99 protein-coding genes and 5 pseudogenes (2 of these 104 only partly in view) are annotated in these 114213 nt (G+C 69.0%); 42 read left to right on the top strand and 62 right to left on the bottom strand.

The features are described 5' to 3' along the window. The 5 genes from OG883_RS09680 to gntD form a co-directional block, all read right to left on the bottom strand. Positions 1–4991, bottom strand: the 5' portion of a protein-coding gene (locus OG883_RS09680; RefSeq protein WP_266537732.1) for a non-ribosomal peptide synthetase. Its footprint begins 817 nt before the window's first position; only the first 4991 of its 5808 coding nucleotides appear in the window; it begins with the start codon at positions 4989–4991; the stop codon falls past the left edge of the window. Then, positions 4979–6388, bottom strand: a complete 1410-nt coding sequence (locus OG883_RS09685) for a methylaspartate mutase (protein ID WP_266537735.1) — start codon at positions 6386–6388, stop codon at positions 4979–4981. The genes OG883_RS09680 and OG883_RS09685 overlap by 13 nt, the downstream gene beginning before the upstream one ends. Then, on the bottom strand, positions 6381–6839 hold the full coding sequence (locus OG883_RS09690) for a cobalamin-dependent protein (protein WP_266537737.1): 459 nt from the start codon (positions 6837–6839) through the stop codon (positions 6381–6383). Before OG883_RS09690 ends, OG883_RS09685 begins: the two co-directional genes overlap by 8 nt. Then, on the bottom strand, positions 6836–12607 hold the full coding sequence (locus OG883_RS09695; protein ID WP_266537740.1) for a non-ribosomal peptide synthetase: 5772 nt from the start codon (positions 12605–12607) through the stop codon (positions 6836–6838). Before OG883_RS09695 ends, OG883_RS09690 begins: the two co-directional genes overlap by 4 nt. Before the next feature lie 84 nt (positions 12608–12691). After that, positions 12692–13789: a guanitoxin biosynthesis L-enduracididine beta-hydroxylase GntD gene (gntD, locus tag OG883_RS09700; RefSeq protein ID WP_266537743.1), complete on the bottom strand. Its 1098-nt coding sequence runs from the start codon at positions 13787–13789 to the stop codon at positions 12692–12694. A 390-nt stretch (positions 13790–14179) separates the two neighbouring features. On the opposite strand from gntD, the gene OG883_RS09705 reads away from it, so the two are divergent. After that, a complete protein-coding gene (locus OG883_RS09705; protein ID WP_266537747.1) occupies positions 14180–15304 on the top strand; it encodes a hypothetical protein in 1125 nt (374 codons plus the stop codon). A gap of 84 nt (positions 15305–15388) precedes the next feature. Here OG883_RS09705 and OG883_RS09710 read toward each other — a convergent pair whose 3' ends face one another. From OG883_RS09710 to OG883_RS09725, 4 genes are all read right to left on the bottom strand, one after another. Beyond that, positions 15389–16483, bottom strand: a complete 1095-nt coding sequence (locus OG883_RS09710; RefSeq protein ID WP_266537750.1) for a prephenate dehydrogenase — start codon at positions 16481–16483, stop codon at positions 15389–15391. 3 nt (positions 16484–16486) lie between these two features. Beyond that, positions 16487–17557: a methyltransferase domain-containing protein gene (locus OG883_RS09715; protein ID WP_266537753.1), complete on the bottom strand. Its 1071-nt coding sequence runs from the start codon at positions 17555–17557 to the stop codon at positions 16487–16489. A gap of 74 nt (positions 17558–17631) precedes the next feature. Next, positions 17632–18267, bottom strand: a complete 636-nt coding sequence (locus tag OG883_RS09720) for an LmbU family transcriptional regulator (RefSeq protein ID WP_323180895.1) — start codon at positions 18265–18267, stop codon at positions 17632–17634. Between the two features lie 86 nt (positions 18268–18353). Continuing rightward, a complete protein-coding gene (locus OG883_RS09725; RefSeq protein ID WP_266537756.1) occupies positions 18354–18512 on the bottom strand; it encodes a hypothetical protein in 159 nt (52 codons plus the stop codon). A 270-nt stretch (positions 18513–18782) separates the two neighbouring features. Here OG883_RS09725 and OG883_RS09730 point away from each other — a divergent pair, with 270 nt between their 5' ends. Further along, entirely contained in the window at positions 18783–19625 is an 843-nt protein-coding gene (locus tag OG883_RS09730; RefSeq protein WP_266537759.1) for a LuxR C-terminal-related transcriptional regulator, read from the top strand. Between the two features lie 58 nt (positions 19626–19683). Here OG883_RS09730 and OG883_RS09735 read toward each other — a convergent pair whose 3' ends face one another. From OG883_RS09735 to OG883_RS09750, 4 genes are all read right to left on the bottom strand, one after another. Beyond that, positions 19684–20940 carry an MFS transporter gene (locus tag OG883_RS09735; RefSeq protein WP_266537768.1) on the bottom strand — a complete coding sequence of 419 codons (1257 nt, stop codon included), beginning with the start codon at positions 20938–20940 and terminating at the stop codon, positions 19684–19686. A 183-nt stretch (positions 20941–21123) separates the two neighbouring features. Further along, positions 21124–21636, bottom strand: coding sequence for a VOC family protein (locus OG883_RS09740; protein ID WP_266537770.1), 513 nt, complete (start codon positions 21634–21636; stop codon positions 21124–21126). 27 nt (positions 21637–21663) lie between these two features. Further along, positions 21664–23385: a gamma-glutamyltransferase family protein gene (locus OG883_RS09745; RefSeq protein WP_266537772.1), complete on the bottom strand. Its 1722-nt coding sequence runs from the start codon at positions 23383–23385 to the stop codon at positions 21664–21666. Positions 23386–23464: 79 nt separating this feature from the next. Then, on the bottom strand, positions 23465–23695 hold the full coding sequence (locus OG883_RS09750; RefSeq protein ID WP_323180896.1) for an MbtH family protein: 231 nt from the start codon (positions 23693–23695) through the stop codon (positions 23465–23467). Positions 23696–23789: 94 nt separating this feature from the next. Here OG883_RS09750 and OG883_RS09755 point away from each other — a divergent pair, with 94 nt between their 5' ends. After that, entirely contained in the window at positions 23790–24887 is a 1098-nt protein-coding gene (locus OG883_RS09755; RefSeq protein WP_266537777.1) for a branched-chain amino acid aminotransferase, read from the top strand. Between the two features lie 92 nt (positions 24888–24979). On the opposite strand, the gene OG883_RS09760 is transcribed toward OG883_RS09755, so the two are convergent. Genes OG883_RS09760 through OG883_RS09770 form a run of 3 tightly spaced genes read right to left on the bottom strand, consistent with a single transcriptional unit; the run spans position 24980 to position 27450 of the window. Then, entirely contained in the window at positions 24980–25399 is a 420-nt protein-coding gene (locus OG883_RS09760; protein WP_266537779.1) for a cupin domain-containing protein, read from the bottom strand. Positions 25400–25419: 20 nt separating this feature from the next. Beyond that, positions 25420–26433, bottom strand: coding sequence for a class I SAM-dependent methyltransferase (locus OG883_RS09765; RefSeq protein WP_266537781.1), 1014 nt, complete (start codon positions 26431–26433; stop codon positions 25420–25422). 45 nt (positions 26434–26478) lie between these two features. Further along, positions 26479–27450 carry an L-tyrosine 3-hydroxylase gene (locus tag OG883_RS09770; protein ID WP_266537784.1) on the bottom strand — a complete coding sequence of 324 codons (972 nt, stop codon included), beginning with the start codon at positions 27448–27450 and terminating at the stop codon, positions 26479–26481. A 264-nt stretch (positions 27451–27714) separates the two neighbouring features. On the opposite strand from OG883_RS09770, the gene OG883_RS09775 reads away from it, so the two are divergent. Beyond that, positions 27715–28104, top strand: coding sequence for a RidA family protein (locus OG883_RS09775; protein WP_266537787.1), 390 nt, complete (start codon positions 27715–27717; stop codon positions 28102–28104). 11 nt (positions 28105–28115) lie between these two features. Beyond that, entirely contained in the window at positions 28116–29012 is an 897-nt protein-coding gene (locus OG883_RS09780; RefSeq protein WP_266537790.1) for an LLM class flavin-dependent oxidoreductase, read from the top strand. A gap of 193 nt (positions 29013–29205) precedes the next feature. Here the strand turns inward: OG883_RS09780 and OG883_RS09785 are convergent, their stop codons facing one another. Beyond that, the gene (locus OG883_RS09785; RefSeq protein ID WP_266537792.1) at positions 29206–30108 is read right to left on the bottom strand and encodes a LysR family transcriptional regulator; all 903 of its coding nucleotides are present in this window, start codon (positions 30106–30108) and stop codon (positions 29206–29208) included. A gap of 103 nt (positions 30109–30211) precedes the next feature. On the opposite strand from OG883_RS09785, the gene OG883_RS09790 reads away from it, so the two are divergent. Beyond that, entirely contained in the window at positions 30212–30655 is a 444-nt protein-coding gene (locus OG883_RS09790) for a nuclear transport factor 2 family protein (RefSeq protein ID WP_266537795.1), read from the top strand. Between the two features lie 14 nt (positions 30656–30669). After that, positions 30670–31233, top strand: a complete 564-nt coding sequence (locus OG883_RS09795; RefSeq protein WP_266537798.1) for a short chain dehydrogenase — start codon at positions 30670–30672, stop codon at positions 31231–31233. Between the two features lie 441 nt (positions 31234–31674). Here the strand turns inward: OG883_RS09795 and OG883_RS09800 are convergent, their stop codons facing one another. Then, complete coding sequence (locus OG883_RS09800; RefSeq protein ID WP_266537800.1) at positions 31675–33102, bottom strand: PLP-dependent aminotransferase family protein; 1428 nt, start codon at positions 33100–33102, stop codon at positions 31675–31677. Here OG883_RS09800 and OG883_RS09805 point away from each other — a divergent pair. Both OG883_RS09805 and OG883_RS09810 read left to right on the top strand, forming a co-directional pair. Further along, positions 33101–34339 carry an aminotransferase class V-fold PLP-dependent enzyme gene (locus tag OG883_RS09805; RefSeq protein WP_266537802.1) on the top strand — a complete coding sequence of 413 codons (1239 nt, stop codon included), beginning with the start codon at positions 33101–33103 and terminating at the stop codon, positions 34337–34339. The two genes, OG883_RS09800 and OG883_RS09805, sit on opposite strands and share 2 nt — an antisense overlap. After that, the gene (locus OG883_RS09810; RefSeq protein WP_266537805.1) at positions 34336–35670 is read left to right on the top strand and encodes an MFS transporter; all 1335 of its coding nucleotides are present in this window, start codon (positions 34336–34338) and stop codon (positions 35668–35670) included. Before OG883_RS09805 ends, OG883_RS09810 begins: the two co-directional genes overlap by 4 nt. 139 nt (positions 35671–35809) lie before the next feature. Here the strand turns inward: OG883_RS09810 and OG883_RS09815 are convergent, their stop codons facing one another. Next, on the bottom strand, positions 35810–36619 hold the full coding sequence (locus OG883_RS09815) for a class I SAM-dependent methyltransferase (RefSeq protein ID WP_266537808.1): 810 nt from the start codon (positions 36617–36619) through the stop codon (positions 35810–35812). Between the two features lie 84 nt (positions 36620–36703). Further along, entirely contained in the window at positions 36704–37036 is a 333-nt protein-coding gene (locus OG883_RS09820) for a helix-turn-helix transcriptional regulator (protein ID WP_323180924.1), read from the bottom strand. Between OG883_RS09820 and OG883_RS09825 the strand changes: the two genes are divergently transcribed. Beyond that, positions 36944–37261, top strand: coding sequence for a hypothetical protein (locus tag OG883_RS09825; RefSeq protein ID WP_266537813.1), 318 nt, complete (start codon positions 36944–36946; stop codon positions 37259–37261). The two genes, OG883_RS09820 and OG883_RS09825, sit on opposite strands and share 93 nt — an antisense overlap. Positions 37262–37321: 60 nt before the next feature. On the opposite strand, the gene OG883_RS09830 is transcribed toward OG883_RS09825, so the two are convergent. From OG883_RS09830 to OG883_RS09840, 3 genes and pseudogenes are all read right to left on the bottom strand, one after another. Then, complete coding sequence (locus OG883_RS09830; protein WP_266537815.1) at positions 37322–37852, bottom strand: NUDIX domain-containing protein; 531 nt, start codon at positions 37850–37852, stop codon at positions 37322–37324. A 1-nt stretch (position 37853) separates the two neighbouring features. Beyond that, positions 37854–38021 (bottom strand): annotated as a pseudogene (locus OG883_RS09835) (tetratricopeptide repeat protein); the annotation flags it as partial. A 59-nt stretch (positions 38022–38080) separates the two neighbouring features. Further along, entirely contained in the window at positions 38081–39223 is a 1143-nt protein-coding gene (locus OG883_RS09840; RefSeq protein WP_266537818.1) for a magnesium and cobalt transport protein CorA, read from the bottom strand. Between the two features lie 159 nt (positions 39224–39382). On the opposite strand from OG883_RS09840, the gene OG883_RS09845 reads away from it, so the two are divergent. Beyond that, positions 39383–40504, top strand: a complete 1122-nt coding sequence (locus OG883_RS09845; RefSeq protein WP_266537821.1) for a winged helix DNA-binding domain-containing protein — start codon at positions 39383–39385, stop codon at positions 40502–40504. 21 nt (positions 40505–40525) lie between these two features. Here OG883_RS09845 and lysA read toward each other — a convergent pair whose 3' ends face one another. From lysA to OG883_RS09875, 6 genes are all read right to left on the bottom strand, one after another. Then, positions 40526–41872 (bottom strand): diaminopimelate decarboxylase, encoded by a 1347-nt coding sequence (gene lysA, locus OG883_RS09850; RefSeq protein ID WP_266537824.1) that lies wholly within the window; start codon positions 41870–41872, stop codon positions 40526–40528. Continuing rightward, positions 41872–42267, bottom strand: coding sequence for an SAV_915 family protein (locus OG883_RS09855; RefSeq protein ID WP_266541382.1), 396 nt, complete (start codon positions 42265–42267; stop codon positions 41872–41874). The genes lysA and OG883_RS09855 overlap by 1 nt, the downstream gene beginning before the upstream one ends. A gap of 291 nt (positions 42268–42558) precedes the next feature. Next, complete coding sequence (locus OG883_RS09860; protein WP_266537827.1) at positions 42559–44481, bottom strand: multicopper oxidase family protein; 1923 nt, start codon at positions 44479–44481, stop codon at positions 42559–42561. Continuing rightward, complete coding sequence (locus OG883_RS09865; RefSeq protein ID WP_266537830.1) at positions 44481–44921, bottom strand: SRPBCC family protein; 441 nt, start codon at positions 44919–44921, stop codon at positions 44481–44483. Before OG883_RS09865 ends, OG883_RS09860 begins: the two co-directional genes overlap by 1 nt. A 69-nt stretch (positions 44922–44990) precedes the next feature. Next, complete coding sequence (locus OG883_RS09870) at positions 44991–46328, bottom strand: carotenoid oxygenase family protein (protein WP_266537833.1); 1338 nt, start codon at positions 46326–46328, stop codon at positions 44991–44993. Positions 46329–46331: 3 nt separating this feature from the next. Then, positions 46332–47612, bottom strand: coding sequence for an MFS transporter (locus tag OG883_RS09875; RefSeq protein WP_266537836.1), 1281 nt, complete (start codon positions 47610–47612; stop codon positions 46332–46334). Between the two features lie 118 nt (positions 47613–47730). On the opposite strand from OG883_RS09875, the gene OG883_RS09880 reads away from it, so the two are divergent. Further along, positions 47731–50394 (top strand): AAA family ATPase, encoded by a 2664-nt coding sequence (locus OG883_RS09880; protein ID WP_266537839.1) that lies wholly within the window; start codon positions 47731–47733, stop codon positions 50392–50394. Here OG883_RS09880 and OG883_RS09885 read toward each other — a convergent pair. Then, positions 50356–50730 (bottom strand): DUF2255 family protein, encoded by a 375-nt coding sequence (locus tag OG883_RS09885; RefSeq protein WP_266537842.1) that lies wholly within the window; start codon positions 50728–50730, stop codon positions 50356–50358. The two genes, OG883_RS09880 and OG883_RS09885, sit on opposite strands and share 39 nt — an antisense overlap. A 250-nt stretch (positions 50731–50980) precedes the next feature. After that, complete coding sequence (locus tag OG883_RS09890) at positions 50981–52219, bottom strand: IS4 family transposase (RefSeq protein WP_266533290.1); 1239 nt, start codon at positions 52217–52219, stop codon at positions 50981–50983. Positions 52220–52322: 103 nt separating this feature from the next. On the opposite strand from OG883_RS09890, the gene OG883_RS09895 reads away from it, so the two are divergent. Continuing rightward, on the top strand, positions 52323–52553 hold the full coding sequence (locus tag OG883_RS09895; RefSeq protein WP_266537845.1) for a hypothetical protein: 231 nt from the start codon (positions 52323–52325) through the stop codon (positions 52551–52553). 154 nt (positions 52554–52707) lie between these two features. Here the strand turns inward: OG883_RS09895 and OG883_RS09900 are convergent, their stop codons facing one another. Then, a complete protein-coding gene (locus tag OG883_RS09900) occupies positions 52708–53352 on the bottom strand; it encodes a LysE family translocator (RefSeq protein ID WP_266541384.1) in 645 nt (214 codons plus the stop codon). A 310-nt stretch (positions 53353–53662) separates the two neighbouring features. Between OG883_RS09900 and OG883_RS09905 the strand changes: the two are divergent. Together OG883_RS09905 and OG883_RS09910 are read left to right on the top strand one after the other, a co-directional pair. After that, a pseudogene (locus OG883_RS09905) lies at positions 53663–55388 on the top strand (AMP-binding protein). Next, positions 55385–57010: an AMP-binding protein gene (locus OG883_RS09910; protein ID WP_266537848.1), complete on the top strand. Its 1626-nt coding sequence runs from the start codon at positions 55385–55387 to the stop codon at positions 57008–57010. The pseudogene OG883_RS09905 and the gene OG883_RS09910 overlap by 4 nt, the downstream one beginning before the upstream one ends. Before the next feature lie 65 nt (positions 57011–57075). On the opposite strand, the gene OG883_RS09915 is transcribed toward OG883_RS09910, so the two are convergent. Further along, positions 57076–57903 (bottom strand): hypothetical protein, encoded by an 828-nt coding sequence (locus OG883_RS09915; RefSeq protein ID WP_266537851.1) that lies wholly within the window; start codon positions 57901–57903, stop codon positions 57076–57078. 202 nt (positions 57904–58105) lie between these two features. Between OG883_RS09915 and gcl the strand changes: the two genes are divergently transcribed. Beyond that, positions 58106–59884: a glyoxylate carboligase gene (gene gcl / locus OG883_RS09920; protein WP_266537853.1), complete on the top strand. Its 1779-nt coding sequence runs from the start codon at positions 58106–58108 to the stop codon at positions 59882–59884. Between the two features lie 720 nt (positions 59885–60604). Here gcl and OG883_RS09925 read toward each other — a convergent pair. The 15 genes from OG883_RS09925 to OG883_RS09995 all read right to left on the bottom strand — a co-directional run bounded on the left by OG883_RS09925 (position 60605) and on the right by OG883_RS09995 (position 76384). Beyond that, a complete protein-coding gene (locus tag OG883_RS09925; protein ID WP_266537856.1) occupies positions 60605–62062 on the bottom strand; it encodes a catalase in 1458 nt (485 codons plus the stop codon). A 195-nt stretch (positions 62063–62257) separates the two neighbouring features. After that, positions 62258–63151 carry a 2-hydroxy-3-oxopropionate reductase gene (locus OG883_RS09930; protein ID WP_266537857.1) on the bottom strand — a complete coding sequence of 298 codons (894 nt, stop codon included), beginning with the start codon at positions 63149–63151 and terminating at the stop codon, positions 62258–62260. A 39-nt stretch (positions 63152–63190) separates the two neighbouring features. Then, entirely contained in the window at positions 63191–64051 is an 861-nt protein-coding gene (locus OG883_RS09935; protein WP_266537860.1) for a TIM barrel protein, read from the bottom strand. A gap of 218 nt (positions 64052–64269) precedes the next feature. Beyond that, positions 64270–65076 (bottom strand): hypothetical protein, encoded by an 807-nt coding sequence (locus tag OG883_RS09940; protein ID WP_266537863.1) that lies wholly within the window; start codon positions 65074–65076, stop codon positions 64270–64272. A gap of 50 nt (positions 65077–65126) precedes the next feature. Further along, entirely contained in the window at positions 65127–65678 is a 552-nt protein-coding gene (locus OG883_RS09945; protein WP_266537865.1) for a hypothetical protein, read from the bottom strand. Beyond that, positions 65675–66955, bottom strand: coding sequence for an MCE family protein (locus OG883_RS09950; protein ID WP_266537866.1), 1281 nt, complete (start codon positions 66953–66955; stop codon positions 65675–65677). The genes OG883_RS09945 and OG883_RS09950 overlap by 4 nt, the downstream gene beginning before the upstream one ends. After that, a complete protein-coding gene (locus OG883_RS09955; protein WP_266537869.1) occupies positions 66952–68238 on the bottom strand; it encodes an MCE family protein in 1287 nt (428 codons plus the stop codon). The genes OG883_RS09950 and OG883_RS09955 overlap by 4 nt, the downstream gene beginning before the upstream one ends. Then, positions 68235–69404, bottom strand: coding sequence for an MCE family protein (locus tag OG883_RS09960; protein ID WP_266537872.1), 1170 nt, complete (start codon positions 69402–69404; stop codon positions 68235–68237). Before OG883_RS09960 ends, OG883_RS09955 begins: the two co-directional genes overlap by 4 nt. After that, entirely contained in the window at positions 69401–70384 is a 984-nt protein-coding gene (locus OG883_RS09965) for an MCE family protein (RefSeq protein ID WP_266537875.1), read from the bottom strand. The genes OG883_RS09960 and OG883_RS09965 overlap by 4 nt, the downstream gene beginning before the upstream one ends. Next, a complete protein-coding gene (locus tag OG883_RS09970) occupies positions 70381–71430 on the bottom strand; it encodes an MCE family protein (protein WP_266537878.1) in 1050 nt (349 codons plus the stop codon). Before OG883_RS09970 ends, OG883_RS09965 begins: the two co-directional genes overlap by 4 nt. Further along, entirely contained in the window at positions 71427–72698 is a 1272-nt protein-coding gene (locus tag OG883_RS09975) for an MCE family protein (protein ID WP_266537881.1), read from the bottom strand. Before OG883_RS09975 ends, OG883_RS09970 begins: the two co-directional genes overlap by 4 nt. A gap of 4 nt (positions 72699–72702) precedes the next feature. After that, positions 72703–73548 (bottom strand): ABC transporter permease, encoded by an 846-nt coding sequence (locus OG883_RS09980; RefSeq protein WP_266537884.1) that lies wholly within the window; start codon positions 73546–73548, stop codon positions 72703–72705. A 2-nt stretch (positions 73549–73550) separates the two neighbouring features. After that, entirely contained in the window at positions 73551–74321 is a 771-nt protein-coding gene (locus OG883_RS09985; RefSeq protein WP_266537886.1) for an ABC transporter permease, read from the bottom strand. Then, complete coding sequence (locus OG883_RS09990; protein ID WP_266537889.1) at positions 74318–75259, bottom strand: ABC transporter ATP-binding protein; 942 nt, start codon at positions 75257–75259, stop codon at positions 74318–74320. Before OG883_RS09990 ends, OG883_RS09985 begins: the two co-directional genes overlap by 4 nt. A gap of 102 nt (positions 75260–75361) precedes the next feature. Further along, a complete protein-coding gene (locus OG883_RS09995; RefSeq protein ID WP_266537890.1) occupies positions 75362–76384 on the bottom strand; it encodes a sigma-70 family RNA polymerase sigma factor in 1023 nt (340 codons plus the stop codon). 218 nt (positions 76385–76602) lie between these two features. Between OG883_RS09995 and OG883_RS10000 the strand changes: the two genes are divergently transcribed. Both OG883_RS10000 and OG883_RS10005 read left to right on the top strand, forming a co-directional pair. After that, positions 76603–76857, top strand: coding sequence for a hypothetical protein (locus OG883_RS10000; RefSeq protein WP_266537892.1), 255 nt, complete (start codon positions 76603–76605; stop codon positions 76855–76857). Between the two features lie 53 nt (positions 76858–76910). Beyond that, the gene (locus OG883_RS10005; protein WP_266541385.1) at positions 76911–77252 is read left to right on the top strand and encodes a helix-turn-helix domain-containing protein; all 342 of its coding nucleotides are present in this window, start codon (positions 76911–76913) and stop codon (positions 77250–77252) included. A gap of 147 nt (positions 77253–77399) precedes the next feature. On the opposite strand, the gene OG883_RS10010 is transcribed toward OG883_RS10005, so the two are convergent. The 3 genes from OG883_RS10010 to OG883_RS10020 all read right to left on the bottom strand — a co-directional run bounded on the left by OG883_RS10010 (position 77400) and on the right by OG883_RS10020 (position 81623). Then, entirely contained in the window at positions 77400–78164 is a 765-nt protein-coding gene (locus OG883_RS10010) for a DUF5677 domain-containing protein (protein ID WP_266537894.1), read from the bottom strand. Positions 78165–78313: 149 nt separating this feature from the next. Next, positions 78314–79942, bottom strand: a complete 1629-nt coding sequence (locus OG883_RS10015; RefSeq protein WP_266537896.1) for an ISAzo13 family transposase — start codon at positions 79940–79942, stop codon at positions 78314–78316. Positions 79943–80780: 838 nt separating this feature from the next. Next, the gene (locus OG883_RS10020) at positions 80781–81623 is read right to left on the bottom strand and encodes an NAD(P)-dependent oxidoreductase (RefSeq protein ID WP_266537898.1); all 843 of its coding nucleotides are present in this window, start codon (positions 81621–81623) and stop codon (positions 80781–80783) included. 57 nt (positions 81624–81680) lie between these two features. Between OG883_RS10020 and OG883_RS10025 the strand changes: the two genes are divergently transcribed. The 5 genes and pseudogenes from OG883_RS10025 to OG883_RS10045 all read left to right on the top strand — a co-directional run. Continuing rightward, positions 81681–82487, top strand: a complete 807-nt coding sequence (locus tag OG883_RS10025; RefSeq protein WP_266537901.1) for a hypothetical protein — start codon at positions 81681–81683, stop codon at positions 82485–82487. A 48-nt stretch (positions 82488–82535) separates the two neighbouring features. Further along, positions 82536–82832 carry a hypothetical protein gene (locus OG883_RS10030; protein WP_266537904.1) on the top strand — a complete coding sequence of 99 codons (297 nt, stop codon included), beginning with the start codon at positions 82536–82538 and terminating at the stop codon, positions 82830–82832. 7 nt (positions 82833–82839) lie between these two features. Then, entirely contained in the window at positions 82840–83694 is an 855-nt protein-coding gene (locus OG883_RS10035) for an IS5 family transposase (RefSeq protein WP_266537907.1), read from the top strand. A gap of 90 nt (positions 83695–83784) precedes the next feature. Next, the gene (locus OG883_RS10040; RefSeq protein WP_266537909.1) at positions 83785–84525 is read left to right on the top strand and encodes a single-stranded DNA-binding protein; all 741 of its coding nucleotides are present in this window, start codon (positions 83785–83787) and stop codon (positions 84523–84525) included. After that, a pseudogene (locus tag OG883_RS10045) lies at positions 84410–84757 on the top strand (transposase); the annotation flags it as partial. The gene OG883_RS10040 and the pseudogene OG883_RS10045, both read left to right, overlap by 116 nt. 18 nt (positions 84758–84775) lie before the next feature. Here OG883_RS10045 and OG883_RS10050 read toward each other — a convergent pair. Next, the gene (locus OG883_RS10050) at positions 84776–85978 is read right to left on the bottom strand and encodes an IS110 family transposase (protein WP_266537911.1); all 1203 of its coding nucleotides are present in this window, start codon (positions 85976–85978) and stop codon (positions 84776–84778) included. Positions 85979–86208: 230 nt separating this feature from the next. Here OG883_RS10050 and OG883_RS10055 point away from each other — a divergent pair. From OG883_RS10055 to OG883_RS10070, 4 genes and pseudogenes are all read left to right on the top strand, one after another. Continuing rightward, a pseudogene (locus OG883_RS10055) lies at positions 86209–86676 on the top strand (IS5 family transposase); the annotation flags it as partial. Positions 86677–86742: 66 nt separating this feature from the next. After that, positions 86743–87597: an IS5 family transposase gene (locus OG883_RS10060; protein ID WP_266537907.1), complete on the top strand. Its 855-nt coding sequence runs from the start codon at positions 86743–86745 to the stop codon at positions 87595–87597. A 577-nt stretch (positions 87598–88174) separates the two neighbouring features. After that, a protein-coding gene (locus tag OG883_RS10065; protein WP_266541387.1) for an IS5 family transposase occupies positions 88175–88980 on the top strand; the annotation gives its coding sequence in 2 pieces (ribosomal slippage) (positions 88175–88520 and positions 88520–88980; 807 coding nt in all). A 22-nt stretch (positions 88981–89002) separates the two neighbouring features. Next, positions 89003–89479 (top strand): annotated as a pseudogene (locus OG883_RS10070) (tyrosine-type recombinase/integrase); the annotation flags it as partial. Positions 89480–89789: 310 nt separating this feature from the next. Here OG883_RS10070 and OG883_RS10075 read toward each other — a convergent pair. After that, the gene (locus tag OG883_RS10075) at positions 89790–90125 is read right to left on the bottom strand and encodes a hypothetical protein (protein WP_266537914.1); all 336 of its coding nucleotides are present in this window, start codon (positions 90123–90125) and stop codon (positions 89790–89792) included. 402 nt (positions 90126–90527) lie between these two features. Here OG883_RS10075 and uraD point away from each other — a divergent pair, with 402 nt between their 5' ends. The 5 genes from uraD (at position 90528) to OG883_RS10100 (ending at position 95735) form a co-directional block, all read left to right on the top strand. Continuing rightward, positions 90528–91037: a 2-oxo-4-hydroxy-4-carboxy-5-ureidoimidazoline decarboxylase gene (uraD, locus tag OG883_RS10080; RefSeq protein ID WP_266537916.1), complete on the top strand. Its 510-nt coding sequence runs from the start codon at positions 90528–90530 to the stop codon at positions 91035–91037. 7 nt (positions 91038–91044) lie between these two features. Beyond that, positions 91045–91449: a hydroxyisourate hydrolase gene (gene uraH / locus OG883_RS10085; RefSeq protein WP_266537918.1), complete on the top strand. Its 405-nt coding sequence runs from the start codon at positions 91045–91047 to the stop codon at positions 91447–91449. Positions 91450–91454: 5 nt separating this feature from the next. Further along, on the top strand, positions 91455–92378 hold the full coding sequence (gene pucL / locus OG883_RS10090; RefSeq protein ID WP_266537919.1) for a factor-independent urate hydroxylase: 924 nt from the start codon (positions 91455–91457) through the stop codon (positions 92376–92378). 241 nt (positions 92379–92619) lie between these two features. Beyond that, positions 92620–93996, top strand: a complete 1377-nt coding sequence (locus OG883_RS10095; RefSeq protein ID WP_266537921.1) for an 8-oxoguanine deaminase — start codon at positions 92620–92622, stop codon at positions 93994–93996. Between the two features lie 287 nt (positions 93997–94283). Continuing rightward, positions 94284–95735 (top strand): nucleobase:cation symporter-2 family protein, encoded by a 1452-nt coding sequence (locus tag OG883_RS10100; protein ID WP_266537923.1) that lies wholly within the window; start codon positions 94284–94286, stop codon positions 95733–95735. Positions 95736–95983: 248 nt separating this feature from the next. Here OG883_RS10100 and OG883_RS10105 read toward each other — a convergent pair whose 3' ends face one another. From OG883_RS10105 to OG883_RS10120, 4 genes are all read right to left on the bottom strand, one after another. Beyond that, positions 95984–96850, bottom strand: a complete 867-nt coding sequence (locus OG883_RS10105) for a chitosanase (RefSeq protein WP_266537925.1) — start codon at positions 96848–96850, stop codon at positions 95984–95986. 216 nt (positions 96851–97066) lie between these two features. Further along, positions 97067–98179: a catalase family protein gene (locus OG883_RS10110; protein WP_266537928.1), complete on the bottom strand. Its 1113-nt coding sequence runs from the start codon at positions 98177–98179 to the stop codon at positions 97067–97069. A 155-nt stretch (positions 98180–98334) separates the two neighbouring features. Further along, positions 98335–99135, bottom strand: a complete 801-nt coding sequence (locus tag OG883_RS10115; RefSeq protein ID WP_266541389.1) for a chitosanase — start codon at positions 99133–99135, stop codon at positions 98335–98337. Between the two features lie 30 nt (positions 99136–99165). Then, positions 99166–99762 (bottom strand): 3'-5' exoribonuclease, encoded by a 597-nt coding sequence (locus tag OG883_RS10120; protein ID WP_266537930.1) that lies wholly within the window; start codon positions 99760–99762, stop codon positions 99166–99168. Positions 99763–99904: 142 nt separating this feature from the next. On the opposite strand from OG883_RS10120, the gene OG883_RS10125 reads away from it, so the two are divergent. Beyond that, entirely contained in the window at positions 99905–100132 is a 228-nt protein-coding gene (locus OG883_RS10125; protein WP_266537932.1) for a hypothetical protein, read from the top strand. Positions 100133–100188: 56 nt separating this feature from the next. On the opposite strand, the gene OG883_RS10130 is transcribed toward OG883_RS10125, so the two are convergent. Beyond that, on the bottom strand, positions 100189–100791 hold the full coding sequence (locus OG883_RS10130) for a TIGR03086 family metal-binding protein (RefSeq protein WP_266537935.1): 603 nt from the start codon (positions 100789–100791) through the stop codon (positions 100189–100191). 315 nt (positions 100792–101106) lie between these two features. Here OG883_RS10130 and OG883_RS10135 point away from each other — a divergent pair, with 315 nt between their 5' ends. The 7 genes from OG883_RS10135 to OG883_RS10165 all read left to right on the top strand — a co-directional run bounded on the left by OG883_RS10135 (position 101107) and on the right by OG883_RS10165 (position 109355). Further along, on the top strand, positions 101107–101700 hold the full coding sequence (locus OG883_RS10135; protein WP_266537938.1) for an NAD(P)H-dependent oxidoreductase: 594 nt from the start codon (positions 101107–101109) through the stop codon (positions 101698–101700). Positions 101701–101842: 142 nt separating this feature from the next. Beyond that, positions 101843–102328 carry a hypothetical protein gene (locus OG883_RS10140; RefSeq protein WP_266537940.1) on the top strand — a complete coding sequence of 162 codons (486 nt, stop codon included), beginning with the start codon at positions 101843–101845 and terminating at the stop codon, positions 102326–102328. Positions 102329–102634: 306 nt separating this feature from the next. Beyond that, on the top strand, positions 102635–103261 hold the full coding sequence (locus OG883_RS10145; protein WP_266537943.1) for a hypothetical protein: 627 nt from the start codon (positions 102635–102637) through the stop codon (positions 103259–103261). A 626-nt stretch (positions 103262–103887) separates the two neighbouring features. After that, a complete protein-coding gene (locus OG883_RS10150; RefSeq protein WP_266537945.1) occupies positions 103888–106596 on the top strand; it encodes an MXAN_6230/SCO0854 family RING domain-containing protein in 2709 nt (902 codons plus the stop codon). 83 nt (positions 106597–106679) lie between these two features. Then, positions 106680–107882 (top strand): epoxide hydrolase family protein, encoded by a 1203-nt coding sequence (locus tag OG883_RS10155; protein WP_266537948.1) that lies wholly within the window; start codon positions 106680–106682, stop codon positions 107880–107882. 199 nt (positions 107883–108081) lie between these two features. Then, the gene (locus tag OG883_RS10160; protein WP_266537951.1) at positions 108082–108741 is read left to right on the top strand and encodes an HAD family phosphatase; all 660 of its coding nucleotides are present in this window, start codon (positions 108082–108084) and stop codon (positions 108739–108741) included. Between the two features lie 32 nt (positions 108742–108773). Continuing rightward, a complete protein-coding gene (locus tag OG883_RS10165; protein ID WP_266537954.1) occupies positions 108774–109355 on the top strand; it encodes a suppressor of fused domain protein in 582 nt (193 codons plus the stop codon). A 62-nt stretch (positions 109356–109417) separates the two neighbouring features. On the opposite strand, the gene OG883_RS10170 is transcribed toward OG883_RS10165, so the two are convergent. After that, on the bottom strand, positions 109418–110527 hold the full coding sequence (locus OG883_RS10170) for an NADAR family protein (protein ID WP_266537957.1): 1110 nt from the start codon (positions 110525–110527) through the stop codon (positions 109418–109420). A 79-nt stretch (positions 110528–110606) separates the two neighbouring features. Next, complete coding sequence (locus OG883_RS10175) at positions 110607–111461, bottom strand: IS5 family transposase (protein ID WP_266537907.1); 855 nt, start codon at positions 111459–111461, stop codon at positions 110607–110609. Between the two features lie 247 nt (positions 111462–111708). Between OG883_RS10175 and OG883_RS10180 the strand changes: the two genes are divergently transcribed. Further along, complete coding sequence (locus OG883_RS10180) at positions 111709–112146, top strand: PaaI family thioesterase (protein WP_266537960.1); 438 nt, start codon at positions 111709–111711, stop codon at positions 112144–112146. A 372-nt stretch (positions 112147–112518) separates the two neighbouring features. On the opposite strand, the gene OG883_RS10185 is transcribed toward OG883_RS10180, so the two are convergent. Continuing rightward, positions 112519–112965 carry a hypothetical protein gene (locus OG883_RS10185; protein WP_266537962.1) on the bottom strand — a complete coding sequence of 149 codons (447 nt, stop codon included), beginning with the start codon at positions 112963–112965 and terminating at the stop codon, positions 112519–112521. Continuing rightward, positions 112910–113239: a restriction endonuclease fold toxin-2 domain-containing protein gene (locus OG883_RS10190; RefSeq protein ID WP_266537964.1), complete on the bottom strand. Its 330-nt coding sequence runs from the start codon at positions 113237–113239 to the stop codon at positions 112910–112912. Before OG883_RS10190 ends, OG883_RS10185 begins: the two co-directional genes overlap by 56 nt. A 310-nt stretch (positions 113240–113549) precedes the next feature. Here OG883_RS10190 and OG883_RS10195 point away from each other — a divergent pair, with 310 nt between their 5' ends. Then, a protein-coding gene (locus tag OG883_RS10195; RefSeq protein ID WP_266537966.1) for a fibronectin type III domain-containing protein crosses the window boundary here: on the top strand, positions 113550–114213 show its 5' portion. 254 nt of this gene lie beyond the right edge of the window; 664 of the gene's 918 nt are visible here — the first part of the coding sequence; its start codon is at positions 113550–113552; its stop codon lies off the right edge, out of view.

A 114213-nucleotide genomic window follows, 5' to 3' on the forward strand; every position in this document is an offset into this window, starting at 1 on the left:
GCACGGTCGAGCACATAGACCCGTGTGTTGGGCAGTGGGCGGCCGATGACGGGGCGAGGGGTGTCGGACATCCGCGCCCAGAGCGTGTCCACGGTGTACTCGGTGGGACCGTAGGTGTTGTAGCCGCTGACGCCCGGGGTGTCCCTGAGCAACTGCCACTGGGCCTGGCTGACGGCCTCACCGCCGAGTGCCAGCACACGGGGACGGGTCGAGTCGTCGCGCAGGAACCCGTGCTCCAGGAGCTGGTCGAAGAACGACGGCGGTACGTCCATGAAGTCGATGCCGACACGGCTCACATGGGCGACGAACGCCGAGGGGTCACGGCGGGTGTCGTCGTCGATCACGTGCAGTTCATGGCCCGCCGCCATCCACAGCACCGGGGACCAGGACGCGTCGAAGGAGATCGCTCCGGCCAGCGCCGCCCGGAAGGGGCGGCCGCCGGCTCGGGCGATGTCGGCGGCGTACAGGTCACGGAAGTAGTGGTGGAAGAGGTTCACCAAGCTGCGGTGCTCGATCACCACGCCCTTGGGGCGGCCGGTCGAACCCGAGGTGTGGATCGCGTACACCGGATGGCCGGGACGCAGCGGTGCGAGACGGTGGCGGTCCGTGGGATCGGCCGTGGGCCCGGCCGCCAGATCGGACAGGGCCCCGGCGGAGTCGAGTACGAGCGTCCGCGCGCCGTGGCCCTCTCCCAGCACATGCTCGGTCGCCGTGTCCGTGAGGACGACGACCGGACGGACCTCGTCCAGGACGGTCGTGATCCGCTCCACCGGGTGGGCGGGGTCCACGGGGATGTACGCCGCGCCGGATTTCGTCACTGCCAGCAGTGCCGTGACCAGATCGGCCGACCGGGGCAGGGCCACGGCCACGTACCGCTCCGGTCCCGCGCCCCGGGCGATCAGGAGGTGAGCCAGTCTGTTGGCCCGCGCGTTGAGTTCGGCGAAGGTCAGCTCGGTCTCGCCGGCCACCACTGCCGTGGCATCGGGCGTTTCGACCGCCCGGGACTCGAACAGCTGCGGCAGCAGCTCGGCCGGCTCCTCGACGGCGGTGCGGTTCCACTCGACCAGCATGCGCTGCCGTTCGGCCGCGTCCAGCAGGTCCGCCGAACTGATCGGCCGGTCGGGGGCGGCCGACATCACGTCGAGGAGCTGTACGAACCGCCGGGCGAAGCTCTCGGCGGTCCTCCGGTCGAACAGGTCGGTGCTGTACTCGACGGCCCCGGTCAAGCCGTCGTCGGAGGTGTCCCGCAGGTTCACGGCCAGGTCGAACTTCGACGTGCCCGTGGTGAGGTGGACGGGCCGGATCTCCAGGCCCGGCACACGCACGTCGTCGGGCAGTGCCTCGTCGTGGCTCAGCATCACCTGGAAGAGCGGGGTGTGGGAGAGCGAGCGCGTCGGGTTCAGCGCTTCGACCAGCAGCTCGAACGGCATGTCCTGGTGGGCGTACACGCTCAGGTCGGCCTCGCGCACCCGGGTGACCAGTTCGCGCAGCGTGGGGTCGCCGGAGGTGTCGGCCCGCAGTACGACCGTGTTGACGAAGTAGCCGATCAGGCCGTCGAGCCGCGAATCGCCGCGACCGCCGACGGGTGTGCCGACCGGAATGTCGCAGCCGGCCCCCAGCCGCGACAACAGGGCCGCGAGCACGGAGTGGAGCACCATGAACGGGGTGGCGCCGACGCTCCGGCCCAGCTCCCGGACCCTGTCGTACAGTTCGGCGCCGATCTCGAAGCGGACCGAGCCGCCACCGTGGGAGCGGGCGACGGGCCTCGGCCGGTCGGTGGGCAGTTCGAGCAGTTCGGGTGCCCCGGCGAGCGCCTCGCGCCAGTGGCCGAGCAGGCGCGACACGAGGCTGCCCGGGTCGCTCGTACTGCCGAGGCGGTCCCGCTGCCACAGGACATGGTCGATGTACTGAACCGGCAACGGCTCCCAGTCAGGGGCGTTTCCCTCGACGCGGGCCGTGTAGGCCCGGGTGAGGTCACGCATCAGCGGGCTCATCGAGAGGCCGTCGGTGACGATGTGGTGCATCGCCACCAGCACCAGGTGCTCCGAGGCGCCGGCCGAGAAGACGGTGAAGCGCGAGGGCGGCACATCGCCCAGCAGGAAGGGCACTTGGACGGCCTCGGTCGCCGCCTTTGCCAGGCGGTCGTCGACGGGGCCGGGGCCGGCGGGAACCTGTACGGAGACCAGGCCCGGGTGGGCGCCGGCGGGCAGCACGCCCTGGTACGGCTCGCCGTCGTCTTCGTAGAAGCCGGTCCTGAGCGTCTCGTGACGGTCCAGCACATCGCGTACCGCCCGGCCCATCGCGGACAGGTCCAGGTCGCCGGAGAGCCGGAGAGCCAGGGAGGAGTTGTAGGTCGGGCTGCCGTCGAGCCGGTGCAGGAACCACAGCGCACGCTGGCCGGCGGAGAGCGGGATCCGATCGGGTCGGCGGTCGGCCCTGGTCAGGAGCGGCGGAGCACCAGCCGGGCCGGCCCGGTCGAGCAGGCCCGCCAGGGCTCTGACGGTACGGGCCCGGAAGACGTCACGGACGGTCATCTCGAGGCCGAGCGTCGTACGGATGCGGTCGGCGAGCCGCAGGGCCGACAGGGAATGTCCGCCGACCTCGAAGAAGTCCCGGTCGGCCCCGACCTGGGGAATCCCGACGACCTCGGCGACCAGGGCGCAGAGGGCCGCCTCGCGTGGCGTGCTCGGCGGTGCGCCGATGTGCTGGTCCGACCGGTGGTGTTCGGGGACGGGCAGGCGTGCGGTGTCGACCTTGCCGTTGGGGGTCAGCGGAATCCTGTCGAGGATGACGATCACCGAGGGCACCATGTAGTCCGGCAGCCGCCCGGCCGCGTGGGCGCGGAGCCCGCCCGCCGTCGTCCTCCGCCCGGCCGCGGGCACCACGTAGGCCACGATGCGATGGCCGCCGGAAGGGTCCTCGGCCACGACGGCCTTGACCTGGCCGACCGCCTCGTGCGCGGTCAACGTGTGCTCGATCTCGCCGAGTTCGACGCGGTGGCCGCGTACCTTCACCTGATGGTCGCGGCGCCCGGCGAACTCCAGCTGTCCGTCCTGGGCCCAGCGGCCGAGGTCGCCGGTGCGGTACATCCGGTCGCCCGGCGCCCCGAAGAGCGCTCCGAAGGGATCGGCCACGAAGCGGGCGGAGGTCAGCTCGGGACGGCCGGCGTATCCGCGCGCCAGGCCGGGGCCCGCCACATAGATCTCGCCGATGACGCCGGGCGCCGCCAGGCGCAGCCGCGCGTCGAGGACGTACATCCGCACGTTGTCCATGGGCCGGCCCAGGGGCAGGGTGCCCGCCGGTACCGGGTCGCCCGGACGTATGTGGTGCTCCGAGCAGTTGATGGTGGTCTCGGTGGCGCCGTAGACATGAAGAACCTTCGCTTGCGGGTGGCGGGTGCGCCACTCGTCGAGCACCTCGCCCTGGAGGGCCTCTCCGCCGAGCATCAGCTCCCCGGTGGGTGACAGGCTCTCCGGCAGTGCCGCCAGCAGGGGCAGCGCGCTGGGGGTCGCCTTGAGGAAGTCGCAGCCGCTGGGCGCGGCCGGGTACGCGGCGGACTCCGCATCCAGAGTCGTGACCCACACGCGTCCACCGGCGGCCAGGGGCACGTGCAGCGAGGTCACGCTCAGGTCGAAGGAGACGGAGGAGTGCCACAGCGAGGTGCCCCGGACACTGTCGTAGGACCGGATCGTGCAGTGGAGATAGTGCGCCAGGGAACGGTGTTCGATCACGGTGCCCTTGGGGCGTCCCGTCGACCCGGAGGTGTAGATCACATACGCGGCGTTCGCCGGACGCAGCGGGGCCCGGCGCTCGGCGTCGGTGAGGTCCCCTCCGGGCAGCGCCGATACGGCGGACGCCGTGAGGGGGTCGTCGAGCAGGACCGTCGTGGCCCTGCCGGCCGCACGGTCGGCGGGGCGCAGCAGCTCCAAGGCGTCCCGAGTGGTGAGCACACAGAAGGGCCGGGCGTCGTCGAGCATCGTCGCGATGCGCTCCGCCGGGTATCCCAGATCGATGGGCAGATAGGACGCTCCGGCCTTGAGCACGGCGAGGAGGGCGACGACCAGTCCGGCCGAGCGGGGCAGCGCCACCGCGACGATGTCGTCGGGGCCCGCGCCGCGCTCGGCCAGGAAGCGGGCCAGGCGGTTGGCGGCGGCGTGGAGTTCGGCGTACGACAGGTCGCCGTCCCGGGACGTGACCGCCGGCGCGTGCGGGGTGCGGTGGGCCTGGGCCTCCAGGACCGCGACCGCGGTGCTCTCGGGCACCGGGCGGGCGGTGTCGTTGAAGTCCTTGAACAGCCGGTCGTACTCCGCGGGGGCGAGCACCTCGACGGAGCCGAGCGGGCGGTCGGGATCCTCGGCGCCCTCGGTCAGCAGCCGGACGAGCCGACTGCCGAGGAGCTCCGCGCTCTCGGGGCCGAAGAGGTCGGCGTCCGCGTCCAGCAGGACCTCCATGCCGCCGCGTCCGCGCTCCCCGGTGGTGCGGACGCGTACGTCCAGTTCGGGAGCGTGCGGGGGCAGCTGCCCCGACTCCTCCGGCCCGCCGCAGCGCACCTGGAACAGGGCGTGCCGACGGTGCGGAGCGGTCACTCCCAGGGCCTCGGTGACCAGCCGGAACGGAGCGGTGTGCTCGCGCGCCGAGCGGTCCGCGTCCCGTACCCGGCGGGTCAGCTCGCGCAGGGTGGGATCTCCCGAACAGTCGATCCGCAGCAGGGTGAAGCCGTCCGGACCGTGGCCCGTCGCCCCCAGCGCGATGTCCTCACCCGCCCCCATCCGCGTCAGCAGGCCTGCCAGGGCGCCCTGTGCCACGGTGACCACGCCGGTGCCCTCCCGCTCGGCGAGCGCGGCGACGGCGCGGTGGGCGCGTGGCCCGACGGTGAGGGCCACCTTGGTGCGCAGACCGCTGGGTTCGGTCGGCCGCTGGCAGTCCGTGGGCAGCTCGAGCAGTGCCGGCAGGCCCGCAAGTGTGCGTTGCCAGTAGGTCAGGTGGTCCATTTCCGCTCCTGTCCGAGGTGCTGCCGTACACGCCCGTGGTCACGGGCGGCGAAGTGGTTGATGTCGCGGGTGATCTCCTTGATCAGCCGCGTCCCGCTCCCGCCGTCGTCCCGGCCCAGCAACCTGTCGTTGCGGTCTGCGCTGGCGCGGGAGAAGGGGAGCCCGCCGGGGGAGAAGTAGCGCAGGGCTCCGCTCGCGTCCCGCTTGGGGACGATCTCCGAGCGGGCGTGGATGCTGGCGCTGAACGGGATGTCGAGCCGTCCCGTACGGAAGGCCGCGTCGATCTCGCTGTGCAGTTCGCCACCGCCCAGCAGCGGGTCGAGGATCTCGCTCACCTCGCGCTGGATCCAGTACGCCTCCTCCTCGACGCGGCTCTCGTCCAGCGTGATGAAGTCGAGCAGTCCGGAGAGGGCGAGTGCCGAGGTCCTCATGCCGTGGACGTTCGCCTCGGCGTCCGGGACGCCGTACGCCTCCTGGCGGGTCTTGCTGATGATCTTCGTGGCGCCGCCGAGCCGCCCGGTCAGGGCACCGTAGAAGATCAGCGCCTCCGCCCGGTCGGCCTCTTCGGGGAAGACGCCCATGAACTCGTGGAGGACGGGAAAGACATCGACCTCCGGGGGCAGGTAGCGGGCGGCCAGCACCCGTACCGACCGCAGGGCGGCGACGTCCTGGTGTATCTCCCCGCCCTGTGGATACGCGACCGACAGACAGCGCACCCCCTCGGCGGCCGCGGCGATCGCTTCGAGGAGGGTGATCGCGAGGCTGATCGACGGGGGCACGAGCACTGCTGTCAGGGTGCCGAACAGCTCGCGGTCCACCACCACCCCGGACCGCGCCAGTTCGCCGCACGCCCGGTCCACCTGGCGCCACGCCCGCAGCGACCGCTCCAGCGGTACGTCCTTGGAGTACGGCAGGTTGTAGGAGATCCCGCCGCCCTCGAACGAGGTGATCCCCGACGCGACCGACACGGCGAACAGCAAACGGGCGTCCGGTGAGCCGTGCCGCACCTCGAGCGGGGCGGCGACGCTCTCGTTCAGCTCCCGTCCCCGCTGCCAGCCGTGAGCGACCAGCGGATAGCCGTTGAGGTGATGAGGATGCTCGCGCAGGGTCGCCGCGGCGGCGTCGAAGTGCCCCAGCCGGGTGTGGGAGTCGATGGTGACGCTCAGGATCCCCGGGGCCGCTCCCGTCTCGAGCGAGCGCAGCAGTGTGAGCATCTCGTCGTGCCCGCCCACTCCGCAGCGCGGCTGGATCACCGGTGTCCCCCTGCGTTCTGCCGCGCGCAGCACATCGGGCACCGTCTTCTTGGGGAGTCCGGTCAGATGGCGAAGGATCTCCTGCCGGTCGGGCAGTTCGGCGACGGCCCCGGGGGCAAGGCCGAGGGTGTCCTCATCAAGCATGGAAGGGTCCGATGACAGGGACGGGCGGCCGGGACGGGTGCAGCGAGTCGAGCAGCGGGGTGAGGCCGTCGGGGTCGCGGATGATGTGGTCGACCCCCAGGTCCGCCAGAGCCTGACGATCGGCGGCCGTCCCATGGCCGCCGACGGCGAGATTGCCGCCGAGCACCACGGGCGCGTGCATCCGGCCCGCTGCCCGCAGAGCGGGGAGGTCCCGCAGGTCCTCGTAGGCATGGCCGTTCAGACTGCCGATGATCACGGCTTCGGCGCCGGGGTTGGCGTCCAGGGCGTCGGCGAACTCCTCCAGCGGGGTACACACCCCGAGGTTGATGACGATGAAGCCGTCGTGGCGCAGACTCATGGCGATCAGCTGGTTGGCGACCGCGTGGGCGTCGCTGGCGGCCACCCCGAGGATGACCAGGCGGCCCGTGCGGTGTTCGGCGTGCGGGCTCATCCGGTGCTCCCACGGTAGGACGGGACGGTGGCGGCCGGTGTGTGTGCGGCGAGTACCCGGGCGACCGTGGTGCCGATCCGGGCCAGCGGCTCCGGGCGCATCATGTCCAGGTGGGCGCAGTCCACTTGGTGGTCGGTGACCGTGCCGGTCACGAACGGCAGCCAGTCCTGCCACACGGGCGCGTCGGCCTCCCGTTCCCGGGTGGCGGTCACGAAGGTCAGGTCGCCACGGAACAGCTTCGGTGCGAAGTCCCGCATGATCGTGGCGTTCCGGATCATCGAGCGGTGGACCGCCGCCACCTCCTTGTCGTCGAGGGGCACCGACACCCCCGCGTACCGGCGCAGTTCAGCGGCACGGTCCTCCGGGTCACCGGAGGCGACCGGCGTGTACCGCCCGCTGTCCCGGCCCCCTTCCACCGGGTAGCCGTCCAGCAGGCACAGCAGCCCGACCTCTTCGCCCATCGACTGCAGACGTACGGCCATCTCCTGCGCGACGAGACCGCCGAACGACCAGCCGAGCAGGTGATAGGGGCCGTGCGGGCGTACCTCGCGGATCCGCTCGACGTAGTGGGCCGCCAGGTCCGCGATCCGGTCGTCGGCGTGGGCCGGGTCGGTGAGAGCCGGGTCCTGCAGCCCGTAGACCGGGCGGCCGGGTCCGATGAGGCGGGGCAGGCCGGCGTAGCACCAGCTGGTTCCGGCCACGGGATGGACGCAGAACAGCGGATCCTCGGTGCCGCCCGTACGCAGCGGAAGCAAAGTCTCCAGACCGCTCGTGGAGCGTGCCCCGTCGGCGGACCCGTCCAGCGAGGCGGCCAGGCCTGCGACGGTAGGACTGTCGAACAGCCTGCGGACCGGCAGTTCGACGCCGAGCGTGGTCCGGACCCGGCTGATCAACCGGGTGGCGAGAAGCGAATGCCCGCCCAGGTCGAAGAAACTGGTGTGGACGCCCACCTCGGGCACCCCGAGTACCTCCGCGAACAGCTCGCTGAGCAGCTGCTCCCGTACGGAGCGCGGTTCCTGTCCCTGCGGGCCGGCCGGCCGCGGGTCCGGCAGGGCCCGGACATCGACCTTGCCGTTGGCGTTCAGCGGCAGCGCGTCTATCTCCAGGCATTCCGCGGGGACCATGTAGTCGGGCAGCAGCCGTCCCGTGTGGTCGCGCAGTACGGCCCCGTCGATGCCGTCGGAGGTGGCCGGCACGGCGTAGGCGACCAGCCGGCGGTGGCCCGGCCGGTCCTCGCGGGCGACGACAACGGCCTGGGACACCGATGGATGGCTGGTGAGTGCGGTCTCGATCTCGCCGGGTTCGATGCGGAAGCCGCGGATTTTGATCTGGTCGTCGGTGCGGCCCAGGTAGGTGAGGTGTCCTTCGGTGGTCCAGCGGGCGAGGTCGCCGGTGCGGTACATGCGGTGGCCGGGTCGGAAGGGGTCGGCGGTGAATCGCTGTGCGGTCAGGGCGGGTTGGCCGATGTATCCGCGGGCGAGTCCGTCTCCTGCGATGTAGAGCTCTCCGGGTACTCCTGGGGGGACCAGGTTCAGGTGGCGGTCCAGCAGGTAGATCTGTGTGCCGGGGATGGGGCGTCCGATGGAGGGTGCCGCGGGCCAGTCGTGCGGATCTCCGGAGAGGATCAGCGACGAGCCGTGGTGCGTTTCCGAGGGGCCGTACTGGTTCTCCAGCACCACCCCCTCCAACGACGCGAGGAACGCACGGGTCTCCGCCGACATCCGCAGCGGCTCGCCGCCGACACTGATGTGCCGCAGCGCGAGGTCCGCAGGGCGCTCGGTGAAGGAGATCGCCAGCTGGTCGAGCTGCGCCGGGGAGAGATACATCCGCTCGACCCGCTCGGACGCCAGCAGTTCCAGCAGCCGCTCGGTGTCACGCCGGGTCTCCTCGTCGACGAGGACCAGCCGATCGCCCCGCAGCAGGGTGACAAAGGCTTCCTGGAGCCATACGTCGAAACCGTGCGAGGCGAGCTGTGCACAGGAGCGTGGCGCCACCTGGTGGACACGCTCGCGGTACCGGTCGAAGCGCACGACGTTGGCGATCGTGCGCCAGTCGACCGCGATCCCCTTGGGCGCGCCCGTCGACCCCGACGTGTAGATCACGTACATCAGCGACCGCTCGTCGCGGACCGCCACCGGGCGCTTCACCGGCACCCGGCCGTCCCGCCCCGACTCGCCGTCGTACACAACAACGTGGCACCCGTCCACCGGAAGTGAACCCACGAACGCCGGGCCCGTCAGCAACACCCGCGCACCCGCGTCCCGCACCATGTACGCCAACCGGTCCGCCGGCAGCTCCGGCACCAACGGCAAGTACGCCGCGCCCGCCTTCAGCACACCCAGCAGACCCACGACCGCGTCCACCCCACGCCCCAGGCAGACCCCGACCACATCCTCCGGCCCCACCCCCGACGCACGCAGATCAGCGGCCAGCCGGTCGGCCCGCGCATCCAACTCGCCGTACCCCAGCCGCTCCCCACCACACACCAACGCCACCGCGTCCGGACCCGCCACCACCCGCGCCTCGAACAACTCCAGTGGATGGCCCACGGCGCCTTCGTCGGCACTCGGGTCGTCCGGTCCCCCCAGGAAGGCATCGCGCTCCGCGGCGACCGGCAGCGCCAGGCGGGACACCCGCTCATGCGGTGCGTCGGCAACGGCCTGGCACAGGGCGACGAAGTGATCCGTCAGGCGGCGCACGGTCGCCGGCTCGAAGAGGTCGGTGCTGTAGCAGACGGTGCCCGCGAATCCTTCCTCGCTCTCCTGCAGCTGCATCTCCAGGTCGAAGCGCGTCTGCCCGGCATCCCTGCTCACCCGCTCCACCGACCAGCCGGCCGGACTGGCGTGGTGGTCAGCGGCGCTGAGGGCGAACACGATCTGGAACACGGGGGAGCGGCTGACGTCCCGCTCGGGCGCCAGCTCCTCCACCACGCGGTCGAAGGGAACGTCCTGGTTCTCCTGCGCCCCCAGCGCGACGCCCCGCAGCCGCTCCAGCAGCTCGACGAAGGAAGGGTCGTCGGCCCATGTCAGCCGCAGCGCCATCGTGTTGACGAAGAACCCGACCAGATCCTCGAGCTCGGGCCGCACCCGTCCGGCGACCGGCGATCCGGTGACGACATCGCTGGTCCCGGTGTACCGGGCGAGCAGGATGTCGAAGGCGGTGAGCATGACCATGAACGGCGTGGCGCCGTGTGCCTGCCCGATGCGGCGCAGGGCGTCGGCGGTCGGATGCGGGATCGTGAAGTCGATGCGGTGGCCGCGCCCGCTGAGCGCTCTGGGCCTGGGGTGATCGGTCGGCAGCCCGTGCAGCGCGGGGGCCCCTTCGAGGAGTTCCGTCCAGAAGCGCAGCTGTTCCCGGGTGCGTCCGCTGTCTTCCAGGGAGTGCTGCCAGGCCGCGTAGTCCGCGTACTGGACCGCGAGCGGAGGCAGCGGGTCGGGCCGGCCGGCCGCGTACGCGTCGTAAAACGCGGACAGATCACGCCAGATGACGTCCATCGACCAGGCGTCGACGACGATGTGGTGGAGATGGAGTACGAAGCAGTGGTGGTCGTCGCCGAGGCGGAACAGCTGGGCCCGGACGAGGGGCCCGGACGTCAGGTCGAACGGACGCCCCGTCTCCGCGTGTGCCAGCCGTACGGCCTCGTCATGGGCCGCGCCGGTGCCCAGGTGCGTCAGGTCGGCCGTCTCCCAGTCGAAGCCGGCCGTGGGCGCGATCACCTGGTACGGGTCCCCGCCCGCGCTGTCGAAGGTCGTACGCAGGACCTCGTGCCGGTCGCCCACCGCGCGCAGCGCGCGCCGCAGCAGCGCCGGGTCGAGCGGCCCCCGGACATGCCACATCTCGCTCACGTTGTACGCCGACGAGCCGGGCACCAGCTGGTCGAAGAACCACATCCGGCGCTGGGCGAAGGAGAGGCGTGTGTCCCCCGCCTCGCGAGGGACGACCGTCGCTGCCGCGTCCTCCCCCGGCACCGTCCTGGTGCCGATGACCTCGGCCAGTCTCCTGATCGTGGTGATCTCGAAGAGGTCCCGTACGGAGACCGCGGCGTTCAGGGCGGTACGCATGCGCGACACCGCTTGGGTGGCCAGCAGGGAGTGCCCGCCGAGCTCGAAGAAGTCGTCGTCGACGCTGATGCCCTCGACCTTGAGCAGGCCCTCCCATATGTCGACGAGCGCCTTCTGCACGGCATCGGTGGGCGGGGCGTATGTGCCCGTGAGCCGCCGCGAGCCGACCGGTACGGGCAGGGCGGACCGATCGACCTTGCCGTTGCGGGTCAGCGGCAGGGTCGCCGCCCGCACCACGGCGGACGGCAGCATGTAGGCGGGGAGCCGGGGGCGCAGGAAGTCGCGCAGGGCGGTTTCGTCGAGGCTCCGCTCCGGGTCGGTGGGCACGACGTGGGCCGCGAGCCGGCGGGTACCCGGCGGGTCCTCGTACACCGCGACAGCGGCGTCGTGCACGTCCGGGTGGCTGGTGAGTGCGGTCTCGATTTCGCCGGGTTCGATGCGGAAGCCGCGGATTTTGATCTGGTCGTCGGTGCGGCCCAGGTAGGTGAGGTGTCCTTCGGTGGTCCAGCGGGCGAGGTCGCCGGTGCGGTACATGCGGTGGCCGGGTCGGAAGGGGTCGGCGGTGAATCGCTGTGCGGTCAGGGCGGGTTGGCCGATGTATCCGCGGGCGAGTCCGTCTCCTGCGATGTAGAGCTCTCCGGGTACTCCTGGGGGGACCAGGTTCAGGTGGCGGTCCAGCAGGTAGATCTGTGTGCCCGGGATGGGGCGTCCGATGGAGGGTGCGGCGGGCCAGTCGTGCGGGTCTCCGGAGAGGATCAGCGACGAGCCGTGGTGCGTTTCCGAGGGGCCGTACTGGTTCTCCAGCACCACCCCCTCCAACGACGCCAGGAACGCACGGGTCTGCGGGGTCAGGGAGAGGGTGTCCCCGGAGACGAACACATGCGTCAGGGCGAGGTCCAGCGGCCGTTCCGACCAGGAGATCGCCAGCTGGGCCAGCAGGGCGGGGGAGAGGTACATCCGCTCGATCCGCTCGGCCGCCAGCAGTTCCAGGAGCCGCTCGGTGTCCTGACGTACGGCCTCCTCGACGAGCACCAGCCGGCCACCGCGGACCAGGGTCGCGAAGATCTCCAGGAACGAGACGTCGAATCCGACCGACGCGAGCTGGAGGCAGACCACCGGGGTGTCGCCCAGGTACTGGTCCCGGTACCGGTCGAAGCGTACGACGTTGGCGATCGTGCGCCAGTCGACCGCGATCCCCTTGGGCGCGCCCGTCGAGCCCGACGTGTAGATCACGTACATCAGCGAACGTTCGTCGCGGACCGCCACCGGGCGCTTCACCGGCACCCGGCCGTCCCGCCCCGACTCGCCGTCGTACAGCACGACTTGGCATCCGTCCACCGGAAGTGAACCCACGAACGCCGGGCCCGTCAGCAACACCCGCGCACCCGCGTCCCGCACCATGTACGCCAACCGGTCCGCCGGCAGCTCCGGCACCAACGGCAAGTACGCCGCGCCCGCCTTCAGCACACCCAGCAGACCCACGACCGCGTCCACCCCACGCCCCAGGCAGACCCCGACCACATCCTCCGGTCCCACCCCCGATGCACGCAGATCAGCGGCCAGCCGGTCGGCCCGCGCATCCAACTCGCCGTACCCCAGCCGCTCCCCACCACACACCAACGCCACCGCGTCCGGCCCCGCCACCACCCGCGCCTCGAACAACTCCAGCAGATCACTGCCGAATTCGTGAATACTGCTTCGCTTCATCGCCCACGCTCCGTCAACCGTGCTCCCTGCACCGACCGTTGCCACGCCCATCGGTCCCGTATGTCCGGGCCCGATGCGTCCGCGTCACGCGAGGGCACGTCCGTGGTCGGCGTGCCGCCGGCCGTCCGCCCTGCGAAGGTCGGCGAGGACGTTGACGCGGCGCAGCCAGCGGTCCGTACCGTCGTATCGGGCCGTGAAGGGGCGCCGGCCGTGCACGGCCCGCTTGTTGTCGAGGATCAGCAGGTCCCCCGGCCCGATCACCACATCGCGCAGACCGGCGTCGATCCCCGAGATGAGGGTCTGGAGAGCCTCGGCCGGTTCCCCGTCGTGCAGATGGCGCGGCATGAAGGCGGGGTCGATGCAGATCGAGGGCGCTTCGGCGGAGCCGGACAGCACAGCGGTACGCCTCGGCTTCTCACGCTGTTCCTCGATCTGCCGGAAGGCATCGGCCGTCCGGTGGCCCTCGGCGATTCCGACGGTGGAGCTGTTGAAGTCGACGGTGTGCGACTCGTCGGGGAGAATCACATAGTGCTCCTCGAAGAGCAGTTCACGGGTACGCGGGTCGAGTTCGATGTCCTGGACCGGGGCAAACGTGGTCGGCACCTTGTCGTGGTTGCGCAGCGCCAGAAGCATGATCCAGTCGGCCCGCAGAGGGTGGAACGCGTCCTCGTTGTGCCATTCGAGGTTGCCTGTCGAGCTGGAACCGAGCTGTTGCTTCTCATGACCCGCGATGGGAAACAGGTCCAGGACCATCCGGCCGCGCTGCTGCGTCATGTACGAGACGGGGTCGCCGAGCAGCGACCCGAGCAGCATCAGGAGTGCCGAGGCCCGCTGCGCCTCCCTGCTCGCCGGCTCGTCGGAGTAGGTGGTGGGCGTCGGGCCGGCCAGCGCCTCGTCGACGGGCAGGTTCGACAGGACCAGTCCGCCGTACGGCCGTCCGGTGAGCCGGAATCCGGTCAGCTGCGCCTTGACGCGCAGGGGTATCTCGTGGGCGAGCAGAGCGACCTGATCGAGTCGGCGTTCCAGCGGCACACCGGGTGACGCGTCCAGTGCGGCATCGGCGACCTCCCCGAGGAGCGCTCTCTCGGCCTCGCTCAACTCCAGACAAGGAACCCCGTCGGCGGCACGCGGAAGCAGTTCCTCCGCGAGGGCCTTCGAAATGGATCCTATTGCAGTACCCATAGAAACTATCCCCTCGAATTGTGCAGTCATCCACCTTTCCTGACTTACCCGCAGTCATGGCCAGGTGTCGTTTATCTCGCCAGCAATGCACCCGGCATGAACCTACCGGACCGTCGCAGCCCGGCGGCTTTACCGGCGAGAATTCTGGCAGGCTGAAACCGCCGAAATCGTCTCGCCGGCGAGACGCGGGCGTGCGATCGGCAGAGGCTTTCCAGGAGGGGCGGGAATGAGCGGATGACATGCATTCATCGACCGGCGGAGCCATGGGACTCCCCATGCCCGGTGTCAGCCCTGCTGTCCTGGTCCGGGTGGGGGCGCAGAATCATTCCGGGGCAGTACCGCCCGCCTTTCATCTACGACACGTTCGGCGATGCCGGGCCGTCGCCCGACGTGGATGATCCGCCGGAATGCCTGAGTTTCGTGGACGACGGTGTGCAGCCTCCGGAAGTCACCCGCACGATGGTCTGGCTCCTGCTGAGCCGTACGCCGCCCGGGACGGGCCCGGACGCCGCACTGCGGAAAACGCTCGCCGAACAGTGGAACAAGGAGTTCACGCCCGTGGTGCCGCGGGGCGTCGGCACGGGCACCGGCGCCGTCCAGGAGCCGCTCACCCGCGCCGTCCGCGCCGCGGCAGGCCACGGCCGGGCGTGGCGGCGGGACGGGCCCGACACCTGGCGACAGGCGTCGGCCGCCGACGTGTTGCGCCGTTCGGACCTCGTTCCGGTGCGCCCGGACAGCCGGGAGGCGACGGCTGTCGCCGGTGACCTCCCGGCGCTCGCCGAGGCACTGCACCACCACGTAAGCCTGCGGACCCTCGTCCGGGCGAGCACCGCCGGAACGCAGCGGCTGTCCGCCCTGCTCGGCCGCGGGGCCGAGCAGGGCGAGCAGTCGCTCGAGGACCCGTACATACTGCGCCGGCCCTGGCAGCTGATCGTCGCATCGGTCGACCACATCACCGCGGAGGGCGCCCGGTTGACCCACTCGGCCGTCCACCACGGACAGCCGCCGACGGCCCACGCCGCACGGCAGCTGCTGTGTCTGCACCGTTCGGCCTTTCTCGCCGAGCGGCAGCAGGCACTCGTCCTCGATCCACGGCACAACGGCGGCCGGCTGCCCTTCCCGGCATCCTGGCCGGGCGCCGCCGGCAGATTCGTGGAGATCCCCGGCGCGGCCGCGGCCCACCTCCGAGCGATCAGGGCCCACCGTCACGCCGCAGAACGCGCACCGGGTGACACACCGGCAGGCACCACCGAGGTCGCCGATGCCCTGGAACGGGCCTGGTGGAACGTCGCCTGGCTCTTCCTGGCTCTGACCGAACTGTCCAGGCAGACCCGCTCGGAGCCGGAGGCCGGCCTGTGGCGGAGCCTGGCCGACTTCTCGGCGCCGTTCGACGGAGGCGGACCGCTCGGCGACGAGGTGGCGGCCACCGCGAGGTGGCTCGAACGTAAACTTCGCACCGATCAGCGGGCCGGGCACACCCACGGGCCCCGGCCCGGCCGTCAGCCGCCCGGCTGACCTCCAGCGCGACCGACCGACTGGCCGGTGGTCGTCCGACGCCTGCCGCCGCCGGGACGTGGACCGCCCCGGCGGCGGCAGGCGTCAGGAGCCCTGAACGACCCAGTTCCTCAACCGCAGTTGCGCGGCGAGGTCATGCACCCGGTTGCGCACCACGAAGACACGGACCCGGCCCGCCCGCTGATCCGTGGAGTGCTCGATGTCCACGTCCTCGATGTTGCACCCGACGGCAGCCACGTCTGCGAAGAGACGGGCCAGTTCGCCGGGACTGTCGCCGACGGCCACCTCCACGGCCGAGAAAGCCGTCTCCCGCATGCCGTACTTTCCCGGGATCGTCGAGCGGCCGTCGGCACCCCTTTGCAGCGATTCGATCAACCGGGCGCCGCCGCGGACGCGATCGGGTCCTTCGTCGCAGCCGTGGGCCAACTGCCGCAGACCGTCCGCCGCCTCGAGCACATCGGCCGCGAAGGAGTCCAGGACGGCTGCCACCAGGCCGGCGTTGGCGGCGAGGATGTCGGCCCACAGCGACGGGCTGCCGCCCGCGATCCGGGTGACGTCCCGCAGCCCCTGCCCGGCCAGCCGCAGCACGGACTCGTCCACGTCCAGCAGCCGGGCGGCCGCGAGACTGCAGATCAGATGAGGGGCGTGCGAGACCACGGCCACGGCCCGGTCGTGTGTCTCTGCGTCCAGCAGTACGGGGGTCGCACCGCACAGAGCCACCAGCTCCAGTGCGCAGTTGAGCGCGAGCGTGCTGGTCGGCTCGCTCGGCACGAGGACCCAGGGCCGGCCCTCGAACAGGTCCGCACGGGCGATGAGCGGCCCCGACCGCTCACCGCCGGCCAGCGGGTGCCCTCCCACCACGGACGTGAGGTCACAGCCGAGCGCCTCGGCCTCCCGACGGGGAAGGGACTTCACACTGGCGACATCGGTGTAGACGCGGGCGACGCCCTGTTTCTGCAACGACGCGAGTACCGGAGCCACCTGTGTCGGCGGTACTGCGAGAACGGCGATGTCCACGACGTCCGGGGGCTTCTCCGTCGTGCCGGCCCCGAGCGCCTCTGCGGTGCGCGCCGCCACCGGATCGATGTCGATCAGATGGGTCGCGGTGCCACCGGCTCGCAGTGCGAGGGCGACGGACGTGCCGATCAGGCCCGTTCCCACGATGGCTGCGGTGCGCACGGACTATCCCTGGGGTACGAGGTCGTAGAAGCACATCCGCGGTCCCGCCGTGGCCTGCGTGAGGACGCGACGGCAGGTCAGACCGGTCTGCTCGAAGATCTGCGCCCACGCCTTCCTGTCGACCGGGAACCCCTGGTCGGTCAGGACGTGCATCAGGAAGAAGTCCGAGTCGTTCTCCCGGTCGTCGCAGAACGGTTCGGGCTCTCCGATGAGCAGCATCTTCTCGCCGGTGAGGTATCCGGCGTACGCGTCGAGGATGTCCACCACCGCCTTGTCACCGTCCCGGAAGTGCTCGTGCAGCACGCCGATCCCGCTGATGACCTCCGCTCCGTGACACACCTCGGGCCAGGTGGACGGGTCGAAGGCGTCGGCGACCACGAACTCCAGACGGTCCTCGAGGCCGTGCCGACGGGCGAGGTCACGGGCCACCTCGACGGCCGCGGGAGCGATGTCGAGGCCCACTCCGGTGATGTCCGGGTCGCTCAGGCAGGCGTCCACGAGGAGTTGCCCCGCACCGCAGCCGAGATCCAGGATCCGCTTGGCGCCACGGTCGCGCATGGCCTCCAGGATGATCGGCGTGTAGTACTTGGCGAACACGGTGCCGCAGTGCCGGCTGAGCGGACCGTTGCTGCGGTGCACGTCATCGCCGTACACGGCGGCTCCCGTCAGCAGATCGGCCGTGCGCCGGGTGACCGGGCCGTACGCCTCCACGTAGAAGCCGAGGCGTGCCAGCGATATCTCGGACGTCAGCAGCTTCCCCTTGTGGGTGAGGAAGTACGAACCCTGCCACTCCTCCAGCAGGCCGCGCAGGACCAGGTAGCGCAGGATGTTCTCCCCGACCCGCTGGTTCATGCCCTTCAGGAGCCCGGTCTCCACGCTCCGCCTGTCGTCGCGCAGACGGTCGAGGATGCCCGTTTCGGCGACCGCCTGGATGACATGGCAGAGGTGCATGGCGCTGATGAGGTCAGGCATCGACGACGTCTGAAACTGCTGCCAGGTGTCGATCAACGACTCGTCGCGCAGCTCCAGGGTCTCGGTCCCGGCAGCCCCCGCCACACCGCGTACGCTTTCCACAGGTATTGCACTCCTCCGTCTTACCGAATGGACACATTCCCTTTGCGGGATGTGCTGATGCCTGTCCGGAAGGCTCATGCCGCACTGTCGAGTACGGCGGAGATCCACTCCGTCAGGCTTTTACTGCTCCGCTGTGCGGCCTGTTCCCAGCGGTTGATGCGCGCCTCTTCCAGCCGCAGGCTCAGGCTGATCTCCGCCTTCCCGACCGGTGGCTCGTCCGGTGCGGAGCTGGCCTTGATCTGCCTCCGCAGCTCGCTCTTCGACCACTTCAGCCGTGCGGCGAAGTCCAGCCAGTGGTCCTGCTGGTCGTCGGGAAGGGATGCCACCTCCATATGGTGCTGGAAGGTCAGATTCTCCCGTCGGCGCTGCGGAATGAACTTGCGTGCGACCCATGCGTAGTTCCGCAGAGTCTGATAGTCGAGCAGTGTCTCTTTCATGGCTCGTTGATATCGGTCGCGGTACTTCCGTTGGCCGAAGACGAGCCAGTCGCCGATCCACCAGGCCGACGAGTCCGACACCGCGAGAATCTGATCCCCGATGCGGCACCAGTTCTCCAGCGGCAGGTCTTCCGGGAGCCGCAGTCGCGTGCGTTCCGTGGAAGCCGACAGATCCACGGCGAAGATTCCCGTGTGCTTCTGGGCCGACGTCCCGGCGCGGTCCGCGCGACGAGCCGTGGAGGTCGGCATTCCGGTCAATACCTTGGTGTCCATCACGGAACCCCCAACGCTAGTGGGCCTCATTGAGCATGCCGAGGGGAGGCTTGATTTCAGTTGACGAGTAAACAAATGAGTGTGCGTCAGGAACCGCTGGACGTACCGGTCTTGGGCTGACTCCCACCCCATCCGGAGTCGGCCACGACGGTGGTCCGGTCGGGCCGCTCGAGCGAGGTGACGGGAGCAGAAATCCCGAAGGCGACGACGGCCAGGACGGCGAACTTTCCGATGAATGTGCTCACAGCAATAGCCCCCTGTTTTCGGGGAGTGGCTGAATCACTCCCGGACCTCATGCTGTCGCCGCCGGAGCCCGGCAGTAAGAAGGGAACTACTGCACGAATGTAAGCTGCATCATTGTGAACGATGCGCAACTATGTTCAAAACCGGATGAATGTGGCACGGTCCTGGACCTGGACCCGTGCGGGGCAGCGCTGCGGCTCTACCGGAAAGTGCTGGCCGAGGGGAGCCTGCCGACCCGGGCAAGTCGGCCCTGCCTCGCAGCGCTCCGGTTGGTGAGCGAGCGGCCCAGTGAGCCGGGCGTCGTCTATCCGGTCCCGCCGACAGCGGCCGCCGTGTCCGTCTTCCGTCCCCTCAAGGCGCAGATGGACCAGTACTGCAGAACCGAACGGTCGCTTCGAGCGGCGTTCGCGCAGTTCGACGCCGTCTACGACGAGACCAGACGTCAGGAGGAGCCGGCGTTCACTCTGCTGGTGGGGAGCACCGCCATCGGCGACACCCTGGAGGCGGCCGTGGATGCCTGCCGTGAGGAGCTGCTGACGGCCCAGCCGGGAGGCGGCCGTCCCGTGGAGCACCTGGTCGAGGCCCTGGACCGCGACATGCGGCTGCTCTCGCGGGGAACGCACCAGCGCACCATCTATCAGCACACGGTCCGCGCCCATCAGCCGACGCTGGCCTATATAGAGCAGGTCGTCGCCGCGGGCGCCGAAGTGCGCACCCTGGCCGAGGTGTTCGAGCGGGTCATCATCTGCGACCGCAAGGTGGCCTTCATCCCGGTGTCCGACGACCGCGGCGCCGCGGCACTCGAAGTACGGCATCCGGCGGTCGTCCGCTTTCTGGCGCAGACCTTCGACCGCGACTGGGCCCGCTGCATCCCGGTGGACGAGCAGAGCGTCGCGCACAGGTCGCCGGCCGTGATATCCGATACCCAGCGTACGATCCTGCAGGCCATCGTCGCGGGGGAGACCGATGAGTCGATAGCCCGCAGGCTCGGCATGAGCCGCCGCAGCGTCGCCGTACATGTGCGCCGGGTGTCCGAGCAGTTGGGCAGCCGCAGCCGTGGCCAGCTCGGCTATCTCATCGCCACGTCCGGGGTCCTCGACGACAACCCGGGCTGACCCGGCAACCCGGACTGACCCGTCGTCCGCCGGCGCCGGCCGCTACCCGATCGCTCGGCTACCGGCGCGCCCCGGCCGCCCGCAGTGCCAGCGCTCCCGCGGCGGCCAGCCCGAGCACCGCGATGGCCCCGCCCGACAGCCGCAGCGCCCCGACCGCACCGAGGGCGGCCACCAACGGCCCCCCGAGCGCGGTGCCCAGGGGTACCGACAGCACCCGGACCGCGGAACTCGCCGCCAGTGCCTGCGGCAGCATCGCGCTGGGCGCGGAGCGCTGGAAGAGCGTGGTCGACAGGGACGAGTAGGGCGGCCAGAGCAGGCCGGCGGCCCCGAAACAGACGACCGACACGGCCGTCGGCGCACCCAGGCCCATCGGCAGCATGAGGACGCCGAAGCCGATGACGATGCCGACGGTCGTGGGCCACAACCGCCACCGGCTCAGGAAGCCGGTGAGCACCGACCCGAGCACGGCACCGATACCGAAGGCCGTGTAGAACGCCGCCAGCACACCGGCCGAGGCGTCCAGGTCGTCCGACACATGGAGCGGCAGTGCCACATACACGGGGCCGAAGAGGAAGAAGAAGGCGAAACTCAGAGCGAGCAGCCCGGACAGCGCGGGGGTACGCCGGATCACGGCGAAGCCCGCCGTCCGCGAGGCCTTGTCCTCCTCCGGCTCGGGAACGCTGTCCTTGGGGACGGCGAAGAGGAAGGTGACCGCGAGCACCAGGAAGGTCATCGCGTCCACGGCCAGCACCGTCGCCGGGCCCCCGAAGACGATGAGGAGTGTGGCCAGCGGCGGACCCACCACCGTGGCGATCGATCCCACGCCGGAGAGCACGGCGTTCCCCGCCAGGTGATCGCGCTCCGGCAGCACTCTGGCGATCAACGTGTATATGCCCGCCTGGCCCCAGGAGTGCAGTACGGAGGAGAGCGCGAGGAGCGCGACGTAGCCCTGGATGCTGAGCACGCCGAAGGCGTGGAACACCGGGATGGCGCCCAGCGCACCCGCCCGCAACGCCGCGTCCCAGCCGGCCAGTTGGGCGGGCCTGCGGTGGCGCAGGTAGCGGCCGAGCAACAGTGCGCCCGCCGCCCCGGAAAGGGTGTAGGCAGCCGCGGCCAGCGCCACCCAGATGCCGCGGTCCGCCGCAGGCGCCAGCTCGATCGCCAGCCAGCTCACCGCCACCACGGCCATACCGTCACCCAGCGAGGAGACCGCGAATCCGGGAAGGACCCGGCGCAGCGTCGTGTGACTCATCACCGGCCAGTACGGCGAAGAACGCATCACACGGCTCAGGGCCAGGACCACAGGTACCTCCATCACGTCACGGAACCGACACTCACGACCCTTCCCCAGGGAACGGGACGCAAGGTGTTGCTTCTCTTTCGGCATAACTCCGCGCCGCGGGCGGACAAGGCGCATGAACGGGCACAGCAAGGAGCCGCCATGCCGGGTCCGCTGCCGGGCCCGGCATTCGCCGGCTTCACCGGGTGGCGCTGAGGATCAGGCCTGTTCGCCCGGGAGATACGTGAACTCGAATTCGAGGCCGTTGACGTCGAAGGCGTAGAAACTCTCGACGCCGTCGCTGTCGACGACGATTTCCGTGGCGACTTCCCGTCGGGTGAAGGAATGAGCTCCGGACTCGTACACCGACATCCACTTGGCCTGCCAGGAACGCAGCTCCTCGGGCGTACGCACCTCGATGCAGATGTGCTGGTACTGGTTGCTGTCGGCCGGCGGGGCCACGCCGTGCTCAGGACCGCGGGTGAAGACGTGGAAGCGCAGTCCGCCGGCCACGAGCTCGGCCAGACCGGACAGGCCCGGCAGCCGTTCCATGCTGAGCTCGGAGAAGGTGTCGAGCGTCCACATCACATCGGCTCCGAAGAAGTCCCGGTACCAGGCGATGCTCGCGTTCAGGTCGCCGGTCTGCACGGCGATGTGGTGGAGGCTCAGCCTCGCCGGCTCCGCCGGTGTCCCGGGGGGTTCCATGACGGCGGTCATCGGTGCGTCGGACATGTCGGTCTCCCAGTTCCTGTGGTCGGATCAGCGGCACGCGGCGTACGTCTGACGGCCGCGCGGACTGGCGGCCGCGCGCAGCAGGCCGGCCTCCTCGTCCACCGCGACGGCGCAGACCTTGCCGAGCGAGTACTCGGCCGCCAGTTCCACGTCGTGTCCTCGCGCGCGCAGATCCTCGATGACCTCCGGATCGCAGTTGCGCTCGACGGCAAGCACCTTCGGCCGCGATTCGTGCGGGGTGAACGAGGCGGAGAAATGGTCGGTGTGGAAGGCGAGCGTCTCCGTCGCGGCCTGCAGTCCGAGGCCGAAGTCCACGGCGGCGAGGAAGAACTCCAGGGTCCACTGGTCCTGGCGGTCGCCGCCGGGCGTACCGAACGCCATGGCCGGCTTTCCGTCCTTGAGCACCAGGCTCGGGCTCAGGGTGGTGCGCGGACGACGGCCGGGGCCGACGGAGTTGGGGTGGCCTTCCTGGAGGGTCATCGTCTGGCCGCGCGTGCCGAGGGAGAGACCGAGGCCCGGAACGACCGGGGAGCTCTTGAGCCAGCCTCCGCTGGGCACGGCGGCGACGAGGTTGCCGAAGCGGTCGGCCACCACGATCGTGCAGGTGTCGTTGCGGGCGGCGGTGGCCTTGACGACGGTGGGAAGACCGTTGGCGAGCTGGGACATCCAGCTTCCGTCTGCGACCGGCCAGTCCACGTCCGAATGCTCGGGCACGAAGGGCGTCCGGCCCCCCGGCGAGCCCGGCCGCAGCACCTCGGCAGCCTTGTCCTCCACCAGGGCGCGGCGGGCTGCGGTGTACTCGCGGCTCAGCAGGATGTCGAGGGGGACGTCGCTGTGGTCCGGGTCGCCGTACCAGGCCTCGCGGTCGGCGAAGGCGAGCTTGGCACACTCGGTGACGGTGTGGATGTACTCCGCGCTTCCCAGCCCCATGCTCCTCAGGTCGAAACCGTCCAGGAGCGCCAACTGCTGGAGGAAGACCGGGCTCTGTGACCAGGGGCCGGGCTTGTGGACCGTGAGATCGCGGTACTGGAGACTGCTCGGGCTCTCGACCGTGGCCCGCCAGTCCGCCAGGTCCTGCCCGGTCAACAGGCCCTTGTGATGCCGGCCCGTGGCGTCCAGGACAGGGGTCGAGGAGACGAAGCTGTCGATGGCCTCCGCCACGAACCCCTGGTAGAAGGCCCTCTCGGCGGCAGCGATCTGGGCTTCCCGGCCACCGGAGGCGGCAGTGGCCTCGTGGAGGAGCCGCTTGTAGGTGGCGGCGAGCGCGGGCATACGGAAGAGGGAACCGGCCTTGGGAGGACGCCCGTTCGGCAGGTAGACCCGCCCGGACTCGGCCCACTCCGTCTCGAAGAGCGGCGCCAGCACCTCAATGGCGTCGGCGGCACCGGCCAGCAGGGGGAAGCCGTTCTCGGCGTAACCGATGGCGTGGTCGAGAATGTCGGCGAGCGGCAGAGTGCCGTGCTCGGACAGCATCCGCATCCAGGCGCCGAAGGCTCCCGGCACCACGGCGGGCAGCAGACCCGAGCCCGGTATGTGGCGCAGCCCCAGCGACCGGAAGTGATCGATGGTGGCGGCCTGCGGCATCGGCCCCTGCCCGCACACGACCTGCACGGATTGGGTGACCGCCGAGTACGAGATGATCGGCACGTCGCCGCCGAGGCCGTTGAAGTGCGGCTCCACCACCTGCAGGACGAAACCCGCGGCCGCGGCGGCGTCGAAGGCGTTTCCGCCCTTTTCGAGAACTGACATGGCGGCCGCCGACGACAGCCAATGCGTGGAGGAAACGGCTCCGAATGTGCCGCTCAATTCCGGCCTGCCCGCGTTCACTTCACATACCGCCCTTTGCGTCGTCGACCGCGCCCATGGCGACCACAAGGCTCTTCGGCCTCATATCGGTCCAGTTGGATTCAATGTAGTCGAGGCAATCCTGGCGAATGCCCTTGTGGACGACGCTCCACCCCTCCGGGACGTCGGCGAAGTCAGGCCAAAGGGAATGCTGGTTCTCGTCGTTGGTGAGCACGAGATAACTGCCTTCCTCGTCCTCGAACGGGTTGCTCATCATCACCCTCCATTGATTCTTGGTTCGTCTCGCCGGCGGGACACGACGCTACCCTGACCCATGCCCATTTCCGGCCGACAGCTGAGGTGAGATCATGGAGAATACGAATCCGACCATTTTCGAGACACGTCCTGTGAGATACCGGGTGCCCGCGGACGTGCGGACGGAGCGCATGGCGGATCCGCTGTTCGGGACGGTGTTCACCGAGCACATGGCAGGCGTCCGTTACGTCGAGGGGAAGGGCTGGCACGACGCCCGCATCCAGCCCTTCGGCCCGATCCCGATGTCACCGGCGACCGCTGCACTGCATTACGGCCAGGAGATATTCGAGGGGCTCAAGGCCTATCGCACGCCGGACGGTTCTGCACAGCTGTTCCGGCCCGAGGCGAACGCACGGCGTTTCCAAAATTCCGCCGCGCGGCTCTCCATGCCGGAACTTCCCGAGGACATCTTCCTCACCGCGCTGCGTGAACTGGTCGCGGTGGACAGGGAATGGCTGCCGAGCGCACCGGGCACGAGTCTGTATCTGCGGCCGTTCCAGATAGCCACGGAGGAGTACCTCGGTGTGCGTCCGGCCGTGGAGTATCTCTTCGGTGTGATCGCCTGCCCCGTCGGCGCTTCCTTCCCCGGTGGTGAGGCTCCCCTCACGATCTGGGTCTCGGACACGTACACCCGGGCGGCAACCGGAGGCACCGGCGCGGCCAAATGCGCGGGCAACTACGCTGCTTCGATGGCGGCCCACAGGCAGGCGCGCGACGCGGGCTGCGAGCAGGTGGTCTTCCTGGACGCCGTGGAACGGCGCTACGTGGAAGAGCTGGGCGGCATGAACCTGTTCTTCGTCTTCGACGACGGGACCCTGCTCACCCCGCCGCTCGGCGGGACGATTCTGCCCGGCATCACGCGCGATTCGGTCATGACGCTTGCCGGGGACGCCGGGCACCGCGTCGTCGAGCGGCCCTATTCGCTCGCCGAGTGGCGCGCCGACGCCGCGGACGGGCGACTGCGCGAGGTCTTCGCCTGCGGCACCGCCGCGGTCATCACCCCGGTTGGCACGGTCCGCTCGGCCGAAGGGGAGTTCACCATCAGCGGGGGTACGGCCGGGCCCGTCACCGAGAAGCTGCGGTCCACGCTCACGGATATCCAGTACGGACGCACGGCGGACCCGTACGGCTGGACCCGGCGGCTCGACTGAGGGGTGCTCTGCCCCTTGTACGGATACCGGCCGCCGCACGCCACGCGGGGCTGCCGCACGCAGTGTCGCGTGCGGCAGCCCCGGTACGTGCGTCAGCTGTTCGCCACGGCCACGGACGTGTCACCGGTGAGCAGCACACCCAGGCAGTAGCTGCCGGGTTCCGCCTTCTTCGTGACGAAGTGGTGGACCGTTCCCGCCGGAATGAGCATCGTCGCGGGGGAGGCGAGTTCGTAGTGCTCCCCGTCGGCGATGACGTCGATCACCGCGCCGCCCGGCGCCGGCGACATCAGCACATAGATCTCGGGCACCTCGTGCGTGTGGGGCGCCGCCACCGGCTTGCCGACCTTGTCGCTGATCTCACCGCCGGCGATCTCGATGGGCTGGCCGCCGAGCATCTCCTTGGTCAGGAAGAACGGCGTCTGCCCGTAATGGCCCGGGATCTGCTGGAAGACGGGCAGATCCCGCTCCACAAGGGGGGTCGGAGCGGATGCTTCGACGGTTCGGGATGTCATGGCTGTCTCCTGGGATCGCTCTACGCGGGGGTGAGCCGGTAGATGAAGCTGAAGGCCGGAAGGTCGATCATTCGGCGGTCGGCGATGCGCCAGCCGCTCTCCTCCAGTACGGACGACCACTCGTCGAGGGTGGGGATGTACTGGTCCATCACCGTGTGCACGGTCTCGAATCCCAGGGTGAACATGGGGTGTCCGGGACCGTCGACACCCGTGGAGCGGCAGGTGTCGCCGATGATGAGGTTCTTGGCGTTCGGGAAACTCTCGCGCAGCCGGCGCAGCATCGTGACGGCGTTCTCGCGCGGCCAGAAGTCGTGTCCCATGAGGAAGCACGTCACCAGGTCCACGGCCGCGTACTCGTCGCGCGGTGCCAGGTTCAGGACGTCGTCCTGCACCAGGGAGATCCGGTCCTCCATGCCCGCCTCGGCGATCGCCTCCTTGGACACGGTGATCGCGCCGGCGGCGACGTCGATACCGATGCCCCGGATCTGAGGCATCTGGTCGGCCAGCATGATGAGACGGTCCGAGCTGCCGCAGCCCAGGTCCGCCACGGTGGCGCAGTCCACGCCCTGGAGCAGCTCGCGAAACGGCGGGTCGAAGAAGGTCCGCGCGATGTTGCGGCACGCGACGCTGATGGCGCGGGAGTCGCGCCGTACGAAGTCGCCCTGCCTGTCCGCCTCGAGCACCTTGGCCGGCAGGGTCGTCAGCAGCTCACCGCAGCCGCGTGTCAGCCAGTAGAAGAAGCCCTTGGTGCGGTAGGCACTCTCGAAGCCGACATCCGTGGTCGCCGCAGTCCTCGCGGGGCCGAGCGTCACGATCCGCCGGGAGGAGAGCGCGACCAGAATGGCGCGCACCACGTCCGGATGAGCTCTCGAGGCCGCCGAGAACTCGTCTATGCCGACCCGGCCGGCCCGCTCCAGCTCGTCGAGGAGGCCGATCTCCCAGGCCGCGCTGACCGCGGCCGATGCGATGGCTCCGTTGAACGTGTCGGCGCAGTACTGCGCCTCGTCGGAAAGCTGTTGTTCGGCAGTACCCATGGGAACACCTACCTTTGAATTTCACGGCTCGGAAAGCACGGCCGGTTACCGGGATTCGCATCCAGATGTGAATGCGGGGGCGCTGACGAGGGCAGCCAGCTCACGCAGCGTGGAGGTGAACGACGCCTTGAGCTCAAGCACGTCGTCGGTCGACAACTCGGCGGGCTCGGGTGCGGTGTTCCGCGCGCATGCGGGATACAGACCGTTTGCCGAGACGTCGAGATGGATCGCGTGGATCCGGCGGATGAGCTGACGCACCACCGTCGCGTACGACACCGGCATCCTGGTCGTCAGGAAGATCCCGTCGTACAGCCAGAGAAGAGTCTCCCTCCGGAGTTCCCTGGTTTTCTGGCGTACGCCGGGCGTCAGCAGCAGGGATACGCCCGACGGCACGACGCGCGCGGCGATTCCCTTGTGTATACGCTCGTTGAGATCGCACTCGAAGGCCAGGTCGGCGGCCGCGGCCTCACTTCCGAGAGAACTCTTTCCACGAATGAGTGGACGGACACCGGTGTAGTCCCGGGCCCAGGCACCGCTGAGATTCGGATGCTGGCGGGCCATCGGATCCCTGATGACACGCTCGTACATCTCCTGCGGAGGTGAGCTCGCGTACAACAGCATCAAGGAGTACGTACGGACCATGCAGCGTGCCAGGCGGGCGAGTTCGTCGCTGTCGGCACCGGGTCGCTTCCCCTCCTCCAGGATCGCGCTCAGCAGCTGCCAGACCGCGAAGGTCGTCTGATGGCCGGTGATCCAACGGAACCAGAAGAGCCGCTCCACCTCGCTCTCGTCGTGCGGCACCAGGTCGGCGCCCATCGCCTGCTCGTAGTGCAGCAACGAGTCGCCCGATTCCGGTGGATCGTCCTCCGTTTCATGTCGGGGGTCGTCATCGGCATTCCGGTTGAGGAATTCGGTGGGGAGCGCCAATGGTTCGAGGCCGTACAGGTGCCCGCCGAACACCCAACGCCCTGCCGTCGGCACATCGGTCGAGAGAGCTCTGTTGTCAGACAGATTCATGAATGCTTCCGGTGTGATAGGAGAAGTCGGGCTCCGGGACTGTGAGATGGGCCGGGATACGCCGACCAACGACCGTAAACGTACTTCCGAGCCGACTGCGCCAGGGTGCTCGAGAACCGGCCAATTCATTCTCTGCCGTGATTCGTCTCGCCGGCGGGACATCCCGGCGCCGACGGATGGGACCGGGGCGCAGTCTTTGGCATAGTCGGGAGCCGCCTCTGCCGAACTCCTTGGCAGATCCGGCACAAGAAATAAGGAGCCAGTATGTCGGAACGCAAGCTCATTGCCGCGGGAACGCACTTCGAGAAGATATTCGGTTACTCTCGAGCGGTTCGGGTCGGCCCGATCGTGACGGTTGCCGGCTGCACGGCCTCGGCACCCGAAGGCCCGGTCGGCGGCTCCGACATCGTCGCTCAGACTGCCGAGTGCCTGCAGCGGATCAAGGGGGCGCTCGAAGAGGCCGGCGCCTCACTCCAGGACGTGGTCAGGACCCGCTTCTATGTGACGGACATCAGTGAGCTGGAAGCCATCGGACGTGTGCATCTGGAGTTCTTCGCCGGAATTCTTCCCGCCAGCACGATCGTCCAGGTTTCCGCCCTGGCGCACCCCTCGCTTCTGGTGGAAGTGGAAGCCGACGCCTTCCTCGAGAACTGAAGGGATCGACCATGCGTACAGGTGTCCTGATTCTGCCGGAGAAGCGATGGGCGCAATCCGCTCATACGTGGCGCACCGCCGACGAGTTGGGATACGACTCCCTCTGGACCTATGACCATCTGTCCTGGCGCAGCCTCCAGGACGGCCCCTGGTTCTCCACGTTCCCGGTGCTCGCCGCGGCGGCCGGCGTGACGAGCAGGGCCACGCTCGGAACCCTGGTCACCTCACCCAACTTCCGCCATCCGGTCGGTGCGGCGAAGGACGCCATCGCTCTCGACGACATCTCGGGGGGCCGGTTCGTCCTCGGCATCGGAACCGGTTCGGTCGGCGCGGGTGACTCGAACGTCCTCACTCAGGAGACCTTCTCCAGGCGTGAACGCACCGAGCGCTTCGAGGAGTTCGTACAGCTCACGGACAAACTGCTGCGGAACCCGGTCACCACCTTCACGGGGACGCACTTCTCCGCGTACGAGGCCCGCATGATCCCCGGGTGCTTCCAGAGTCCCCGCCTCCCCATGGCCATCGCGGCCACTGGCCCCCGGGGTCTCGCACTGGTCGCACGGTACGGCCAGGCATGGGTGACCACCGGGCCCACCGACTGGGCCCGGGGATTCACACCGGAGGAGTGTCTGGAGGCGGTCGCCGCGCAGGTCATCGCCCTGCGCGAGGCATGTGACCGTTCGGGCCGCGACTTCGACGAGCTGGATCGCATGTTCGTCGTCACCGACCCGGCGGGCGACTTCCTCTCCACGCCGGACGATTTCCTGAAGATGGCCGAGCGCTACGCAAAGGCCGGCATCTCCCACCTCGTGCTCCACGCGCCCCGCGAGGAAGGCATCTACACCGCCGACCCCGAGGCTCTGCACCGCATCGCGGCGGATGCCCTCCCCGCCGTCCGCGACATGTGACGTCGCTGGGGGCCGCCGGCCTCCGCCGGCGGCCGGCCCGAGCACCTCGCGGGGTCCGCCCTCGGCCTCTGCGGCTTCAGTACTGTGCAGGAGAGTGCCGGGGCGTGTGTTCGCACGCACCAGCTCGTGCGCTGCGGCTTCCAGCCACGACCTGTCGTCCCTGCGCAGCTCGGGCACGAGCACCGGGTCGGTGTCATACGTCGACGTCGCTGCATACGGCACGGCAGCTGAGGACGAAGGCGTCGACGGCGTCGTCAACCACTTGGGTGCGGGGCCAGGCGACACCGATCCGGCTGGGACTGACGCCGGTAACGGGCCGGTAGACGACGTCCGGTCGCTGGTAGAAGCGGGCAGTTGCCTCGGGGGTGAGGCTGATGCCCTGGCCGTGAGCGATCGCGTTGAGCCATTCATCGGGGTGGTGCGCGACCGCGCCGATACGTACTGGGTGCCCCTCGCGCTCATCGACCGCGAGCCAGTAGTCGCGCCACGCCCCCGACTCGGCGGGAGTCGCCACGAACTGTTCGTCATACAGATCCTGGAACCGGATCCGGTCCTCCCCAGCGAGGCGATGCCCCGCGGGCAGGGCAATCCAGCGTGGCTCGGTCAGCAGAACCTCGACGTCGAAGTCGCTCTGAGCGGGCACCGGCAGACGCAGCAGCGCCACGTCGACCTCGCCGGTGGCCAGCCCGGCGGTGGGGTCGGTCCATTCGGTCTGCCGCATCTGGACCCGCCAGCCGGGCCGCCGCCGGGCGAAGTCGGCGGTGATCAGCTGGGTGCGCTCATTGGCGGCGCTGGCCACGAAGCCGACCCGTAGCGTGCGTGCGGCCCGGGTCGTTGCGCCCCGGGTGACACGCAGCGCACACTCCCAAGCGGTCAGCACGGTGCCTGCGTGGGCGGCCAGAGCCTCACCGGCCTCGGTGGGGGCCATCCCGGCGCGGGAACGGACGAACAGGCCCACCCCCAGCTGGGCTTCCAGCTGCCGGATCTGCTTCGTCAGCGCAGGCTGCGAGATGTAGAGCCGCTCCGCGGCCCGCGTGAGGTTGCCTTCCTCGACCACCGCGGCGAAGTACCGCAGCAGACGGGTGTCGATATCCATGCCGCCAGGTTATGGAAGCAGGTATTGGACGACTACGGCGGCCGGCGACATCGTTGATCACGAGACCGGGACAGCCCGGTACCGAACCCATCAGGGAGTGCACGTGACCACGAGTGAAGCCGTGCCCGACCCCAAGGTCGAGGTCATCAACCACTTCTTCTCTGCCTACGCCGCCAACGACGTCAAAGGGATGAGCGCGGTCCTGGCTCCGGACATCGAATGGAACATCCCGGGCCACCACCCGCTGTCGGGCACCAAGCACGGACTCGCCGAGGTGGTCAGCTTCTTCGACCAGCTCGGCAAGGCGGGCTTCCGGGCCGAACCTGTGTTTCTCGGCAGCAACGACACCTATGTCGTCGACATCCACCGCGGCTGGACGACCCAGGGCGTGGGCCACGTCGACACGATGTGGGCGCTGGTGTGGCACTTTGATGCCGCCGGCCAGGTCGATCACGTCGTCAACCTGAGCGGCGATCAGCACCGGATGGACAACTACATCTGGGCCAACTTCCCGCTGGCATCCCTTCCGGCCCGCCTCGCCCGATGACGGAGGAACACAGCATGAAGATTATTGTCGTCGGAGCGACCGGCATCATCGGCCGTGCGGTCGCAGACGCGCTGGAGACCGAGCATGAGGTGATACGGGCCTCACGCAACGGCAGTACACGGGTCGATCTGGAGACACCGACCTCCATCGACGCCCTCTTCGACACCGTCGGCAAGGTGGACGCGGTCATCTGCTGCGCGGCCAGCGGTCAGCTGACTCCACTCAACTCCCCTTCCGGCGACGAGTTCACTCTCGGCCTGAAAGGCAAGCTGCTGGGGCAGGTAGAGCTGCTACGCCGGGCGCTGGACCACGTGCGGGACGGCGGGTCCATCACACTCACCAGCGGCATCTTTCAGCAGCCCACGCCAGGCGGCTCGTTCGGCGCTCTTGTGAATGCCGGACTGGAGGCATTCGTCCGGGCGGCGGCCATCGAGATGCCTCGTGGGCTGAGAGTGAACGTCGTCAGCCCAGGGTGGGTGAAGGAGACGCTCGAAAAGCTTGGTAGGAGCGACGGGGGAGGCACGCCGGCAAGCGACGTCGCCCACGCCTACATCGAGGTCGTCACAGGAACGATGTAGGGACAGACCGTGACCCCTGGAGGTGCGGGGCGGCGCAGACCAGCAAAGACGGAGCCGCCCCGCACGTTTTGATCCCGGAGGGTGCCGGTCATTTGTGGCGCGACGCTCACCACGGTCATGACCCCGCCGGTCTTCTCGCTCTCGAAGGTGTGCGGCAGTTGTTCCCTCGAGCGTCCCCTGTTGCGCTCCGCCTCGTGCAGGGCTCCCCCCACCGGCGGTGCGCACAGTAACTCTGACCTCTCAAGGACATTTCTGCAACCCTTTCGTTTCTGCACATCATGTGCAACAAGTGTCGAAGTGGCAGTGTGACGACATCGATCGGGCCGGCGGAGTGCGCGGTCGGCCCGACCCGCGACAAGACCGTTCCCGCGGAATGACTGGCCGCGTGTCATCGCGACGGAATGCATCGGCTGCTCCGCGGGGGACTGACCGTTGTGCGCCTCACCCGTCCTTCGGGCCAAGGTCGGTAAGCGTGGCTCCCAGCCGACGTACACCCTCGGTCAGCTCGGCGTGGTCGGCGGTCGCGGCGAAACCGATGCGCAGGTGAGCCGCCGGTGGCTCGGTGGCGAAGTACCGACTGCCTGCGCTGACGGCGACGCCGCGTTGCCGGGCGGCGCCGGCGAGGACGGTGTCGTCCACGCCTGATGGCAGGCGAACCCACAGGTACAGTCCGCCCGTAGGCAATCCGGCCAAGGTCGCACCGGGGATCTCCTGGGTGACCGCGGCGGCCAGCACGGCGCACCGCTCCCGCAGCGCCGTACCGAGAGAGCGGACGTGCCGGTCCCAGGACGGGGAGCTGAGCACTTCCAGCGCGGCCTCCTGGAGCGGGCGCGTGACGAAGAAGTCGTCGACCAGGCGCACCGCCCGCATGCGCTCCATGACCGGTCCGCGGGCCACCAGCGCCCCGATCCGCAGGCTCGGTGCGGCGGGCTTGGTGAGTGAGGTGACGTGGACGACCGTGCCGTCGCGGTCGTCGGCGACCAGCGGCCGCGGCACGGCCCCGCCGTGTCCCAGGTGCCGCGCGAAGTCGTCCTCGAGCACGAACGCGCCCGAGGCGCGTGCCACATCGAGGATCTGGCGGCGCCGTTCGGGCGTGAGTACGGTGCCGGTCGGGTTCTGGAAGGTCGGCTGGCAGTACAGCAGTCGCGCGCCGGTCATCGCGAACGCGTCGGCCAGCATGTCGGGCCGCAGGCCGTCGGCGTCGAGCGGTACCGGAACGGGCCGCAGCCCCGCGGCGCGGGCTGCGGCCAGGGCCCGGGGGTAGGTGGGGGACTCCACCAGAACCGGGCTGCCGGGCCCGGCGATGGCCCGGAACGCGATCGACAGGGCGCTCTGCCCGCCGGCGGTGACCAGCACGTCCTCCGGTGCCACGCTGCCGCCGACGATGCGGGCGAACACGGTGCGCAGCGCCATCAGGCCGCCGGCCGGGGCGCGGTCCCAGGCGTCCGGACGGCGTCCCGCCCGCGCGAGCGCCGCGCTCAGGGCCCGGGTGGGCTGGAGCGAGCGGTGCACGTAGCCGCCGTCCATCGTGATCGTCCCGGCCGGTGGCGGGCCGAGCGGGTCGGCGATCAGGTGGGTGTCGACGGCGCGGTCGGTGAGGGCGACCGTCTGCCAGTCAGTATCCGTGCCGCTGTCGCCGACTGCGTCGCGGAGCCGGCCCAGCTGCACCGCGAACGTCCCACTGCCCGGACGGGTCACCACCGCGCCCTCGGCAGCCAATGCGGCGATGGCCCGCGCCACTGTCGCCGGGCCGACCCGGTATTCCTTGATCAGCTCCCGGCTGCTCGGCAGCCGGTCGCCGGGCGACAGCCGGGAGACCAGCGCACGGAGACTGTCGGCCAACTCGACAGAAGTGCTACCGTCATTCATGAGAGACAACAGTAGCGCTATTGGTTCTGGTCGGGAAGCACTTCAGCTGGACGTCGCCGCTCTGCGGGCCGACACCCCGGGGTGCCGCCAGGTCATCCACTTCAACAACGCGGGCTGCGGACTGCTGGCGGCGCCCGTGACGGACGCGATGATCGGCCATCTGAACCTCGAAGCCCGGATGGGCGGTTACGAGGCGTCGGCCGCCCGAGCCGCCGAAGTCCGCGAGTTCTACACGGAGATCGCCGCCCTCATCCACACCACGCCCGACAACATCGCCTTCGCAGGCAGCGCCACCCACGCCTACGCCAACGCCCTGTCCTCGATCCCGTTCGAGACCGACGACGTCATCCTCACCACCCGCGACGACTTCGTCTCCAACCAGATCGCCTTCCTCTCCCTGCGCAAGCGATTCGGCGTACGCATCGTCCACGCGCCCAACACCCCGGAGGGCGGGGTCGATGTCGAGGCGATGGCCGCGCTGATGCGGACCCACCGCCCCCGCCTGGTGTCCGCCACCCATGTCCCCACCAACTCGGGCCTCGTCTCGCCCGTCGCCGAAATCGGCCGGCACTGCCGGGAGCTGGACCTGCTCTACCTGGTCGACGCCTGCCAGTCGGTGGGCCAGTTCGTCATCGACGTGGAGGAGATCGGCTGCGACCTCCTCACCGCCACCTGCCGCAAGTTCCTCCGCGGCCCGCGCGGCTCCGGATTCCTGTACGTATCCGATCGCGTCCTACGCGCCGGCTACGAACCGCTGTTCATCGACATGCACGGCGCCCGCTGGACCGAGCCGGGCGGCTACGAGCCCGTAGGGACGGCGGCCCGGTTCGAGGAGTGGGAGTTCCCGTACGCCACGGTGCTCGGCAGCGCCGCCGCGACGCGCTATGCCCGCAAGGTCGGTGTCGAGGCAATCGAGCAGCGGACCCCGGCGCTCGCGGCCCGGCTCCGCGACCGGCTCGCACCGATCCCGGGGGTGAGCGTGCTCGACCGCGGCCCGCGTCTTGCCGCGCTCGTCACGTTCGGCGTAGCGGGCTGGCAGCCGCAGCCGTTCAAGGCGGCCATGGACGCCCGCGGCATCAACTCGGCGCTCAGCTTCCGTGAGTTCGCACAGTTCGACTTCGGGGACAAGGACGTCGACTGGTGCCTGCGCCTGTCGCCGCACTACTACAACACCGAGGAGGAAGTGGACCACGTGGCGGACGCGGTCGCGGACCTCGCCGGCCAGGGACGGCGATGACCGCCACGCAGACACGCACCGAGGAGCCGTACAGGGAGTCCAAGGAGAGCAAGGAGAGCCTCTGGCGCAACGGCGACTTCCTCAAGTTCTGGCTCGGCGAGACGCTCTCGCTCCTCGGCACCCAGGTCACGAACCTCGCCCTGCCGCTGACCGCCATCGTCGCCTTCAACGCCACCGACGAGCAGGTCGGTTTCCTACGGTTCCTGCAGCTCGTTCCGTATCTCGGCCTTGCCCTGGTCTTCGGGGTGTGGGTGGACCGGGCCCGACGGCAGCGGATCATGCTCGGCGCCAACCTCGTGCGGATGATCCTGCTGGCCCTCGTCCCCGTCCTGTACTGGACGGACGTGCTCAGCATGGGCTCGCTGCTGGTCATCGCCTGCGCCGTCGGCGTCGCCTCGGTGCTGTTCGACGTGAGCTGGATGTCGTACGTACCCACGCTCGTACGTGACCCCAAGCACTATGTCGAAGCCGGCGCCAAGATGGGGATGAGCTCGTCGGCGGCCGATGTGGCAGGGCCCGGCCTCGCGGGCGTGCTGGTCGGTGCCCTGACCGCGCCCGTGGCGCTGATCGTCGACGCCTTCTCCTATCTGGTGTCCCTGGTCTCGCTGCTGCTCATCCGCACGCCCGAGCCCCGTCCCGAACCGCCGGCCGCACGGCGGCACCTGCCGACCGAACTCCGGGACGGCTTGCGATGGGTGCTGAAGAACCCGGTTCTGCGGTCGCTGGCCCTGATCGGGTTCTGCTGCAACTTCTCCATGATCACCGTATGGACGATGTTCCTGCTCTACGGAACACGCGAGCTGCACCTGGACTCGACGACCCTCGGCGGCATCTTCGCCACTGCCTCCGTGGGCGGTCTGATCGGCGCGGCGGTCTCCCGCAAGGTCATCCGGCGCTTCAGGCTCGGCCTTGTCTACCTGGTTGCCCAGTCGGCCCTCCTCATCGGCCCGACGCTGATCGTCCTGGCCGCCGGCCCCCGGCCGGTGATGGTGGGGATGTTCGTCCTCTCCTTCTTCACCACCTACCTCGGACTCGGCGTCGCCGGCGTCATCATCGTCAGCCTGCGCCAGGCCAGTACCCCGCAGTCGATGATGGGCCGGATGACGGCGGTCTTCCGCACCCTGCTGTTCGGCGGCGGCGCACTCGGCGGCCTGTTCGCGGGCCTGCTGTCCGGCCGGATCGGCGCCCGGGGAGCATTGACCGTGGCGGCGATCGGATCCGCCGCCGTGCTGATCGCGCTCGTCCTGTCCCCGGTGAGCCGACTACGTGGGCTGCCGTCGGCACCGGAAGAACCCGTCACGGCGGCAGCGGACGGGCAGGCCGCCGGCTGACACGGAGAACGTCGAAGGGCTCCACCGCAGACGGTGGGGCCCTTCGACAAGGTGCCCGGTGAGGCATTGGGCCGGCGCAGGACTGGCCGGAGGACCCCCTGTGGCACGCCTGTGTCCGGGGCACGGGGCTATGTGCTGCTCACCGGCAGACGAGGATGCCTCCGAGGCAGGTGACGCGGAAAGCGCCTTCCGCCTGGAGGGTCTCTTCCACTCGTTCTCGGGCGCGCTCGATCGTCTCCTTGAAGGGGACGCCCATCTGGTCGGCCCATGCCTCGTACGAGGCCAGATGGGCGACCACGGGCCGGGGGTCGGTCACTTCGATCACTCCCGGGAGGGGGATCGTCCGTACGTCCTCGAAGACGGCGCCAAGGACTACGGGGGCGTCCTCCAGGGTGAAACGGGCGGAGAGTTGGACGCGTGCGGGGCCCTCGGGGATGCCGAGGACGTCGCCGGCGGCTCGTCGCCAGAGGTCTTCCAGTTCGCGTTTGTCGGTGCGGCTGTTGGTGGACGCGATGGCGATGCCGCCCTTGGCCAGTACTCGGCCCAGCTCTCGGACGGCGCGTGCCTGGTCCTCCACGTGGTACAGCATGTGCATGGCAAGGACCGCGCCCAGGGCCTCGTCCGCCATGGGGAGTTGCTGGACGTCCGCAGCCACAGCGCCGGCGATGCCTGCCAGGATGCCGGGGGAGACGTCCATGGGGAGGACGGCCAAGTCCGGCCGTTGGGTGCGTATCCGCTGCACGAACTTCCCGTTGCCGCAGCCCACGTCCGCGACCGCGCCGCGTACGCCGTCCAGCTCTTCCACGACGAGGCCGGGCAGGTCGTGCCGCGGGGTCTGCCACTGGTAGAGGGACTGGCGGGCGGCCAGGTGCCGGCCGGTGCCGTACGCCTGAGTGGAGAGCAGGTGCCGGTCGGTGACCGAGGGCTCGTTCGTGGGCTGGGTGCTCATCGCGGCTCCGTCTGGGTACTGGTGATCGCGGGCCGGGAGGTGATCTCGTGGATGTGTTCACGGAGATCGACTACCGGCCGCGAGTCACGGCTGTGTCGCTTCGGGGTGCTTGTGGGTGCCGAGGTGGGCCGTGCGCCACGCTGTGGGGCTGGAGCCGAACTCGTCCCGGAACCAGCGTGAGAAGGTGCTGAGGGCGGAGAAGCCGAGCAGTTCCGCGATCTGGGTGAGCGGGCGGTTCTGGTTGCCGAGGTACTGCCGGGCGAGCTGGACGCGGGTGTGGTTGAGCACCGAGGAGAACGTCTCGCCGGATCGGGCGAGGTGGCGGTGCACGGTCTTGCGGTCGACTCCCAGGCTGTGGGCGATCTGCTGGAGCGAGCAGCGACCGGTGGGGAGCAGTGCCTCGATGAGGTCCCGGATGCGGTCGACGTCCGCTTCGGGCCGAGGGTCGGCGAGCGCTTCGAGGTACTGCCGGGCGGCCTACGTCTGGCGCGCATGGACGGCAGCCCCAACTCCATTGGCTCCGGAGCACATCAACTCCACCAACTCGGAAGGGCCCAAGGCAAGCAATGGCAACCGGTGCGGGCGGCAACCGGAGGCAAGGTCTGCTGCATCGGACCTCATATGCAAGAAGCACGCCCGTGACGATTCCACCCGGGATTGGCTGAGGCAGCTGATCCTTGAGGCTTGACCGGAACTGCCGTGTCAGAACCAGCCGTCGAGAGAGACCTGGGGGCCTTCGGTGAGGTAGCGGTGGAGGGCGCTGGCGGTGGTGTCCACGAACTCCTTGGGGATGGCGTTGGCGTCGATCCAGCGGACTTGGGAGTGCTTGCGGGGTTCGCGGTTTTCGGCTTCGCCGGTCCATTCGTGGGCGGCGAAGACGACCGTGAGGAAGCCGTTGGGGGCTTCGACGCCCCATGCGCCGTGGATGATGTGGGCGACTTTGAGGGACTCCGGCTTCACCGTGAGGCCCGTTTCCTCGTAGAGCTCACGGACTGCGGTTTCGGTGATGGGTTCACCCGGCTCGCTCTTGCCGACGGGGAGGTCCCACAGGCCCTGGGCGAACTTGGCGTTCTCGCTGCGCTGGAGGAGGACGACGCGGTTGGTGGCCTTGTCGTGGACGATGACGGCCGCGACCAGCAGGGTCATCGATTCGAGCGCCGGCTTGAGGGCTGGGGAGCGGTCGTCGGTGTGCTGAGCCACGGGGTTCCCTTCGTCGGGCGGGTTGTTGGGCATGTTAGGCACGGGCCTCGCGGGCGCGGCGGGCGAGATCGGCGGCGCCGGGGACGCGGCGGCGCTGGTAGACCGCGAGGGTGGAGCGGATCGAGGAGACCGCCTTGCGGGTGCGGTCGGATGTCATGCCCCCCATGAGGACCAGCGCCTGGGTCCAGGCGGCGACTGCTTCGTGGCAAGATGCGTGCGATCGCAAATTCAAAGGCGTTGGCGAGGGCTGGGGGTGGCGGCCTAAAGCCAGTCTCGGCGCTTGAAGATGAAGTACAAACTGACGCAAACTACCGCCATCAGCAGGATTGCGAACGGATACCCCGCCGCCCACTTCAGCTCCGGCATCGTCTCGAAGTTCATGCCGTAAATCGTTCCCACGAGTGTGGGTGCAAACAGAATGGCCGCCCACGAGGAGATCTTCTTGATCTCCTCGTTCTGCTCGAAGCCCGCCTCCGCCAGCGCCCGCATCTCCGCGTTCTGCTGCTGTGTCACCAGCGTCGCGTTCACCGTCAGGATGTCCGCCAGTGCCTGGCGGAAGCCGTCCACGCGCTCGCTGGTGTGCGTGACATGGTCCGCCACGTCGCGCAGATAGCGCTGGAGCTCCTCGTCCGTGCCGTACTTGGCGAAGCCCGAGATCAGGCCGTGCAGCATGCCGACCAGGGGGCGGGTCGCGCGCTGGAACTCGACCATTTCGCGGGAGAGTTCGTAGATGCGGCGCGACACCGCCGGATCCCCGCCGAACACCTCGGTCTCGATCTCGTCGATGTCGTTCTGCACGCCCGCCACGACCGGGGCGTAACCGTCGACGACGGCGTCCAGGATCGCGTACAGCGCCGCCTCGGGTCCGAGCGCCAGAAGTTCGGGGGTCTCCTCCATCCGGCGGCGTACGGCGGACAGGTCGGGGGCCGCGCCGTGGCGGACCGTGATCAGGAAGTCCTTGCCGACGAAGACGTGCAGCTCGCCGAAGTCGACCTCCTCCTGGGCGTCGAGGTAGCGGGCGGCCCGCAGCACCACGAACAGCGTGTCGCCGTACCGCTCCAGCTTCGGGCGCTGGTGTGCCTCCAGAGCGTCCTCGACCGCAAGCTCATGAAGGTCGAACTCCGCGGCGAGTGAGAGGACTTCGGCCTCGGAGGGGCGGTGCAGCCCGATCCATGCCATCCCGTCCGGGTACTCGCGCAGCTGGCGGAAGGTCTCCGCGAGCGAGTCCGGCGTCGAGACGCGGCGGCCTTCGCGGTAGAGCGCGGCCTGGACGACGCTGGCCGGGTCGTTGCTCACGGGGGAGGGGGCGGCCGGCTCGGCAGCCCTGGCGGGAGTGTTCGGCGGCGAGGTCGCCGGGGGCAGGGCGCGGCGGCGCCAGTGGTGCCTCCTCGGAGACAGCGGCATCGCGGATCTCACCTCCTCCCGCCTCGGGCATGTCCGTACGGCTTCGGAGCAGGATATCCGGGCCGAATTGCTCCGGCACGGCGGGCGAGGGCCGGGCGGGACCCAGCCGCTCAGGCTTGCGGACAGAAACTGTCCGCAAGCCTGGGTAGCGTGTGCAACATGGCCTTCAAGAAGACGAACCCCGTGCTCGGCAACCGCGCCCTGAACCGCGCCACCCTGGACCGGCAGCTCCTGCTGCGCCGTGCCCCCCGGTCCGCGATGTCCGTCAAGGGTGCAGTCGAGCACCTCGTCGGCCTCCAGGCGCAGAACGTGAAACCGCCCTACTTCGCGCTCGCCGCCCGGCTGGACGGCTTCGACCCCGAAGAACTCTCCACGCTGATGGCCTCCCGCGAGGTCGCCCGCCTGGTCACCATGCGCTCCACCATTCATACGCACACCGCCGACGACTGCCTCAGTCTGCGGCCGCTGGTCCAGGGCGCGCGCGACAGGGAGCTCCACCAGTTCCGCAAGGGTCTCGCCGGGGTCGACCTCACCCGGCTCGCGGCGCTGACCCGCGAACTGGTCGAGGAGCAGCCGCGGACCATGAAGGAGCTGCGCGAGGCATTGCTGAAGGAGTGGCCGGACGGCGATCCGTTCGCCCTCTCCGTCGCCGCCCGCTGTCTGCTGCCGCTCGTACAGGTCACCCCACGCGGAATGTGGGGCCGCAGCGGCCAGGTCACGCTCACCACCGCCGAGCACTGGTTCGGCAGGCAGTCCGAGCCGGTGCCCGCGCCCGACGCGACCGTGCTCCGCTACCTCGCCGCCTTCGGGCCCGCCTCGGTCAAGGACATGCAGACATGGTGCGGACTGACCCGGATGCGGGAGGTCTTCGAGCGGCTGCGGCCGCAGCTCGTTGCCTTCCAGGACGAGAACGGTGTGGAGCTCTTCGACCTGCCCGACGCCTCCCGCCCCGACGCCGACACCCCGGCCCCGCCCCGCTTCCTGCCCGAGTTCGACAATCTGCTGCTCTCGCACGCCGACCGCAGCCGGCTCGTGGCCGACGAGCACAAGCCGAGTACCTGGAGGGGCAATCAGCCCTACTGCGTCTTCCTTGTCGACGGATACGTGGGAGGCATCTGGCGGCTCACCGAGACCGAGGAGCGCGCGGACCTGACCGTGCAGGCCTTCGGGAAGCTGACCCGCGCGCAGCGCGACGCGGTGGCCGAGGAGGGGGAGCGGATGCTCACCGTCATGTCCTCGGCCCCCGCGCACGACATCGTCTTCGGGGCCTTCAACGCGTAGGCCGGGCAAGGCCTCCGCCCGCTACAGGCCGACATCCCGTCTGCGGTGGTCGTCGAAGGTCTCGCGCCGCACCAGCAGCCGCGACCGCCCCCGCGACACCGCCACCACCGGCGGACGGCCGGTCATGTTGTAGCCCGACGCCATCGACACCTGGTACGCGCCGGACGCGGGCACGGCCAGGATGTCCCCGGGCCGTACGTCCTCCGGCAGCTCCACCGCCTCCGCGAGCACATCGCCCGCCTCGCAGTGCCGGCCGGCCACTGTCGTCGCACGCATCGGAGCGGACGAGGCGCGGCCCACCATACGGACGGTGTAGCGGGCCCCGTAGAGCGCGGGCCGCGGGTTGTCGCTCATCCCGCCGTCGACGGCGACGAAGACCTCGCTGCCGCTCCGCTTGACCGAGAGCACCCGGTAGAGGGCGATCCCGGCCGGAGCCATGACCGAGCGGCCCGGCTCCACGGTCAGCCGCGGCATCGGGAAGCCGAACTCCGCGCAGGAGCTCACCAGTTCGTCGGATATCCGGCGCCCGTACGCCGCCGGGGCGGGCGCGGGATCACCGGGCAGATACGCCACGGCGAAGCCGCCGCCCAGGTCGAGCTCGGGCAGGGTGATCCCGTAGCGGTCGCGGATCCGCGCCATGAAGGCGATGACGCGCCGCACGCTCTGTGCGTACGGCTCCGGGGAGGCGATCTGCGAGCCCAAGTGGCTGTGCAGGCCAATCAGTTCGAGGCGGGGCTGGCCAAGGACGCGCGCCACGGCGTCCTCGGCGTCGCCGCCCGCGATGGAGAGGCCGAACTTCTGGCCCTCCGCGCCCGTCCTGATCTTCTTGTGGCCGCCCGCCTCGATGCCGGGCAGGACGCGGACCATCACCGGCTGGGCGTCGGGCCCCGGCACGTGGGCCGCCAGCCGGGCGATCTCGCAGTCCGAGTCGATGACGATCCGGCCGACGCCGAGCCGCAGCGCGGTACGCAGATCCTCCGGCGATTTGGCGTTGCCGTGCATCACGATCCGCTCGGCGGGGAAGCCGCGGGTCGCGGCGAGCTCCAGCTCGCCCGCGGAGCAGACGTCGAGGCCGAGGCCCTCCTCCTCCATCCAGTCGACGACGGCCCGGGACAGGAACGCCTTGCCCGCGTAGACCACTTCGGCATCGGGCAGGGCGCGCCGCCAGGCCCGCGCCCGGGACCGTACCTCGTCCTCGTCGAGGACATAGGCAGGTGTGCCGTACCGCTCGGCGAGCTCGGTGAGCGAGACACCGCCGACGGTGACGTCGCCACCGGGCGCGGAGACGGCGGAGGCGGGCCACACCGAGGGCGTGGCGAGTTCGGGTATCGCCGGGGGCGGGAGGGGCACCACAGGCACTGCGGTCATCAGTACACCTCCGGGCATCGGTCGAGAAAGGCGTGTTTCGCGGTCACCGCGGACCAGGAACGGCGCGCGCACGGCGGCGGCACGGGCACAGCGGCCGGTGCCGCGGCGGGGGCGGGGGCGGTGAGCTGAGGGTCCACCGTCACGGTGGTCACCCCGAGCGGTTCGGCGAGCGAACGCAGCGCGGACTCCGCGAGCCTGATCCAGGGCTGCCGTTCTCCGAGCGCGGCCGTGAGCCGCTCCCGGCTGGTGAAGCCGATGGCAGTGCGTACGCCGAGCGGTGTGCGCATGAAGCGCACCTGTTGTCCTCCGGCAGAGCCGAGCCGAACCGGCACATACAGCGGCCCTGCCGGGCGTCGTTCGTCGGGGTCCGCGTCCTCGCGGGTGAGGGTCTGCATGATGTCCTCCGCAGGGGGAGTCAAACGTTTTCCTGACCGCTCGAAGCTATGCCCGTACGGAGGCGGGGCAGCGGACTCATGACGTGCCGCTGACGGTGGGGGCCCGGGATTTGACGCGCCCCTGGCGCGGTGCCTGTGGTGGGCCGCGGGGACTCAGTCCGGGCGGCCCGTCGCCGCCACCGTCACGCCGAGGCCGATCATCGCGCAGGCGCGCCGCTGCCTTGAACTCGGGTGTGCCGACGAGGACCGGTCCCGTCCGGGCGGAGTGGCCATCTGCCTGGTGTATCCCCCTCAGTGCGCCGGGCCGTGGTACGGCGTGGTGACGTCGTCGTAGGCCAGGTGCGTGATCATCCCGCTCTCGGCGTGTTCGAAGTTGTGGCAGTGGTCCATCCACACGCCGGGGTTGTCGGCGGTGAAGTCGAGCTCGTAGCTCTCGCCCGGAGCGACGTTCAGCGTGTCGGTCCACCATGTGCTGCCCGAGACCGCCTCGCCGTTGCGCGAGATCACCCGCACCCGGTGGCCGTGCAGATGCATCGGGTGGTCGATGATTCCGCGGGCGGTGATACGTATCCGTACCCGGTCGCCCTGGTGGACCATCAGGGTCGGCACGGCCGGTGAGAGGCGGCCGTTGATCGTGTCGGCGTACGTGAACGAGCCGCCGGTGAAGCCGAAGCCGTTGTCCAGTACGAGGTTGAAGTCGCGCTGGTACGCGCCGCCTTCCGGCTTCGGGCCGGTCTGCTTCCCGTACGACAGGCGGTCGAAGAGCTTGCCCGGCCCCAGTTCGGCGGGGGCGGCGCGCCCGTCGGGGCTGAAGGCGAGGCCCGCCTCGTTGGGGATCTCGGAGGTGTCCAGCCGCAGCGTCACCGCGCCGTCCGGCATGGTGAAGGCCACGTCGTAACGGCCGCCTGCGGCGAGGAACAGGTCCGTACCGGGCTGAAGTTCTCCCGGTTCGCCGATCGGGTTGCCGTCGTGGGCGGTGACCCGGAACGAGGTGCCGCCGAGCAGGATCCGGTGCGGCTCCTTGGAGCTGTTGATCAGTCGCAGCACCACCGGGCTGCCGGCCGGTATCGCGCGGCGTTCGGCAGTGTCGGCTGTGCCGAAGGCCCCGATCCGGTCCTTGCCGCCCAGCCACAGATGCGTGAACACGGATCGCTGCACGCCCTGCTGGCCGTCCTCGACGATCAGCGCGCCGAACAGGCCGCGCTCCACGGTGCGGTCGGAGTCCCGGTGCGTGTGGTACCAGTACGTGCCGGTGCGGTCGGGCACGAAGCGGTAGACGTGCCGCTCTCCCGGACGGACCGGGTTCTGGGTGATGCCCGGCACCCCGTCCTCCGCGTTGGGCACGTCCACGCCGTGCCAGTGCAGGGTGACGCCCTCGGCCACATCCTTGTTGACCAGGGTGACCTCCACCAGCCGGCCTTGCTTGACCCGCAGTTCGGGGCCGGGGCTCGCGCCGTTGAAGGTGAGCGCGTCGATCTGCTTGCCCGAGGACAGCCGTACGGTGCTGTGCGCGGCGGTCAGGGTGAAGCGGGCGTCGGGGGTGCCCGCGCGCGGGCCGGTCAGCTCGTCCACGGAGCGCATGGCAGGAGCCTCGGCGCCGTGCCGATGGCCCATGGCGTGCACGGAGTGCCCGGTGCGCTCCGGGCCGCCGCCCCAGTCCATGGACTCGGACTCGCTGACCAGGAACAAGCTGCCCAGCGCTGCCGCGGTGACCACCGAGGCGATGCCGGAGAGCCAGGGCAGCCGGGCGAGCCGGCCGCCGCGGGCCCGCCGGTCGCCGAGCACGATGGAGATCCCGATCGTCGTGGCCAGGACGAGCGCCGACGCCCCGACGGCGATCGGCAGATCCTGCGGACCGGGCGGGACGTACAGGAAGGAGAACGACAGCCAGGCACCCATCGCAGTGGTGTGCGCGGCGATGACACTGGGCCGCAGCAGCGCCCACACCAGTGGCAGCACCACGACGGGCAGGCCGAGCAGGAAGCGGTGGCTGACCAGCTGCCACCCGCTGGTCGCCAGCAGCAGCACCGCGACCGCCAGCCGGGCCGCGACGACCCCGGCGGTGACGTACAGGACGAGCGGTCTTTGCCGCTCCTCGCCCTGCGCAGATCCGGGCTGTGCCTGGCGGCGGCCGACCCGGCGGCCCAGCAGGCCGCCGGTGACCGCCAGCACGAAGGCCAGCACCAGATCGGTGAGGAAGAGTGGCTCGGCCACTACTCCGCCGCTTTCTTCAGGGCGGCGAGCCAGGCGCCGATCGACTCGTCCAGCGCGGCGGTGAGGTTCTCCCGGTCGGCCTCGACCGGGGCGCCCGCCCAGGACTCCCGGGTGCGCACCACGACGCCGTCGCCGTCCGCGGTGAAGGTCCACTCGTGCACGCCGGTGATGCCGTGCGCGGGACCGCCCCACAGGATGCGGTGCGGGGCGTCGACGGCGTAGAGGGTGGAGTCGATGGACAGGCCCGCGGTGGACCAGTGGAAAGTGGTGCCGGGGGCGACGGGGCCGTCGAGCCGGGCCTCGGTGATGGCGAGCTGCCAGCCGGGCCAGGAGCCGATCTCGGTGTGCAGCTGCCAGACCCGCTCGACGGGAGCGGCGATCCGGATGGTGTGGTCGACGACTATGGGGGCGTTCTCGTCGATGGTCGTGGGGTAGGTCATGGGAGTTCCTCGGGTTTCGGGGCCCGGGCCGCCGTGGCGAGGCAGCGGCGGCCCGGGCAGTGGGGAGGGTCAGGCGGACAGCTCGGAGTCGGGGATCCAGTGGCCGTGGATGCCGGCGGGCACCCTGCGGGGGAGTTCGACAGCGGCCACGGTGCTCAGGTCGCTCGCGTCCAGGACGAGCAGCTCCGAGGCGTCGGCCTTGAGGTCGCTGACGATGGTGAGCAGGTAGCCGTCGTCTTCGGAGGTCCCGCCCTCGGCGGGGGCGAAGACGGCCTCTCCGGGCATCCGGTCCTCGCCGTGCGCGTGCAGCTTCTGCTCGCCGGTCTGTGTGTCGAACTTGATGGTGTGGTAGCCGGACAGGCTCGCGCCGGGGAAGGCGATGGCGTAGCTGTAGCGGTTGACCGAGCCGGTGTGGGCGTCGTTGATCGACGGGAACTCGGTGACCAGGTCGTCGAGGGACTCGGTGGTGGCCTTGCCGGTGGCCGGGTCCATGATCCAGCGGTGGAAGGTCGAGCCCGCGTCGGGGCTGGTGCCGAAGCCGGGAGCGCCGACCCACCACTTCCACGAACTCTCCCAGGCGGACCTGTCGAAGCGCGGCGCTTCGAGGACGATCCGGCCCTGCGCGTCGGTGTAGGCGTTCGCGACGTGCAGCAGCGCCGCCTGGTCGTCCACCTCGTACCAGGTGGTCCTGCCGCCGGCGCGCGGCATCACTCCGATGCGGAGCGGGACGTCGTCGTGCCAGCGGTAGGGGATGCCGGAGTGCTCGGCGTGGTCGAAGACCACGGGCGAGTTGATGAAGACGGCGTGGTCACGTGTGATGGCGAAGTCGTGCATGAGTGACGGGCCGGACCCGTCGATGACTTCCGACCGGATGATCTCGCCGGCCGCGTTGGCCACGTAGTAGGTCAGGTAGGGCGGGAAGGGGCTGTAGCCGAAGAAGTGCAGCTCACCGGTGACCGGATCCTCCTTGGGGTGAGCGGTCATCGCGCCGGTGAGCTTGCCGCCGAAGTCGTGGACGCCGATCGTGTCGAGGTCGGCGCTGACCTCCCAGGGCAGGTTGGCCTCCTGCAGCGCCAGGTAACGGCCCCCGTGGAAGACGATGTTGGTGGCCGCGGCGCTGACCTCGAGCTCGGTCCCGGTGAACGGCACACCGTCCAGGAACGGGGTCCTCACCCAACGGTTGCGGTACCACTCGGCCCGGCCGCCCGTGAGGCGGACGCCGTGAATCATGCCCGCGCCGCGGAACCAGTGGCTGGGGGTGATGCCCGGCTTGGGGTTGTGGCCGTTGCGGAAGTAACGGCCGTTCAGCTCGGGCGGCAGGGTCCCGCGTACGGTCAGCTCGCGTGCGGTGATCTCGTCGGTGACGGGGGCGAAGTGGCCGCTGATGTACGGCTTGGCCAGGGTCATGACTCATGCCTTTCGAAGGGAGAGAACCGAGATGAGCAGGGTGATGGCGGCGCAGGCCAGGAAGGCCCCGCCGTAGGAGGGGAACAGGACCAGGAAGGACAGGCCGATGGCTCCGCCGATCTGCCGGGTGGCGTTGACCAGCCCGCCGGCCAGCCCGCTGTCGGCAGCCGGGACGCCCTCGGAGGACAGCGCCGTGAGCCGGACGAAGGCCACCCCCAGCCCGATGCCGATGAGGAGCGTCGGGCCGAGCAGGTCGAGCAGGAAGCTGCCGTCAGCCGGAGTCCGGGACAGCCATGCCAGCCCCGCCGCGAGGATCAGCAGGCCCGCGGGGAGCACGGAACGGCCGGAGACTCTGCCGGTGACCCACGAGGCGAGGGTGATCATGAAGGCGAGGGGAAGCTGGGTCAGCCCGGCCTCCAGGGGCGTGTAGCCGAGGGTGCGCTGCTGGTAGAGGGGCAGGAAGTAGAACAGGCCGAGCCAGACCGCACCCAGCAGTGCCATCAGCACATTGGGCACCGCCACCACTGTCATGCGCCCCGGCAGCAGCGGGTCGGCGGCGCGGCGCTGGAGCACCACGAACAGGCCGAGCAGCGCCAGGCCGATCACCGCGAGCGGCCAGAAGCCGGACAGGCCGTAGGTGAGCGCGACCAGTCCCACCGTGACTGTCACCGCGCCCGGCGCGTCCAGACTTCCGCCGCGTGGCCGGTCGGCCCCGACCAGCAGCCAGGTGGCCACCAGGACGGCCAGGGCCAAAGGCACCATCACGACGAACACCGCCCGCCAGCCGTACAGGCTGGTGAGCGCGCCGCTCAGCAGCACGCCCGCCGCCCCGCCGGCACCGGAGACCGCGCCCCACACTCCGAGCGCGGTGCCACGTCGTTTCCCGGCGGGGTAGAGGGTCAGCACCAGGGCCAGCGCTGTGGGCGCCAGCAGCGCGGCGCCGGTTCCCTGCAGTGCCCTGCAGATGATCAGCACAATTGAGGTGGGAGCCAGGGCCGCGCCCAGGGAGGAGAGGGCGAACAGGCCGATGCCGAGCAGAAAGACGCGGCGAAGGCCGTACATGTCGCCGGCGCGCCCGCCCGGCAGCAACAGCGCGCCGAAGACCAGCACGTAGGCGTTGACCGTCCACGACTGGCCCGTGTCCGACAGATCGAGCCCGGCTCGGATTCGGGGGAGGGCGACGTTCACGATCGAGGTGCTCAGTACGACCAGGAACTGGGCCGTGGCCAGAACCGCCAGCGGTATCCAGCCGGTGGTGGTCCGTTGCGGTGCGGTGCGACTCATGACTCGACGGTCGCAGCGGGCGCCCGGCGCTCGCGTCGGTAGTCATCGCCTATACGACCCTGGGCGACTGAGGTCGTTCCCGGATTCCGTGCGGCGCACGATTGCCTAAGCTCCCAGCATGGTCGAGACAAACACAGATGTGCTGATCGGTCGTCAGGCGGAGGTACGGCAGCTCGACGCCCTGCTGGAGGCCGCTCGGGAGGGCCGGGGCGGCGCCCTGGTCCTGCGCGGTGAGCCGGGCATCGGCAAGAGCGCACTGCTGCGGCATCTGGACGAGGCCGCGTCCGGGTTCCTCGTCATGCAGGCGTCCGGCGCGGAGTTCGAGATGGAGCTCCCGTTCGCCGCGCTGCACCAGTTGCTCGCGCCCGTGACGAGCCGGCTGATGGCGTTGCCTCCGCCGCACCGCAAGGCATTGGAGATCGCTCTCGGCCTCGACACCGGCATACCCGATCCGTTCCTGGTCGGCGTGGCCTCGCTGGGCCTCCTGGCGGAGACCGTGCGGGAACACCCGCTCCTGTGTGTCGTCGACGACGCACAGTGGCTGGACCAGGCTTCGGCCAAGGCGCTGGCCTTCCTGGCCCGGCGGGTCTCGGCCGAGCCGATCGCGGTGGTGTTCGCGGTACGCGAGCCGAGCCGCCTGCCCGAGCTGGACGAGTTGCCCAGCCATACCCTTCATGGTCTTGGCGAAGCGGATGCCCGAGCGCTGCTGGCCGCGGCGATCCGCGCCCCGTTGGACGAGCGGGTGCGCGACCGCATCCTGGCCGAGGCGCGCGGCAACCCCCTTGCGCTGGTGGAGCTTCCCAGGACCGCCGGACTCGCCGGGATGGCGGGCGGCTTCGACCAGCCCGCCTCGGTACCCGGCGTCATCGAGCAGAGCTTCAGTTCCCGGCTGGAGCTCCTGCCGCCACCGGCCCGGCTGCTGGTGACCGTCGCCGCCGCCGACCCGATCGGCGACCCCGGCCTGCTGTGGCGTGCGGCCGAACTGCTGGGCATCGACACGGCTGCCGCTGCGGAGTCCGTCCCGCTGGTCGAGTTCGGCACCCGGATCCGCTTCAGCCATCCACTCGCGCGCTCGGCCGCCTACCACGCCGCGGAGCCGGAGGAGCGGCGGAGGGCGCACGAGGCGCTGGCCGCCGTGACCGACCCGGTCGCCGACCCCGACCGGCGAGCCTGGCATCGCGCCCAGGCCAGCGCCGGACCGGACGAGCAAGTGGCCGCCGAGCTCGAAGCCTCCGCCACCCGTGCCGAGGAACGTGGCGGTGTCGCGGCGGCGGCGGCCTTCCTCGAACGCTCGGCCGCGCTCACGATCAGCCCGGACCAACGCGCCGAACGGGCGCTCGCCGCGGTCCGGGCCAAGCTCTCGGTGGGCGCATTCGACGCGGCGGCCGACCTGCTCAGCACCGTCCCGACCGACGATCCGAGCCAGGCCGCCAGGGCCGACCTGCTCCGCGGCCGGCTGTCGTTCGTCCGCCGTCGAGGCGACGAAGGCCCCACGGCGTACCTCCTGCGTGCTGCCGCCCGGCTGGCGGCCACCGATCCTCCCTGGTCACGGGAGCGCTATCTCGACGCCGTCGAGATGGGCCTCCTCATCGGCGGCCTCGACCACGTGGTGGAGGCCGCCAGGGAAGCCCCGTCGTCGGGCGAGCCGGCCTCCAGCGCGGACGCGGTCCTGACCGGCCTGATCAGCCTGGTCGGCGACGGGCATGCGGCGGCGGGGGAAATCCTCCGGCCGGTGCTCGGTGATGTCGACGACGAGGTGTGGACCAGGCGGCCGTCACTGGGCTTCATGGTCGCCGTCGAGCTGTGGAACTTCGACGCCCTGTACGGCATCGCCACCCGCGCCGTCGCGGCGGGCCGCGAGTCCGGCTCCTTCCATGCGCTGCCCATCGGGCTGGCCATGCAGGCCACCGCGACCATCCACGCGGGCGACTTCGGCGCCGCGATGGAACTGATCTCCGAGGAGGAGGCGATCGCCGAGGCCACCCGCGCGGCACCGCTGGTCTACCCGCGCCTCCACCTGGCCGCGCTGCGTGGGCGGCGCAAGGAGGCCGTCGAGCTGTTCGCGTCGGTGGACCACCGGATGAGCCTCAGCGTGCAGTGGGCGACCGCCGTCCTCAACAACGGCCTGGCCGACTACCCGGCCGCGCTGGAGGCGGCGAAGCAGGCGGTCGAGTACGGCGCCGTCGGCACAGCAGGCCTTGCCCTGCCCGAGCTGGTCGAGGCGGCCGTACGGTGCGGCGAGACCGAACTCGCCGCCACGGCCCTCGCGTCCCTCCGGGAGCGCGCCCAGGCGGGCCGGCAGGCGTGGGGGCTGGGCGTCGAGGCCTGTGCGCGGGCTCTGGTGACCGAGGACGAGGCCGCCTATCAGGAGGCGATCGACCTTCTCGACGACAGCGCACTGGTGGTCTACCGAGCCCGCGCGCATCTGCTGTACGGAGAGTGGCTGCGCCGCCAGGGCCGACGGCGCGACGCCCGCTCGGAGCTGCGGCTGGCGCACGAGTCGCTGTCCGACCTCGGCCTGGAGGCGTTCGCCGAGCGCGCAGCAGGCGAGTTGCGCGCCACGGGCGAGCACGCCCGCAGTCGCTCGTCGCAGGCCTCGGACCAGTTGACGATGCAGGAGGTGCACATCGCGCGCCTGGTCGCCGACGGCGCCACCTCCAAGGAAGTGGCGGCCAAGCTGTTCCTCAGCCCCCGGACGGTCGACGCGCACCTGCGCAACATCTTCCGCAAACTCGGGCTCACCTCACGCAGGCAACTGCGTGACCTCCCCGACATTCGTTAGCCGCATGGTGCTGGCCGCGGCCTCGTGCCCGTTCATCGACTCCACGGGGCCGGGCCAGTTCAACCCGTACTTGGCCCGGTAGGCACCGGAAACGCGCTGGACGAGCTCGGGATCGTCCACCGGCCGGAGGGTGACGGACAGGCGGACCCCGGCCAACTCCACCTGCGTGTCCGCATGCTGCAGGACCCGGCGGTACCAGGCGCTGCGCTGCCCGAAAGCCGAGCGGACATACGCCTCCCCGCCGAGCACCACCACCCACACAGGCCTTGCCGACCAACGGCCGTCCGCACGCCGTACCCACATCACGATCTCCGCGCGATCCTGGAAAGTGTTCATGAACCAACGTTCTCTCCTCCGGCACGGCATACGCGTCGGTGACGTCCACCTAGATACAATACCGGTGATTTAGGCTTTTTCTCGGCGGGTCGGTCTGGTCTTGGTCGGTCCGACCAGCGTCACTGTGGGGGTGTCCTGCCGGGGCGGGTTGCGGTGCTCGGTGCGTTTGAGTTTCCAGTTGGACATCTTGCGTTTGATGACGCGGGGGCTGGAGCGCAATCGGCGTGGGGGCAGGGGGCGTTCTCGGATCTCACGCAGGGCCGCTGTGAGTGCGCGGGCCAGCCGGGAGGGGGGAAAACGCCGCCTGGTCGGTGACGTGGCGGCGGATGATGCGCAGGGTGCGGGTGAAGGACATCCGGTCGGGATCCTGGTCCGATTGCCGTGCGGCCTGGTGCATCAGGTCCCGCAGTGCGTGGTGCACCAGCAGGAAGGCGAAGATCTCCTGCTCGACCCCGCGAGGGTGCTGGGAGCGCAGGACGAGGCGGGGCCCGCCCTGGTGGGTCTTGATCTCGTCCAGCGTGCTCTCGATCTCCCACCGCTGGGCGTACAGCGCGGCCAGCGATGTGGCCGACGCGGCCCGTGGGTCCAGGACGGTGGTGATCAGCCGGTAGACCGTGCCGCTGCCGTCGCGGCCGAGGGTGTACTCGATAACGCGGACCCTGACCGGGTCCGCGCGGCGGTTCTTGTCCCTGGCGGCGACGATCTCCGAGAGGTAGGAGCCGTCCACCAGCAAGGCCCGGATGGGCAGGACAGCATCATTCTTGACCCGCCACAGCAGGTCGGCGCCGGTCGCTGCGGCGGCCCGCCACAGGTCGAAGCCGTGAAAGCCCCGGTCCGCCAGCAGCATCATCCCCGGCGTCAGCGAGCTGAACAGGCGCTGGGCCAGCACCGTTTCATGGACGGCCAGCGGCCCGGTCTCAGCCGCGAAGACCGCGTGGGTGCCGCACTCGACCAGCGCGGCCACCCTCGCCTGTGGGTAGGCGCTCTTCTCCTGCCCGCGGCTGACGCCGGGGCGCCCGAAGAAGGCGGCGTTGGCCTCGGTGTCGGGCAGGTCGAAGGTGGTGCCGTCCACCGCGACCAGCCGCCACCGGCGGTACCAGGACCCGCTCGTGTTCTCGGTCGCTACCGGACGGCACACCCTGGTGAACAGGCCCCTGAGCGGCTCCGGGCCCAGCCGCAGACGGGCCCGGCCGATTGCCGCGGTGGTCGGCACCCGCCACGGCCCTTTCCACCGCCCCATCCGCTCCAGCCCATGGGTGAGGAGCCGCCCGACCTCTTCATATCCCTGACCGGAGAACAGACACATCGCCAGCACGAAATAGACCACCACCCGAGCCGGCAGCAGCCTGTGCCGCTGCTCGGCCCGACCGCACTCCGCGATCACCTCGTCCACCAACTCCGGCGGAAACGCGCGGGTCAGCACCCCGACCGCAATCCGATCCGACAACCGCTCGCCTGCTGACGACTTCACCTGTCCGGGCCTTGGCACACCTCACCCAACGATCCGAAAACACCAAAGTCACCGGTATTGCACCTAGATAGGCATCGTTCGCCGACGCGAGACCGGTGCCGGCACGACGAAGCTGAGCGTCATGACGAACATCGAGATGAACCCCGCAACCGCAACCGCAACCGACACCCTCGAGGCCCCTGTCGCCGACGCGCCTCACCAGAAGGGCAAGAAGAAGAACAAGGCCAAGCGGCGCGCGGCCAAGGCCCTGGCGTGGTTCGCCCTGGTCTTCACCGCGCTCCTGGTCCTGGCAGAGCCGTGGCTGCTGATCCCGGTCGCCACCCTGATCGTGGCGGTCTCCCTCTGGGACTGAGGTGGCCGAGCCTCTCTTCGCCGCCGGGCGATACTCCTCAGTCCCTCTCTCCAAGCCGCGCCGAGAGCTCACGCCGAGCTTCCTGAACACCTGCGGTGGGGGCCCGGGATGTGACGCGCCCCTGGCGCGGTGCCTGCGGTGGGCCCCCGGGGACTCAGTCCGCGCGGCCCGTCGCCGCCACCGTCACGCCGAGGCCGATCATCGCGCAGCCGCCTGCCCCGCCCACCATCGACAGCCGGCGCTCCGAGCGGGCGAACCAGGTGCGGGCGGCCGCCGCGCCCAGCCCCCACAGGGTGTCCGTGACCATGCCGATGCAGATCGGGACCAGGCCCAACACCAGCATCTGGGCGGGCAGACGGCCCGCCGAGTGGTCCACGAACTGCGGCAGCACCGCGGCGAAGAAGACAATCCCCTTCGGGTTGGTGACGCCCACCAGGACGCCGTCCACGACGGTACGGAGATCGCCGCGCGGCCGGCCCGAAGGAGCCGCCATGTCCGAGACCTTCATGTCCTTCCGGTGCCGGAACGCCTGCACCCCCAGATGGACCAGATAGGCCGCACCCGCCAGCTTCACCGCCAGGAACACCGCCGCCGACCGTTCCACCAGCGTGCCCACGCCCAGGGCGACGGCCACCACCAAGACGTACGAGCCGAGGAGATTGCCGAACGCCGTCGCCAGTGCCGTACGGCGACCGTGGGCGAGGGCCCGGCCGATCACGAAGAGCACGCTCGGCCCCGGGATCACGATCACCAGCAGGGATATGGCCGCGAAGGCGAGCAGACGGTCGGTCGACACCATGTCCAGAACTCCCAGCTCGTCCACCCCGGTCGTGACACTCCTCCGGTCGTGCCATTCAACCAGCCGCGCGAATCAGGCGGCAGCGGGTTATGGCAGCAGGCCCGCGCCGCGCCGCCGGCCCACCGAACGTGATCGGCATCCCGGTCGCACGGCGCAGCCGCAGCAGTGCCGCCCGCATCTCCACCCCTTCACCGGGTCCGGGTCACGCGATTGTCCTCCTGCCGCGAGCACACCAGCCCCGTACGGGGGTAGTGAGATCTGGGTCGCTGATTACACGATGTCAGTGACAGGTCCGCAATGAGGAGGACATATGACGTCAGGCAGTGCGACGGAGAGGTTCCGGGCCGCCCGGGACTTCCTGCTGCAGCACCGGGAGGACTACGCGACGGCGTACGAGGGCTTCGCCTGGCCGCGGTTCGAGCGCTTCAACTGGGCGCTGGACTGGTTCGACGTCATCGCCGAGGGCAACGACAGCACCGCGCTGCACATCATCGAGGAGGACGGCCCGCGCTCCCGCTTCTCCTTCGCGGAGATGTCGGCGCGCTCCAGTCGGGCCGCCAACTGGCTGCGCGCTCAGGGCGTGGGCGCGGGCGACCGCATCCTGGTGATGCTCGGCAACCAGGTCGAGCTGTGGGAGACCGCGCTCGCCGCGATGAAGCTGCGGGCCGTGATGATCCCCGCGACCCCGCTGCTCGGGCCGGCCGACCTGCGCGACCGGATCGAGCGGGGCCCACGTGCGGCATGTCGTCGCGCGCGCCGAGGACGTTCCGAAGTTCGACGAGGTGCCCGGCGACTACACCCGGATCGTCGTCGAGGGTGGCCGTGCGGGCGTCGTCGAGGATGTCGGCGAGGGTGGAGGTATGGCCGGCAGTGAGGGCTGGCTGTCGTACGACGGCGTGTACGACAGCCCCGAGAGCTTCGAGCCCGACGGGATCACACGCGCCGACGACCCGCTGATGCTCTACTTCACCTCCGGTACGACCGCCCGGCCCAAACTGGTCGAGCACACCCATCTCTCCTACCCCGTCGGCCACTTGGCCACGATGTACTGGATCGGGCTGAAGCCGGGCGATGTGCATCTGAACATCTCGTCACCCGGCTGGGCCAAGCACGCCTGGTCCAATCTCTTCGCACCCTGGAACGCAGAGGCCACCGTCTTCATCCACAACTACACGCGCTTCGACGCGGGCCGGCTGATGGCGGAGATGGACCGCGAGGGCGTGACCAGCTTCTGCGCCCCGCCCACCGTGTGGCGGATGCTGATCCAGGCGGACCTCAGCCGGCTGCGTACGCCCCCGCGCGAGGTGGTCGCGGCCGGAGAGCCGCTCAACCCGGAGGTCATCGAGACCGTGCGGCGCGAATGGGGAGTGACCATCCGGGACGGGTTCGGGCAGACGGAGACGGCGGTGCAGGTGGCCAACAGCCCGGGACAGCTGCTCAAGGCCGGGTCGATGGGCCGGCCGTGCCCCGGCTACAAGGTGGAGCTGCTCGATCCGGTGACGGGTGAGCCGGGCGCGGCCGAGGGCGAGATCTCGCTCGACCTGTCCAACGAACCGGTCGGCCTGATGACCGGCTACCACGGCGACCCGGAGCGTACGGCCGAGGCGATGGCGAACGGCTACTACCGCACGGGCGACATCGGCGCGCGCGACGCCGACGGGTACATCACCTACGTCGGGCGTTCCGACGATGTCTTCAAGGCCTCCGACTACAAGATCTCGCCGTTCGAGCTGGAGAGCGCGCTGCTGGAACACGAGGCGGTGGCGGAGGCGGCGGTCGTGCCCGCACCGGACCCGCTGCGGCTCGCCGTACCGAAGGCGTACATCGTGCTGGCGGAGGGCTGGGAGCCCGGCCCGGACACGGCGAAGCTGCTCTTCGCTCACTCGCGCGCCGTCCTGGCTCCGTACAAGCGCATCCGCCGCCTGGAGTTCGCGGAGCTGCCGAAGACCGTGTCGGGGAAGATCCGCCGGATCGAGCTGCGCGAGCGTACGGCCGAGGGTTCGACCGCCGAGTACACCGAGGGAGACCTGCGATGACACTGTCGTACGCCCACGGAACGGGCGCGACCGCGCTGCTCGGCGACACGATCGGCCGCAACCTGGACCGGGCGATCGCGGCGTACCCCGATCGCGAGGCGCTGGTCGACGTGCCCGCGGGAACCCGCTGGACCTACGCCCGGTTCGGTGCGGCGGTGGACCGGTTGGCGCGTGCGTTCCTCGCCGGTGGAGTCGCCAAGGGGGACCGCGTCGGAATCTGGGCGGTCAACTGCGCGGAGTGGGTGCTGGTGCAGTACGCCACGGCCCGGATCGGCGCGATCATGGTGAACATCAACCCCGCATACCGTGCCCATGAGCTTCAGTACGTACTGAACCAGGCCGGGATCTCGCTGCTGGTCGCCTCGCAGCGCCACAAGACGAGCGACTACCGGGCGCTGGTGGAACAGGTCCGGGGCGACTGCCCCGGCCTGAGGGCCGTCCACTACATCCAGGACGCCTCCTGGGACACACTCCTGGACGCGGCCGCGACCGTCTCCGACGAGCAACTGGCCGCCCGCGAGGCGGAGTTGTCCTGCGACGACCCCGTCAATATCCAGTACACCTCGGGCACCACCGGCTTCCCCAAGGGCGCCACGCTCTCCCACCACAACATTCTCAACAACGGGTACTTCGTGGGGGAGATGATCGCCTACACGGAGCAGGACCGGATCTGTCTGCCCGTTCCCTTCTACCACTGCTTCGGCATGGTGATGGGCAACCTCGCCGCCACCTCGCACGGCGCGTGCATCGTGATCCCCGCGCCCTCCTTCGACCCGGTGGCCACTCTGCAGGCCGTCCAGCAGGAGCGCTGCACCTCGCTCTACGGTGTCCCGACGATGTTCATCGCGGAGCTGAACCTCGCCGACTTCGCGACGTACGACCTGGCCTCGCTGCGCACCGGGATCATGGCGGGCTCGCCCTGCCCGGTCGAGGTGATGAAGCGGGTGGTCGCCGAGATGCACATGGAGGAGGTCTCCATCTGTTACGGCATGACCGAGACCTCGCCCGTGTCCACCCAGACCCGCCGCGAGGACGACCTGGAACGCCGCACCGGCACGGTCGGCCGCGTGCTGCCGCACATCGAGGTCAAGGTGGTCGACCCGGCGACGGGGGTGACCGTGGAGCGCGGTGCGGTGGGTGAGCTGTGCACCCGTGGCTACAGCGTGATGCTCGGCTACTGGGACGAGCCGGAGAAGACCGCTGAGGCGGTCGACGCCGGCCGCTGGATGCACACCGGCGACCTCGCGGTGGTGCGGGAGGACGGTTACGTCCAGATCGTCGGCCGGATCAAGGACATGATCATCAGGGGCGGCGAGAACGTCTATCCGCGCGAGATCGAGGAGTTCCTGTACGGGCACCCGAAGATCGCGGACGTACAGGTGGTCGGTGTACCGGACGAGCGCTACGGCGAGGAGATCCTGGCGTGCGTCATCCCGCGCGACCCGTCCGACCCGCCGACCCTCGAGGAGATCTCCGCGTACTGCCGCGAACAGCTCGCGCACTACAAGGTCCCGCGCAGGCTGGAGATCCTGGGCGACTTCCCGATGACGGTGAGCGGGAAGGTCCGCAAGATCGAACTGCGCGAACGGTACGCCGGGTCCGCACCCGTTGCCAGTGACTGACGTCGTACTTTGCCCGCCGGAAGCCATGCCCTGTGCGGGACCGCCGACGAGGCGCGGGGCAGGCTTCAGGCCCCCGTCGTGATGAGCTCGTCCGCGGGGGCGTTGACCGGCTGCGGGCTGCCTGTCAGATCCATGATGAAGAGCGGGATGCCGAGGGCGTCCGCACGGGCGCGGGCATCGTTCGCGTACCCGGCGAGGGAGAAGAAGACGCTCGCCGCCGAGGTGCTCAGCCCGTTCAGCCACAGGCACTCGACATCGCGCAGCGTGGCGGGCCGGGTGGACGGGTCGACCTGGGCGACCAGGCCGGGGCCGCGCAGGTCTATGCCGGAGGACGGGCGGACCTCCGGCCGGATTATGTCCCGGAAGCCCAGCCACTGGAGATAGAGCGCCGCGGCGGTCACCGCGTCGCGTGCGGTGCGGATCGTGACCGGTCGGAACGAGGGGCGCGGCGCGGTCGCCGTGCGTGGCGGCGGGATGTGCGCCGGGCGTCCCGCCGAGGCGGACTGCGAACCCGGCGGCGAGTGCGGCGAGTGCGGGGACTGCGAGGACTGCGGCGACGGGGAGGACTGAGGCTGCGGTGCCTGCGAGGGCCGGGTGGAGGCCGAGCCCGGCGTGGCAGGGACGGGGGAGCTCACCGGGCGGACCGGGATACGCAGCACCGTGCCGCAGGGGCAGCCGAGCTCCGGCTGCGGCCACTGGTCCTGGCGCCCGCACGCCTGGCAGCGGACCGTCACCCAGTCGTCCGTCCAGGTGCGGTGCGTAATCGGCTCCGGAGGAGCGGCGCGCAGCAGCGGTGGGGCGAGCGGGGCACCGCACGCGCAGGGATAGACCGACGGCGCGTACAGGTGGTCGCGGCGACAGGACGGGCAGTGCACCAGCACGGTCTCGGTCAACGCGTTCCCCCCTTTCCCCTTGTGCTGAGCCCCATCGTCCACCAAGAGCGAGGCCTTGGGGAGGGACTTCGGTCATCCCTTGACGGCGCACTGCGGGCGTCCTACATTGCTTCCGTATAGCAGAACTATTCTTCCGCATTACGGAATCGAGCTCTGAGGGGCGCGAGGAGCCAGAATCCGCCAGGCCGAAGCAGGAGCACCCATGCCTCGTATGACCGCTGCCCGAGCGGCAGTTGAGATCCTCAAGCGCGAAGGCGTCACCAACGCGTTCGGCGTGCCCGGCGCGGCGATCAACCCCTTCTACAAAGCCCTCCAGGAAGGCGGCGGCATCGACCACACGCTCGCCCGCCATGTCGAGGGCGCCTCCCATATGGCGGAGGGCTACACCCGCGCCAACCCCGGCAACATCGGTGTCTGCATCGGTACGTCGGGTCCGGCCGGCACCGACATGATCACCGGCCTCTACTCCGCCATCGGCGACTCGATCCCGATCCTGTGCATCACCGGCCAGGCGCCGACCGCGGTGATCCACAAGGAGGACTTCCAGGCCGTCGACATCGCCTCGATCGCCAAGCCGGTCACCAAGGCCGCGACCACCGTCCTGGAGGCCGCACAGGTCCCCGGCGTCTTCCAGCAGGCCTTCCACCTGATGCGCTCGGGCCGTCCCGGACCGGTCCTCATCGACCTGCCGATCGACGTCCAGCTGACCGAGATCGAGTTCGACCCGGAGACGTACGCGCCCCTGCCGGTCTACAAGCCCGCGGCCACCCGCGCCCAGGTCGAGAAGGCCGTCAAGCTCCTCAACGCGTCCGAGCGCCCGCTGATCGTCGCCGGTGGCGGCATCATCAACGCCGACGCCGCCGGCCTGCTGGTCGAGTTCGCCGAGCTGACCGGCACGCCCGTCATCCCCACCCTGATGGGCTGGGGCATCATCGCCGACGACCACGAGCTGAACGCCGGTATGGTCGGTCTGCAGACCTCGCACCGCTACGGCAACGCGACGTTCCTCGAGTCGGACTTCGTCCTCGGCATCGGCAACCGCTGGGCCAACCGCCACACCGGTGGCCTGGACGTCTACACCAAGGGCCGCACGTTCGTCCACGTCGACATCGAGCCCACCCAGATCGGCAAGATCTTCGCTCCGGACTACGGCATCGCCTCCGACGCCAAGGCCGCGCTGGAACTCTTCATCGAGGTGGCCAGGGAGCTCAAGGCCGCCGGGCAGCTGCCCGACCGTGGCGAGTGGGCCGCCTCCGCCCAGGAGCGCAAGGCCACGCTGCACCGCCGTACGCACTTCGACAACGTGCCGATGAAGCCGCAGCGCGTGTACGAGGAGATGAACAAGGCCTTCGGTCCGGAGACCCGGTACGTCACCACCATCGGCCTCTCCCAGATCGCCGGCGCGCAGATGCTGCACGTCTACAAGCCGCGCCACTGGATCAACTGCGGCCAGGCGGGCCCGCTCGGCTGGACCATCCCGGCCGCGCTGGGTGTCGCCACCGCCGACCCCGAGACCCCGGTCGTCGCGCTGTCGGGCGACTACGACTTCCAGTTCATGCTCGAAGAGCTGGCGGTCGGCGCGCAGCACCGGATCCCCTACATCCACGTCCTGGTGAACAACGCGTACCTGGGCCTGATCCGCCAGGCGCAGCGCAACCTCGACATCAACTTCCAGGTCAACCTGGAGTTCGAGAACATCAACTCCCCGGAGCTGGGCGTCTACGGCGTCGACCACGTCAAGGTCGTCGAGGGCCTGGGCTGCAAGGCGATCCGCGTCACCGAGCCGGACCAGCTGCTGCCGGCCTTCGAGGAGGCCAAGAAGCTCGCCGCCGAGTTCCGTGTCCCCGTGGTCGTCGAGGCGATCCTGGAGCGCGTCACCAACATCTCGATGGGTGTGCAGATCGACGGCGTGAACGAGTGGGAGGACCTGGCCACCGAGCCCGGCCACGCTCCTACGGCGATCAGGCCGATCACTGCCTGACGCTCCCGCAGAGGGGGAACGGCCCCTGTCCCGGACATGCTCCGGGGCAGGGGCCGTCGGTCGTTTGCGGGGCGTGCCGGGAATGCCGGAGGCGGGAGCCCGGCGGAACGGAGCCTGCCCGCACGCCCGTTGGTGCTCTTCACGGGTGCTCTTCACGGGGGGAGTGTGGGTGCGCCGTTGCCGTACGCGTCCTGCAGGGCGCTCGGGCGACGCAGGAACCGGCATCATCACATCCTGTGCCGTCCCCGCCGCAAGCGCGGTCTGCAGCGCGGTCTGCAGCGCGGTCTGCGGAGCCCGCCGGCTGGGCGGGCCGCGCGCGGGCACACGCAAAAGCGGGCACACGTGGCAGCGGGCATGCGAAAAGGGCGTGGAGTACGGGACCGTCCGTACTCCACGCCCTGGCTGTGACGTTGTTGCCGCCCGACGGCGCGAGGCTGGCGCGACAGGACATTCGCGTCGCCGGGCGGGGCATGGGGGAGGGGCTGGGACCGCAGCGGGGCAATTGCTCCCAGGATTCCCTTCCTTCAGGTCAGAAAGGAAACCCGGGGACCTTCACCACCGCACTGGCATCACCTGCCGCTGCGGTCCCCACGCGGTGCCGGCCGCATCGGCCGGCACCGTCATCCCGCTCCGCGCGACCACCCCTCATCCGGGTCTGCGGTGCGGACTCGGCGCACAGAAATCTGACCTTCCGTCATATTCCGGGCGCTGCCTGGTCGCTCAGTCCTCGCGCAGGGCGCGGACCGCTTCCTCGACGCGCTTGCCGTACTCGGCGTCGGCGGCGTGGAAGTGGGCGAGGTTCTTCTCGATCACGTCGTCGCGGGTGACCTGCGAGAGGCCACCGGCGATGTTGGCGATCAGACGGGACTTCTCCTCGTCGGACATCAGGCGGTAGAGCTCGCCCGCCTGGAAGAAGTCGTCGTCCTTGACGTGGGCCGGCGCGGCGTGGGTGCCGGTCCAGCCCTGGACGGCGAGCGGGGCGGCGAGTGCCGCGTCCGTCTGCGCCGGGCCCTGGTACGAGTTGGGCTCGTAGTTCTTGTCGTGGCGCGAGCCGTTGCGCAGCGCCATGGCGCCGTCGCGGCCGTAGTTCTCCGCCACCGTCGCCTTCGGGGCGTTCACCGGCAGGAGGGTGTGGTTGACGCCCAGGCGGTAGCGGTGCGCGTCGGCGTAGGCGAACAGCCGTCCCTGGAGCATCTTGTCCGGGGACGGGCCGATGCCGGGTACGAAGTTGTTGGGCGAGAAGGCAGCCTGCTCGACCTCGGCGAAGACGTTGTCCGGGTTACGGTCGAGGACCAGGCGGCCCACGCGCTGCAGCGGGTAGTCCGCGTGCGGCCACACCTTGGTGAGGTCGAACGGGTTGAAGCGGTAGTCGGCGGCCTCGGCGGCCGGCATGAGCTGGACGTACAGGGTCCAGGAGGGGTTCACACCGCGCTCGATGGCCTGCAGCAGGTCCGTCTGGTGCGAGTTGGCGTCCTGGCCGACCAGCTCGGCGGCCTGCTCGCCGCTCAGCGAGCGGACGCCCTGGTTCGTCTTGAAGTGGTACTTGACGAAGAAGGCCTCGCCCTGCGCGTTCGTCCACTGGTAGGTGTGCGAGCCGTAGCCGTTCATGTGGCGGTACGAGGCGGGGATGCCACGGTCGCCCATCAGCCAGGTGACCTGGTGCGTCGCCTCGGGGGCGTGCGCCCAGAAGTCCCAGACGTTGTCCGGCTCCTGCCTGCCCGTGAACGGGTCGCGCTTCTGGGAGTGGATGAAGTCGGGGAACTTGATCGGGTCCTTGATGAAGAACACCGGGGTGTTGTTGCCGACGAGGTCGTAGTTGCCCTCTTCGGTGTAGAACTTCAGCGCGAAGCCGCGCGGGTCACGGACCGCGTCCGCGCCGCCGAGCGAGTCGGCGACGGTGGAGAAGCGGATGAACGTCTCCGTACGCCTGCCGACCGCGGAGAGGAAGTCAGCCCTGGTGAAGCCGGTGACATCGTCGGTGACCTCGAAGTAGCCGTACGCGCCGCTGCCGCGGGCGTGTACGACGCGCTCCGGGATGCGCTCCCGGTTGAAGCGGGCGAGCTTCTCCAGCAGGTGCTGGTCCTGGAGGAGGAGCGGGCCACCGACGCCGGCGGTGGCTGAGTTCTGATTGTCGGCGACCGGGGCGCCTGACTCGGTCGTAAGCACACGCTGCGTCATGGTGGCGGGTTTGACCTTCCGTGCTGGAGCTGCTGACGGCTCCAGGAGCGTAAATTCATGGAGAATGAAACGTCAACAGTTTGTTGAAAGCGAAGTCTGTGGTTCCGGACGGCGGCAGCGCCTGGGCGCGACAGGACAAGTGTCAGCGCTGCCGCCGCCCGGAGATCAGGGGTGAGGCGAATGAGCCTCGGGTGCTCAGACCTGCGAGCCGGAGAGGCGCTCCACGGAGCGCAGCAGAGCGGAGTGGTCCAGGCCGCCGTCGCCCTGCGCACGCAGCGAGGCGACCAGCTGGGCGACGACCGAGCCGACGGGCAGCGCGGCGCCGACGTTGCGGGCGGCGTCGGTGACGATGCCCATGTCCTTGTGATGCAGGTCGATCCGGAAGCCCGGGGCGAAGTCCCGCTTGAGGAAGTTGTCCTTCTTGCGGGTCAGCACGGTCGAGCCGGCCAGACCGCCGTTGAGCACGTCGAGCGCCGCGGCCAGGTCCACACCGGACTTCTCCAGGAAGACCACGGCCTCGGCGCAGGCCTGGATGTTGACCGCGACGATCAGCTGGTTGGCGGCCTTCACCGTCTGGCCGGAGCCGTGCGGGCCGCACAGGACGATGGTCTTGCCGAGAGCCTCGAGAATCGCCGAGGCGCTGTCGAAGTCGGCCTGCTCGCCGCCGACCATGATGGACAGTACGGCCTCGATCGCGCCGGCCTCGCCGCCGGAGACCGGGGCGTCCAGCACACGGATGCCCTTCTCCTTGGCGTTCTTCGCCAGGTCCACCGAGGTCTGCGGGGTGATCGAGGACATGTCGATCAGCAGCGCACCCGGCTTGGCGTTCTCCAGGATGCCGTCGGGGCCGTAGGAGATGGCCTCGACCTGCGGGGAGGCGGGCACCATCGTGATGACCACATCGGCGTCCGAGACGGCCGCGGCGATCGAGGCCGCGGCGGTGCCGCCGGCCGCGGTCAGGCGGTCCAGCTTGTCCTGCTCCAGCGTGAAGCCGGTGACGGAGTAGCCCGCCTTCAGCAGGTTCTCGGACATCGGGGAGCCCATGATGCCGAGGCCGATCCAGGCAATCTTGGGAAGGTTGCTGCTCATGAGGGTGCCTCTCTCAAACACTTTGGTACGTCGGGGAGTTCAGCGGGCCGCGCGGGCCTCGGCGGGCAGCCAGTCGAAGGACTCGGCGCTCGGGCGGTCGCCTGCCTTGTACTCCAGGCCGACCCAGCCCTCGTACCCGGCCTTCGTCAGCTCGTCGAGGAGCTGCTCCAGCGGGAGCGAGCCGGTGCCGGGGGCGCCCCGGCCGGGGTTGTCGGCGATCTGCACGTGGCCGGTCCTGTCGGCGTACGCCGCGATGACCTCGCTGACGTCCTCGCCGTTCATCGACAGGTGGTAGATGTCGAGCAGGAACGTGGCGTTGCCAAGACCTGTCGCCGCGTTGACCTTGTCGACGACCTCGATCGCGGCCGGGGCGCTCACCAGCGGGTAGAGCGGGGACTCCGGCTTGTTGAGGGTCTCGACCAGCAGGATCGCTCCGACCCGGTCGGCCGCGCGGGCGGCCAGGACGAGGTTCTCCAGGGCGAGGGCGTCCTGGATCTGCGGGTCGACGCCGTCGACGCGGTTGCCGTACAGCGCGTTGAGCGCCTTGCAGCCCACCGAGGCGGCGAAGTCCGCGGCCACGTCGATGTTGGCGCGGAAGCGGTCGGACTCCTCGCCGGGCACGGAGAGTGCGCCGCGGTCGGGGCCCGGCAGCTGACCGGCGTAGAAGTTCAGTCCCACCAGCTGGGTGCCGGCGTCGTCGAGCGCCTTCTTGAGGGCGTCGAGCTCGGCCTGCGGCGGGGTGGGGGTCTCGATCCAGGGCCACCACAGCTCGACCGCCGTGAAGCCCGCCGCGGCCGCGGCCGCAGGGCGCTCCAGGAGCGGGAGTTCCGTGAAGAGGATCGAAAGGTTGACATCGAAGCGCTGGTCCGTGCCGCGCTTGTCCCGAAGAAGAGGGGCCATGAGAGAGATGCGCTCCTTCCGTATTGCGGAAGTTAGTTTCTGCTTAATGGAAGATTGCCTGGGGTGGGGAAGGGCTGTCAAGTGCCGCCACAAAAAAAGGGCCTCCCGGGCGGGGAGACGGAAGACCTGTTCAGGCTTCTGTCGTCCCAGCTCGGGAGGCCACTCAGGGGAGTCCGGACGGGCTGACGGGCAGGTACGGGCTGACGGGCTCGTAGGGGCTACAGCGCGTCCACGGCGCTCACCTTCCAGCCCCCGGACGTGAGCGTGAGGGTCATCCGCACCCGGTTCAGGTCGACACGTGGCGCCGAGACCTGGGTGCTCCTGGTGACCTGGTTGACGAAGAGCAGGACGACGGCCCTGTCCGGCGAGGCCGACACCACCGAGGCCGCCGGGGCGCCACCGACCGGCGGCTTCACCACCGTCGCCCTGACCACTCCGTGGTACTTCCCGGCGGTCGGTGCCACCACCGTCGTGGTCGTTTTCCGGTACTCGTCACGGAAGGAACCGGTGAGATGGCCGCGCGCCGCGGCGAAGTCCCGGTCCAGATGCCGGTAGTCGTACGACAGGACGGCGGGCGCCGCCTTCTGCGCGGCCGCCAGTGCCTGCACCCGCGCACGGTCCGCCCTGCGGCCGTCCCCGTACTCCCGCCCGAGCACCGCCACCACGACCAGCCCGGCCACGACCACGAGGGCGAGCACGGCACTGACCAGAGCCCGCCGCCGCCCGCGTACTGCGCCGCGCACCGGGTCGTCGGCGTGCAGGACGGGGCCGGCGTGCTGATCGTCCCGCTGCCGCCCCTGGCTCGCGTCGTCCGGTGCCTCCAGCCGCACCGTGTCCGGCTCCCTCAGGTCCGTTGCCGCGCCCGTCCTCGAACTCGCCACGGCACCGCCCCCGGCCACGCGGACCGGTGTGCCCGGTCCGGGCCCGACCCGTTCCGTACGCCTGGCCGCCGCGCGGGCGGCCGCGGCCATCGAGCGGCGGGCGGGAGATGCGACGCCGGAGCCTCGTCCAGTCACGTTCGCCACGGTCTTGCTCCTCACTGCTGGTGTTACGGGTGTGTGTGCGGGGCGCGCGGTCAGCCGACGAACTCGACGTTGGACGTGAGCCAGCGACCGCTTTCGTGTACGAGGTCGAGCTGGAGCCGGTAGGTGCGGGCCTGCCCCTCGGGGGCGGCGGCATTGATCACCTTGCTGTCGGCGACCACCAGGACACGGGCGGTGCGCTCGTCGGCCCGGGTGATGCCCGCTTCGAGCACCTGTCCCTCGGAGACCGACCTGTTCGCGGTCACCAGCTTCGTCAGTTCCGCGGTCTGCGCCGCGAACTGCTCCTTGAAGTCGCCGGTGGCACCCTTCAGTACGGTCTTGCTGTCCCGCTCGTAGTGCCGGTAGTCGAGCGAGGTGAAGTTCAGCGCCGACTGGCGGGCCGCGGCCAGGATGTCCTGGTGCCGCTGCCCCTCCGTGCGCTGCTCGTACACCAGCACGCTCAGCCACACGGACAGGGCGGTTGTCACGACGGTTGCCGCGGCAAGCGACGCGGGCAGCGCCCTGCCGCGACGGGCGGCGTCCATCAGCCTGGTGCCGAGGCGGTGCAGCGGGCGTGTCGCGCGCGCGACAGGGCCCCCGCTCATGCCAGAGGTCCGACGAGCATCCATTGCCACGAGTCCTTTCCGAACACGCTCTGTTCGCCGCCCGTCGAGCCGATCTCGACAGGCGTTCCGTCCGGGCCGGTGGCGGCGCCGGTCTCCGGGTCGTACGGGGTGACGTACGCGACCTGGTCCGCTCCGCCGGAACCGGCGGATCCCGAGGCTCCAGGGGCGTTCTGGGCGCCGCGGACCGAGGTGTCGCCGCCGCGCGGGGCCGTGCAGCGCGCTCCGGTGTTCGCCGGCCGTGTGCTCGTGTCCGCGGGGTCGCGCCGCTGCGTTGCGTACCCCTGCCGGCACGGCGGCGGATCGTCGGCGCCGGCGACCAAGCCGAAGTGGGTGGTGCCGTCACCCGGGATCACCGTGTAGCTGCCGGCGACCACCACCGGGAAGGTGACCAGGGCCTGCTCCACGCCGGGCAGCCGCGCCACCGTGATCTGGCCGCCGCTGATCAGATTTCCCAGCAGCACCGGCAGATGGGGCCGGTTGGCCTTCAGTAGCGAGTTCAGCTCGTGTGCGGCGGGCGCACCGGCGCCGATGAGCCTGCGGACGTCACCGTCACTGGATTTCAGCTCGGCGGTGAGGGCCGCCAGGTCGCGGGAGAAGGACTTGATGGCCGAGCCCTGCTCGGCCTGTGTCGTGAGGACCTTCCGCGAGTCCTCGATCAGCGCGACCGTCTGCGGCAGCGAGCCGGACGCCGACTCCACCAGCCTGTTGCCCGAGTCCACCAGTCGGCTCAGGTGCGGGCCGGTGCCGGCGAAGGCCTTGCCCAGCTCGTCGACCGTGATCCGCAGATCCTCCTTGCCGACGGAGTTGACCAGCCGGTCCAGGCCGAGGACGAGATCCGTGGTGGGCAGCGGCACCCGGGTGTTACCGCGGGCGATCGTGCTGCCGTCCCGCAGATAGGGGCCGCTCGAGGCCCGCGGCTGCAGATCGACGTACTGCTCGCCGACCGCCGAACGATGCGCCACCACCGCCAGGGTGTCCGCCGGGATCCGTGGCCCGTCCTCGATGTCCAGCGTCACCGACACTCCGTCGGATCCGGTGAGCCGCAGCTCGCCGACGCGACCCACCGGCACTCCGCGGTAGGTGACCTCGGCGCCCCGGAAAATGCCCCCGGAGTCGGCGAAGTCGGCCTGCACAGTGTAGTCGTGGCCGAAGAGGCCGTCGGCGAGCCCCGTGTACTGGGCGCCTACGTACGACACACCGACGGTGGTGACGGTGGCGAAGGCGAGCAGCTGGGCCTTGACCGTACGTGTGATCACGGTTGCATCCCCTTCAGCATCAGCTCGGCGAGGGCGGGATCGACCCCGGGCGGGTAACCGTCGCCGTCCTCGCTCCCGTACACGGCGTAACTGCTGGTGCACACCGGCGGGCAGAGCGGATCGCCCTTGTCCGGGGAGTCCGAGGGAACTCCGGGCGCGTCCGGCAGCGGGGTGGGCAGGGGGAGACCGGGAACGTCGGGAACCTCCGGGACCTCGGGTACCTCGGGGAGCTCCGGCTTTACGGAGTCCCCCGGCTTCTCGGGTACGTCGGTGAGATTGCCGTAGATACTCGCCAGATCGAGATCGGCGGTGACCTTGAGATTGACGTAGTCGCCCTTGACAGCGTCCGTCGCATTGCGCGGGAACGGATACGTCGTCAGCAGTTCCAGGGCGCCCGGAAGATCGTCGCCCGCCTTGTTCAACTGCTCCAGGACCGGCCGCAGCAGCCGCAGATTGGCGACCATGTCGTCCCGGGAGGCATTGACCACCTTGGTGCCCGTCACTCCGAGCTTCGACAGGGAGGTGAGCATCCTGGTCAGCTTGCTGCGCTGGTCGGCCAGTACCTTCAGTGCGGGCGGCATGGTGTCGACGGCCAGGGCGATCGTCTTCTTCTCTTTCCCGAGTCTCCTGGCCAGCCGGTCGATGCCGCCCAGCGCACGGACGATCTCCTTGCGCTGGGTGTCGAGGCCCCCGACGAACATGTCCAGCTCGGTGAGCAGCGACTTGACCCGGTTCTCGCGGCCCTCCAGGGCCTTGTTCAGCTCCGTGGTGATCGTCTTGAGCTGGGCCACTCCGCCGCCGTTGAGCAGCGCCGACAGTGCGGACAACACCTCCTCGATCTCCGGGTTGCGGCCGCTGCGGGACAGCGGAATCCGGGCACCGTCGGAGAGCCTGCCGACGGGTTCGGTATCCGCGGGCGCCGACAGCGCCACGTACTTCTCGCCGAGCATGCTGGTCTGCCGCAGACCGGCGACCGCGTTGCCCGGCAGCTTCACCGAGTCGGCGACCCGCAGCCGTACCCGGGCGTGCCAGCCGACCAGCTCCACCTTCTCGACCGCGCCCACCGTGACGTTGTTGACCTTCACGGCCGACTGCGGCACCAGATCCAGCACGTCCCTGAACTCGACAGTGACCGCGTAGGCGTTGCCGTCCGCGGCGGCGCCCCCGGGCAGCTGGACGTCGTACAACCCGTTGAACTCGCAGCCGGACAGCAGCAGCGAACCGATCGCCGCCCACGCGGCCGCCCCGCCCTTGCCCAGCCCGCCCTTGCGCAGCACGCTCATGCGCCGGCCTCCAGGATTCCGCCGAGCGTCCTGTCCACCGGGCCCGTGCCCGGCGCCGGCTCGGTCTGCGACAGTTCCGGCAGGGAGCCGAACAGCTTTTTCAGGTCCTTGCAGTCGGGGTTCTTCCCCCCGGCCTCCCCGGTCGTCCTGAGCAGGGAGCACAGCAGCGCGGCCGGGTCCTGGGGCTGGTCAGGGTTGTTGCGGGTGTCGAGGGTTCCGGAGGACGGGTTGTAGGCGTTCTGCAGATTGGAGAGCCCGGCGGGAGCGACCTCCAGCAGCTCCTCGAGCGCCGCGCGTTGGGTGACCAGCACCTTGGTGACCTTGCTGAGGCCCTTCACATTCGACGTCAGCGACTTCTTGTTCTTCTTCACGAACTCGGCCACATCGCCGAGTGCCACGCCCAGATGCCGCAGTGCCGCCGCGAGGTCCTTGCGCTCCCCGGCGAGCTGGTCGGCCACTTCGGCGAGGCTGCCGTTGAACGACCGGACGTTGCCGTCGTCTGCCGCCAGCACGGCCGTGAACACCTGCAGATTCCGTATGGTGCCGAACAGGTCCTTCCGGCCGTCGGACAGTGTGGTGACCGCCTGCGACAGGTCCTCGACCGTCTGGTGCAGCTGCTTTCCCTGGCCCTTGAGGTTGTCCGCGCTCACGCCGAGCAGCCGGGACAGCGAACCGTCCGCGTTCGCGCCACGCGGGCCGAGCGCCTCGGCCGTCGTATGGAGACTGTCGAAGACACGGTCCAGCTCGACCGGTACGGCCGTGCGGTGCTCCGGAATGACATCGCCGCTGCGCATCGCCGGGCCGCTCCGGTACACCGGCAGCAGCTGTACGTATCGGTCGCTGACCACCGAAGAGTTGATGATCGCCGCCTTGGCCTCCGCGGGAACCCTGCGCTCGGAGTCGAACTCCAGCTCCACCCGCACCCGCTTGCCGTCCGGCGTGATCTTCTTGACCTCGCCGATACGGATACCCAGGACGCGTACGTCCGAGCCGGGGTAGATGCCGACAGTGCGCGGGAAGTACGCCGTGACACGGACCGGGGACGAGCGCGGCCAGAACACGAGCCCCGCCGCGGCGACGAGCACCAGTGCGGTGACCAGCGCCAGGCGGCGCGTGAGACGCCTCTCCGGCACGAAGCGCCCCTGCAGTGCGAAGCGGCCGTTCATCGCGAGCCTCCCGTCCGCGGAACCACCGGAGTGGGTGCGACCATGTTCTGGATGTAGCTGTCGAACCAACGGCCGTTGCCGAGGGCATTGGTGAAGACCCGTACGTACGGCGCGAGCAGCGCGACGCTGCGGTCGAGGCTCGCCTGATTGCGTTCGAGCATCGTGACGACCGAGTTCAGGCCCTTGAGTGCCGGGCCGATCTCCTTGCGGTTGTCCGCCACGAGGCCGGAGAGCTGGATACCGAGGGCGGCCGAGCTCTTGAGCAGTGCGTGGATCGCCGCCCGCCGCTTGGTGATCTCCTGGAACAGCTTGTCGCCGTCCTTGATCAGTCCGGCGAACTCGCCGGACCGGTCGGAGAGCACACCGGTGACTCCGTTGGCATGGGCGAGGAGTTCCCCCAGTGCCTTGTCGCGCGACGCCACTGTCCGGGAGATCTTCGAAAGACCCTTGATGGACGCACGTACCTCGGCCGGTGAGTCCTTGAAAGTGGTGGAGATGGTGTCCAGGGCCGTCGCCAGCCGGTCCGTGTCGACCTTCTCCGTCGTGGTGGTCAGATCGCTGAACGCCGCCACGACGTCGTACGCCGGAACCGTCCGGTTCAGCGGGATCTCGCTGCCGGGCCGCAGCCGCCCGGTCCCCTTCGGGTCCAGCGCGAGGTACTTCGCGCCCAGGATCGTCTTGATCCGGATGGACGCCCCGGTTCGGGAGCCGAGCTCAGGGTCGCCCTTGACCCGGAAGGTCACCTTCACATGGCCGCCGTCCAGATCGACATCGTCGACCTTGCCGACCTTGACCCCGGCGATCCGTACCTCGTCGCCGGGCTTGAGGCCGCCCGCCTCCGAGAAGGCCGCGCTGTATGCCTCACCGTTGCCTATCAGCGGAAGACTGTCGGCGTGGAACGCCGCGACGGCCAGCAGCCCGAGCGTGGTGATGCCGACGGCCCCTGTCACCACGGGATTCCGCTCGCGGAAGGGAATCATGCGCACCTCGCCCGGGCGACGTGGAGCTCGGGAGTGAGAACCTTCCTGGTCTTCGGCAGCACGATCCGGCCGTCGAAGTCACAGAGGTAGAAGTTGAACCAGGAGCCGTACGAGGCCGTCCCCGTCAACTTGCTGAGCTTGTTCGGTAGCCTCTTCAGCACGCCCTCCACGGTCTTCTCGTTGTCGTTCAGCGTTCCGGTGAGCTCGGTCAGCTCGGCGATGTCGTCGCGCAGAGGCGGCCGCGCATCCTCGAGCAGACCCGAGGTGGCCTCGGTCAGAGCGCCGATGTTCACCAGCGATGCGCCCATGGGTTTGCGGTCGGCGGACAGCCCGGAGATCACCCGCTGCAACTGCTTGAGGAGGCCGGAGAAGCGGGCGCTGCGCTTGTCGAGGGTCTTCAGCACCGTGTTGAGGTTGTCGATCACGGACCCGATCAGCTCGTCGCGGTCGGCGAGCGTCGTGGTCAGCGAGGCCGTGTGGGCGAGCAGACTGCTGACCGTCCCGCCCTCGCCCTGCAGGGTCTTGATGATCTCGGTGGCGAGCTGGTTCACGTCCTTCGGGCTCAGGGCGGCGAACAGCGGCTTGAACCCGCCCAGCAGCGCGTTGAGATCGAGCGCGGGCTGGGTCCTGGACAGCGGGATCCTGCCGCCGGGCCGCAGCGGCGTGCCGTTGCCCGCCCCTTCCGTCAGCGCGATGTACCGCTGCCCGACCAGACTCCGGTAGCGGACGACGGCGCCGGTGCTGGTGAACAGCGGGCGGTCGCGAGTGACGGAGAAGGTGACCTCGGCCAGCGTCCGGTCCTTGATGCCGCCCGCCGCGATCCTGATGTCCTCGACCTCGCCGACCCGCACCCCGGCCACCCTGATGTCGTCGCCCTCCTCCAGGCTGGTGACATCGCTGAACACCGCGCGGTACGTGTGCTCGGGGGTGAAGGAGATGTTGACGATGGTGGCCGCGAGCAGCGCCGTCGCCAGCACCGTCACCACCGCGAAGACGCTGAACTTGACCAGCGGCGCCGCGGTCTCTGTGGCTCGTCCGACTCTCATGCGACGCTCACCGCCGTTCCGCGCGCCATGGGGCCGAACAGCAGCGTCGCGACCGCCGGCACCTCGTCGGCCGGAACCCCCAGGACGGGGGCCACGAGCGAGCCGACGGCACGCTGCTCGGCCTCGGTGGCGGACACATGGACTCCACCGGGTGTCGCGCTCCCCGAATCTCTCCTCGACGTACCGTCATCGAGTTCCGTGTTTGGTGCGGGCACACGGGGGTGGGGCAGACCTCTGCAATCGGGTCCGGAGCTCTCTGCATAGCGCGGTTCCTCGCCGGGTCGGTACGCGGGTCGCGGGCGGACGAATTCGAGGGTGATGCGCATCTCCCCGCCTCTGAAGGCCTGTTCGGACGCCTTGTCCTGCCTCACCAGGCCTTCGAGGAGACAGGGGTACTGCGGCGCGTAGCGGGCGAAGAGGGCCAGCGTGGGGCGGGAGACGCGGCCGAGCGTGATCAGCCGGCCGCCGTTCTCCTGGAGGAATGCGTCCGCGGTGCCGGCGGTGGTGGCGGTCGCGGTGAGGGCGGAGGCCAGCTGGTCCTGCTTCTCGACGAGGGTGCGGCTGGTGGTGACGGTGTTCCGCAGGATCTTCATCAGGTCGGGCGCCGCGTCCCCGTACACCTCGGCCACGTCGGCGAACCGCGAGATGTCCTCCTTGATGGAGGGCATGTGCGGATTGAGCGCCCTCAGGTAGCCCTCGACGCGGGTGAGGTTGGCGCCGATCCGGTCGCCTCGCCCCTCGAGCGCGGTGGCGAACGCGGAGAGAGTGGAGTTGAGTTCGGCGGGCCGCACGGTACGCAGCAGCGGCAGCAGATCGTTCATCAGCTGCTGCACCTCGATGCCGACGCTGGTGCGGTCCTGGGTGATGACGTCCCCGGCGCGGATGTGCCGAGCCGATGGCCCGCCGGGCGCCACCAGCTCGACGTACTTCTCGCCGAACAGTGTCTTGGGCAGCAGCCGGGCGTGGACTTCGGCCGGTATGCGGGAGACGTGCTCCGGCTGGAGAGCGATGTCGAGAGTCGCCTTCTCGCCGTCGGCCCGCACCTCGCGCACCTCGCCGACCAGCAGCCCGCGCAGCTTGACGTCGGCCCGCGGATCCAGCTGGTTGCCCAGGGTGTCGGCCTCCAGCGTGATCCGGACGACGGAGGTGAACACCTGCTGGTAGACGGCAACGGACAGGGACAGCAGGAGCGCGATGACCGCGAGGAAGACGATGCCGTACAGGCGCAGTCTCGCGGTGCGCGTGGCGAGGGGTATCGGTATGCGCATTGGTCTACCCCGCAATCCGTACGGTCGTGTTGGCGCCCCAGATCGCGAGGCTGAGGAAGAAGTCCAGGACGTTGATGGCGACGATGGAGGTCCGCACGGCGCGGCCGACCGCGACGCCGACGCCGGCCGGGCCGCCGCTCGCGTAGTAGCCGTAGTAGCAGTGGACCAGGATGATCACGACGGCGAAGACGATCACCTTGCCGAAGGACCACAGGACGTCGACCGGCGGCAGATACTGCTGGAAGTAGTGGTCGTACGTGCCCGCGGACTGCCCGTAGTAGCCGGTGGTGATGGTGCGTGCCGCGAAGTACGAGGACAGCAGCCCGACCACGTACAGCGGGATCACGGCGACGAAACCGGCGATCATCCGGGTGGTCACCAGGAACGGCAGTGAGGGAACGCCCATCACTTCCAGAGCGTCGGTCTCCTCGCTGATCCGCATGGCGCCGAGCTGGGCGGTGAACCCGGCCCCGACCGTCGCCGCCAGGGCGAGGCCGGCCACCAGCGGGGCGATCTCACGGGTGTTGAAGTACGCCGAGAGGAACGCCACGAAGTTGGAGGTGCCCAGCTGGTTGAGGGCCGCGTACCCCTGCAGGCCGACCTCGGTGCCGGTGAAGAAGGACAGGAAGGCGATGACGCCGACGGTGCCGCCGACGACCGCCAGCGCACCACGGCCGAAGCTCACCTCGGCCAGCAGGCGCAGGGTCTCCTTCTTGTAGCGGCGCAGGGTACGACCGGTCCATGCCAGCGAGCGCCCGTAGAACGCCAGTTGGGTGCCCAGCTCCTCGAGGGAGTGGAGCGGACGCGACAGGAGCCGGCCGGTACGGCCGATGCGATCCGACAGAGCCATCCTCAACCCCTCTGCGGAACGATGTGGAAGTACACGGCGGTCATCACGAAGTTCGTGACGAACAGCAACATGAACGTGATCACCACGGACTGGTTCACCGCGTCGCCGACGCCCTTCGGCCCGCCCTTGGCGGTCAGGCCCTTGTACGAGGCGACGACCGCGGCGATGGCGCCGAACACCAGGGCCTTCAGTTCGGCCGCCCACAGGTCGGGCAGCTGGGCGAGGGTGGTGAAGGAAGCCAGATACGCGCCGGGCGTGCCGTTCTGCAGGATCACGTTGAAGAAGTAACCGCCGGCCACCCCGACCACCGACACCAGCCCGTTGAGCAACACCGCCACCACCATCGTGGCCAGCACCCTCGGCACGACCAGCCGGTGGATCGGGTCGATGCCCAGCACCTGCATCGCGTCGATCTCCTCACGGATCTTGCGCGCCCCGAGGTCCGCGCAGATCGCGGTGCCGCCCGCCCCGGCGATCAGCAGGGCGGTGACGATCGGCGAGGCCTCCCGCAGCACCGCGAGCACCGAGGCGGCACCCGAGAACGACTGGGCACCCAACTGCCGGGTCAGGCTGCCGATCTGCAGGGCGATGACCGCCCCGAAGGGGATGGAGACCAGCGCGGTGGGCAGGATCGTGACACTCGCGATGAACCACGCCTGCTGGATGAACTCCCGTACCTGGAACGGGCGACGCGGAAGCGTCCGTACGACGTCCAGGGCCATCGCGAACAGGCTGCCCGCATGTCTCAGAGCGCCGACCGGGGACAGGATCATGCGCCCGCCACCTCCTTGTGGAGTTCCGACTCGCGCCGCGCGATCGCCTCCCAGCGAGGTGGCCGGGTGATCCCGGGGGACGGCAGGAGGCGGGGTGGCATCTCCCCGCCTCCCGGCGGGATCGGGGCCTCGCGGTCGCCGAGCTGCGCCAGCTCCTGCTCGACCTGGGCGGCGTCCTTCTCCTCCGCCATGCCGATCGGCCCCTGCATCCGGCCGTTCAGGAACTGCCGTACGACCGGCTCGTCGCTCGTCAGCAGCTGTGCGCGGGGGCCGAACATCACCAGCTCGCGCCGGAACAGCAGCCCGATGTTGTCCGGGACCTGCCGGGCCGAGGCGATGTCGTGCGTGACGATCAGGAAGGTCGCGTCGATCTGCGCGTTGAGATCGACGATCAGCTGGTTGAGGTAGGCCACCCGCACCGGGTCGAGACCCGAGTCCGGTTCGTCGAACAGAATGATCTGCGGATCGAGCACCAGGGCCCGCGCCAGCCCGGCCCGTTTGCGCATACCGCCGGATATCTCGCCGGGCAGCTTCTCCTCGGCGCCGATCAGCCCGACCATGTCCATCTTCTCGAGCACGATCTGCCTGATCGCACTCTCCGTCTTACGGGTGTGCTCGCGGAGCGGGAAGGCGATGTTGTCGTAGAGATTCATCGACCCGAACAGTGCGCCGTCCTGGAACAGCACGCCGAACAGCTTCCGCACCTCGTACAGGTCGTGTTCACCCAGCGTGGTGATGTCCGTGCCCGCGACGCGGACCGAGCCGGAGTCCGGCTTGAGCAGACCGACAAGCGTCTTCAGGAACACGGACTTGCCCGTGCCCGAAGGGCCGAGCATGACCGATACCTCGTCGGCGGGCAGCGTCAGCGAAACGTCCTGCCAGATGACCTGGTGGCCGAAGGACTTGGTCAGCCCTTCCACGCAGATCTCGACACCCATCCGGTTCACCCTTCAGCCGTGGAGCAGCTCCGTCATCTGCTCTACGGGGAAGGGCGGTGCGTCCGTCGCGGCGAGTGCCGAAATTTTTTTACGGGGGTGCCATCAGGGGTGAACGTTGGTGTGCAGGGTGTTGTCCGGCAGCTCGACAGGGGTGTCCTGTGGGTCCGGGACGTCCACCGGGATCGACGGCACCGTCACGGGAACCGGCGGAGCGGAGGGGACGGAAACCTCCGGCACGTCCGGCACCGGGGGCACGTCCGGGGCGGCCAAGGCAGGCAGCGGGACCTCGGGCAGGGACGGTACGAGCGGGTGACCGCCCGGCGACGGGGTCGCGCTCTCGGCAGAGGACGCCCTCGTGCCCCCGAGGGTGCGTACGCGCGGAGGCTGCGCCCGGCCCGGGGCCGGCGGCCGCACGTCCGCGGCCTCCGAGACGGCGGGCGCGGCGGGCCGCGGAGAGCCGGGCCGGTCCCCGTCGTGGGCGTACGGCAGGACGAAGCCCGCCACGGCGAGCGTCGCCGCTGTCGAGACCATGGCAACCGCCTGCGCGTTCCCGCCCGGCCGCGACTGCCCTCGCCCGCACAGCCACATGGCCAGCCCCAGCGTGCCGGCCAGCGAATTGCGCAGCGACCGGCGGGCCCGCGCCAGCAGCGACTCGACCGTCCGATAGCTCAGCCCCATCTCGTGGGCGACCTGGCCGACGTCGAGGTCCTCGGACTTCAGCCGGAGCGCCTCCGCCTGCCGGGCGGGCAGTTCCCCGGTACGCACGGCCAGCCACTTCGCCTCGGCCCGGTCGCACACCGCCTCCTCGACGGGCGCCGGACCCGGCGGGACGAGCCCGGCGCTGCTGTGCACCTCGGCCTCGCGGTTGACCTGGCGGTGCCTGTCGATGCAGAGCCGCATGGTCACTGTCGTCAGCCAGGCGCCGAGCCGCTCGTCGTCCAGATGCGGGTTCTCGGCCGCGCGCAGCATGGCCTCGTGGACGGCGTCCTCGGCGTCCTCCACGCTCATGGACCGGCGGCGGGCCACCTTGAGCAACTGCTCGCGGTGGCTCCACGCCCGCTGCCACCGCTCGTGGGCGGCGTCCGCCGGCCCGCCCGAGTATGCGGAATGCATGTCCGTCGCCATGAGGGCCCCTTTGCGCTCACCCGCCGAGCCCTGTGCTGCCCGGCGGGTGGCGACATTACCGCCCGGTATCCGGAATTGTGGAGGGGGAGGCGCCCATCGAATCCCTACCGTTGCCGGTCAGCGGGCCGGCGTCGGCGAGGGCGCCGCGCCGGGCACGGGGCGATTTTGGGGGCCAGGGGGGAGGCAGCGGCCCGGGCCGGCCGGGCTAACGTGTGGGCATGAAGCGATTGCGGGTGGAGTTCACGACGGAGCCCTTCGACCTCGACGACGCGCCCGCCCACGCGGTGGTCGCCCGCGAGGTCATGCAGGAGGCCGCTCTGGACGCCGTGGACGTCGGCCCGTTCGGCAATACGGCCGAGGGTGGCGCGGACCAGGTGCTCATCGCCGTGGACGCGCTGCTGCGCCGTGCACTGGAATCGGGTGCCACTCGGGTCTCGTTGCAGGTCAATGTGATCGGGGAGGGCGAGAAGTGATCGAGCCGGGAGATCACCCGCTCGTCAGCGCGGTCAAGCCGCTGGTCGACGCCATGGGTGCGGAGATACTGAGCCCGGAACAGGCGTCACCTGATGACGTGGTGCTCGCCTGGGAGGGCGAGGATGTCCTGGCCGTGCGGCTGCCGCAGCTCTCGGACTCGCTCGACCACATTCTGGCGGCCATGGAGCGCCGGCACGGCATGCCGCTCTCGGAGCTGGACCGTAAGACGAAGCAGCTGGTCGTACGGACTCTGGAGGCGCGCGGCGCATTCTCCGTACGGCACGGGGTGGAGACGGTGGCGGGTGCCCTCGGGGTCAGCCGATTCACTGTGTACAACTACCTGAACCGGGAAACCGCGGCTCGGGAGACAAAGCCGCAGGTAGAAGGTACGTAAGTGGGCGGTCGGACCCTTCAGGGAGCCGACCGTCTCACGTTTTCTCACAAACCCTGGTGATCATGCAGTAGTGGGGCGCTGTAGTCGTCCACGAGACCCAGGAATAGCGGTGAGCCGCACTGGGATCGTGGAGCGCGCAGCGCTTGCCTACGAGGCGTACACGGCTCTACATGGCTCGCCTTGATGGCTTGGCCGCTCGGACACACTTGGCTCCTGCCACTGCGGGAGCGTCGTTGTGAAGCCGTACTCCCTGGCGATCTGCTCAAGCTCTGTGGTCCACGGCTTGCCGGTGAGTACCTCGTTGAAGGCCAGCATCGCGAAGTGGAAGATCCACAGGCAGTACAGTCGGCACGCCACGAGTTCCTCATGGATCGGTGCCTGGCTGACGTGGAAGGTCTCGCCGTCGTCCTTGAAGAACATCTGGGCCCCGGTGAGCGTCGGGTGCGCGAACCATGAATCTACCTGGTAGAACGTCCGCTCCTTTGTGAGACCGTAGCCCTTCATCAGGTGTTCGATCTTCGCCAGGGCTTCGTTCGGATCAGCCGGGACGGTCTCCTTCACCGTCTTGACGGTCTGCACCATGACCTCGTAGGCGTCCTTGTAGCGGTCCTTCGTGCCGTCCGTCTTCAGGGCTTTGGCCAACTGGATCTGGTCGGCCCCGAGCTTGCGGTTGTAGATGTCGCCTATCCGGTCACCCTGGTCCACACACCACCGCAGAGTGATGGCGTACTCCAGAGCACTCCGTCGGTTCGGGGACGCAGCACCGCACGCGCCGGCCTGGTGCAGCGTGAGGACCGCACGCACCTGCTCGGCCACGTTGAAGAAGAGTCCCCAGCCGATTACAGAAGCGCGATTGGTGGGGTCGATGCGTTGGTGAAGGTTTGCCGTGATCAAGTTTTCGAGACGGATCAAGCCGTCTCCGGGGTCAGGTTCACTCACCCGGTCATCATGGCGACGGCCTGGGGCGTGGCGCTACGGGGTTTTCAACAACAGCTCGCTCTGCCGCTGGAAGTCATTGATGGTCGAAGGCACGAAGCGCCCGCCTAAGGGCTTGCAGATCATTAACACGTCGTCTTGATCTTGTTGCTGGGCTCGCCGGTTTGGGCGAGGACCCGAGCTCGGAGGGCCGCGAGGACGACGGGTGGTGTCGTCGCGGGTGGGATGACGATGCCGTGTGCCTCGAGCAGTCTCCTGTTCTTCAGGAGGGTGCGGTGCATCGCGGTGCGGCTGCTGCCGAATAGTACGGCGAGAGGTTCCGCGGCCAGGGCGACCCGCAGATGGAGCACGGTGGCCAGGACCTGTTCGGGGAAGGCGAGCCGGGGCGGACGGCCGCGCCGGGCATCGCCGTCGGGGGTCAAAGTCCTGGTGAGGGCGTCCAGTTGTTGCCGGGACATGCCGGTCAGGGCGGGATCGGACAGCAGGGCCTGCTCCCACTGCGGGGCCGGTGCCTGCGGAGCCCGGGCCGCCGGGACGGCAGGGCAGGGCTGCGGGTGCAGGGCATAGTTCCAGTCGCCATGGAATGCGTGCCGGGTCAGCGGCAGTGCCGCCATCTGGGCGTCACCGATGCGGACTCCGGTGGGATAGGTGTTGGTGTCGAGTGCGGCTCTCACGCGCAGCCCGGTGCGGGTGGTGGTCGCAGCGATGGACTGGACGATGACTTCGTGGCTGGTCAGCGGGCGGCCGCGCCAGTTCATGGTGATGTGCGAGAAGAGCCGGTGTTCGATCTTGTTCCACTTCGATGTGCCGGGCGGCAGATGACACACGGTGATGGTCAGTCCCGTTTCGGCAGCGAGCCGGGCCAGTTGCAGTTTCCAGGCTCGGGTGCGGTAGCCGTTGGAGCCGCCCGCGTCAGCGGTGATCAGCAGTCGTGCCGCCTGCGGGTAGGCAGCCCGGCCCTGGCCGTGCCACCAGCGGCGGATCGACTCGACCGCGAACGCGGCGGTGTCGTGATCGGTGCCGACGTTGACCCAGCCGGTGTCCGCCGCCAGATCGTAGATCCCGTAGGGGACGGCCTTGCCCAGCTGCGGGTCGGCGAAGTCATGCACGTTCACCGGCACCGGCTCACCCGACGGCCGCCACTGGCGGCCGTTGTTCTTGAACTCGCCGACGAGCTCTTTCTTCTTGGTATCCACGCTGATGACCGGCTGGCCGGCGTCCCGGTGCTCGCGGGCCTGCTCGTTGAGATAGCGGAACTGGGCATCCCGGTCCGGGTGCTGGCTGCCCTCGATTGTCTTGGCATTGGCCTGCAGGCTGAGCCCCTCCTCCCGCAGCAGGTTGGCGACGGTGTCGGCACTGACGCGGTGCCCGGCTCGGGTCAGCTCCCGCGCAAGCGTGCGGGTGGACTTCACCGTCCACCGCAGCGGCGACATCGGGTCACCCCGCACATCCGGCTCAACCAGCGCCAACAGTGCCGGCCGCAGCCCTGGATTCAGATCCGCGACCCGCTTGCGGCCCCCGCCGGGACGCCGCACCCGACCCAGAGGCCCCTCACCCGCCTCAAGTTCGAACACGCCCTTGCGGACCGTCGTCTCGCTGACCGCAGCGGCCTGTGCCACCGCCCGGACACCGCCGTGCCCCAGGCCCCGGGCCTCCGCAGCCATCAACAACCGCCGCTGCCGCTCGTCCAGCTGCGGGAGCAACACCGCGAACTTCACGGCGAGTTGGTCACGAGTCTCATCCGGGATGCGCATACCACACCAACGAGCCTCAGGGCGGGAAGCAACACCTTGATTCCCTGCAAGCCCTTAGTGGACCTACTTGCCGCGCGGAGAAGTAAGCCCCGGACACCGAAACCGGCACCCGGGGCTGGAGGCGGCCCCGGCGGTACTGCCCCCAGAGCTTTGGGGCACCGGGGCCTCGCCCGGCCACGCCATATCGGGCCGGGCTACTACCAAGCTTAGTCCGTGGTTTTCAGCTCCGAGGCGGTGGATGCGCGCACCACCGGGGCGCTGCGCCGTGCGGGAATACCGAGGTCCGTGCCGAGACGTTCTCCACGTCGCTGTAGCCCATTGGGCGCAGTGGGAGTGGTGCGGTAGCTCAGCGTTATGCAGGCTGGCCCGGGTGAGCAGCAGCGAACGCTGACGCCGCTCGGTTGCTGACCGGGAAGCCAGGAGGTTAGTCGTGACAACCACGCGAACCGAGATCGAGAAGGACGTTAAGGCGGGCTCGTGGACAACGGTGTGGTGGGTTTGGGGCGGCGGCCCTACGGTCCATGGCGAATTTCGCAGACCCGCAGGAGCACAGATTAAGGTTCGGTATGGGTTGGGCTGGTTTGGTGTAGACAGACAGAAACAGACCCTGGATGGAGACTCACCCAAAATTCTTACCGTCCAAGGTGCTTCCACTTACACCAGAGCGAGGTTTCAGGTAAAGGTGAAGACCAACACTCGACTACGTTGGGTCCAGATCGTGGAAGGTCCCGGGCGTTTCGAGTAGCGAGTTACCCCCTACTCCGTGCCGGGTTCCGACGACCAGGCGGCCGTCTCCCCCTTGGGGGTCAACTGGCGAGACGAGTGTCGTTGTAAGACACTAAAGGTGTGACTGGATGAGCCTTCGAAGACCACCGCTCAGGGGTGTGGTCACGTGCCACGTGAGCTCTTCTCCCGCTCGCGTAGCGTTGATGCGGTATCCAGCCCGCCGAGGCCCTTCAATCCGCAACGGGACGAATTGTTGAGTCATTTTCATGACTTCCTTAGCCACGTCTGCCAAGGCTGCAAGGCTCCCTGAGCCGATATTGAACACCGGAACCTTACCGAAATACTCGACCGCTGACAGGATCGCGCTTACAGCGTCATCAATGTACAGAAGATCTCTGCTTTCGTCCCTGACGACGACAGGGCGACCTTCAAGGACATGTCTTACGATCCGGGCGACGGCACTGTTTCGATCACCCTCTCCATAGACATAGGAAAACCTGAGCATCACCGCTGAGACGGACGACGTGGCGAGAGCGACTTCTCCGAGATGCTTACTGAGTGCGTAGAGGTTCTGTGGTCTAATTTCTTCGCTCTCGACAGCATCGCGGGGAGTTCTAGGATGGCCATACACCCCGGTTGTGGAGGCGTACACAATTCGCACCCCTAGGGTTTGGGCCCATTTAGCTACTGCATACGTCGTATAGACATTGTCGGTGAAACACTCGGCGCTATGACAGTTGGAGACGTTAGCCGCGAGATGGATTACTTGTGTGATATCACGTGGAAGTTTGCGCTCTAGGACATCGTTAGCGAGGTCAACATGAACAGAATCGACCTCTGGCACCACCAGCTGTTTCGGGCGCACCACAGCAATTGGAGTTTTGCCTGCCGCGACCAAGCACGGAAGAAGGGCTTTTCCAATAAAGCCCGTGGCGCCGGTAACTAGGATTTTCATAGGGCACACTTCCTTATGGCATATCTATGTGGGAGAGTCTAGCGCTAGGAGATCTCCATGCCGAAGCTGCCACACAAAGTTGTCCAGACGCTTCTCGTATTGCTTGCGCTTGCGGGAATCGGGGTGCTGATTCTCATACAGATTGCCCTATACGGAGCGCATGCAGATAGTTGGAAGTTGTGGATCCCAGGCTTCTTGGCAAGCATAGTTGCTGTGTTGGTAGTTTATGTTGTTTCCAAGACGATTCTTCGTTCAACGCATTCGTTCCTTTCGGACGAGGCCATCCGCAATCTCAGTGACAGAATCGTGCAATCCGTTGAACAAGTGGCTGGCGTGAAACAGGGTGCATACGCCCGTATACATCGATGGTACGAGATTCCTTGGGCAGACCTGCTGACACAAGCATCCGAGATTGATGTTCTTGCTTCATATATGGATACCTGGGTCAATCACGTGTCAACTGACCTCAAGGCCGCCTTTGCGCGTGGGGGTATCGTCCGTCTTTATCTGCCCCAGATCGGAACTGATGCAGCTAAACGAGTGAAAGAGCGCTTTCCTGAATACAATCAAGCGTCGATTAGATCCAAGATTCAAAACACTCCCGAAAAAATCCAAACCCTCAGAGGGGACCCCTCTTCCCGTAAGGGCGAGCTTGAGGTTTGGTGGACAACCACGTTTTGTATGTGGTGCCTCGTCTTGATTGACCGTCGCTGGCTCATAATCGACCCATTTGACCATTTTCGACGTGGCGCAATCGAGGGGCCTGGCGTCTTGATCGACCTGGATAAAAACCCCGATTGGGCGGTGTGGGCCGAGAAAGAGATCGCTGGATTTAGAGCGAATGCAACGCAACAAATCCTGTAACCTGCCTTACATCTTTTGTCGCCCCTGCTGTTTATAATCCGTCCTCATATGGCAGAACGAGCAAGACCCACATTTGATGAACAAGCCGTCGCGAAAGCACTCGGCACCAAGGCCCAAGAGGTGACCGATCCGGCCTACGGGCAGGGCCAGCACTTTCAGGTCCGAAGCGACAAGATTTTTTTGAGCCTTGACACCTTCCCCGAGGCCGGCGTCTCCCGCATCACCACCAAAGGCGCACGTATCGAGCTGTTCGGCGGCTCCCTCCCGACAGTTGAAGATGAAGGCGTCGTGTTCCTCAGAGCGTGTCTGAGATCCGCCGTATCGGCTGTATGGGTGACTCGTTGAGTGGTGTGTGAGTGCTGCTGGGGATGGTTACCCGTCTGATCTGACGGATGAACAGTGGGCGTTGATTGAGCCGTTGCTGCCTGCTCCAAGGACGGGTCGCAAGGGCGGGCGGCGGGAGAAGCACCCGCGTCGGCGGATCGTGGACGCGATCTTGTACTTGGCGCGGACCGGGTGCCAGTGGCGGTATCTGCCCAAGGATTTCCCGCCCTTCCAGACGGTGTACTGGTACTTCACCTGGTGGCACGACGACGGCACCGTGGAGCGCGTCCACGACGCGCTGCGGGTCAAGGTCCGCGAGGCCGACGGCCGTTCCGCTGAGCCGTCCGCGGGCCTGGTCGACTCGCAGTCCGTGCGGGCGGCCGACACGGTGCCGAAGTCCACCAGCGGCTTCGACGCGGGCAAGAAGACCAAGGGCCGCAAACGGTTCATCGTCACCGACACCCTCGGCCTCCTCCTGGCCGTGCACGTGCTGGCCGCAAGCGTCCAGGACCGCGACGGAGCCAAGCGCTCCCTGCTGTGGACCCGCCTGGACCACCCAACCATCGAGAAGATCTGGGCCGACCAGGGCTTCGCCGGCCGACTCGTCGAGTGGTCCTCTGCCGTCTTGCACCGCACGCTGGAGATCGTCCGCAAGGACCCCGGACAGCGCGGCTTCAAGGTCCAGCCGAAGCGCTGGGCGGTGGAGCGCACGTTCGCCTGGATCACCACACGCCGCCGCCTGGCCTGCGACTACGAACGCAACCCGGCCCACTCCGAAACCATGATCCGCTGGGCCATGACCGACCTGATACTCCGCCGACTCACCCGAGGCCGACCCGCCACCCGCCAAGGACCCCGACCACTACGGAAAATCACCCCGTAACCCGATCTCAGACACGCTCTCAGAAAGGATGCGCAGCAGGAGCACTCAAGCGTCGTGTTGCATCCCGATGGGGGAGTGACCGTTGGGTACATGGTCGACACCGGCCCGGCCGCAGTGTCCGGCCTGCCCGACGACCTTGAAGACACCGAGCAGATCAATGCGCAGCAGCAGGCCGCTCCGGAGCCGGTAGACCCGGACCCCGAAGACGTGGCGTCACCAGCAGTCGACACCCCTGCGCAAAAGCCCCCGGAGAAGCCGTCCGAGGCAACTCCCGACCGCACGCCTGGCGCTTTCCCTGACGTTCGGCCGATGATCCAGCGCGTCGGTACCCCCGAGCCGGGCAAGACCGCGGAGGCGGCCACACCACAAGAGGCGCAGAGCACACCGGGCGACGCCGAGACCGGCGAGGCCGAGCGCCAACGAGTCAAGCTGGTCGGCCGACTGCGACGAACCCCCAGCGTGCGGGAGAACGCGAGCGGCAAGCTCGTTGGCAAGTTCCCCCTGGCCGTCCACCTTGAAGACGGCACGACCCAGTGGCACAACATCCTGGCCTTCGGTGAGCGCGCCGCAGCACTCAAGACGCGCATGGAGGCCGGCGAGTTGGTCAAGGGAAATGAGATCGAGGTCGTGGGTTATCTGCACGCGCGGGAGTATCAGGGCAGGGACGGCATGACTAAGACGGTGTCCTATGTGGTGATCACTCGTTGGGTTATTCATGGGGCGGGGTACGTGGAGTTGGATTGTTCCGGACGGCTTATGGGAGCTCGCCAGGCCGTTGATTCCGGAGGAACGAGTGCGACCGCAGGGCGGTGGAACACCGAACACGCCTGATGAGACGTTGTTCGCAGCGATCATCTACGTGCTCGTCAGCGGCTGCGCCTGGCGGGCTTTGCCGCCATGCTTCGGCATATCGAAGTCGACCGCGCATCGCCGGTTCATGATCTGGTCGAGGGCCGGGGTGTGGGGCCGGCTGCACGAAGCGGTCCTGCACCAACTCGACGACGCAGGCCTCATCGACGTCTCCCGAGTCGTCCTCGACTCCGCCCACGTCCGGGCTAAAAAGGTGCCTCTATGGTTTTCGTCAAGCCGTAGCCGCTGTGGGTGGTTGGTAGAAGGTGCCGTCTCGGAGCATGGCGAAGAGGACGTCGATGCGTCGTCGGGCGAGCGCGATGAGGGCGGCGATGTGGTGCTTCCCCTCCCTGCGTTTGCGGTCGTAGTAGGCGCGTGACTCGGGCTGGGAGAGTGAGGCGAACGCGGCGAGGTAGAAGGCTCTCTTGAGCTGTTTGTTGCCTCGCCGGGAGGGGTGTTCGCCGCGGATGGAGGAGCCGGAGTTCCGGGTCACGGGAGCGAGGCCGGCGTAGGCAGCGAGATGGCCGGCGGTGGCGAAGCCGCTGCCGTCTCCGACGTCGACGAGGATGCGGGCCGCGGTCCTGATCCCGATGCCGGGCATCGAGATCAGGACCTGGGAAAGAGGGTGGGCCTCCAGGAGTTCCTCGATCCTCGCGGCGAGGAGTTTGCGCTGGTCAAGAACGGACTGGAGCGAACTCGCAAGGCTGGGGACGATCAGCGCGGCAGCCTCGGTGCCCGGAACGACGACGGTCTGTTCGTCGAGTGCGGTGAAGACGTCCTCGACCAGCCGCTCCGCCATCCGCGGCGCTTTGGGACGTATCAAGGTCACGAGGCGACGGCGTCCGGCTTTGCGGATCTGGGCGGGTGAGCCGAACTGGTCGAGCAGTCTGAGCACGGCCGGGTGCTGGATGCGCGGGCCCAGGACCCGTTCGAGCGACGGGTGGATCTGGGTGAGGAGGCCGCGGAGCCGGTTGGCGATCCGGGTGGACTCGCCCGCGAGATCGTCGTCGAACCCGGCGATCATCGCGAGTTCGGCGACGGTCTCGTCGGCGGGATCGATGGTCCTCAGGGTGTGGGGCATCGCTCTGGCGGCGTCCGCGATGATGAACGCGTCGCGGGCATCGGTCTTGGCCTCACCGGGGTAAAGATCGGCGATCCGTCGCATTGTGAGACCGGGCAGGTAGGCGACCTGGCAGCCCGTGTCCCGCGCGACCGCCAGCGGCAGGGCCCCGATGGAAGCCGGCTGGTCGACGACCACCAGCACCGTGCCGTGCTTGGCCCGGAGCTTGTCGAACAGCTCCCGCAGTTTCGGCTCACTGTTGGGCAGCGGCTTGTCGAACACCTTCTTCCCCGCCCGGCTCACGGCGGTGGCGTGGTGATCGCCCTTGCCGACGTCCAGGCCCAGATAGACGTCGATGCCAGTCTCGTCCGTCATGCCCTTCGCTCCCGTGCTCGCGTCCTCCCCGGCCTCACCTGCGGCATCAGCGTGCCGGCATCCACGTTACGAAGAGACTGCCCAAGGGGCGCTCGTGCCTCTAATCAGCGGTCTGCCAATGCCTCCGGCACCCGGCGACACCACCTTTTCGATCATGTGGACTGGGGGCGCAAGTCATACCGGGGCCGAAGGCCGGGAGCCTCATTGCGAGGCCACGAAGAAGGTAACGGGGCGAACTCACAGGTCCGAGCCCCGTGGACCGAGGCAAGCCGGGTTCCAAGATGCACGTCCTGTCGGACGCGAGCGGACTGCCCCTGGTCGTCGGGCTCTCCGCCGCCAACACCCATGACAGCGAAGGTCTGAAGCCCATGGTGGCGGGTCTCCAAACGAGACACGACCCCCACCGCGGCCGTCACTTCAGGCCCCAACGCCTGCACGCCGACAAGGCCTACGACATCCCCCACCTGCGCAAATGGCTACGAGGCAAACGCATCGGGGTGCGGATCGCCCGCAAAGGCATCGAGTCCAGCGAACGACTCGGCCGTCGCAGGTGGGTCATCGAGCGGACCATGTCCTGGCTGACCGGATACCGCCGCCTCAACCACCGCTACGAACGCCACCCCCGGAACTACCTGGCCTTTCTTGGCCTCGCCGCCGCCCTGTGCTGCTACAAGCGCCTCATCCGCCTAACCACATAGGACACCGTCTAAGAGCGTGTCTGAGATCCGCCGTATCGGCTGTATGGGTGACTCGTTGAGTGGTGTGTGAGTGCTGCTGGGGATGGTTACCCGTCTGATCTGACGGATGAACAGTGGGCGTTGATTGAGCCGTTGCTGCCTGCTCCAAGGACGGGTCGCAAGGGCGGGCGGCGGGAGAAGCACCCGCGTCGGCGGATCGTGGACGCGATCTTGTACTTGGCGCGGACCGGGTGCCAGTGGCGGTATCTGCCCAAGGATTTCCCGCCCTTCCAGACGGTGTACTGGTACTTCACCTGGTGGCACGACGACGGCACCGTGGAGCGCGTCCACGACGCGCTGCGGGTCAAGGTCCGCGAGGCCGACGGCCGTTCCGCTGAGCCGTCCGCGGGCCTGGTCGACTCGCAGTCCGTGCGGGCGGCCGACACGGTGCCGAAGTCCACCAGCGGCTTCGACGCGGGCAAGAAGACCAAGGGCCGCAAACGGTTCATCGTCACCGACACCCTCGGCCTCCTCCTGGCCGTGCACGTGCTGGCCGCAAGCGTCCAGGACCGCGACGGAGCCAAGCGCTCCCTGCTGTGGACCCGCCTGGACCACCCAACCATCGAGAAGATCTGGGCCGACCAGGGCTTCGCCGGCCGACTCGTCGAGTGGTCCTCTGCCGTCTTGCACCGCACGCTGGAGATCGTCCGCAAGGACCCCGGACAGCGCGGCTTCAAGGTCCAGCCGAAGCGCTGGGCGGTGGAGCGCACGTTCGCCTGGATCACCACACGCCGCCGCCTGGCCTGCGACTACGAACGCAACCCGGCCCACTCCGAAACCATGATCCGCTGGGCCATGACCGACCTGATACTCCGCCGACTCACCCGAGGCCGACCCGCCACCCGCCAAGGACCCCGACCACTACGGAAAATCACCCCGTAACCCGATCTCAGACACGCTCTAAGACGGCGCAGGAGATCTACTCAGTGGCGGTTAAACGGCGCTGAGCAAGCCTTTCGGCTTGGCAATGTGTCTATATATTCTCTTCCACAAGAAACGCCAGGTCTCTCTGCGCACTCTTTTGGGATGACCCAGCCTGTCGTCCCTTTTTGCATCTTGACACCCAGGTATCCAATATGAGAAAAGATCTATATATGTCAGAGGGAGGAGAAGGGCAACAACCACAACCAGAGGAACTGAACAGACACGCGGCGCCTCAAGAGCAGGTGGAGAGGCCTCCGATACGGCTGCCGATTGAGTCGGTCAAATCCGAGACTGTGGAAGAAAATCTTGTTTCCTATGTTGCCGCTGAAATGGCTCACCGTGACTACTGGGCTGAGGATGGAACACCGCATGAGCGGGCCGCGACGGAAGCCGCCAGCGGGAACCCCACAAGTCGTGTTTGCCGCCATGCTGCTTTCCCTTTTGGGTCTTCGTCCTGGGGAGGTCTGCGGGCTTAAGAGGTTGTCTCACGTGGCGTCAGATCTTTGCGGCATGATGCCTCGTCATGGGTGTTGGTCTGTCACAGCGATTGGTTCCAGATGAACTCTGGGCCTTGGTCGCTCCGTTGCTCCCTTCGTTCTCGTCGCGTCCGCAAGGCGGGGGCACCGCCCCGTGCGACGAGCGGGCCGTGTTCACTGCCGTGGTGTATGTGCTGACCAGCGGTTGCGCATGGCGGTATCTTCCCGAGACGTTCGGCGTCTCTCCGGCCACCGCACACCGTCGGTTCTCGGTGTGGACGAGGGACGGGCTGTGGAGGCGGCTGCATCGGGCGGTCCTGGATGAACTCGGTTCCCGCGGCGAGCTGGACTGGACCTCCGCGATCGTCGATGCGGCCTCGGTCCGCGCGAAAAAAGGGGATCGCTGACCGGGCGCAATCCGGTCGACCGGGGCAAGAAGGGCAGCAAGCTGCATGTCCTGTCCGACGCTCAGGGGTTACCCCTGGCGCTCGGCGTGTCCGGCGCAAACGTCCACGACAGCCAGGCACTGCTGCCGCTGGTCCTGGGCATACCCGCGATCCGCTCGCGGCGCGGTCCGCGCCGACGCCGCCCCGGCAAGCTCCGCGCTGACAAGGCATACCACTCCGCCGAGCATCTGAAGTGGCTGCGCAGCCGCCACATCGTCCCCCGCATCGCACGGCCCGGCATTGAGTCCAGCGAACGCCTAGGCCGGCACCGCTGGAAGATCGAGCGGTCGATCTCCTGGCTCTTCGGCTACCGCCGCCTCACCGTCCGCTACGAACGAAAGGGCTCACACTTCCTGGCTTTCCTCGGCCTCGCAGCGGCGCTGACCTGCTACAAGAAGCTGACCAAACTCACCACATGAGACAGGCTCTAAATGGAGCGCCGTTGATTTTGAGGCCGGCGTGCTCCGGGTCGAGATGACCCGCACGCTGGTCGGCGCAAAGGTCGATGAGAAAGGCACGAAATCCGAGGCCGGACAGCGCACGCTTCCACTGCCCGGCCCGGTAGCCGTGGCACTTCGGGCTTTCCATGCCCGCCAGGCAGCCGAGAAGCTGAAGGCGGGGGAGGCCTACGAGGACACCGGATACGTTCTGGTGGACAAGTGGGGAAGGCCCTGGACTTCCGAGCGTCTCCGCTACCACGCGTATCGGCTGATGGGGCAGGCCGGCGTTCGCAAGGTCCGCCCCTACGACGCCCGTCACAGTGCCCTCACCTTCCTGGCGACCAGTGGCGTCCCGGACACGGTGCTTGCGGCCTGGGCAGGCCACGCCAATGCCGCGTTTACCAAGAAGGTCTATGTGACCGTGGACCCCCAGCATCTGCGCGTGGCCGCTTCGGCCTTTGATCGGCTGCTCGGGTGAGACCAGGGGGCACGTCTCACAGATGTCTCACACACTGGATGTGAGAGCCCGGATAACAAGCCGCTGACCTGGACGTTTACCACAGCCCCCGGACTGGACGGACGGTGCGGACGGGGTTGGGCTCAAACTACCTGAACCGGGAGAACGCGGCCCGGGACACAAAGGCGCAGGTGGAGGACTCCTAGCGCAGCCGACGGTTACCCTCCGCCCGTCTCCCGCCCCGGCGCGCAGGGAAGCCGCGACATGGGTGCCGTGTCGCAGAAGAACTGCTCCGCGACAGCATCACCTGAATCACCTGAGCCCAGAGGTTTCATCCCTCTTTGACCGGAACGCTGAATGCCCTGTTGCGGATCAGAACCCGCTCGACCTCATCGCCGATCTCGAACGTGCCTTCCACTTCCGTGGGTGTGATGACTTGGGTGACGGGCCCGTTGGGCTCGTCTTCGGTCAGGTTCAGGTGCAGTTCGTCAGGGGTGGGGACGATCGGTGGGGACGCAAGTTCCAAGGTGAGTCCGTAGCCCGAGGTTTGACACGAACACGTACCCCTCACCGTGACCCGGCGTATGCCCTTGCTGTCTCGGTAAGCCGTGGCAGTGAAGTCCTGAGCACCGGCTTCACAGGCGAAGCCGTCAGCAGATTCAGACATGCCCACTCCCATCGTCCACTCGTTGCCTGGCAGTTCACGCGATCCACTGTCGGCGCGCGTGATGACCGACGCAATCGGAGGTGGGGTTTTCATTCATGTGGCTGCGCCTGTTTTGTGGACCGCCCCGGTCGGTGGTAAGCAACCAACAACTGATCCATGCTCCTGATCCTGATCCCCGTTGGCCCTGAGGTTCCCCGCGCCTGCCCCGCGCAGAGGCCCTGAAGCAGCGAGACCTGTTCGGTCACCTTCTGGTCGCATGTGGTCACAGGCCGTCGTCGCGATGTCCGGACAGCGGCTTTTGCCGTGCCGAGTTTTCAACAAAGTGTTGACGTTGTGTTGCCGAGGGCGTTAGCTATCCGCAGCCCGTCCGACGCACAGCGAAAAACAGCCACGGAGGCTCCCGTGTCTTCGAGTCCGCCAGCAGGCCTCGCCCGGTTCAACACCTTGCAGGAAACCGCGGCCCTGGCCGCCCTGCACGAGGTGTGTGCCAGTTCGGCGTGGGGGAGCAAACTTCTCGCCCAGCGCCCGTACGCCACCGTGGAAGCCCTCTTCGACGCCGGCGACGCCGCCATGGCCGAACTGACCGCCGATGACCTGGCCGAGGCGATGGCGGGACACCCGCCGATCGGCCGGCCGAAGCCCGGAGACCCGACCTCCTCCCGCGAGCAGCGGGGGATGGCCGGAGCCTCCGAGGAGCTCAAGGCCGAGATGCTCGAACTGAACCTGGCCTACCAGGAGACGTTCGGACATGTCTTTCTGATCTGCGCCACCGGCGCGACCGGTGAGCAGATGCGCGACGCGATGAAGGCACGGATCGGGAACTCGCCCGAGCAGGAGCGGGAAATCGTCCGCACCGAGCTGGGCAAGATCAACCGTATCCGGCTGACCCGCCTCGCGGAAGAAGGAGAGTGAGCGCGCCATGAGCACCGAGACCACCGCATCGGTGTCCACGCACATCCTGGACACCAGCATCGGACGCCCTGCCGAAGGTGTCGCCATCTCACTGTCGGCCCGCAGTGGCTCCGGCGCGGAGTGGGGCGCGCTCGGCGGATCCGCGACCGACGCGGACGGGCGATGCAAGGACCTGCCGGCGCTGCCGGAAGGCACCACCCACGTACGTCTCGACTTCGAGACCGAGGCGTACTTCACGCGTCCAATCAACACAGTGAAGCAAGCCGAGGCGCAGCAGGACGCCCCCCGCGTAAGGGACAGCGGTGCGTTCTTCCCGGAGGTGGCGATCACGTTCGCCGTCGAGCCGGGCCAGCATTACCACGTACCGCTGCTGCTCAACCCGTTCGGCTACTCCGTTTACCGAGGGAGCTAGCAGACATGCCCACGATTCTCGGCCAGAACCAGTACGGCAAAGCAGAGAACCGCGTCGTCAGGATCACGCGGGACGGCGACACCCACCACATCAAGGACCTGAACGTCTCCGTCGCCCTCTCCGGCGACATGGCGGACGTCCACTACTCCGGCTCCAACACCAACGTCCTGCCGACCGACACCACCAAGAACACGGTGTACGCGTTTGCCAAGGAGTTCGGTATCGAGTCCGCCGAGCAGTTCGGCATCCACCTGGCCCGTCATTTCGTGACCAGCCAGGAGCCGATCCACCGGGCGCGTATCCGTATCGAGGAGTACTCCTGGGAGCGCATCGCGACCTCGGACAACAACTCCAGGTTCATCGGCTCGGACGAGGTCCGGCACTCCTTCGCCCGCAAGGGCCAGGAGCTGCGCACCACACAGATCACCTTCGACGGTGAGAAGTGGGAGATCATCTCCGGCCTCAAGGACCTCACGGTCATGAACTCCACCAACTCGGAGTTCTGGGGCTACGTGAAGGACAAGTACACGACGCTGAAGGAAGCGTACGACCGCATTCTGTGCACCGACGTCTCCGCCGCCTGGCGCTACAACTGGACCAGCGACGACGACCGGATGCCCAACTGGGAGCGTTCGTACGAGCAGGCCAAGAAGCACATCCTGCAGGCCTTCGCCGAGACGTACTCCCTCTCGCTGCAGCAGACCCTCTACCAGATGGGTTCGCGGGTCATCAACAGCCGCAGCGAAATCGACGAGATCCGCTTCTCGCTGCCGAACAACCACCACTTCCTGGTGGACCTCGAGCCGTTCGGCCTCAAGAACGACAACGAGGTCTACTTCGCGGCGGACCGCCCGTACGGTCTGATCGAGGCCACCATTCTGCGGGACGGCATCGAGCCGCAGATCCCGGTCGACATGACCAACCTCTGACGTCGCTCCCCTGAGGGCGACACGCCTCGACAACCTCTGACGCGCGCGCCGGCGTCGCCCCCGGGACCAGCAGTCCCGTCCCGGGGGACCGGAGGTGAGCGGGGGCATCTGCGCACCATTGGCACATACAACCGTCAAGATCTGGATGTACGTGCAGCACGGACTCGGTCGTCACCCCGCTCGGCCCCCGGGTCCGTACGAACCGGGCAGATGCCCGTAGGGAAGAAACGAGGACCCCGCCATGGCGGCTCCGCGCATCGTCATCGAGAACTGTGCCATCGCGACCGTGGACGCGAACGACACCGAGTACGCCTCCGGCCACGTTGTCGTCGCGGACAACCGGATCGAGTCGGTAGGAGCGGGCAAGGCTCCCGCGGACCTGGAAAACGTCGTACGCCGCATCGACGGCACCGGCCACCTCGTCACCCCCGGCCTGGTCAACACGCACCACCACTTCTACCAGTGGATCACCCGCGGCCTGGCCACCGACCACAACCTCTTCAACTGGCTGGTCGCCCTCTACCCCACGTGGGCGCGCATCGACGAGCCGATGGCCCGCGCGGCCGCGCAGGGCTCACTCGCCATGATGGCCCGCGGCGGTGTCACCACCGCGATGGACCACCACTACGTCTACCCGCAGGGCTCCGGCGACCTGTCCGGCGCGATCATCGGCGCGGCGCGCGAGACGGGTGTGCGCTTCACCCTCGCCCGCGGCTCCATGGACCGCAGCGAGAAGGACGGCGGCCTGCCGCCGGACTTCGCCGTCGAGACCCTCGAAGGTGCACTCGCCGCGACCGAGGCGACCGTCGACAAGTACCACGACGCCTCCTTCGACGCGATGATCCAGGTCGCCGTCGCGCCCTGCTCACCCTTCTCCGTATCCACCGAACTGCTCCGGCAGGGTGCCGAACTGGCCCGCCGCAAGGGCGTCCGGCTGCACACCCACGGTTCGGAGACCGTGGAGGAGGAGAAGTTCTGCCACGAGCTCTTCGGCATGGGCCCGACCGACTACTTCGAGTCGACCGGCTGGCTCGGCGAGGACGTGTGGATGGCGCACTGCGTCCATATGAACGACACGGACATCGAGGCCTTCGCCCGTACGAAGACCGGTGTCGCCCACTGCCCCTCCTCCAACGCCCGCCTCGCCGCCGGCATCGCGCGGGTCCCCGACATGCTGAAGGCGGGCGTCCCGGTCGGCCTCGGCGTCGACGGCACCGCCTCCAACGAGTCCGGTGAGCTCCACACCGAGTTGCGCAACGCACTCCTCATCAACCGCCTCGGTGCCCACCGCGAAGCCGCGCTCAACGCCCGGCAGGCGCTGCGCCTGGGGACGTACGGCGGTGCCCAGGTCCTCGGACGCGCCGACCAGATCGGCTCCATCGAGGCCGGCAAGCTCGCCGACCTGGTGCTCTGGAAGCTGGACACGCTCGCCCACTCCTCCATCGCCGACCCCGTGATCGCGCTCGTGTTCGGCGCGGCCGCCCCCGTCTCGCTCTCCCTCGTCAACGGCAAGACCGTCGTCGAGGACAACCACCTGACCACGGTGGACGAGGACGCCATCGCCCGCTCCACGCGGGACGAGGCACAGCGCCTCGCGCGGATCACCGCGCAGGCCTGACCCCATGGAAGTCCGGTCGAGGGGGACGGCCCTCGACCGGCGGCCGTGGACCCGAGCGGGGTCCACGGCAGCCGTGACCGGGGGGTGCGGAACCGCCAATCGGTGCCGCACCTCCCGGGACGGTGACCCGTGTCTTCACCACCCCGGAAGGCCTGCGTACACGTCACTTGCCGGACATTTGCACGTCACCGTCCACCACGTGAACCACCTGCTCCAACGCACCACTTCGCACCACCTCCCAGACACCCGCGTCACCCGCCGACGTGTAACCGACCGGAGGAACCGCCGTGGCCGCCAAGCCCAGGTTTCGTAAAGATGCAGGCGCCGTCCCCGACCAGAAGAACGCGGTCGACCAGGAGAACGCGGTTGACCAGAACGCGGTCGACCAGAAGCACCCGGTCGACGAGACACTTCCGCCCGTCAAGATGTTCACCAGCGGCCTCCAGCACGTCGCCGCGATGTACGCGGGCGTGGTGGCCCCGCCCATGATCGTGGGGCCCGCCGTGGGCCTCAGTGCCACCGAGACCGCCTTTCTGATGGGGGCGAGCCTGTTCACCGCAGGCATAGCCACCCTCCTGCAGACCCTCGGCTTCTGGAAGGTCGGCGCCCGGCTTCCGTTCGTCAACGGAGTCTCGTTCGCCGGTGTGACCCCGATGATCGCCATCGGGAAGGACCGGGGAGCCGACGGCATCACCGTCATCTTCGGCGCGATCATCGTCGCCAGCCTGCTGGGCTTCGTCCTCACGCCGTACTTCTCGAAGCTGGTCCGCTTCTTCCCGCCCGTTGTCACGGGCACCGTCATCACCCTGATCGGTGTCTCCCTGCTCCCCGTGGCCTTCAACTGGTCGCAGGGCGGCAATCCCACCGCCGGCGACTACGGCTCGATGAAGAACATCGGCATGGCGGCCCTCACCCTGGTGATCGTGCTCGCCCTGCGCAGGCTGCTGCGCGGCTTCCTCCAGCAGATCGCCATCCTGCTCGGCCTCGTCGTCGGCACGGTCATCGCCATCCCGATGAACATGACCAACTTCGACGCCATCAGGAACGCCGACCTGGTCGGCTTCCCGACGCCGTTCCACTTCGGCGCCCCGCAGTTCGAGATCGCCGCGATCATCTCGATGTGCATCGTGATGCTGGTCTGCATGACCGAGTCCACCGCCGACATGCTAGCCCTCGGCAAGATCGTCGACCGGCCGGCGGACGAGCGGATCATTGAGGGCGGTCTGCGCGCCGACACCCTCGGCAGCGCCATCAGCCCGCTCTTCAACGGCTTCATGTGCAGCGCCTTCGCCCAGAACATCGGCCTGGTCGCGATGACGAAGGTACGCAGCCGCTTCGTCGTCGCCGCGGGCGGCGGCATCCTGATCCTGCTGGGCCTGTGCCCGGTCGCCGCCTCAGTGATCGCGCTCGTCCCGCTGCCGGTCCTCGGCGGCGCGGGCATCGTGCTCTTCGGCTCGGTCGCCGCGAGTGGCATCCAGACGCTGGCCACGGCCGCCCTGGAGAAGGGCGAGAACGCCCTCATCGTCGCGGCTGCCGTCGGCATCGGCCTGATCCCGATCGCCGCGCCGGAGTTCTACCACGCCTTCCCCAAGGACCTGCTGGTCGTCCTGGACTCGGGGATCTCCACCGGGTGCATCGTGGCCATTGTCCTCAACCTCGCCTTCAACCACCTCGGCAGGAAGGGGAGTTCGGAGGAGACCGCGGTCACTTCGGGCTCGGACCCGGTCGCGGTCCACTGATCCTCGTACGGCGATCCGCGGGGCAGCGAGCCTCCGGTGGCCGTGGCGGCTTGGAGATCACCGAGGCGTCGGCGCGGTTCCGGGGGAGCGTCGGCGAGGGCCGCAGCGGCATCGGATCGGACACGCAGCTCGATTGATCGTTTCCATCGGTTCGATCGGTTCGATCGGTTCGATCGCTACGGAGAAGGCCGGAGGGCCGGGTGTCCCCTGAGTGGGAACACCCGGCCCTCCGGGGCGTACCGGGCTGCTCAGTCGATATGGAAGCTGTCGCCGTACACCTTCCAGTCCAGCGGCGTGTTCAGGCCGAGGTTGCCGTTCCTGAGGAAGACCCGCTGCGCCGTGTCGACCCGGCTGGTGTCCTCGTGTGCCTCTTCCTGTTTCATCGCCCAGACCCGGGCGTCGAGGAAGGCGTTGAGAAATGCCTTCTCGTCGCCGCCCTGGGCCGGCGGCCTGGCCTTGTCCAGCGCCTTCCTGCGGATGTTGCCGAAACTGGTGCTGTCGCCGCCGTCGCCGTGCATCACGATGGCGTCGTAGTAGATGAACTGCCCCAGCACGCCGACGCCGTCCTGCTTGCCGCGATCGACCGCCGGGTTGAAATAGACCCGGTCGCGCTCGTCGTTCTGGGCCTTCTTGAACTCCGCGTCCTGGGCCGCCTTCTGCCAGTCACCGGTGTAGTCCGGGTCGAGACCGTCGTGCGAGTCGCTGCCGTCCACGCTGCGCAGCGCGGGCAGGTACGTGGCCAGTACGTTGCCGGGCCTGCGGGCGGTGTACAGCTCGACGAGGTCCAGCATGTCGCCGGTTCCGGAGCAGAAGCCGATGATGCCGGCGGTGTAGCCGCGGCCGTCGCCGATGTCCTCGATGTACTTGTACTGGGCCTTCCAGTCCAGCGAGGAGTTCTCGGCGCTGGACACCAGCTGCATCGCTATGTCCTTCTTCGCCGGATCGTCGAGCCCGACGGCGGCGGGCGCGGCGGGCGCGGTGGCCGCGGACGTTCCGGCGGGCTCGGAGGTGGTCGCTGCGACGGCGGTGGCCGGTACTGCGAGCAGGGCCACGCCGAGCAGGATGCGGGGCAGGAACGTGAGTGGACGTACGGTGCGAACGTGGGGGGCGAGCACCTTGCCTCCATGGGGAGTTCGTCGTTTCGTGTTCTGTTAGGAAGCTTTCCTATCAGAGCGCGAAAGTGCCGTACACCCCTTCGGCACGCTGAGTTCGGCCGGGAACTCGGCGCGGGAGAACGGAAGTTCGGTCGAAGAGCTCGGCCGTGAGCTCGGTCGGGGAGTTCCGTCAAGGTGCTCGACCGAAGTGCTTGACCGAGCGGTTCAGCCAGCGGTTCAGCCGAGGAGTTCGGTGCTGCTCGACGGCTCCATGCGCGGCTGGCCGTTGATGCGGTGCCGCTCGATGGAGGAGCGGCGGTAGACCTCCTCGCGCACGCGCTGGATCTCGCCGATCGGCCGATGGTCCTCGCGTGTGCGCCAGGGGGTGATCGACGTACCGTCCGCGGCGGCCAGGTTCTCCTCGCCCCCGATGTCCTGCCGCGGGATGGCGATCCGGGCGACGGTGACCCATGGCGAGAGCTGCTCGGGCCACTCCACCGAGGTGTTGTCCACCGGCATCCGCGTGAGATCGGTGTTGAGCTGGACCTGGAGATCGAAGGCGTGGTCCCGCTCGGCGGCCTCCGCCACCAGCGTGTTGCGGAACGCTTCGCCGTCGGCCCGCACATCGACCTCGCGATGCGTCACGGGCGACGCGGGCGCGGTCCGCACCTTGGCGATGTGGTCGCCGTAGCGGAACGCGCCCATGCTGTTGTACGTGTACGAGAGGAGGTTCTGTCGCGGGACCTGTGTGAACGACAGCATCGCGAACAGCTCGTCCCACAACCACTCGTCCGACGTCTTCAACGTGCCTCGCCGGGTGAGGAATTCGCCCATCCAGGACTTGCGCCGCGCCGGGTTCACCAGCGCGTCCGGCAGCTCGCTGAACAGCTCCTCGATCACCATGTAGTCGTACGCCGTATTGGCGAAGAAGACCCGGTTGTTGATCAGGTTGAGGTCGAAGGTCGTCGCCGCGGCCTCGTCGGCGAGCAGGGAGTCGCCGGGCACGCCGAACATCTTGATCCCCATGCCGCAGGCCGCGCCCAGCAGTGAGTCCGCCCGCAGATGCCCGAGTCCGTTGGAGTAGCGGACGACCGCGTCGTACGTCCCCGGCGTGGCGAAGATCCCCTGGGCGTACGGCTCCGGCACCTCACCCACCGTAACCGTTGCCTTCACCAGTCCGTATGTCTTGCCGTGCGCCGTCCTGACCGAGCGGCCCACGCCCTGGCGTTCGACGGACTCCCGGGTGCGCCGGCCGACGTTGCGGACGACCTCGTCCAGCTCCTGCTGGTAGGTGGGGCGTTCGGCGGGGATGTATGTCTGGTACCTGACCAATTCCTTGACGGATTCCATGGCGGGCTTCTCCTTCGCTGTGGGGCCTGCGCCTGGTGGCCGGGTGTCCCGAGAAGAAAGATAGCCTGCAATTCAATTGTGCACGATCTAACTGGGTGTGACGGTCCCCACTCTGCATTGCCTGGTGTCCGGTGCGGGCATGCCGGCGTGTGTCCCTATTTCGGGTCGATGCGATAGCTGTCGCCGTACACCTTCCAGCTCAGCGGCGGCTCCAGGCCGAGCCTGCCCTCCCGTACGAAGACCCGCTGGGCCGTCTCGATGCGACTGGTGTCCGTATGGGACGGCTCGTGACGGATGGCCTCGACCCGGGCGTCGAGGAAGGCGTTCAGGTACGCAGCCTCGTCACCGCCCCGGGCGGGGGGCTCGGCGGTGCGCAGGGCGTTCTTCCGCAGGGTCGTGAAGCCGATGGATCCCTTGGAGTCGCCTTGGCCGTGCATCACGTAGGCGTCGTAGTAGATGAACTGTCCCAGCGCGCCCAGACCGTCGCGCTCGGCCTGCCGGACGGCCGGAGTGAAGTAGACCCGGTCCCGCTCCGCGTCCTGCGCGGCGCGGAAGGCAGGGTCGGAGGTGGCGGCGCGCGCCCAGGCGTCGGTGAAGGGGCGGCCGAGGCCCTGGTGCGAGTCGCTGCCCTTGACCGCGCGCAGGGCGGGCAGGAAGGGCGCGAGCGCGTTGCCGGGCCGGGCCTTTGTGTAACGCTTGACCAGGGCCAGCATGTCGCCGGTTCCGGAGCAGAAGCCGATGATGCCGGCGGTGTAGCCGCGGCCGTCGCCGATGTCCTCGATGTACTTGTACTGGGCCTTCCAGTCCAGCGAGGAGTTCTCGGCGCTGGACACCAGCTGCATCGCTACTTCCTTCTTCGCCGGATCGTCGAGCCCGACGGCGACGGCCGGTTTGCGATCGGGGCCGGCGCAGGCGGCGAGCGCCAGCAGCACCAGCGCGAGCAGCGGTCTGAGCATGGACTTCACGGCGGTTCCCTCCACCCGGGGTCAGGGCCCCGGCCACGCCATGAGGTTACTGAACAGCTCCGCCTGCTCGATCGCGTCGTCCAGGGCATGGTGGGTGTGCCGTCGCTTGGAGAGCAGCGCGCGCGGCATCGTGCCCTTGGATACGGCGCGGAGGGGGAGCCGGGCCTTGGTCGCGTACAACGTCTTCATGTCCAGACAACCTGAATGTCCGAAAGGACTCGCTCCGGTGAAGCGCAGCAGGTACCAGTACAGGAAGGTCCAGTCGTACGAGGCGGGGTAACCGCACATCACCGGCTGCGCGCCGCCGCTCGCCTTGCCCATCTCGCCGACCCACGCGCTGAACTCGGCCATGGCGGAAGCCGGTTCACTGCCCTCGGCGATCAGCCGGTCCCGGTCGAGGCCGCTGACGGCCAGGGCCTTGGGGACGAAGTCCTCGCTGATGGGCCGCAGTTCGCGGTAGAAGGTGTGCGCCTCGGGGTCGGCCGGCGCATAGCCCTGGGTGTCCTGCTGCCCGGCCACCGCCGCGCCGAAGCTGATCATCGAATACGGGCCGGGGATCGGGCCGTCGGCCTCGATGTCGACGGAGATGTAGAGGCTGGGTTTCACGCGACGTGCCATGCCGGGAGCATCGCATCGACGTCGGTCCCGGCACATCCGATTTCTGTGTCACGCCGGTTCGGCCACGGTGTTTCGTTCGCTCGCGGCGGGCCGTTCCGGCGCGGTGGTCCGTTCGGGCACGGGGGGCAGGCGTGGCAGGTGTGTGCAGGTTCTGTCCCCCGTTCCTCTCCCGGCGGGACGGACGGAGCAGGACAGCGACCACGACCAGACCCGGTGGCTCCTCGATCGCTTCGAGGACGATCCGGGTCCGCGCATCAGCATCAGCTTTCGGGTGAGCGACAAGCCCAACACCGCCGCCTACGACAGGCTGTTGGAGATGGAGGGGGAGATCATCCCCGGCCTCGTCATGTCCCCGCGCACAGCACGGTGAGTGCTGTCCAGCGCGAGTGCTGCTTCGCTGGACTGACCTCGACCCCCCCGCGGAGGTCAGTCCCCGGGCCTCCAGCCGGGCCGACGGCCACTGAGTCCGACGACCCGGTCGAGCAGATCCGCGTTCTCGGGCACGGCGACGACCGGGCCGAACATCCCGCCCTGGCCGGGATCGTCGCCGGAAGGCTTCAGCAACTCGTACGACACTTGCAGACTTGCGTCCCCGGGGGCGTACTCCTGCCCGGTGGCGCGTGCAAGGTCCCAGCCGTGGATCACGAGCTCGTTCAGGGCGACCCGCCCGGCGATCGCGGCCGGGAAGGTGATGCCGCCGGCCTGTGTGTCGCCCTCCCACGCGCCGGGGTCCCGCCAGGCCTCCGCCAGCTCGTCCAGCCGCTGCGGAAGCACGGTGCGCCAGTCGTTCCCGAGGACCGGCAGGGCGACCCCGGGGTCCGTATCGGTCGTCGGCCCGAGGTCCTTCCGCGCGGCATCCCGGAAGGCGGTGGCCAGCCCGACGAGATGTCCGAGCAGCTCCCGCACGGCGTATTCGGGGCACGGGGTCGGGTCGGCGAGCCGCTCGTCACCGATGCCGTCGATCAGCTGTGCCACGGCACTGGCGGCGGGATGGAGATCGGGGGAAGGGGTCTGCGCAATGGAGTCCATACAGACGAGACCGTACGGGCAGCCGAAACTCATCGCTGCCTGCCGCGCGGGCATGGACCGTGGCAGACCTCCGTGGTCACCGTTCGGGCCGACCCCGATGCGGTCCGTGTCCGGCGGACCGGCTGAAACGCAGTGCTCGGGCCCGCAGTGTGCCGCGACCCCGCAGCGCCGACAGGTCCCAGTCCCCGGTGGTGCTGTGCACCTGCCGTACGACAGGTGCACAGCACCACCGATAATGACCTCGGGTGGGGGCGAACCCGCGACCCCACACGGGCCGGTTGCCGACGGGCACCGGTATCGATCGGGGGACGAACGATGCGCATCGGTGTCTATCTCGCACATCCACGGCCGGGCAGTTTCAACCACGCGGTGTTCGATGCCGTCGTCGACGAGCTGCGCGGACGAGGGGCACAGGTTGTCGCGCACGACCTCTGCGCCGAGGGTTTCGACCCTGTTCTGTCCAGGGAGGAGACGGAGACGGTCCAGGCGGCCTCCCACGCCCTCGACCCGCAGCTCTCCCTGCACCGGGCGGAGGTGGCCACACTCGACGCCATGGTGTTCGTCCACCCGAACTGGTGGGGCATGCCGCCCGCTGTCCTGGCGGGTTGGGTGCAGCGCGTGCTCGTGCCCGGGGTCGCCTACAAGCTGGGCACCGCGGAAGGAGAGCCCGTGGGGCTGTTGAATGCGGGCCGGGCTCTCGTGCTGAACACCTCGGACACTCCGGCCGAGCGTGAGGAGAGCGAGTTCGGCGACCCGCTGCAGAACATCTGGTCGGCATGTGTGCTTCCGTACGTGGGAGTTGCCGACCTCCGCCGGGTCGTGTTCCGTACCGTCACCGACTCGACCGACGAAGAACGCGCGGCCTGGCTGCACCAGGCACGCCAGGAGGCCACCGCACTGCTGGAGTGACCCCGGGCCCGCCTACGGCGTGCCCCGGCCGCCAGGCCGGAAACGTGCCGTTGACCGCCCGAAGGCGCGGTGCGAGCGTCGGTGCCGGCTCGGCCGGCGGCCGGGCTGCGGAGTCGAGTGGTGTGCATGGGGAGGGGTAGCGATGAAGGCAGGCAGAGCCCGCTTACTGCCCGGTGTGGCGCTGGTCGCCGCCACGGCGATGCTGGCCGTCGGAGCGGTGAGCGGCGCGGCGCAGGCGCAAATCGGCGCCGCCGACCGCGGCGACGCCGGCGCAAGGCCGGTGACACTGGTCGTGCAGAGCGACCCGACACCGGAGGAGCAGGCGCATCTGCGTGAGGTGGCGGGCTCCATCTGGACGCCACAACTGGCCGCGGGGTGGAACATGAACGCCGAGGTCGAGGCCGTCCTGTCACACGTGACGGGCGAGATCCTGGAGTGCTCGAAGGCATTCGCCCTGGTCCCGCGCCCGCCGGCGTTCTTCCCCGGCCCGGGGTATCTGCGCAGCTACTGGAAGCAGATCCGGGACTACTTCCTGGTGGTCAAGGAGAACCGCACGTACCGGGCTTGCGTGGTCACTGCCGCTGCGAACTACCGGTCCGTCATCGAGATGGCCTCGATGGGCATCTGACGTCCGGCACGACGAGGGCCGCGGCGGGCTTGCCCATGAGGCAGATTGTGCGTGCTGCCCACCGCGGCACCGCCCGGCTCTTGCGTCACGCGGACGAACTCGTCCGGGGCGCGCTCACGCAGCCTGTTCGAGCGTGCAGCGGCCCTAACGATGTCGGGGCGGGCAGCAGTGGCTTCAGGAACTGGCGCGGGCTGCCGTGCCAGAGATGCCGAGACTGTCCCGGGCCCGCGTCGCGGCGACGAACAGCAGCGAGCGGGCGTACGGATCCCGGGCGTGAACAGCAGAAAGGGCGGTAGAGGTCCCCCCATGGACAGCCCCACCAGTGAATCCTCCGGCGAGCGGGCTGCACGTCGCGGCCTGCAGTTCCTTGGTGTCGTGGTGCTGGCGGTAATCGCCTGTGTTGCCGCGGCAGTCGGCGTGTTCGCGTATGTTGCCGACGAGGTGTCGTCGGACCAGACCGACAAGGAGATGAACTGCTGCTGGGAAGGCGGCGCCACGCCCGCCTGGATGAGTGAGCAGATCGGCATCCGCATGCCGGAGAAGGCTTCGGACCGGCGGGCCGGGTGCAAGACCGGCCTCAGTTACGACACAGGGCTGCTGTCCTTCACCCTCCCCAGTGAGGCGGCGGACGCCTACACCTCCCGACTGATCCCGGGAGACACAGAGATGATCCGGAATTTCCACCCCGAGAAGAAGGACTTCCGGCCCGCGGCCGCCTTTGCCCACCTCGACCTGCCGGAGCCGGAGACGCTCGTCGAAGGGCTGCGGAGGATCAACATCTGCCCTGATGACCTCAGCACCCCCGAAGGCAAGTACCTGCACCGTTGCGTCGACCTCTTCGCGCACGAGTTCAAGCCGGGCATTACGCGCTTCTACGTGCGGTCGACCATCGAGCCGGGCCTGACGCCGCCCCCGGCGACGAGCGGGCAATAGCCTGCGGCCGGAACGGGATATGCGTCGGCGAAGGCCGGCACCGACTTGCCCCGCTCGGCCATCCGCGTCAGCTTCCCAGTTTCCGCCCGATGTACGCGAGGAGGGCGCCCTCCTCGCGTAGGGACCGGAAATACAGCCGGCCGATCCCCGGAGTGAAGCGGCCGTGCAGGTCGAAGCAGCGGTCTCGCCATCCAAGTCCCGGTCGAAGCGGCGCCGTTTACCCTCCTCGTGCTCCGGGGTGATCTTGGCGCTCTGTCACTCCGCAGTGCGGCAGTGTCCGGATCCGGAGCGGCATGCTCGTGGAATTCCTGGGGGGAGTCGCCCGGCGTCGCATCCGCGCGCGGGTGACCGGGACGGGAACATGCATAGCCTGACGCGGGCCGCCGGTGCCGCGGCTCCCGCCCGGTTCCGGGCCGTGCGAGGGCACTCGGTGGTGAACGGGAGGGCTTCGCTCACGGGCCGACGCACGCCCGGAAAACAGGATGAGCCGCAGGCCCGGCGCCTGTTAGGTTCACGGGGCGCGGGGCGGCTCCCGAGTGTGCTTCCTTCTCACTTCTTCTGATGAATCAGCGTGCTCAATTCCCGCCCCGCGCATCACCCGGTCATCCGGGAGGGGGAGAAAAGACGTGTCCAGCACCAAGGTCACCAGCCGTACCACCACCGCCCGCCCGCGAGCCCTCGCCGCCGTGCTCCTGTCGCGCCGTGGAGCCGTGTATCTGCCGACACCGGCGGTCGTCTCGGATCCGGCCGGTGACAGCGGCGCAGCACTGCTCGAGGCTGCCCTCGTCGACCGGGGCTACCTGTTGGCCCCGCCGCTGCGCGCCGCACTTGCGGCGCTCGACGCGCGGGCCATGGGAGCGATGGGCCGGGCACTGCTCCACGATATCGACAGCGCCCTCGGCGCCGACAGCCCGCACGTGCCCCTGCTGCGCGACTTCCCGGACAGCACCCCGCACGACACCTGCGCCCACTACGTCGACCGTGTGCTCGCCGTGCTGTTCCAACGCCCGGAGCAGCCGTGCGTGCTCTGCGGCACGGTGGACTCCGTCGTGCCCGTCTCGCCCTGCGCCCACCTGGTGTGCGGCTCGTGCTTCGACGGCGCCGACTTCTCGGCGTGCCCCGTGTGCGAGCGCCGTATCGACCCGTCTGATCCGTTTCTGCGCCCCAAGCGCCCGCGTCGGCAGCTGTTCCGTCGCGCCGCACCTCCCACGCGGCTGCGCCTTCTGTCCTACGGCGGTGACCTGGCGAGTCGTCAGGTCGACGCGGCCCGCGAACTGGACACGCTGCTTGCACGCACCGGTGCTCTCAGCCCCCAGGACACCGACGACCTGGAGGCTCTGCTGGCAGCCAGGACCCGCGACGGCCTCGACAGGCTGCCGGACACCGTGCCGGGCCGGGAGACGAAGGCCCGCCTCGTCGCCTGGCTGCTTGCCGACTCCGCGGCCATGCCGGCCGCCCTTCCCGTCGCGGCCCGGCTCATCGACACCGCCACCGATGTGCTGCGCCTGCTCGCGGTCCGCTCCGGTGGAGACGCCGGACTCGTCGAGATTCCGCGTTTCGTCCCCGTACCCCGGCCCCTGCGCCGCGCCCTGCTGTCCGTCCTTGACACGCTCGCCCCGGCACAGGCGGCCCAGGACATGCGGCGGTACCGCCGGGCATGGATCCACGCGGCGGAACTCCTGCACCCCTTCGAGCACACGGACCGGTTCCCGCGCGCGGCGCTCGCCTTCGCCGCGCTGCGCGGCACCCGGCTGGGCGACGACGCCTTGTCCGCCGCCCTGCGCAAGGCGGCGGAGAGCGTCGACGGCGTCGATGCCACCGGCCCGACGGTCACGGCGCACAGCTGGAGCGGCCAGGTCGAGGGCGCACTCGCGGCCCGCGACCTCACCCGGGCGCTCACGCTCCTCGAGCGGCGGCCGGGCGAACTCGTCCGCCGCCTCGACCACCTGCTGCGGCTGACCTGCGAGCGCGAAGATGACGGCGCCGGCGCCCGCGCCGTCGTCTCCGCGCTGGAGCGAGCGGTTCCGCGGGTGGCGCCGGCCGTCCTGCTGTCCGCGCTCGGAGCCATCCGCACCCGGACCCGGGAGACGGTGGCACGGGTGTTCTTCCCCAAGGGCGCGGCGAAGGCCCACGTGATCGACGACGACAGGCCGCCGCTGCCCACCACCGTCGTACGGCCCGTGGTCGACGTGTTGACGGCGGAGATGCTGCGCCGGGCGGGACAGGCGGAACCCGTGGAGGTGGCGGTCGTCGACGCCGCGCTGGACGGTGTCGTCGCGCCGTTCACCGAACGGACCGCGTCCCGAACTCTGGTGACACTCCCGCGCGGCAGCGAACTCGCCGTACCGGACGGCAGGACGCTGCGCCTGTTCCTCCACTGGATGGAGAGCCCCACCTCGGGAAGGACCGACCTGGACCTGTCGGCCGCGATGTTCGACGCGGAGTGGCAGCACGTCGGGGTGTGCGACTACACCCACCTGCGGTACGCGGGCAAGGCCGCGGTCCACTCCGGAGACCTTCAGGACGCGCCGCCTCCGCTCGGCGCCAGCGAGTTCCTGGACCTCGACCTGGAGCGGCTCGGCGCCGCCGGGGTCCGATACGTCGTCGCCGTCGTCTACTCGTACAACAACGTCCCCTTCGGTGACCTGGCGGAAGCCTTCGCCGGGCTCATGCTGCGGGACCAACCCGGGGACCGGGGGCCGGTGTTCGCTCCGCGTTCCGTCGAGCAGCGCTTCGACCTCACCGGCAGCAGCCGCGCCTGCGTGCCGCTGCTCATCGACGTACAGACGCGCACCATGCGCTGGCTCGACGTCGTCAAGGGGGTCACCGGTACGCACCACGCCGTATGGCGGCACGCCCACGCGCTGGCCACCCTCGCCCATCGGCTGACGGAGCTGTTCGCCTCGGGTTCGCGCGTCGGCCTGGGTGAGCTGGCGCTGTGGCAGGCCGCGGCCCGGGCGGCCACGGTCGTCCTGCGCCACACGGACGGTTCGCGGAGTGTGTACCGGCGGCGGGACGGCGAGGAGGTGGCGGGCTTCGCCGCCCGGATCGGCTCGCCCGACAGGGATGCTCACGCGGGCGCGGGCGCGGGCGCGGGCGCGGGCGCGGGCGCGGGCGCGGGAGCAGGCGCAGGCGACGACGGTGACGGTGACGGGCCTACGGTGGGGCCGCAGCTGGCCTACCTGCTCCGCGGCGACCTGGAACTGCCCGACGGAAGCGAGGTGTTCGCCCTGTACCCGCTGGACCAGGACGCCGGGCGGGTGCGTCTGCTCGCCGCCGCCGACATGGTCACGGCCCTTGCCCCTCTCCCCTCGGTGACCGGTGGTCTCCGGTGACGGGTGGCCCGCGGGACGGGGACACGCATCGCCTGACGCCTGCCGAGTTTGCCTGCGGGTACCCGGACGTAGCATTCGCCGACATGACGACCTTGGCTGACGAGAGCATCCACCCGTTCCGTATCGGCATCCACCAGGACGAGGTGGACGATCTCCATGAGCGCCTCGACCGCACCCGCTGGCCGGACGAGCTGCCCGGTGTGGGCTGGGCATACGGCATCCCGCGCGACTACCTCAAGGAGCTTGTGCACTACTGGAGGCACGAGTACGACTGGCGGGCGGCGGAAGCCGGACTGAACGAGTGGCCGCAGTTCACCACCACGATCGACCGGGCGAACATCCACTTCGCACACATCCGGTCACCCGAACCGGACGCGACGCCACTGGTGATGACCCATGGCTGGCCGGGCTCGATCGTCGAATTCGCCGAGGTCGTCGGCCCGCTCACCGACCCGCGAGCGTACGGAGGCGACCCGGCCGACGCATTCCACCTGGTACTGCCGAGCATCCCCGGGTTCGGGCTCTCCGGTCCGACCAGGGAGACAGGCTGGGAGTTCCGGCGCGTCGCCGCCGCGTTCGCGCATCTGATGGAGCGGCTCGGCTACGAGCGGTACGGGGTCCAGGGCGGCGACTGGGGAGCGGCCGTCTCCCGCGAGCTCGGCCGCACACGGCCGGACAAGGTCATCGGCGTACACCTGAACCTGCTGCCGAACTCGGCCGCGACAGAGGAGCCCGGGGCCGAGGAGCTGAGCGAGCTGGGCGCGGACGAGCGCGAGCGCGCGCTGGCCTCCTGGGAACGCATGCGGATGTGGAGTCGTGACCGTCAGGGGTACGCCGACATCCAGTCCACCCGCCCACAGACCCTGGCTTACGGCCTGACCGACTCGCCGGTGGGCCAACTGGCCTGGATCGTAGAGAAGTTCAAGGAGTGGACCGACTCCCGGGAATACCCGGAGGACGCCGTCAAGCGTGATCAGATGCTGACGAACGTGATGCTGTACTGGCTGACGGGCACGGCGGGTTCATCCGCCCGCGTCTACTACGAGCGTGCGCATGCCGACTACTGGGGCACGCCACCCGAGCCGTCGGCGACACCGACCGCCCTGGCCGACTTCCCCCGGGACAACTTCATCCCGCTGCGGCACATCGCGGACCGGACCAACAACATCGTGCAGTGGACGACGTACGACCGGGGCGGCCACTTCGCAGCTATGGAACAGCCGGACTTGCTGGTCGGCGACATAAGGACGTTCTTCCGGAAGCTCAGCGAGCCTGCCCCTGAATAGACGCCGGCGGAGCCCGCGGGCGCGCGGCTCGTGTACGCGGGCGCATCGCTTTCGTGTACGCGGGCGTACCGCCCTCATGTACGTGGGCGTACCGCCCTCGTGTACGCGGTCGCGCGGGCGTACCGCGCCACTTCGCCCTCGGTCCTGAGGCGCACCGGTGGTTTCCCGACTCCCCAGGGCCCCCTCTAGGCTGCCGCTCATGACACAGGGCAGCGTGGAGCTGGTGATCTTCGATTGCGATGGCGTGCTCGTGGACAGCGAGCGGATATGCGTCAAGATCGATGCGTTGATCACGGCCGATCTGGGGGTCGCGTTCACCGAGGCCGAGATCATCGAGCAGTTCGTGGGCTCGTCGACCGAGGTCTACACGGCCGCGGTGGAAGAGCGTCTCGGGCGGCGTCTGGAGAAGGACTGGCAGCATGAGTACGAGCATCTGTACGAGGCTGCCTTCGCCGCGGAGTTGACCGCAGTCGACGGCATCACGGAGGCCCTGGACGGCCTCACCACGGCCACGTGCGTGGCATCGAACGGCCATCATGACGGCATCCGCCGCAGCCTGGAGATCGCCGCACTGAGCGAACGCTTCGAGGGGCGTATTTTCAGTGCCGTTGACGTACCGAGGGGCAAACCCGCACCCGATCTCTTTCTCCACGCCGCCCGCTCCATGGGCGTGGAGCCGGCGCGGTGCGTGGTGATCGAGGACAGCGCCTACGGACTCCAGGCAGCGCGCGCTGCAGGAATGCGTGCCTTCGGTTACTGCGGCGGACTGACTCCGGCATCGCGGCTGGAGGGGCCCGACACCACGGTGTTCGACGACATGCGCAAGCTGCCCGAGCTGCTGGCGGCCATCACCTGCTGAGGCAGGGCGACCCGCCGGATAGAGTCGACCGCATGCCCGCGCCTTCCATCCTCCGTGACGTCTTCCATGCCTTGCGTGCCGAGCTGGGCGAGGAGGACACCGGCATCACCTTCGACAACGGCCCGCTCCCGCTCGACCGGATCGACGTCATGGTCTACGGCGCGGCAGCCCCTTCGATCACCACGGTGTTCGCGACGGTCGGGATGTCGGTCGAGCCCATGGCACCGCGTGACGGCCGGGCCGGCGGCCGGGCCGAGCTCCGCCTGCTTCGGCAAGGCGCCGTGGAACCGCGCGATCAGGGGCTCATCGCCAGGCAGTTGGCGAACCTGGCGACGTATCCCTGGACGGTCGGGCGGCCGCTCGGCTGGGGCGAGACCGTGAGCTTCGACGACGACGTTCCGACCTTCCCCGGCTGCCGCAGTGTCTTCCTGGCCGGACCGTGGGGCGGACGGGCAGGCTCGATCGCCACCACGACGGACGCCGTGCGGGTGATCAACGTCGTGCCGATCAGCGACGCGGAACGGACGCGGGCGCTGTCGGTGCACCCGGAGGCGTTCTTCAGCGACCTGCTCGATGCACGGAACATCTTCGCGCCGCCGACCGTGCAGGGATGACGGCGGGCCACTCGAATCGACCCGCCGCGCCCCCTGACCGGTCCTGAGTCCCGGCCCGTCCGTTACCCGATCCCGGCTCGTCGCGCCTGCAGTTCGGAGCGGATGAGTTCCAGGAGACGGCCCGACCAGTTACGGCCGAGGCCGGCGTTGTCGCCCCAGAAGCCGGAGTCGGCGTCGTTGTAGATCAGGGTGGCGTCGCCGGTCGTCAGAAGGACCTCGGCCAGGTAGGGATGCTGGGTGTACTTGGCCCGCAGCAGGCCGGTCATGACAGAGACACGCGCCTGCTCCCAGCCGTCGCGGCGGGTGACATCGGCGAGCCCGCAGGCGGCCGCAGTTGTCTCGGCGCATGCGATTGCGGCCCGGGCGTCGGGGTCGGTGGTGGACAGGGCCCAGTACGCGTGGGTGACGCTGGGATAGGTGACGCCGTCGACATCGACAGGCGCAGGATAGTCGTGGCGCAGTCCCTGCTTGCCCGGGTCGTCCGACGGCTTCAGCGGATACGAGTGGGGCAGATGGACGGCCGGCGCGAACGAGGTCGCCGGTCCGTCCGCCGGGACCCGCGAGCGCCGTTCGGCGATCCACCTCGCCCGGTCCTCGAAGTAGGCGACCGCCTCGTCGTACGTCTCCTGTGTGACCGGCTCGTCCGGCCAGGCGTCCACCTGCCCGCCCGGCCCGGCCAGCAGGACCTGGAGCGGCCAGTCCTTCCGGTCCATGTCGCCGAGCGCGTAGTGGCGCTGGGTCCTGGGGATGGTGAGGTAGGCGGCGCGGGCGGCGGCCCGCCTCTCCTCGGTCCGGTCGGCGAGGAACGCGTCAACGGCGGCCAGGCACCGCTCCGTCGAGTCGGGACGGTCGTTCAGCTGGTCGATGGTGTCCCGCACCTCTGCGAGCAGCAGCTCGGGGGTGAGCCAGGTCCGCGGCTCGCTGAACGTCCAAGCGGCCAGCTCGTGGCCGGACGCCCTGCCGCCGTCCGGGAGTTCGGTGGCGACCCGGCCGCAACGCAGCTTCTTCTCGAACTCGTCGAGGGTGACCAGGCCCCAGCAGTCGATGAGGCCGTCCGCGTAGATGAACAGGTCGGTGAGGTGGTAGTCGCCGTTGCGGATGAAGGCGTGCCGCCAGGTCCCGGGTATGCGTATGCCGTCCGCCATGCGGTAGGTGATCTTGTTGCCGATCATCGCGCCATTGTGCCGGACCCGGCAGGCGGGTCGCCGGTGCATTTTGCTCCGCCGGTCTCAGAGCGTGTCTGAGATCGGGTTACGGGGTGATTTTCCGTAGTGGTCGGGGTCCTTGGCGGGTGGCGGGTCGGCCTCGGGTGAGTCGGCGGAGTATCAGGTCGGTCATGGCCCAGCGGATCATGGTTTCGGAGTGGGCCGGGTTGCGTTCGTAGTCGCAGGCCAGGCGGCGGCGTGTGGTGATCCAGGCGAACGTGCGCTCCACCGCCCAGCGCTTCGGCTGGACCTTGAAGCCGCGCTGTCCGGGGTCCTTGCGGACGATCTCCAGCGTGCGGTGCAAGACGGCAGAGGACCACTCGACGAGTCGGCCGGCGAAGCCCTGGTCGGCCCAGATCTTCTCGATGGTTGGGTGGTCCAGGCGGGTCCACAGCAGGGAGCGCTTGGCTCCGTCGCGGTCCTGGACGCTTGCGGCCAGCACGTGCACGGCCAGGAGGAGGCCGAGGGTGTCGGTGACGATGAACCGTTTGCGGCCCTTGGTCTTCTTGCCCGCGTCGAAGCCGCTGGTGGACTTCGGCACCGTGTCGGCCGCCCGCACGGACTGCGAGTCGACCAGGCCCGCGGACGGCTCAGCGGAACGGCCGTCGGCCTCGCGGACCTTGACCCGCAGCGCGTCGTGGACGCGCTCCACGGTGCCGTCGTCGTGCCACCAGGTGAAGTACCAGTACACCGTCTGGAAGGGCGGGAAATCCTTGGGCAGATACCGCCACTGGCACCCGGTCCGCGCCAAGTACAAGATCGCGTCCACGATCCGCCGACGCGGGTGCTTCTCCCGCCGCCCGCCCTTGCGACCCGTCCTTGGAGCAGGCAGCAACGGCTCAATCAACGCCCACTGTTCATCCGTCAGATCAGACGGGTAACCATCCCCAGCAGCACTCACACACCACTCAACGAGTCACCCATACAGCCGATACGGCGGATCTCAGACACGCTCTCAGGGATGCCCGTCCCCGTCCGCTGTCCGCGTTGCTGGGACGTGTACGGCCGCATCATGCAGCGAACCCTCGCGCTGACCGGCGCCATCTGGCACCTGGACGAATAGCTCCGATGTGGTTGGTGGTTCGCCTACCGATCGTCGAGGGGCCGGCCTCATGTGGCTGTCAGTGGCGGCCTGTTCAATGTGGCTCATGGAGAGGGATACGCAAAGGCGTGGGTTGTTTTGGGATGTGCTGGCGGGGCGGGTCCCGCCGCCACCCGCAGCGGTGGTTCTCGGCTGGGAACTGCTCGGGGTGGACCCGGAGCAGGGGACCATCGAGGTGGCGTTTCAGGCAGGTGATCAGTTCACGAACCCTGTGGGCGTGATCCAGGGCGGGTTCCTGGCTGCGATGCTCGACGACACCCTGGGCCCGGCGCTGGTCGCGACGTTGCCGGAGAACCAGTTTGCGCCGACTCTCGATCTCCACGTTCAATTCCTTCGTCCCGCCCGCCCTGGACGGCTTCTGGGGCGTGGCAGGGTCGTGCAGCGTGGCAAGGACGTGTGTTTTCTTGCCGGTGAGCTCATCGGCCCCGACAGCAGGCCGGTGGCTGTGGCGACCGCGACCGCGCGAATCCAGACCATCCGTTAATGGTCATGGGCGATCAGCCCCGACCCACGGCCAGGCGCTCACGGTTCAGGTCCTGATACCGCCCAAGAGATAAGAGATAACGGGACTTGTTTCAGGCCGTGCTGGACCCTTGGACGCCGCCCGCGCCGACCTCTACGCGTTCGACTGGCAGGAGGGCCTGGCCCGTAACCCCGTCGCCGTCCCGGCGTCAACGCAGGACCGGGGCCCACACCAGGTCGATGCTCCGCGGGGCCGCGACGATTGCGGTTGGCCCGCTGGTCCGCTGGGACTGGGGGGTGATCGCCCGGATGTTGCGTGCCGCAGGCGTCCGACAATTGTATGCGTCTCTAGTCCCGCCCTGGCCGGGCCGGCGGACAGCATGGTGTGCCGTGGTCAGTCCAGGAAACCGGTGGCTTCGAGGTGCGCCAGGAAGCTTGCGACGATTCGTGGCCGCGGGACATCGGGAACCGCGGTGTCCGGCAGGCCGGCCTCCAGGCCCCACTCCGTGTTGAATGTGATGGCCCTGCCCTCGGGGACGATGTGGTTGCCCAACCACCGGACGAACTCCGCTGCGGCATGCGCCGTGCAGTGCTCCAAGGAGATCCCCTCGAAGGCGAGCTTGGAGGTTCCTTCCAGTTTCTCCTCGCCCAACGTGAAACCGAAGTACAGAGCCGACCCGCGCACCGGTCCGTCCTGATCTGCTTGCAGACGCACGAACGCGTCGGGATCGCGCTCGCGCAGCCTGGTCTCCACCAGCTCGTAGGTCAGTCCCCAGGTATCGCCTTCAATGGGCGTGAAGATATACGTGGTCCGCAGTTCTGCGAGTTCGGCTGCTTCCATGGCCTATGTGTTCCAGAAGGGATGGTGTTGTTGTATCAGGGCTGGTAACGCGCATAGCGTTGGTGACCGTCTCCACTCCTCGCACCTGCCTGTTCCGAGGGTCGTTGAGAGCCGAGTTATATGTGATGATTTCCTTGCGGTCCTTCTCGTAGAGGAAGTCGTACTTGGCCTCGACAGCCATGCTGTCCCTGTCCCGGAAACCGTCCACCATCAGGGTGTTGTTCAGGCTGATTCCAGGGCGGATCGGCACTTCGTACTCGGGGTAGCCGGCCACACGCTTCTGATAGGCCACCTCGGCGGGTGCCGCCCCCGGACACATCGCCGGGGCGCAAGGAGTTGAGCCAGGTGGGCGGCATCGGCAGCGAAATCGGCTGGGCACGCGGCCCCTTCAGAGGCCGGTATCCCACCGGTCCGAGAACGGGAACGCACGGCCGGGCTCCGCTTCCCGTCCCGCGAACGGTGAGCCGCGCCGACGGCACCCCTTGTGGGCGAGCCCGGCCTGTGGGATATAGGTCTGGACCATTGCCGTCGTCCGTGGAGGCCCGACCGTGCAACGTCCCCCCACACACCTTGCGTCGGCCTGCGTGGCCGCGCTTCTCCTCACGGCCTGCGGCGGTGAGGAGAAGGACACCACGAGCCCCAGCACGCCCTCCGGGGTGACCGCCCAGGCGGGCAGCGCCACGTCCGTTCATCTCATGTGGGAGCACGCCATCGACGACAAGGCGGTTGCCGGATACGAGGTGTTCCAGAAGGGCGCCAGGGTCAAGAGGCTGCCGGCCACCCAGCAGATGGTGGACATCGACCGGCTGAGCCCGAAGACCGTGTACAGCTTCACCGTGCGGGCGCGGGACGCCGCCGGGAATCTCTCGAAGCCGAGTGCCGCGATCGCCGTCACCACCCCGGCCCCCACGCCGCAGGACAAGAAGGCGCCGACGCGGCCGGCCAAGCTGCGGGGCAAGGCCGACGGAGGCCGTGCGGCCACCCTCACCTGGGAAAAGGCCGCCGACAACATCCGGGTCAGCTCGTACGACATCTACCAGGAGGATTCCCGCATTCACAGCGTGCTCGGCGCCGAGACGACCGCGCGCCTCACCGGGTTGCGGCCCGGCACCATCTACACCTTCACCGTCCGGGCGCGTGACGCCGCCGAGAACTCCTCGCCCGACAGCAATGCGGTGGACCTCACCACCGCTCCCGCGCCCGGCGACGAGGTGCCGAGCACCGCGCCCACAGACCTGAAGGCGATCG

It is taken from the genome of Streptomyces sp. NBC_01142, assembly GCF_026341125.1.
Classification (GTDB): domain Bacteria; phylum Actinomycetota; class Actinomycetes; order Streptomycetales; family Streptomycetaceae; genus Streptomyces.

Excerpts from the sequence above, each read along its gene's own strand:
- OG883_RS09685 (WP_266537735.1), bottom strand. The coding sequence starts at position 6,388 with ATGCTTGATGAGGACACCCTCGGCCTTGCCCCCGGGGCCGTCGCCGAA.
- OG883_RS09690 (WP_266537737.1), bottom strand. The coding sequence starts at position 6,839 with ATGAGCCCGCACGCCGAACACCGCACGGGCCGCCTGGTCATCCTCGGG.
- OG883_RS09695 (WP_266537740.1), bottom strand. The coding sequence starts at position 12,607 with ATGAAGCGAAGCAGTATTCACGAATTCGGCAGTGATCTGCTGGAGTTG.
- gntD (WP_266537743.1), bottom strand. The coding sequence starts at position 13,789 with ATGGGTACTGCAATAGGATCCATTTCGAAGGCCCTCGCGGAGGAACTG.
- OG883_RS09720 (WP_323180895.1), bottom strand. The coding sequence starts at position 18,267 with ATGGACACCAAGGTATTGACCGGAATGCCGACCTCCACGGCTCGTCGC.
- OG883_RS09735 (WP_266537768.1), bottom strand. The coding sequence starts at position 20,940 with ATGGAGGTACCTGTGGTCCTGGCCCTGAGCCGTGTGATGCGTTCTTCG.
- OG883_RS09740 (WP_266537770.1), bottom strand. The coding sequence starts at position 21,636 with ATGTCCGACGCACCGATGACCGCCGTCATGGAACCCCCCGGGACACCG.
- OG883_RS09745 (WP_266537772.1), bottom strand. The coding sequence starts at position 23,385 with ATGTCAGTTCTCGAAAAGGGCGGAAACGCCTTCGACGCCGCCGCGGCC.
- OG883_RS09750 (WP_323180896.1), bottom strand. The coding sequence starts at position 23,695 with ATGAGCAACCCGTTCGAGGACGAGGAAGGCAGTTATCTCGTGCTCACC.
- OG883_RS09755 (WP_266537777.1), top strand. The coding sequence starts at position 23,790 with ATGGAGAATACGAATCCGACCATTTTCGAGACACGTCCTGTGAGATAC.
- OG883_RS09760 (WP_266537779.1), bottom strand. The coding sequence starts at position 25,399 with ATGACATCCCGAACCGTCGAAGCATCCGCTCCGACCCCCCTTGTGGAG.
- OG883_RS09765 (WP_266537781.1), bottom strand. The coding sequence starts at position 26,433 with ATGGGTACTGCCGAACAACAGCTTTCCGACGAGGCGCAGTACTGCGCC.
- OG883_RS09770 (WP_266537784.1), bottom strand. The coding sequence starts at position 27,450 with ATGAATCTGTCTGACAACAGAGCTCTCTCGACCGATGTGCCGACGGCA.
- OG883_RS09775 (WP_266537787.1), top strand. The coding sequence starts at position 27,715 with ATGTCGGAACGCAAGCTCATTGCCGCGGGAACGCACTTCGAGAAGATA.
- OG883_RS09780 (WP_266537790.1), top strand. The coding sequence starts at position 28,116 with ATGCGTACAGGTGTCCTGATTCTGCCGGAGAAGCGATGGGCGCAATCC.
- OG883_RS09785 (WP_266537792.1), bottom strand. The coding sequence starts at position 30,108 with ATGGATATCGACACCCGTCTGCTGCGGTACTTCGCCGCGGTGGTCGAG.
- OG883_RS09795 (WP_266537798.1), top strand. The coding sequence starts at position 30,670 with ATGAAGATTATTGTCGTCGGAGCGACCGGCATCATCGGCCGTGCGGTC.
- OG883_RS09805 (WP_266537802.1), top strand. The coding sequence starts at position 33,101 with ATGAGAGACAACAGTAGCGCTATTGGTTCTGGTCGGGAAGCACTTCAG.
- OG883_RS09800 (WP_266537800.1), bottom strand. The coding sequence starts at position 33,102 with ATGAATGACGGTAGCACTTCTGTCGAGTTGGCCGACAGTCTCCGTGCG.
- OG883_RS09810 (WP_266537805.1), top strand. The coding sequence starts at position 34,336 with ATGACCGCCACGCAGACACGCACCGAGGAGCCGTACAGGGAGTCCAAG.
- OG883_RS09815 (WP_266537808.1), bottom strand. The coding sequence starts at position 36,619 with ATGAGCACCCAGCCCACGAACGAGCCCTCGGTCACCGACCGGCACCTG.
- OG883_RS09830 (WP_266537815.1), bottom strand. The coding sequence starts at position 37,852 with ATGCCCAACAACCCGCCCGACGAAGGGAACCCCGTGGCTCAGCACACC.
- OG883_RS09840 (WP_266537818.1), bottom strand. The coding sequence starts at position 39,223 with ATGCCGCTGTCTCCGAGGAGGCACCACTGGCGCCGCCGCGCCCTGCCC.
- OG883_RS09845 (WP_266537821.1), top strand. The coding sequence starts at position 39,383 with ATGGCCTTCAAGAAGACGAACCCCGTGCTCGGCAACCGCGCCCTGAAC.
- lysA (WP_266537824.1), bottom strand. The coding sequence starts at position 41,872 with ATGACCGCAGTGCCTGTGGTGCCCCTCCCGCCCCCGGCGATACCCGAA.
- OG883_RS09855 (WP_266541382.1), bottom strand. The coding sequence starts at position 42,267 with ATGCAGACCCTCACCCGCGAGGACGCGGACCCCGACGAACGACGCCCG.
- OG883_RS09865 (WP_266537830.1), bottom strand. The coding sequence starts at position 44,921 with ATGACCTACCCCACGACCATCGACGAGAACGCCCCCATAGTCGTCGAC.
- OG883_RS09870 (WP_266537833.1), bottom strand. The coding sequence starts at position 46,328 with ATGACCCTGGCCAAGCCGTACATCAGCGGCCACTTCGCCCCCGTCACC.
- OG883_RS09875 (WP_266537836.1), bottom strand. The coding sequence starts at position 47,612 with ATGAGTCGCACCGCACCGCAACGGACCACCACCGGCTGGATACCGCTG.
- OG883_RS09880 (WP_266537839.1), top strand. The coding sequence starts at position 47,731 with ATGGTCGAGACAAACACAGATGTGCTGATCGGTCGTCAGGCGGAGGTA.
- OG883_RS09885 (WP_266537842.1), bottom strand. The coding sequence starts at position 50,730 with ATGAACACTTTCCAGGATCGCGCGGAGATCGTGATGTGGGTACGGCGT.
- OG883_RS09895 (WP_266537845.1), top strand. The coding sequence starts at position 52,323 with ATGACGAACATCGAGATGAACCCCGCAACCGCAACCGCAACCGACACC.
- OG883_RS09900 (WP_266541384.1), bottom strand. The coding sequence starts at position 53,352 with ATGGTGTCGACCGACCGTCTGCTCGCCTTCGCGGCCATATCCCTGCTG.
- OG883_RS09910 (WP_266537848.1), top strand. The coding sequence starts at position 55,385 with ATGACACTGTCGTACGCCCACGGAACGGGCGCGACCGCGCTGCTCGGC.
- gcl (WP_266537853.1), top strand. The coding sequence starts at position 58,106 with ATGCCTCGTATGACCGCTGCCCGAGCGGCAGTTGAGATCCTCAAGCGC.
- OG883_RS09925 (WP_266537856.1), bottom strand. The coding sequence starts at position 62,062 with ATGACGCAGCGTGTGCTTACGACCGAGTCAGGCGCCCCGGTCGCCGAC.
- OG883_RS09930 (WP_266537857.1), bottom strand. The coding sequence starts at position 63,151 with ATGAGCAGCAACCTTCCCAAGATTGCCTGGATCGGCCTCGGCATCATG.
- OG883_RS09935 (WP_266537860.1), bottom strand. The coding sequence starts at position 64,051 with ATGGCCCCTCTTCTTCGGGACAAGCGCGGCACGGACCAGCGCTTCGAT.
- OG883_RS09945 (WP_266537865.1), bottom strand. The coding sequence starts at position 65,678 with ATGAGCGGGGGCCCTGTCGCGCGCGCGACACGCCCGCTGCACCGCCTC.
- OG883_RS09955 (WP_266537869.1), bottom strand. The coding sequence starts at position 68,238 with ATGAGCGTGCTGCGCAAGGGCGGGCTGGGCAAGGGCGGGGCGGCCGCG.
- OG883_RS09960 (WP_266537872.1), bottom strand. The coding sequence starts at position 69,404 with ATGAACGGCCGCTTCGCACTGCAGGGGCGCTTCGTGCCGGAGAGGCGT.
- OG883_RS09965 (WP_266537875.1), bottom strand. The coding sequence starts at position 70,384 with ATGATTCCCTTCCGCGAGCGGAATCCCGTGGTGACAGGGGCCGTCGGC.
- OG883_RS09970 (WP_266537878.1), bottom strand. The coding sequence starts at position 71,430 with ATGAGAGTCGGACGAGCCACAGAGACCGCGGCGCCGCTGGTCAAGTTC.
- OG883_RS09975 (WP_266537881.1), bottom strand. The coding sequence starts at position 72,698 with ATGCGCATACCGATACCCCTCGCCACGCGCACCGCGAGACTGCGCCTG.
- OG883_RS09980 (WP_266537884.1), bottom strand. The coding sequence starts at position 73,548 with ATGGCTCTGTCGGATCGCATCGGCCGTACCGGCCGGCTCCTGTCGCGT.
- OG883_RS09985 (WP_266537886.1), bottom strand. The coding sequence starts at position 74,321 with ATGATCCTGTCCCCGGTCGGCGCTCTGAGACATGCGGGCAGCCTGTTC.
- OG883_RS09990 (WP_266537889.1), bottom strand. The coding sequence starts at position 75,259 with ATGGGTGTCGAGATCTGCGTGGAAGGGCTGACCAAGTCCTTCGGCCAC.
- OG883_RS09995 (WP_266537890.1), bottom strand. The coding sequence starts at position 76,384 with ATGGCGACGGACATGCATTCCGCATACTCGGGCGGGCCGGCGGACGCC.
- OG883_RS10000 (WP_266537892.1), top strand. The coding sequence starts at position 76,603 with ATGAAGCGATTGCGGGTGGAGTTCACGACGGAGCCCTTCGACCTCGAC.
- OG883_RS10005 (WP_266541385.1), top strand. The coding sequence starts at position 76,911 with ATGGGTGCGGAGATACTGAGCCCGGAACAGGCGTCACCTGATGACGTG.
- OG883_RS10015 (WP_266537896.1), bottom strand. The coding sequence starts at position 79,942 with ATGCGCATCCCGGATGAGACTCGTGACCAACTCGCCGTGAAGTTCGCG.
- OG883_RS10020 (WP_266537898.1), bottom strand. The coding sequence starts at position 81,623 with ATGAAAATCCTAGTTACCGGCGCCACGGGCTTTATTGGAAAAGCCCTT.
- OG883_RS10025 (WP_266537901.1), top strand. The coding sequence starts at position 81,681 with ATGCCGAAGCTGCCACACAAAGTTGTCCAGACGCTTCTCGTATTGCTT.
- OG883_RS10030 (WP_266537904.1), top strand. The coding sequence starts at position 82,536 with ATGGCAGAACGAGCAAGACCCACATTTGATGAACAAGCCGTCGCGAAA.
- OG883_RS10040 (WP_266537909.1), top strand. The coding sequence starts at position 83,785 with ATGGTCGACACCGGCCCGGCCGCAGTGTCCGGCCTGCCCGACGACCTT.
- OG883_RS10050 (WP_266537911.1), bottom strand. The coding sequence starts at position 85,978 with ATGACGGACGAGACTGGCATCGACGTCTATCTGGGCCTGGACGTCGGC.
- OG883_RS10075 (WP_266537914.1), bottom strand. The coding sequence starts at position 90,125 with ATGTCTGAATCTGCTGACGGCTTCGCCTGTGAAGCCGGTGCTCAGGAC.
- uraH (WP_266537918.1), top strand. The coding sequence starts at position 91,045 with ATGAGCACCGAGACCACCGCATCGGTGTCCACGCACATCCTGGACACC.
- pucL (WP_266537919.1), top strand. The coding sequence starts at position 91,455 with ATGCCCACGATTCTCGGCCAGAACCAGTACGGCAAAGCAGAGAACCGC.
- OG883_RS10095 (WP_266537921.1), top strand. The coding sequence starts at position 92,620 with ATGGCGGCTCCGCGCATCGTCATCGAGAACTGTGCCATCGCGACCGTG.
- OG883_RS10110 (WP_266537928.1), bottom strand. The coding sequence starts at position 98,179 with ATGGAATCCGTCAAGGAATTGGTCAGGTACCAGACATACATCCCCGCC.
- OG883_RS10115 (WP_266541389.1), bottom strand. The coding sequence starts at position 99,135 with ATGCTCAGACCGCTGCTCGCGCTGGTGCTGCTGGCGCTCGCCGCCTGC.
- OG883_RS10120 (WP_266537930.1), bottom strand. The coding sequence starts at position 99,762 with ATGGCACGTCGCGTGAAACCCAGCCTCTACATCTCCGTCGACATCGAG.
- OG883_RS10130 (WP_266537935.1), bottom strand. The coding sequence starts at position 100,791 with ATGGACTCCATTGCGCAGACCCCTTCCCCCGATCTCCATCCCGCCGCC.
- OG883_RS10135 (WP_266537938.1), top strand. The coding sequence starts at position 101,107 with ATGCGCATCGGTGTCTATCTCGCACATCCACGGCCGGGCAGTTTCAAC.
- OG883_RS10140 (WP_266537940.1), top strand. The coding sequence starts at position 101,843 with ATGAAGGCAGGCAGAGCCCGCTTACTGCCCGGTGTGGCGCTGGTCGCC.
- OG883_RS10145 (WP_266537943.1), top strand. The coding sequence starts at position 102,635 with ATGGACAGCCCCACCAGTGAATCCTCCGGCGAGCGGGCTGCACGTCGC.
- OG883_RS10155 (WP_266537948.1), top strand. The coding sequence starts at position 106,680 with ATGACGACCTTGGCTGACGAGAGCATCCACCCGTTCCGTATCGGCATC.
- OG883_RS10160 (WP_266537951.1), top strand. The coding sequence starts at position 108,082 with ATGACACAGGGCAGCGTGGAGCTGGTGATCTTCGATTGCGATGGCGTG.
- OG883_RS10165 (WP_266537954.1), top strand. The coding sequence starts at position 108,774 with ATGCCCGCGCCTTCCATCCTCCGTGACGTCTTCCATGCCTTGCGTGCC.
- OG883_RS10170 (WP_266537957.1), bottom strand. The coding sequence starts at position 110,527 with ATGATCGGCAACAAGATCACCTACCGCATGGCGGACGGCATACGCATA.
- OG883_RS10180 (WP_266537960.1), top strand. The coding sequence starts at position 111,709 with ATGGAGAGGGATACGCAAAGGCGTGGGTTGTTTTGGGATGTGCTGGCG.
- OG883_RS10185 (WP_266537962.1), bottom strand. The coding sequence starts at position 112,965 with ATGGAAGCAGCCGAACTCGCAGAACTGCGGACCACGTATATCTTCACG.